The 112,619-nt window shown below is 59.9% G+C and carries 112 protein-coding genes, 1 other RNA gene and 2 pseudogenes (2 of these 115 only partly in view); 44 read left to right on the top strand and 71 right to left on the bottom strand.

Features of this window, described 5'->3' with window-relative positions; all coding sequences use genetic code 11:
* The 8 genes from HU754_RS28770 to HU754_RS28805 all read right to left on the bottom strand — a co-directional run.
* Positions 1–458 carry the 5' portion of an ABC transporter permease subunit gene (locus tag HU754_RS28770; protein WP_093429780.1) on the bottom strand. Its footprint begins 433 nt before the window's first position, so only the first 458 of its 891 coding nucleotides appear in the window; it begins with the start codon at positions 456–458; its stop codon lies beyond the left edge, outside the window.
* Positions 455–1,336, bottom strand: a complete 882-nt coding sequence (locus HU754_RS28775; protein ID WP_186620421.1) for an ABC transporter permease subunit — start codon at positions 1,334–1,336, stop codon at positions 455–457. Before HU754_RS28775 ends, HU754_RS28770 begins: the two co-directional genes overlap by 4 nt.
* Before the next feature lie 35 nt (positions 1,337–1,371).
* A complete protein-coding gene (locus HU754_RS28780) occupies positions 1,372–2,514 on the bottom strand; it encodes an ABC transporter ATP-binding protein (protein WP_034151965.1) in 1,143 nt (380 codons plus the stop codon).
* A 67-nt stretch (positions 2,515–2,581) separates the two neighbouring features.
* Entirely contained in the window at positions 2,582–3,679 is a 1,098-nt protein-coding gene (locus HU754_RS28785) for a polyamine ABC transporter substrate-binding protein (RefSeq protein WP_099757457.1), read from the bottom strand.
* Positions 3,680–3,866: 187 nt separating this feature from the next.
* Positions 3,867–4,976 (bottom strand): polyamine ABC transporter substrate-binding protein, encoded by a 1,110-nt coding sequence (locus HU754_RS28790; RefSeq protein ID WP_093429777.1) that lies wholly within the window; start codon positions 4,974–4,976, stop codon positions 3,867–3,869.
* A gap of 171 nt (positions 4,977–5,147) precedes the next feature.
* Positions 5,148–6,512, bottom strand: a complete 1,365-nt coding sequence (locus HU754_RS28795) for an aspartate aminotransferase family protein (RefSeq protein WP_093429776.1) — start codon at positions 6,510–6,512, stop codon at positions 5,148–5,150.
* Between the two features lie 56 nt (positions 6,513–6,568).
* Positions 6,569–7,927 carry a glutamine synthetase family protein gene (locus HU754_RS28800; protein ID WP_099757459.1) on the bottom strand — a complete coding sequence of 453 codons (1,359 nt, stop codon included), beginning with the start codon at positions 7,925–7,927 and terminating at the stop codon, positions 6,569–6,571.
* A 94-nt stretch (positions 7,928–8,021) separates the two neighbouring features.
* Positions 8,022–8,378: a gamma-glutamyl-gamma-aminobutyrate hydrolase family protein gene (locus HU754_RS28805; RefSeq protein WP_116254289.1), complete on the bottom strand. Its 357-nt coding sequence runs from the start codon at positions 8,376–8,378 to the stop codon at positions 8,022–8,024.
* 278 nt (positions 8,379–8,656) lie between these two features.
* On the opposite strand from HU754_RS28805, the gene HU754_RS28810 reads away from it, so the two are divergent.
* Together HU754_RS28810 and HU754_RS28815 are read left to right on the top strand one after the other, a co-directional pair.
* A complete protein-coding gene (locus HU754_RS28810) occupies positions 8,657–10,033 on the top strand; it encodes a glutamine synthetase family protein (RefSeq protein ID WP_038358985.1) in 1,377 nt (458 codons plus the stop codon).
* Positions 10,034–10,276: 243 nt separating this feature from the next.
* Entirely contained in the window at positions 10,277–10,915 is a 639-nt protein-coding gene (locus tag HU754_RS28815) for a TetR/AcrR family transcriptional regulator (protein WP_150648951.1), read from the top strand.
* A gap of 153 nt (positions 10,916–11,068) precedes the next feature.
* Here the strand turns inward: HU754_RS28815 and HU754_RS28820 are convergent, their stop codons facing one another.
* The 11 genes from HU754_RS28820 to argE form a co-directional block, all read right to left on the bottom strand.
* Entirely contained in the window at positions 11,069–11,284 is a 216-nt protein-coding gene (locus HU754_RS28820; protein ID WP_003229256.1) for a TOBE domain-containing protein, read from the bottom strand.
* 27 nt (positions 11,285–11,311) lie between these two features.
* A complete protein-coding gene (gene ssuB / locus HU754_RS28825) occupies positions 11,312–12,118 on the bottom strand; it encodes an aliphatic sulfonates ABC transporter ATP-binding protein (protein WP_093429772.1) in 807 nt (268 codons plus the stop codon).
* Positions 12,115–12,897 (bottom strand): aliphatic sulfonate ABC transporter permease SsuC, encoded by a 783-nt coding sequence (gene ssuC / locus HU754_RS28830; RefSeq protein ID WP_186620087.1) that lies wholly within the window; start codon positions 12,895–12,897, stop codon positions 12,115–12,117. The genes ssuB and ssuC overlap by 4 nt, the downstream gene beginning before the upstream one ends.
* Before the next feature lie 8 nt (positions 12,898–12,905).
* Positions 12,906–14,054, bottom strand: a complete 1,149-nt coding sequence (gene ssuD / locus HU754_RS28835; RefSeq protein WP_007939251.1) for an FMNH2-dependent alkanesulfonate monooxygenase — start codon at positions 14,052–14,054, stop codon at positions 12,906–12,908.
* 25 nt (positions 14,055–14,079) lie between these two features.
* Positions 14,080–15,045 carry a sulfonate ABC transporter substrate-binding protein gene (locus tag HU754_RS28840; protein WP_034151972.1) on the bottom strand — a complete coding sequence of 322 codons (966 nt, stop codon included), beginning with the start codon at positions 15,043–15,045 and terminating at the stop codon, positions 14,080–14,082.
* A gap of 91 nt (positions 15,046–15,136) precedes the next feature.
* Positions 15,137–15,730, bottom strand: a complete 594-nt coding sequence (gene ssuE / locus HU754_RS28845; protein WP_007913832.1) for an NADPH-dependent FMN reductase — start codon at positions 15,728–15,730, stop codon at positions 15,137–15,139.
* A 317-nt stretch (positions 15,731–16,047) separates the two neighbouring features.
* Positions 16,048–16,686, bottom strand: coding sequence for a peroxiredoxin (locus HU754_RS28850; protein ID WP_186620088.1), 639 nt, complete (start codon positions 16,684–16,686; stop codon positions 16,048–16,050).
* A 296-nt stretch (positions 16,687–16,982) separates the two neighbouring features.
* Positions 16,983–18,338, bottom strand: a complete 1,356-nt coding sequence (locus HU754_RS28855) for an OprD family porin (protein WP_186620089.1) — start codon at positions 18,336–18,338, stop codon at positions 16,983–16,985.
* A gap of 419 nt (positions 18,339–18,757) precedes the next feature.
* Positions 18,758–20,086, bottom strand: coding sequence for an OprD family porin (locus HU754_RS28860; protein ID WP_186620091.1), 1,329 nt, complete (start codon positions 20,084–20,086; stop codon positions 18,758–18,760).
* Positions 20,087–20,659: 573 nt separating this feature from the next.
* The gene (gene argA, locus HU754_RS28865) at positions 20,660–21,961 is read right to left on the bottom strand and encodes an amino-acid N-acetyltransferase (protein WP_064116338.1); all 1,302 of its coding nucleotides are present in this window, start codon (positions 21,959–21,961) and stop codon (positions 20,660–20,662) included.
* A 266-nt stretch (positions 21,962–22,227) separates the two neighbouring features.
* Positions 22,228–23,382 carry an acetylornithine deacetylase gene (gene argE / locus HU754_RS28870; protein WP_186620092.1) on the bottom strand — a complete coding sequence of 385 codons (1,155 nt, stop codon included), beginning with the start codon at positions 23,380–23,382 and terminating at the stop codon, positions 22,228–22,230.
* Positions 23,383–23,537: 155 nt separating this feature from the next.
* Here argE and HU754_RS28875 point away from each other — a divergent pair, with 155 nt between their 5' ends.
* Complete coding sequence (locus HU754_RS28875; RefSeq protein ID WP_099757466.1) at positions 23,538–24,908, top strand: CYTH domain-containing protein; 1,371 nt, start codon at positions 23,538–23,540, stop codon at positions 24,906–24,908.
* 89 nt (positions 24,909–24,997) lie between these two features.
* On the opposite strand, the gene HU754_RS28880 is transcribed toward HU754_RS28875, so the two are convergent.
* Positions 24,998–25,462: an Lrp/AsnC family transcriptional regulator gene (locus tag HU754_RS28880; RefSeq protein WP_095119879.1), complete on the bottom strand. Its 465-nt coding sequence runs from the start codon at positions 25,460–25,462 to the stop codon at positions 24,998–25,000.
* Positions 25,463–25,588: 126 nt separating this feature from the next.
* Here HU754_RS28880 and HU754_RS28885 point away from each other — a divergent pair, with 126 nt between their 5' ends.
* The 3 genes from HU754_RS28885 (at position 25,589) to HU754_RS28895 (ending at position 28,190) form a co-directional block, all read left to right on the top strand.
* The gene (locus HU754_RS28885; RefSeq protein WP_186620093.1) at positions 25,589–25,927 is read left to right on the top strand and encodes an ACT-like domain-containing protein; all 339 of its coding nucleotides are present in this window, start codon (positions 25,589–25,591) and stop codon (positions 25,925–25,927) included.
* 92 nt (positions 25,928–26,019) lie between these two features.
* Complete coding sequence (gene tfpB, locus HU754_RS28890; RefSeq protein ID WP_186620096.1) at positions 26,020–27,804, top strand: type IV pilus assembly ATPase TfpB; 1,785 nt, start codon at positions 26,020–26,022, stop codon at positions 27,802–27,804.
* 65 nt (positions 27,805–27,869) lie between these two features.
* The gene (locus HU754_RS28895; protein WP_171057234.1) at positions 27,870–28,190 is read left to right on the top strand and encodes a DUF2388 domain-containing protein; all 321 of its coding nucleotides are present in this window, start codon (positions 27,870–27,872) and stop codon (positions 28,188–28,190) included.
* A gap of 190 nt (positions 28,191–28,380) precedes the next feature.
* Here HU754_RS28895 and gcvP read toward each other — a convergent pair whose 3' ends face one another.
* Positions 28,381–31,254: an aminomethyl-transferring glycine dehydrogenase gene (gcvP, locus tag HU754_RS28900; RefSeq protein WP_186620097.1), complete on the bottom strand. Its 2,874-nt coding sequence runs from the start codon at positions 31,252–31,254 to the stop codon at positions 28,381–28,383.
* Positions 31,255–31,410: 156 nt separating this feature from the next.
* Here gcvP and HU754_RS28905 point away from each other — a divergent pair, with 156 nt between their 5' ends.
* Entirely contained in the window at positions 31,411–32,553 is a 1,143-nt protein-coding gene (locus tag HU754_RS28905; RefSeq protein ID WP_186620098.1) for a DegT/DnrJ/EryC1/StrS family aminotransferase, read from the top strand.
* Positions 32,554–32,608: 55 nt separating this feature from the next.
* Here the strand turns inward: HU754_RS28905 and gcvH are convergent, their stop codons facing one another.
* From gcvH to HU754_RS28950, 9 genes are all read right to left on the bottom strand, one after another.
* The gene (gene gcvH, locus HU754_RS28910; RefSeq protein ID WP_186620099.1) at positions 32,609–32,992 is read right to left on the bottom strand and encodes a glycine cleavage system protein GcvH; all 384 of its coding nucleotides are present in this window, start codon (positions 32,990–32,992) and stop codon (positions 32,609–32,611) included.
* A gap of 50 nt (positions 32,993–33,042) precedes the next feature.
* Positions 33,043–34,125, bottom strand: coding sequence for a glycine cleavage system aminomethyltransferase GcvT (gene gcvT / locus HU754_RS28915; RefSeq protein WP_116254279.1), 1,083 nt, complete (start codon positions 34,123–34,125; stop codon positions 33,043–33,045).
* A gap of 156 nt (positions 34,126–34,281) precedes the next feature.
* A complete protein-coding gene (locus tag HU754_RS28920) occupies positions 34,282–35,898 on the bottom strand; it encodes an ABC transporter permease (protein WP_186620101.1) in 1,617 nt (538 codons plus the stop codon).
* 349 nt (positions 35,899–36,247) lie between these two features.
* Positions 36,248–37,252, bottom strand: coding sequence for an extracellular solute-binding protein (locus HU754_RS28925; RefSeq protein ID WP_093429760.1), 1,005 nt, complete (start codon positions 37,250–37,252; stop codon positions 36,248–36,250).
* A 221-nt stretch (positions 37,253–37,473) separates the two neighbouring features.
* Positions 37,474–38,691, bottom strand: coding sequence for a 2-octaprenyl-3-methyl-6-methoxy-1,4-benzoquinol hydroxylase (locus HU754_RS28930; RefSeq protein ID WP_186620423.1), 1,218 nt, complete (start codon positions 38,689–38,691; stop codon positions 37,474–37,476).
* A 9-nt stretch (positions 38,692–38,700) separates the two neighbouring features.
* Positions 38,701–39,186 (bottom strand): DUF4442 domain-containing protein, encoded by a 486-nt coding sequence (locus HU754_RS28935; RefSeq protein ID WP_095049393.1) that lies wholly within the window; start codon positions 39,184–39,186, stop codon positions 38,701–38,703.
* Positions 39,179–40,366, bottom strand: coding sequence for a 2-octaprenyl-6-methoxyphenyl hydroxylase (ubiH, locus tag HU754_RS28940; protein ID WP_186620102.1), 1,188 nt, complete (start codon positions 40,364–40,366; stop codon positions 39,179–39,181). The genes HU754_RS28935 and ubiH overlap by 8 nt, the downstream gene beginning before the upstream one ends.
* The gene (gene pepP, locus HU754_RS28945) at positions 40,363–41,697 is read right to left on the bottom strand and encodes a Xaa-Pro aminopeptidase (protein ID WP_186620103.1); all 1,335 of its coding nucleotides are present in this window, start codon (positions 41,695–41,697) and stop codon (positions 40,363–40,365) included. Before pepP ends, ubiH begins: the two co-directional genes overlap by 4 nt.
* Before the next feature lie 27 nt (positions 41,698–41,724).
* Positions 41,725–42,285 carry a YecA/YgfB family protein gene (locus HU754_RS28950; protein ID WP_186620104.1) on the bottom strand — a complete coding sequence of 187 codons (561 nt, stop codon included), beginning with the start codon at positions 42,283–42,285 and terminating at the stop codon, positions 41,725–41,727.
* Positions 42,286–42,410: 125 nt separating this feature from the next.
* On the opposite strand from HU754_RS28950, the gene HU754_RS28955 reads away from it, so the two are divergent.
* From HU754_RS28955 to HU754_RS28970, 4 genes are all read left to right on the top strand, one after another.
* On the top strand, positions 42,411–42,620 hold the full coding sequence (locus HU754_RS28955) for a TIGR02449 family protein (protein WP_007911197.1): 210 nt from the start codon (positions 42,411–42,413) through the stop codon (positions 42,618–42,620).
* A complete protein-coding gene (locus HU754_RS28960; RefSeq protein ID WP_093429754.1) occupies positions 42,617–42,934 on the top strand; it encodes a cell division protein ZapA in 318 nt (105 codons plus the stop codon). The genes HU754_RS28955 and HU754_RS28960 overlap by 4 nt, the downstream gene beginning before the upstream one ends.
* 30 nt (positions 42,935–42,964) lie before the next feature.
* Positions 42,965–43,143: non-coding RNA, 6S RNA (gene ssrS, locus HU754_RS28965), on the top strand.
* Between the two features lie 79 nt (positions 43,144–43,222).
* Positions 43,223–43,828, top strand: a complete 606-nt coding sequence (locus HU754_RS28970) for a 5-formyltetrahydrofolate cyclo-ligase (protein ID WP_099757472.1) — start codon at positions 43,223–43,225, stop codon at positions 43,826–43,828.
* Positions 43,829–43,864: 36 nt separating this feature from the next.
* Here the strand turns inward: HU754_RS28970 and HU754_RS28975 are convergent, their stop codons facing one another.
* Positions 43,865–44,020 carry a hypothetical protein gene (locus HU754_RS28975; RefSeq protein ID WP_016985917.1) on the bottom strand — a complete coding sequence of 52 codons (156 nt, stop codon included), beginning with the start codon at positions 44,018–44,020 and terminating at the stop codon, positions 43,865–43,867.
* Positions 44,021–44,217: 197 nt separating this feature from the next.
* Here HU754_RS28975 and HU754_RS28980 point away from each other — a divergent pair, with 197 nt between their 5' ends.
* The gene (locus tag HU754_RS28980) at positions 44,218–44,670 is read left to right on the top strand and encodes an EVE domain-containing protein (protein WP_186620106.1); all 453 of its coding nucleotides are present in this window, start codon (positions 44,218–44,220) and stop codon (positions 44,668–44,670) included.
* A gap of 115 nt (positions 44,671–44,785) precedes the next feature.
* Here the strand turns inward: HU754_RS28980 and HU754_RS28985 are convergent, their stop codons facing one another.
* A complete protein-coding gene (locus HU754_RS28985; protein ID WP_027610485.1) occupies positions 44,786–45,193 on the bottom strand; it encodes a flagellar basal body-associated protein FliL in 408 nt (135 codons plus the stop codon).
* Positions 45,194–45,343: 150 nt separating this feature from the next.
* Here HU754_RS28985 and HU754_RS28990 point away from each other — a divergent pair, with 150 nt between their 5' ends.
* On the top strand, positions 45,344–46,321 hold the full coding sequence (locus HU754_RS28990; RefSeq protein ID WP_186620107.1) for an NADPH:quinone oxidoreductase family protein: 978 nt from the start codon (positions 45,344–45,346) through the stop codon (positions 46,319–46,321).
* Between the two features lie 54 nt (positions 46,322–46,375).
* On the opposite strand, the gene HU754_RS28995 is transcribed toward HU754_RS28990, so the two are convergent.
* Together HU754_RS28995 and HU754_RS29000 are read right to left on the bottom strand one after the other, a co-directional pair.
* On the bottom strand, positions 46,376–46,990 hold the full coding sequence (locus HU754_RS28995; RefSeq protein ID WP_186620108.1) for an energy transducer TonB: 615 nt from the start codon (positions 46,988–46,990) through the stop codon (positions 46,376–46,378).
* Between the two features lie 178 nt (positions 46,991–47,168).
* Positions 47,169–47,798, bottom strand: a complete 630-nt coding sequence (locus HU754_RS29000; RefSeq protein WP_186620109.1) for a flagellar basal body-associated protein FliL — start codon at positions 47,796–47,798, stop codon at positions 47,169–47,171.
* A 222-nt stretch (positions 47,799–48,020) separates the two neighbouring features.
* On the opposite strand from HU754_RS29000, the gene glpT reads away from it, so the two are divergent.
* Positions 48,021–49,370 (top strand): glycerol-3-phosphate transporter, encoded by a 1,350-nt coding sequence (glpT, locus tag HU754_RS29005; RefSeq protein WP_186620111.1) that lies wholly within the window; start codon positions 48,021–48,023, stop codon positions 49,368–49,370.
* Here the strand turns inward: glpT and HU754_RS29010 are convergent.
* The 6 genes from HU754_RS29010 to HU754_RS29035 all read right to left on the bottom strand — a co-directional run bounded on the left by HU754_RS29010 (position 49,346) and on the right by HU754_RS29035 (position 55,552).
* Positions 49,346–50,014 carry a gamma-glutamylcyclotransferase gene (locus HU754_RS29010; protein ID WP_093429749.1) on the bottom strand — a complete coding sequence of 223 codons (669 nt, stop codon included), beginning with the start codon at positions 50,012–50,014 and terminating at the stop codon, positions 49,346–49,348. The genes glpT and HU754_RS29010 overlap by 25 nt on opposite strands.
* Before the next feature lie 196 nt (positions 50,015–50,210).
* Positions 50,211–51,179 carry a CDP-6-deoxy-delta-3,4-glucoseen reductase gene (locus HU754_RS29015; RefSeq protein WP_186620112.1) on the bottom strand — a complete coding sequence of 323 codons (969 nt, stop codon included), beginning with the start codon at positions 51,177–51,179 and terminating at the stop codon, positions 50,211–50,213.
* Positions 51,179–52,645, bottom strand: coding sequence for a 4-hydroxy-3-polyprenylbenzoate decarboxylase (gene ubiD / locus HU754_RS29020; protein ID WP_003229330.1), 1,467 nt, complete (start codon positions 52,643–52,645; stop codon positions 51,179–51,181). Before ubiD ends, HU754_RS29015 begins: the two co-directional genes overlap by 1 nt.
* A 238-nt stretch (positions 52,646–52,883) precedes the next feature.
* Positions 52,884–54,143, bottom strand: a complete 1,260-nt coding sequence (gene rho / locus HU754_RS29025; RefSeq protein WP_003229334.1) for a transcription termination factor Rho — start codon at positions 54,141–54,143, stop codon at positions 52,884–52,886.
* A gap of 251 nt (positions 54,144–54,394) precedes the next feature.
* Positions 54,395–54,724: a thioredoxin TrxA gene (gene trxA, locus HU754_RS29030; RefSeq protein WP_003206727.1), complete on the bottom strand. Its 330-nt coding sequence runs from the start codon at positions 54,722–54,724 to the stop codon at positions 54,395–54,397.
* A 120-nt stretch (positions 54,725–54,844) separates the two neighbouring features.
* Complete coding sequence (locus tag HU754_RS29035; protein ID WP_093429746.1) at positions 54,845–55,552, bottom strand: FadR/GntR family transcriptional regulator; 708 nt, start codon at positions 55,550–55,552, stop codon at positions 54,845–54,847.
* A gap of 256 nt (positions 55,553–55,808) precedes the next feature.
* Here HU754_RS29035 and HU754_RS29040 point away from each other — a divergent pair, with 256 nt between their 5' ends.
* The 5 genes from HU754_RS29040 to ppx all read left to right on the top strand — a co-directional run bounded on the left by HU754_RS29040 (position 55,809) and on the right by ppx (position 60,398).
* Positions 55,809–56,594: a transporter substrate-binding domain-containing protein gene (locus HU754_RS29040; RefSeq protein ID WP_093429745.1), complete on the top strand. Its 786-nt coding sequence runs from the start codon at positions 55,809–55,811 to the stop codon at positions 56,592–56,594.
* Between the two features lie 21 nt (positions 56,595–56,615).
* On the top strand, positions 56,616–57,290 hold the full coding sequence (locus tag HU754_RS29045) for an amino acid ABC transporter permease (RefSeq protein WP_093429744.1): 675 nt from the start codon (positions 56,616–56,618) through the stop codon (positions 57,288–57,290).
* On the top strand, positions 57,287–57,937 hold the full coding sequence (locus HU754_RS29050) for an amino acid ABC transporter permease (protein WP_116254270.1): 651 nt from the start codon (positions 57,287–57,289) through the stop codon (positions 57,935–57,937). Before HU754_RS29045 ends, HU754_RS29050 begins: the two co-directional genes overlap by 4 nt.
* Positions 57,924–58,661, top strand: coding sequence for an amino acid ABC transporter ATP-binding protein (locus tag HU754_RS29055; protein WP_095049375.1), 738 nt, complete (start codon positions 57,924–57,926; stop codon positions 58,659–58,661). Before HU754_RS29050 ends, HU754_RS29055 begins: the two co-directional genes overlap by 14 nt.
* Before the next feature lie 234 nt (positions 58,662–58,895).
* Positions 58,896–60,398 (top strand): exopolyphosphatase, encoded by a 1,503-nt coding sequence (gene ppx / locus HU754_RS29060; protein WP_093429742.1) that lies wholly within the window; start codon positions 58,896–58,898, stop codon positions 60,396–60,398.
* A gap of 260 nt (positions 60,399–60,658) precedes the next feature.
* On the opposite strand, the gene ppk1 is transcribed toward ppx, so the two are convergent.
* Positions 60,659–62,884: a polyphosphate kinase 1 gene (gene ppk1, locus HU754_RS29065; RefSeq protein WP_007911143.1), complete on the bottom strand. Its 2,226-nt coding sequence runs from the start codon at positions 62,882–62,884 to the stop codon at positions 60,659–60,661.
* 18 nt (positions 62,885–62,902) lie between these two features.
* The gene (gene hemB, locus HU754_RS29070; RefSeq protein WP_186620114.1) at positions 62,903–63,916 is read right to left on the bottom strand and encodes a porphobilinogen synthase; all 1,014 of its coding nucleotides are present in this window, start codon (positions 63,914–63,916) and stop codon (positions 62,903–62,905) included.
* 207 nt (positions 63,917–64,123) lie between these two features.
* Between hemB and HU754_RS29075 the strand changes: the two genes are divergently transcribed.
* Positions 64,124–64,774: a DedA family protein gene (locus HU754_RS29075; protein WP_175555602.1), complete on the top strand. Its 651-nt coding sequence runs from the start codon at positions 64,124–64,126 to the stop codon at positions 64,772–64,774.
* An 81-nt stretch (positions 64,775–64,855) separates the two neighbouring features.
* On the opposite strand, the gene HU754_RS29080 is transcribed toward HU754_RS29075, so the two are convergent.
* Entirely contained in the window at positions 64,856–65,035 is a 180-nt protein-coding gene (locus HU754_RS29080; RefSeq protein WP_186620116.1) for a hypothetical protein, read from the bottom strand.
* 28 nt (positions 65,036–65,063) lie between these two features.
* Between HU754_RS29080 and elbB the strand changes: the two genes are divergently transcribed.
* A complete protein-coding gene (gene elbB, locus HU754_RS29085) occupies positions 65,064–65,732 on the top strand; it encodes an isoprenoid biosynthesis glyoxalase ElbB (protein ID WP_038359087.1) in 669 nt (222 codons plus the stop codon).
* Between the two features lie 118 nt (positions 65,733–65,850).
* On the opposite strand, the gene HU754_RS29090 is transcribed toward elbB, so the two are convergent.
* Positions 65,851–66,306 (bottom strand): YaiI/YqxD family protein, encoded by a 456-nt coding sequence (locus tag HU754_RS29090; protein WP_007911138.1) that lies wholly within the window; start codon positions 66,304–66,306, stop codon positions 65,851–65,853.
* Positions 66,307–66,426: 120 nt separating this feature from the next.
* Complete coding sequence (locus tag HU754_RS29095) at positions 66,427–68,322, bottom strand: FTR1 family protein (RefSeq protein WP_186620117.1); 1,896 nt, start codon at positions 68,320–68,322, stop codon at positions 66,427–66,429.
* Between the two features lie 189 nt (positions 68,323–68,511).
* Here HU754_RS29095 and HU754_RS29100 point away from each other — a divergent pair, with 189 nt between their 5' ends.
* The 5 genes from HU754_RS29100 to HU754_RS29120 all read left to right on the top strand — a co-directional run bounded on the left by HU754_RS29100 (position 68,512) and on the right by HU754_RS29120 (position 73,275).
* A complete protein-coding gene (locus tag HU754_RS29100; RefSeq protein ID WP_186620118.1) occupies positions 68,512–69,876 on the top strand; it encodes a COG3014 family protein in 1,365 nt (454 codons plus the stop codon).
* Between the two features lie 243 nt (positions 69,877–70,119).
* The gene (locus HU754_RS29105) at positions 70,120–71,514 is read left to right on the top strand and encodes a COG3014 family protein (RefSeq protein ID WP_093429735.1); all 1,395 of its coding nucleotides are present in this window, start codon (positions 70,120–70,122) and stop codon (positions 71,512–71,514) included.
* Positions 71,515–71,529: 15 nt separating this feature from the next.
* Positions 71,530–71,904, top strand: coding sequence for a YcfL family putative periplasmic lipoprotein (locus tag HU754_RS29110; RefSeq protein ID WP_007911131.1), 375 nt, complete (start codon positions 71,530–71,532; stop codon positions 71,902–71,904).
* 36 nt (positions 71,905–71,940) lie between these two features.
* Positions 71,941–72,528, top strand: coding sequence for a penicillin-binding protein activator LpoB (gene lpoB, locus HU754_RS29115; protein ID WP_016772610.1), 588 nt, complete (start codon positions 71,941–71,943; stop codon positions 72,526–72,528).
* 3 nt (positions 72,529–72,531) lie between these two features.
* A complete protein-coding gene (locus HU754_RS29120) occupies positions 72,532–73,275 on the top strand; it encodes a penicillin-binding protein activator LpoB (RefSeq protein WP_122604515.1) in 744 nt (247 codons plus the stop codon).
* A gap of 73 nt (positions 73,276–73,348) precedes the next feature.
* Here the strand turns inward: HU754_RS29120 and HU754_RS29125 are convergent, their stop codons facing one another.
* The 3 genes from HU754_RS29125 to HU754_RS29135 all read right to left on the bottom strand — a co-directional run bounded on the left by HU754_RS29125 (position 73,349) and on the right by HU754_RS29135 (position 76,639).
* Positions 73,349–73,981 carry a LysE family transporter gene (locus tag HU754_RS29125; protein ID WP_186620119.1) on the bottom strand — a complete coding sequence of 211 codons (633 nt, stop codon included), beginning with the start codon at positions 73,979–73,981 and terminating at the stop codon, positions 73,349–73,351.
* 166 nt (positions 73,982–74,147) lie between these two features.
* Complete coding sequence (locus tag HU754_RS29130; protein ID WP_093429732.1) at positions 74,148–74,729, bottom strand: mechanosensitive ion channel family protein; 582 nt, start codon at positions 74,727–74,729, stop codon at positions 74,148–74,150.
* Positions 74,729–76,639: an ATP-binding cassette domain-containing protein gene (locus HU754_RS29135; RefSeq protein WP_186620123.1), complete on the bottom strand. Its 1,911-nt coding sequence runs from the start codon at positions 76,637–76,639 to the stop codon at positions 74,729–74,731. The genes HU754_RS29130 and HU754_RS29135 overlap by 1 nt, the downstream gene beginning before the upstream one ends.
* 50 nt (positions 76,640–76,689) lie before the next feature.
* On the opposite strand from HU754_RS29135, the gene HU754_RS29140 reads away from it, so the two are divergent.
* Entirely contained in the window at positions 76,690–77,151 is a 462-nt protein-coding gene (locus tag HU754_RS29140) for a TIGR02444 family protein (RefSeq protein ID WP_186620125.1), read from the top strand.
* On the opposite strand, the gene HU754_RS29145 is transcribed toward HU754_RS29140, so the two are convergent.
* Positions 77,148–78,335, bottom strand: coding sequence for an AlgP family protein (locus HU754_RS29145; RefSeq protein ID WP_186620126.1), 1,188 nt, complete (start codon positions 78,333–78,335; stop codon positions 77,148–77,150). The genes HU754_RS29140 and HU754_RS29145 overlap by 4 nt on opposite strands.
* 192 nt (positions 78,336–78,527) lie before the next feature.
* Here HU754_RS29145 and HU754_RS29150 point away from each other — a divergent pair, with 192 nt between their 5' ends.
* The gene (locus HU754_RS29150) at positions 78,528–79,193 is read left to right on the top strand and encodes an FKBP-type peptidyl-prolyl cis-trans isomerase (protein WP_116254262.1); all 666 of its coding nucleotides are present in this window, start codon (positions 78,528–78,530) and stop codon (positions 79,191–79,193) included.
* Between the two features lie 60 nt (positions 79,194–79,253).
* On the opposite strand, the gene rsd is transcribed toward HU754_RS29150, so the two are convergent.
* The 8 genes and pseudogenes from rsd to HU754_RS29920 all read right to left on the bottom strand — a co-directional run.
* A complete protein-coding gene (gene rsd, locus HU754_RS29155) occupies positions 79,254–79,712 on the bottom strand; it encodes a sigma D regulator (protein ID WP_093429727.1) in 459 nt (152 codons plus the stop codon).
* Positions 79,713–79,895: 183 nt separating this feature from the next.
* Positions 79,896–80,447 carry a disulfide bond formation protein B gene (locus HU754_RS29160; RefSeq protein ID WP_093429726.1) on the bottom strand — a complete coding sequence of 184 codons (552 nt, stop codon included), beginning with the start codon at positions 80,445–80,447 and terminating at the stop codon, positions 79,896–79,898.
* Between the two features lie 218 nt (positions 80,448–80,665).
* Positions 80,666–81,904 carry a heme biosynthesis protein HemY gene (locus tag HU754_RS29165; RefSeq protein WP_186620127.1) on the bottom strand — a complete coding sequence of 413 codons (1,239 nt, stop codon included), beginning with the start codon at positions 81,902–81,904 and terminating at the stop codon, positions 80,666–80,668.
* Positions 81,901–83,043, bottom strand: a complete 1,143-nt coding sequence (locus tag HU754_RS29170; RefSeq protein ID WP_093429724.1) for a uroporphyrinogen-III C-methyltransferase — start codon at positions 83,041–83,043, stop codon at positions 81,901–81,903. Before HU754_RS29170 ends, HU754_RS29165 begins: the two co-directional genes overlap by 4 nt.
* Before the next feature lie 16 nt (positions 83,044–83,059).
* Complete coding sequence (locus tag HU754_RS29175) at positions 83,060–83,821, bottom strand: uroporphyrinogen-III synthase (protein ID WP_186620128.1); 762 nt, start codon at positions 83,819–83,821, stop codon at positions 83,060–83,062.
* On the bottom strand, positions 83,818–84,759 hold the full coding sequence (gene hemC / locus HU754_RS29180) for a hydroxymethylbilane synthase (protein ID WP_186620129.1): 942 nt from the start codon (positions 84,757–84,759) through the stop codon (positions 83,818–83,820). Before hemC ends, HU754_RS29175 begins: the two co-directional genes overlap by 4 nt.
* Positions 84,760–84,897: 138 nt before the next feature.
* Positions 84,898–85,644: a LytR/AlgR family response regulator transcription factor gene (locus HU754_RS29185; protein WP_093429721.1), complete on the bottom strand. Its 747-nt coding sequence runs from the start codon at positions 85,642–85,644 to the stop codon at positions 84,898–84,900.
* A pseudogene (locus HU754_RS29920) lies at positions 85,641–85,781 on the bottom strand (sensor histidine kinase); the annotation flags it as partial. The gene HU754_RS29185 and the pseudogene HU754_RS29920, both read right to left, overlap by 4 nt.
* Positions 85,782–86,115: 334 nt before the next feature.
* Here HU754_RS29920 and argH point away from each other — a divergent pair.
* Positions 86,116–87,510, top strand: coding sequence for an argininosuccinate lyase (gene argH, locus HU754_RS29190; protein WP_095049356.1), 1,395 nt, complete (start codon positions 86,116–86,118; stop codon positions 87,508–87,510).
* A gap of 130 nt (positions 87,511–87,640) precedes the next feature.
* Here argH and HU754_RS29195 read toward each other — a convergent pair whose 3' ends face one another.
* The gene (locus HU754_RS29195; protein WP_186620130.1) at positions 87,641–88,300 is read right to left on the bottom strand and encodes a glutathione S-transferase family protein; all 660 of its coding nucleotides are present in this window, start codon (positions 88,298–88,300) and stop codon (positions 87,641–87,643) included.
* A gap of 123 nt (positions 88,301–88,423) precedes the next feature.
* On the opposite strand from HU754_RS29195, the gene HU754_RS29200 reads away from it, so the two are divergent.
* The 3 genes from HU754_RS29200 to HU754_RS29210 all read left to right on the top strand — a co-directional run bounded on the left by HU754_RS29200 (position 88,424) and on the right by HU754_RS29210 (position 92,235).
* Positions 88,424–88,708: a hypothetical protein gene (locus HU754_RS29200; RefSeq protein ID WP_007911108.1), complete on the top strand. Its 285-nt coding sequence runs from the start codon at positions 88,424–88,426 to the stop codon at positions 88,706–88,708.
* Between the two features lie 254 nt (positions 88,709–88,962).
* Positions 88,963–89,208, top strand: a complete 246-nt coding sequence (locus tag HU754_RS29205) for a TIGR02647 family protein (protein ID WP_047596728.1) — start codon at positions 88,963–88,965, stop codon at positions 89,206–89,208.
* Positions 89,209–89,391: 183 nt separating this feature from the next.
* Positions 89,392–92,235 carry a class I adenylate cyclase gene (locus tag HU754_RS29210; protein WP_186620131.1) on the top strand — a complete coding sequence of 948 codons (2,844 nt, stop codon included), beginning with the start codon at positions 89,392–89,394 and terminating at the stop codon, positions 92,233–92,235.
* A gap of 7 nt (positions 92,236–92,242) precedes the next feature.
* Here HU754_RS29210 and rnk read toward each other — a convergent pair whose 3' ends face one another.
* The 3 genes from rnk to cyaY all read right to left on the bottom strand — a co-directional run bounded on the left by rnk (position 92,243) and on the right by cyaY (position 93,352).
* Entirely contained in the window at positions 92,243–92,662 is a 420-nt protein-coding gene (gene rnk / locus HU754_RS29215) for a nucleoside diphosphate kinase regulator (protein WP_186620132.1), read from the bottom strand.
* A gap of 128 nt (positions 92,663–92,790) precedes the next feature.
* On the bottom strand, positions 92,791–93,015 hold the full coding sequence (locus tag HU754_RS29220) for a DUF1289 domain-containing protein (RefSeq protein ID WP_093429716.1): 225 nt from the start codon (positions 93,013–93,015) through the stop codon (positions 92,791–92,793).
* 4 nt (positions 93,016–93,019) lie between these two features.
* Entirely contained in the window at positions 93,020–93,352 is a 333-nt protein-coding gene (gene cyaY, locus HU754_RS29225; RefSeq protein WP_077575013.1) for an iron donor protein CyaY, read from the bottom strand.
* Positions 93,353–93,669: 317 nt separating this feature from the next.
* Here cyaY and lptM point away from each other — a divergent pair, with 317 nt between their 5' ends.
* The 6 genes from lptM to HU754_RS29255 are packed head-to-tail and all read left to right on the top strand — an operon-like array spanning position 93,670 to position 98,279.
* Positions 93,670–93,843, top strand: a complete 174-nt coding sequence (gene lptM, locus HU754_RS29230; protein ID WP_007911098.1) for an LPS translocon maturation chaperone LptM — start codon at positions 93,670–93,672, stop codon at positions 93,841–93,843.
* Between the two features lie 9 nt (positions 93,844–93,852).
* Complete coding sequence (lysA, locus tag HU754_RS29235; protein ID WP_064389521.1) at positions 93,853–95,100, top strand: diaminopimelate decarboxylase; 1,248 nt, start codon at positions 93,853–93,855, stop codon at positions 95,098–95,100.
* Positions 95,101–95,103: 3 nt separating this feature from the next.
* Positions 95,104–95,934 (top strand): diaminopimelate epimerase, encoded by an 831-nt coding sequence (dapF, locus tag HU754_RS29240; protein WP_008084573.1) that lies wholly within the window; start codon positions 95,104–95,106, stop codon positions 95,932–95,934.
* Between the two features lie 13 nt (positions 95,935–95,947).
* Positions 95,948–96,673, top strand: coding sequence for a DUF484 family protein (locus HU754_RS29245; protein ID WP_064116398.1), 726 nt, complete (start codon positions 95,948–95,950; stop codon positions 96,671–96,673).
* A 2-nt stretch (positions 96,674–96,675) separates the two neighbouring features.
* The gene (xerC, locus tag HU754_RS29250; protein ID WP_007950060.1) at positions 96,676–97,575 is read left to right on the top strand and encodes a tyrosine recombinase XerC; all 900 of its coding nucleotides are present in this window, start codon (positions 96,676–96,678) and stop codon (positions 97,573–97,575) included.
* Positions 97,572–98,279 carry an HAD family hydrolase gene (locus HU754_RS29255; protein WP_186620133.1) on the top strand — a complete coding sequence of 236 codons (708 nt, stop codon included), beginning with the start codon at positions 97,572–97,574 and terminating at the stop codon, positions 98,277–98,279. Before xerC ends, HU754_RS29255 begins: the two co-directional genes overlap by 4 nt.
* Before the next feature lie 183 nt (positions 98,280–98,462).
* On the opposite strand, the gene sutA is transcribed toward HU754_RS29255, so the two are convergent.
* From sutA to glnK, 4 genes are all read right to left on the bottom strand, one after another.
* Positions 98,463–98,789: a dormancy-specific transcriptional regulator SutA gene (gene sutA, locus HU754_RS29260; protein WP_007920420.1), complete on the bottom strand. Its 327-nt coding sequence runs from the start codon at positions 98,787–98,789 to the stop codon at positions 98,463–98,465.
* 102 nt (positions 98,790–98,891) lie between these two features.
* Positions 98,892–99,317, bottom strand: coding sequence for a secondary thiamine-phosphate synthase enzyme YjbQ (locus tag HU754_RS29265; RefSeq protein WP_102901435.1), 426 nt, complete (start codon positions 99,315–99,317; stop codon positions 98,892–98,894).
* Positions 99,318–99,532: 215 nt separating this feature from the next.
* Positions 99,533–100,870: an ammonium transporter gene (locus HU754_RS29270; protein WP_186620136.1), complete on the bottom strand. Its 1,338-nt coding sequence runs from the start codon at positions 100,868–100,870 to the stop codon at positions 99,533–99,535.
* 38 nt (positions 100,871–100,908) lie between these two features.
* Positions 100,909–101,247, bottom strand: coding sequence for a P-II family nitrogen regulator (gene glnK, locus HU754_RS29275; protein ID WP_002555808.1), 339 nt, complete (start codon positions 101,245–101,247; stop codon positions 100,909–100,911).
* A 414-nt stretch (positions 101,248–101,661) separates the two neighbouring features.
* On the opposite strand from glnK, the gene HU754_RS29280 reads away from it, so the two are divergent.
* Positions 101,662–101,922, top strand: coding sequence for an accessory factor UbiK family protein (locus HU754_RS29280; RefSeq protein WP_008086041.1), 261 nt, complete (start codon positions 101,662–101,664; stop codon positions 101,920–101,922).
* 359 nt (positions 101,923–102,281) lie between these two features.
* Positions 102,282–102,809, top strand: a complete 528-nt coding sequence (locus HU754_RS29285; RefSeq protein ID WP_186620137.1) for a BRO-N domain-containing protein — start codon at positions 102,282–102,284, stop codon at positions 102,807–102,809.
* Here the strand turns inward: HU754_RS29285 and HU754_RS29290 are convergent.
* Positions 102,804–103,073, bottom strand: coding sequence for a HigA family addiction module antitoxin (locus HU754_RS29290; RefSeq protein ID WP_186620138.1), 270 nt, complete (start codon positions 103,071–103,073; stop codon positions 102,804–102,806). The genes HU754_RS29285 and HU754_RS29290 overlap by 6 nt on opposite strands.
* 914 nt (positions 103,074–103,987) lie before the next feature.
* On the opposite strand from HU754_RS29290, the gene HU754_RS29295 reads away from it, so the two are divergent.
* From HU754_RS29295 to HU754_RS29305, 3 genes are all read left to right on the top strand, one after another.
* Positions 103,988–104,440 (top strand): N-acetyltransferase, encoded by a 453-nt coding sequence (locus HU754_RS29295; RefSeq protein ID WP_224794712.1) that lies wholly within the window; start codon positions 103,988–103,990, stop codon positions 104,438–104,440.
* Between the two features lie 34 nt (positions 104,441–104,474).
* The gene (locus HU754_RS29300; protein ID WP_171057229.1) at positions 104,475–104,645 is read left to right on the top strand and encodes a hypothetical protein; all 171 of its coding nucleotides are present in this window, start codon (positions 104,475–104,477) and stop codon (positions 104,643–104,645) included.
* Positions 104,646–104,817: 172 nt separating this feature from the next.
* Entirely contained in the window at positions 104,818–106,311 is a 1,494-nt protein-coding gene (locus HU754_RS29305) for a YifB family Mg chelatase-like AAA ATPase (RefSeq protein WP_186620139.1), read from the top strand.
* Here HU754_RS29305 and HU754_RS29310 read toward each other — a convergent pair.
* The 4 genes and pseudogenes from HU754_RS29310 to HU754_RS29320 form a co-directional block, all read right to left on the bottom strand.
* On the bottom strand, positions 106,308–107,522 hold the full coding sequence (locus HU754_RS29310) for an aldose 1-epimerase family protein (protein WP_186620140.1): 1,215 nt from the start codon (positions 107,520–107,522) through the stop codon (positions 106,308–106,310). The genes HU754_RS29305 and HU754_RS29310 overlap by 4 nt on opposite strands.
* 219 nt (positions 107,523–107,741) lie before the next feature.
* Entirely contained in the window at positions 107,742–108,602 is an 861-nt protein-coding gene (locus HU754_RS29925) for a methyl-accepting chemotaxis protein (RefSeq protein ID WP_400775222.1), read from the bottom strand.
* Positions 108,597–109,718: pseudogene (locus HU754_RS29930) on the bottom strand (Cache 3/Cache 2 fusion domain-containing protein); the annotation flags it as partial. The pseudogene HU754_RS29930 and the gene HU754_RS29925, both read right to left, overlap by 6 nt.
* A 184-nt stretch (positions 109,719–109,902) precedes the next feature.
* Entirely contained in the window at positions 109,903–110,823 is a 921-nt protein-coding gene (locus HU754_RS29320) for a LysR substrate-binding domain-containing protein (protein ID WP_186620141.1), read from the bottom strand.
* Between the two features lie 158 nt (positions 110,824–110,981).
* Between HU754_RS29320 and HU754_RS29325 the strand changes: the two genes are divergently transcribed.
* On the top strand, positions 110,982–112,379 hold the full coding sequence (locus HU754_RS29325) for a NorM family multidrug efflux MATE transporter (protein ID WP_186620142.1): 1,398 nt from the start codon (positions 110,982–110,984) through the stop codon (positions 112,377–112,379).
* 109 nt (positions 112,380–112,488) lie between these two features.
* Here the strand turns inward: HU754_RS29325 and HU754_RS29330 are convergent, their stop codons facing one another.
* Positions 112,489–112,619: the end of a putative bifunctional diguanylate cyclase/phosphodiesterase gene (locus HU754_RS29330; RefSeq protein ID WP_093429679.1), read on the bottom strand. 1,543 nt of this gene lie beyond the right edge of the window; 131 of the gene's 1,674 nt are visible here — the last part of the coding sequence; its start codon lies off the right edge, out of view — the gene reads right to left on this strand; its stop codon occupies positions 112,489–112,491.

Consider the following 112,619-nt stretch of genomic DNA (forward strand, 5'->3'; position numbering starts at 1 on the left):
ACCACCGCCACATACGCCGCACAGAATGTGGTGTGGGCGATCCAGATGGTGACGATGCCACGTTCCTGCGGCCAGCCGATCATCTGCGCCATGGCCACGAACAGCAGCAACAGCGACAGACCGGTGATCACTTCCGGCATCACCAACGGCGCTGTGACCAGACCGCCGAACAGCGTGCGGCCCTTGAAGCGGGTGATACGGGTCAGCACGAACGCTGCCAGCGTACCCAGCGCCACCGCAGCGACCGCGGTGTAGCAGGCGATTTCCAGCGAGCGCAGCACCGAGCCCATCAGTTGCGTGTTGTCGAGCAGGCCGACGTACCACTTGATCGACCAGCCGCCCCACACCGTCACCAGTTTCGAGGCGTTGAACGAGTAGATCACCAGGATCAGCATCGGCAGGTAGATAAACAACAAACCCAGGACCAGCATCAGGCTGGAGAAACGGAAGCGCTTCATTCTTTACCCTCCATTTCCTTGGCCTGACTGCGGTTGAACAGAATGATCGGCACAATCAGGATCGCCAGCATCACCACCGCCAGCGCGGACGCCACCGGCCAGTCACGGTTATTGAAGAACTCTTGCCAGAGCACTTTACCGATCATCAGGGTTTCCGGACCGCCAAGCAGTTCCGGGATCACGAACTCACCGACCACCGGGATAAACACCAGCATGCAGCCGGCAATGATGCCGTTCTTGGACAGCGGAATAGTGATCTTCCAGAAGCTGTTGAAAGTACTCGAGCCGAGGTCCGAAGCCGCTTCGAGCAGACTGTTGTCGTGCTTCACCAGATTGGCGTACAGCGGCAGGATCATGAACGGCAGGTACGAATAAACAACACCGATGTACACCGCGAGGTTGGTGTTGAGGATTTGCAGCGGCTCGTCGATGAACCCCATGCTCATCAGGAAACCATTGAGCAGACCGTTGTTGCTGAGGATGCCCATCCACGCGTAAACGCGGATCAGGATTGCGGTCCAGGTCGGCATCATGATCAGCAATACCAACACCGTTTGCATTTCTTTACGGGCGGTGGCGATGGCGTAGGCCATCGGGTAGCCGATCAGCAGGCTGAGGACGGTGCTGATGAACGCCATCTTCAACGAGCCGAGGTAAGCGGCGATGTACAACTCGTCGCCCGCCAGCATCGCGTAGTTGCCAAGGTTCAGCAGCAGTTGCAGCTTCTGCTCGGCGTACGTGTAGATCTCGGTGTACGGCGGAATGGCCACGTCGGCTTCGGCGAAACTGATCTTCAGGACGATGAAGAACGGCAGCATGAAGAACAGAAACAGCCAGATGAACGGAACCCCGATGACCAGTTGCCGGCCATTGGGGATTATTCGGTTGATGCGACGTTTGAATTTGCGCATGTTCATGAGCGAAGTACCACGCCGCTGTCGTCTTCCCACCACACGTAGACCTGATCACCCCAGGTCGGACGCGCGCCGCGACGTTCAGCGTTGGCCACAAACGACTGCACCAGTTTGCCGCTCGGCAATTCAACGTAGAACACCGAGTGCCCGCCGAGGTAGGCGATGTCGTGCACCTTGCCGCTGGACCAGTTGTACTCGCAGGTCGGCTGGTCGGCGGTGACCAGCAGCTTCTCCGGGCGGATCGCGTAGGTCACGGACTTGTCCTGCACCGAGGTGCTGATGCCGTGGCCGACGTAGATCTGCCGATCGAGATCCTTACAGGTGATGGTCGCGTGGCCTTCGGCGTCGTCGATCACTTCACCTTCGAAGATGTTGACGTTACCGATAAATTCGCAGACCAGACGGCTGGTCGGGGTTTCGTAGATGTCGATCGGGCTGCCGATCTGGGCGATCCAGCCCAGGTGCATGATCGCGATGCGCTCGGCCATGGTCATGGCCTCTTCCTGGTCGTGGGTCACCATCACGCAGGTCACGCCGACGCGCTCGATGATTTCCACCAGTTCCAGCTGCATCTGCGAACGCAGTTTCTTGTCCAATGCGCCCATCGGCTCATCGAGCAACAGCAACTTCGGCCGCTTGGCCAGCGAACGTGCCAGCGCCACACGCTGACGCTGACCGCCCGACAATTGATGCGGCTTGCGCTTGGCGTACTGGCTCATCTGCACCAGCTTGAGCATCTCGGCCACACGGGCATCGACCTCGGCCTTGGGAATCTTGTCCTGCTGCAGGCCGAAGGCGATGTTCTGCGCCACGGTCATGTGCGGGAACAAGGCGTACGACTGGAACATCATGTTGATCGGACGTTCGTACGGCGGCATGTCGGTGATGTCGACGCCGTCGAGGAAAATCCGCCCCTCCGTGGGCCGTTCGAACCCTGCCAGCATCCGCAGCAGAGTGGATTTGCCCGATCCCGAACCGCCGAGCAAGGCGAAGATCTCGCCCTTCTTGATTTCCAGGGACACATCGTCCACGGCAATCGTCTCGTCGAACTTCTTCGTGACCCGGTCGATTTTGACCAACACCTGTTTCGGTGTCTGGTCGCCCTCGAGGGCTTTCTTATAGGCGCCGGAGGCAACTGCCATTTACGAAACTCCCAGAAAAAAACAATGCAGTTCGCCCAATGCAGACGAACCCAGGATAGTTTGTGCCTTACTTGCCCGACTTGACCTTGGTCCAGCTGCGGGTCATCAAACGTTGAATATTGGGCGGCAACTCGGTCGACACGTAGGTCTTGTCGAGTACTGCTTGCGGTGGATAAACCGCTTCATCGGTGCGAATGGACTGTTCCATCAGCTTGTCCGAACCCGGGTTGGGGTTGGCGTAACCGACGTAATCACTGACCTGGGCAATCACCTCAGGTTTCAGCAAATAGTTGATGAAGGCGTGGGCTTCTTTGACGTTGGACGAATCCTTCGGAATCGCCAGCATGTCGAACCACAGCGCGCCGCCTTCTTTCGGGATCGAGTACGCGATGTTCACGCCCTTCTTGGCTTCCTCGGCGCGGTGCTTGGCCTGGAAGATGTCTCCGGAGAAACCGATGGCCACGCAGATATCGCCGTTGGCCAGGTCGCCGATGTACTTGGACGAGTGGAAATAGGTCACGTACGGACGCACGGCGAGCAGTTTGGCCGTGGCCTTTTCGTAATCCTTGGTGTTGGTGCTGTTGGCGTTCAGGCCCATGTAGTTGAGCACGGTCGGCATCATTTCATCCGCCGAATCGAGGAACGCGACGCCGCAGCTGTGCAGCTTCTTGATGTTCTCGGGTTCGAACAGCACGCTCCAGGAATCGATCTTGTCGATACCGAGCACTGCCTTGACCTTGTCGACGTTGTAACCGATGCCGTTGGTGCCCCACAGGTACGGCACGGCGTACAGGTTGCCCGGATCGTTTTGCTCCAGACGCTTGAGCAGCACCGGGTCGAGATTGGCATAGTTGGGCAACTGCGACTTGTCGAGTTTCTGGAACGCGCCAGCCTTGATCTGCTTGCCAAGGAAGTGGTTCGACGGCACGACCACGTCGTAACCGGTACGCCCGGCCAGCAGCTTGCCTTCCAGGGTTTCGTTGGAGTCAAAGACGTCGTAGACCGGTTTGATCCCGGTTTCTTTCTGGAAATCGGCCAGCGTGGTCTCGCCGATGTAATCGGACCAGTTATAAATATGTACCGTACCGGCGGCCTGGGCTCCGACGGCGATCGTCAGGCCGGCAGTGGCCAGCAGGGCTTTGCGCAAAGAAGAAAAAATAGGCAAGTGGAGGTCCTCTAAATTAGTTGGGCCCAAGTTGCCCCGCACTGCATGACAGCCATGGCTGCCCGGCAACAAAACCGGCGCGCAACTTACCCTCGAAAAACCGTTCCTGCAAAACTTCCTGTCATTTAATTGATCCGCTGGCCGCCCTCGCGGGGACGACGGCCAGCGGTTGCTGCTTCAAACCGGCTTATTTACCGGATTTGATCTTGGTCCAGCTGCGGGTCATTTCACGCTGGGTCGCTGCCGGCAAGTCGGCGATCGCATACAACTTGGCCTGCACGTCGGCTGGCGGGTAGATGCCTGGATCGCTGGTGATGTCTTTTTCCACCAGTGCGGTTGCAGCGGCGTTACCGTTCGGGAAACGTACGGCGTTGGTGATGCCGGCCATGACTTCAGGCTTCTGCAGGAAGGTCATGAACTTGTAGGCGCCTTCAACGTTTTCGGCATCTTTAGGGATGGCGACCATGTCGAAGAAGCTGCCCGCGCCTTCTTTCGGAATGGCGTAGCTGACTTTCACCTTGTCACCGGCCTCGGCGGCACGCGACTTGGCCTGCTGCACGTCACCCGAGTAGCCGACCGCTACGCAGATGTTGCCGTTGGCCAGGTCCGAGATGTACTTGGAGGAGTGGAAGTAGGTGATCGAAGGACGAATCTTGAGGAACAGTTCCTCGGCTTTCTTGATGTCTTCTTTCTTCTGGCTGTCGGTTGGCAGGCCCAGGTAGTGCAGCGCGACCGGGAGCATTTCGGTCGGCGAATCGAGGAAGCTCACGCCGCAGCCCTTGAGTTTGGCGATGTTCTCCGGCTTGAGCAGCACGTCCCACGAATCGATGGTGTCGACGCCCAGCGCAGCCTTGACCTTCTCCGCGTTGTAACCGATGCCGATCGAGCCCCACATGTACGGGAAGGCGTGCTTGTTGCCCGGGTCGCTGACCGACACGGCCTTGAGCAGGTCCTGGTTGAGGTTCTTCCAGTTGGGCAGCTTGGACTGGTCCAGCTCCTGGTAAACGCCAGCCTTGATCTGCTTGGCCAGGAAGTTGTTCGACGGTACGACCACGTCATAGCCGGACTTGCCCGCGAGCAGTTTGGCTTCCAGGGTTTCGTTACTGTCGAATACGTCGTAGACCACCTTGATCCCCGACTCTTTCTCGAAGTTGGCGATGGTGTCCGGCGCGATGTAATCGGACCAGTTATAGACGTGCAGTACTTTGTCGTCCGCTTGAACCGCACCCGCCATCATGCCCGCCACGGACAGCGCGAGAAGTGTCTTGCCAGCAAGCTTTTTACCTAATGCCTTCATGCGTCATGCTCCAAATTTTTCTTTTTTGAACCACTTTGTTCAGCGGCCGAACCCGGACAACTGGAACCGCGGTTAGTCTGGCAAGATCCGAGGCGGTCTTTCAAGAAAAGACCGGCCTTTCTGACAGCTTTGAGCGAGAGCGCCGCAGCTCCCCCGCTCAGAGCCTAGCACTTAGCCTTGCAACGCACTGAGGGTCAGGTCCAGACACTTGCGTGCCTTGGTCACCAGCTCATCGATCTCGGCTTTGCTGATCACCAGCGGCGGCGCGATGATCATGGTGTCGCCCACAGCGCGCATGATCAGGCCGTTGTCGAAGCAGAACTGGCGGCAGATCATGCCGACGCCCTTGCCTTCATAGCGCTTGCGCGTGGCCTTGTCCTGCACCAGCTCGATCGCGCCCAACAGACCAACCCCGCGAACTTCACCCACCAACGGGTGATCACTCAGTTCCCGCAGACGTTTCTGCAAATACGGTGCCGTTTCGTTGCGGGCGTTCTCGATAATTTTTTCGTCGCGCAGAATGCGGATGTTTTCCAGGCCCACCGCTGCTGCCACCGGGTGACCGGAGTAGGTGAAGCCGTGGTTGAAATCGCCACCTTCGTTGAGCACCGCAACAACGGAGTCACGGACAATCAGGCCGCCCATCGGGATATAACCGGAGGTCAGGCCTTTGGCGATGGTCATCATGTCGGGCGCAAGGTCGTAGAAATCGCTACCGAACCACTCACCGGTACGGCCGAAACCACAAATCACTTCGTCGGCGACGAAGAGGATGTCGTACTTGGCGAGGATTTCCTTGATGCGCGGCCAGTAGCTGTCTGGCGGAATGATCACGCCGCCGGCGCCCTGGATCGGCTCGGCAATAAAGGCGCCGACGTTGTCGACGCCGACTTCGAGAATCTTCTCTTCCAGCTGGTTGGCCGCCCAGATACCGAACTCTTCCGGGGACATGTCGCCACCCTCGGCGAACCAGTACGGCTGCGCGATATGAACGATGCCCGGGATCGGCAAGTCGCCTTGTTCGTGCATATACGTCATGCCACCGAGGCTCGCGCCGGCTACGGTCGAACCGTGATAACCGTTCTTGCGGCTGATGATGACTTTCTTGTTCGGCTGGCCTTTGATCGCCCAGTAGTGGCGAACCATACGCAGCATGGTGTCGTTGCCTTCGGAGCCAGAGCCGGTGAAGAACACGTGGTTCATGCCTTCCGGCGCCACGTCGGCAATCGCCTTGGCCAGTTCCAGTGCCGGCGGGTGCGCGGTCTGGAAGAACAGGTTGTAGTACGGCAGTTCGCGCATTTGTTTGGCGGCCGCATCGGCCAGCTCATCACGACCATAACCGATAGCCACGCACCACAGACCAGCCATGCCGTCGAGAATCTTGTTGCCTTCGCTGTCCCACAGGTAAACGCCCTTGGCGTTGGTAATGATCCGCGGGCCCTTCTCTTTCAGTTGCTTGAAGTCGCTGAACGGGGCCAGGTGGTGATCATTGCTGAGTGCTTGCCACTCGCGGGTTTGCGGGTTGTTGCTGGTCATGCCAATTCTCCTTGTTATCGGTGAAGGCGCGGCTGCTGCCAGCCGCGCCCGGCGTATCAGACGGCGAAGAGCAGGTACTCACGCTCCCAGGAACTGATCACGCGCTTGAAGTTTTCATGCTCGGCCCGTTTTACCGCGACGTAGCCAGTGATGAAGGTTTTGCCCAGGTACTTCTCGATGGTCGCGCTGTTTTCCATACGTTCCAGTGCGTCTTCGATGGTCAGTGGCAGGCGCAGGTTGCGGCGCTCATAACCACGGCCCACCACCGGCGCGCTCGGGTTCAGGCCTTCGATCATGCCGATGTAGCCGCAGAGCAGGCTCGCGGCAATCGCCAGGTACGGGTTGGCGTCGGCGCCCGGCAAGCGGTTTTCCACACGGCGGTTCTGCGGGCCGGCATCGGGTACGCGCAGGCCCACGGTGCGGTTCTCTTCGCCCCACTCCACGTTCACCGGTGCCGAGGTATCCGGCAGGAAGCGGCGGAACGAGTTGACGTTGGGTGCGAACAGCGGCAGCAATTCCGGGATCAATTTCTGCAGGCCACCGATGTGGTGCAGGAACAACTGGCTCATGGTTCCGTCTTCATTGGAGAAGACGTTTTTGCCGGTTTCGATGTCGATGATGCTTTGGTGCAAGTGCATCGCACTGCCCGGCTCGCCGGTCATTGGCTTGGCCATGAAAGTCGCGGCCACGTCGTGCTTGAGTGCGGCTTCGCGCATGGTGCGTTTGAACACCAGAATCTGGTCGGCCAGCGACAGCGCGTCACCGTGACGGAAGTTGATTTCCATCTGCGCCGTGCCGTCTTCGTGGATCAGCGTGTCGAGGTCCAGCTCCTGCAGTTCGCACCAGTCGTAGACGTCTTCGAACAGCGGATCGAATTCGTTCGCCGCTTCAATGGAGAACGACTGACGCCCGATTTCCGGACGGCCCGAGCGGCCAATCGGAGGCTGCAACGGATAGTCAGGGTCGTCGCTGCGCTTGGTCAGGTAGAACTCCATTTCCGGCGCCACGATCGGCTGCCAGCCCTTGTCGGCATAGAGCTTGAGAACTTTCTTGAGGACGTTGCGCGGCGACAGCTCGATCGGGTTGCCCTGCTTGTCGTAGGTGTCGTGGATCACTTGAGCAGTTGGCTCGATGGCCCACGGCACCAGGTACACGGCGTTCTGGTCGGGGCGGCAGATCATGTCGATGTCGGCCGGGTCGAGCAGTTCGTAATAGATGTCGTCTTCGACGTAGTCGCCGGTCACGGTCTGCAACAGCACGCTTTCTGGCAGGCGCATGCCTTTTTCGGCGATGAACTTGTTGGTCGGCGAGATCTTGCCCCGGGTGATACCGGTCAAGTCGGCGATCATGCATTCGACTTCTGTGATCTTGTGGTCTTTCAACCAATCGGTGAGCTGGTCGAGGTTGTTACTCATAAATGCCTCTGGGCTGAGTCTCCTGACAGGATGTCAGGCAAAGTTTGACGCTTTGAGCGTCGCGTTAAAGGGGGCTTGCTCGCGCAGTACCGGCTTACGCCTGGCACCGCGCATAGACAATGAAAGAGGAGCTTACCTGCCCTTTACGCTGGCGTTGCATTTCCTGTGCACAGACGAGGCGTGCAGAATCATGAGCACGGCTGGGCACGCGACACAGGCTTTGGGAGTGAAAGCGATCTATATTGGAAGGGGACGCCATAAACAGGATGCTGTCCCGTACGTCCAGAATATCGGACGCTTGCGCTTGAGCGACCATGGACGGGAACATCGTCGGCAACGATTCAGCCATGCTGGCTGCGCTACGGACGGATTTTTCGCCACTGATGTGATGAGCATGCAGACCGGACTGTTGCGAGCAGTCGGTGATGCCGATTAACGGCAGGCGAGACATGAAGCACCCCGGTATTATTGCTGTTATGGGTTTGATCGGAGCTTAGCCTTGTTCATTTTTTTACACAACACCCCCGTAAAAAATACAACACGGCCTGCTCAAGCCCGCGGGTGGCAAGCTTCCTCAGGACAAAAAACTGCCCAAAAATGCCCCATAAATGCCCTCACAGCGCTTTTTTAGGGCAAAAAAGGCCTCGCTTGACTTCGGCAGGCCGTTCGGGTTGACTGAAACCAGAAAAGATCAATGATTGATATTTTTAACAACAAAGGTGTTGCATCATGTCGGTACCCCCGCGTGCCGTTCAGCTTAACGAAGCGAACGCGTTCCTTAAGGAACATCCTGAGGTTCTGTACGTTGACCTTCTGATTGCGGATATGAATGGTGTGGTGCGCGGCAAGCGCATTGAACGCACCAGCCTCCACAAGGTTTACGAGAAAGGCATCAACCTGCCGGCCTCTCTATTTGCTCTGGATATCAATGGTTCTACGGTGGAAAGCACCGGCCTGGGCCTGGACATCGGCGATGCCGATCGTATCTGCTATCCAATCCCCGATACCCTGTGCAACGAGCCATGGCAGAAGCGCCCGACTGCGCAACTGTTGATGACCATGCACGAACTCGAAGGCGACCCGTTCTTCGCCGATCCGCGCGAAGTGCTCCGTCAAGTTGTTGCAAAGTTTGACGAGCTGGGCCTGACCATTTGCGCCGCATTTGAACTCGAGTTCTACCTGATCGACCAGGAAAACGTGAACGGCCGTCCTCAGCCGCCACGCTCGCCGATCTCCGGCAAACGTCCGCACTCGACGCAGGTCTACCTGATCGACGACCTCGACGAATACGTTGACTGCCTCCAAGACATTCTGGAAGGCGCCAAAGAGCAAGGCATTCCGGCCGACGCCATCGTCAAGGAAAGTGCCCCGGCGCAGTTCGAGGTGAACCTGCACCACGTTGCCGACCCGATCAAGGCTTGCGACTACGCGGTCCTGCTCAAGCGTCTGATCAAAAACATCGCCTACGACCATGAAATGGACACCACCTTCATGGCCAAGCCTTATCCGGGCCAGGCAGGTAATGGTCTGCACGTACACATCTCGATTCTGGATAAAGAAGGCAAAAACATTTTTGCCAGCGAGGATCCCGAGCAGAACGCCGCGCTGCGTCACGCGATCGGCGGTGTGCTCGAGACCCTGCCCGCGCAGATGGCGTTCCTCTGCCCGAACGTCAACTCCTACCGTCGTTTCGGCGCACAGTTCTACGTGCCGAACTCGCCGTGCTGGGGTCTGGACAACCGCACCGTGGCGATTCGCGTACCGACCGGCTCTGCCGATGCCGTGCGTATCGAACACCGCGTGGCCGGTGCCGACGCCAACCCGTACCTGCTGATGGCTTCGGTACTGGCCGGCGTGCACCACGGTCTGACCAACAAGATCGAACCGGGCGCACCTGTAGAAGGCAACAGCTACGAGCAGAACGAGCAAAGCCTGCCGAACAACTTGCGCGATGCCCTGCGTGAGCTGGACGATAGCGAGGTGATGGCCAAGTACATCGATCCGAAATACATCGATATCTTCGTCGCCTGCAAGGAAAGCGAGCTGGAGGAGTTCGAACACTCCATCTCCGACCTTGAGTACAACTGGTATCTGCATACCGTGTAAGCGGTTGTAGCGCCAAACAGAACGCCGTCGGCTGACTCAGCCCACGGCGTTTTTTTATGGCCGCCTGCGACGGTTCGCGAGCAGGCTCGCTCCCACAGTTAATCTCCAGTGAACATGAATACTGTGCACACAGAGCCTCCCTGTGGGAGCGAGCCTGCTCCGGGCGGCGCTCCGACGAAAGCGGCCGACAAGACAACACACAAGCCGGCTCGTACAATGCCCGCTGCCCCGCAGGAGACTTCCATGACGCGACCCGCCCCCGTCCGCAAACCCCGTGCCCGCAGTCAGGCGCGCATCGATTCGATACTCGACGCCGCGCGTACATTGCTGGCCGCCGAGGGTGTGGCGAGTCTGTCGATCTACAGCGTCGCCGAGCGCGCGCAGATTCCGCCCTCCTCCGTGTACCACTTCTTCGCCAGCGTCCCGGCGTTGCTTGAGGCACTGACGGCAGATGTGCACGCCGCGTTTCGCGCCTGCCTGCAAGCGCCGATTGATCATGACGCCTTGCGCGACTGGCGCGATCTGTCGCGGCTGGTTGAGCAACGGATGCTGGAGATCTACGATGAAGACGCGGCGGCGCGGCAGTTGATCCTTGCCCAGCATGGTTTGACCGAAGTCACTCAGGCTGACCGTCAGCACGACATCGAACTGGGCGATCTGATGCACAAGCTGTTCGATCATCACTTCGAATTGCCTAGGCTGCCGGAAGATGTCGATGTGTTTGCTTTAGCGATGGAGTTGGGTGACCGGGTTTATGCGCGTTCGGTGCAACAGCATGGGCAGATCACGCCGCGCATGGCTGAGGAAGGGATGCGCGTGTTTGATGCCTACATTGGGTTGTATCTGCCGCCGTATCTACCCAAAAGATCTCTAGTGATCTGACTGACCTCTTCGCGAGCAGGCTCGCTGCCACATTTGGAATGCGATCCCCTGTGGGAGCGAGCCTGCTCGCGAAGGCCGCACCGCAGTTTTCAGATCAGGCACAAAAAACCCCGAACGGCTCACGCTCTCCGGGGTTGTTTTTTACTCACCGACTTACAGCTTGGCGATCGACACCTCGGTGGATTTCACAAAGGCGATCACTTCGCTGCCGACCACCAGTTCCAACTCCTTGACCGAGCGGGTGGTGATCACCGAAGTGACAATGCCGGAAGCGGTCTGCACGTCGATTTCCGACAGCACGTCACCGAGGACGATTTCCTTGATCGAGCCTTTGAACTGGTTGCGGACGTTGATGGCTTTGATAGTCATGGCAATGATTCCTGTCGTTTGCTTGAGTTATTGAGCCCAACGCAGTTGCGTAGGCAGTGGTGAAACAGGTTCCGGCGCCGGCGGTTCGCCGGGCAGGGAGAGAACACGGTTAAGCACTTCGGTTTCCAGCGCCGCCAGTCGGTGCGAACCACGCACTCGCGGTCGCGGCAGTTCCACATGCAGATCAAGACCGACTTCGCCGTCCTCAATCAGAATCACCCGGTCGGCAATCGCCACCGCTTCGCTGACGTCGTGAGTCACCAGCAGCACGGTGAAGCCGTGTTGCTGCCAGAGACGCTCGATCAGTTGCTGCATTTCAATGCGGGTCAGTGCGTCCAGTGCGCCGAGCGGTTCGTCGAGCAGCAGCAGACGCGGTTGATGGATCAGCGCCCGCGCCAGTGCAACGCGCTGCTTCTGTCCGCCAGATAACGCCGCCGGCCACTCATTGGCACGATCCGCCAGACCGACTGCTTCCAGCGCATCCAGTGCTTGCTGACGCCAGTTGCCCTTGAGCCCAAGGCCAACGTTGTCGATGATCTTTTTCCACGGCAGCAGACGTGCTTCCTGGAACATCAATCGGGTGTCTTCCCGCGCATCGCTGAGCGGCGCAGAACCGGCGAGCAAGTCGCCGCCAGTCGGTTGATCGAGCCCGGCGAGCAAGCGCAGCAAGGTACTTTTGCCGCAGCCGCTACGCCCGACCACGGCGACAAACTGCCCTGCCGGAATGTGCAGATCGATGTCACGTAACACCTGCCGCGCGCCGAAGGTTTTCTGCAGGTTGCGCACTGCCAGCGGAATCCCGCGCAGCAGGCGTGGAGGTTGTTGAGCAGTCATGCCGCACCTCCTTTGGCAACCTGATAGGCCGGGTGCCAACGCAACCACACACGTTCAAGTCCACGTGCCGCGAGGTCAGCGAGTTTGCCGAGCACTGCGTAAAGCAGGATCGCCAGCACCACCACGTCGGTCTGCAAGAACTCGCGGGCATTCATCGCCAGATAGCCGATGCCCGAGCTGGCGGAAATGGTTTCGGCGACGATCAGCGTCAGCCACATAAAGCCCAGGGCGAAGCGCACGCCGACCAGAATCGAAGGCAGCGCACCCGGCAGAATCACCTGCCAGAACAGGCTGAAACCGCTCAGGCCATAACTGCGCGCCATCTCCACCAGCGCCGGGTCGACGTTGCGGATGCCGTGATAAGTGTTGAGGTAGATCGGGAACAACGTGCCCAGCGCCACCAGAAAAATCTTCGCCGACTCGTCGATGCCGAACCACAAAATCACCAGCGGAATCAGTGCCAGATGCGGCACGTTGCGGATCATCTGCACCGAACTGTCGAGCAGGCGTTCGCCCCACTTCGACAGACCGGTGATAAAGCCCAGGACCAGACCGATGCTGCCGCCGATGGTGAAACCGAGGGCCGCGCGCCAGCCGCTGATCGCCAGGTGCGTCCAGATTTCGCCACTGCGCACCAGGCTCACGCCGGCCTCGATCACCGCCACCGGTGCCGGCAGAATCCGTGTCGACAACCAACCCGCCGACACCGACAACTGCCACACCACCAGCAACAACACCGGCAACGCCCAGGGCGCGAGGCTGTGGATGATTTTCTTCATGGCGCGCCTCAGCTCTGCGACGCGGCTTTGGGAAGAATGTCGTTGGCGACCATCTCGCCGAACGGGCTGACATAACCGGCGCTTTTCGGCAGTTCCGGGCGCTCGATGTCGAGGTGCGGGAACAGCAGTTCAGCGACGCGGTACGACTCTTCGAGGTGTGGATAACCGGAGAAGATAAAGGTGTCGATGCCCAGATCGGCGTATTCCTTCACGCGTGCCGCGACGGTCGGACCATCGCCAACCAACGCGGTACCGGCACCGCCGCGCACCAGACCAACGCCGGCCCAGAGGTTAGGGCTGACTTCGAGGTTGTCGCGGCTGCCGCCGTGCAGGGCGGCCATGCGTTGCTGGCCGACCGAATCGAACCGCGCCAGCGAAGCCTGAGCACGAGCGATGGTGTCGTCATCCAGGTGCGAGATCAGCCGATCCGCCGCTTGCCAGGCTTCAGCGTTGGTTTCACGGACGATCACATGCAGACGAATGCCGAAGCGCACGGTTCGGCCGAGCTTGGCGGCTTTGGCGCGCACCTGTTCGATCTTCTCCGCAACCGCTGCGGGCGGCTCGCCCCAGGTCAAAACCATTTCCACTTGTTCTGCAGCCAGATCCTGCGCGGCTTCCGATGAGCCACCGAAGTACAGCGGCGGACGCGGCTGCTGGATCGGCGGATAGAGCAACTTCGCGCCTTTCACGCTGATGTGCTGACCGTCGTAATCGACGGTTTCGCCTTCCAGCACACGACGCCAGATGCGGGTGAATTCCACCGAAGCCTGATAGCGTTCTTCGTGGCTGAGGAACAGACCGTCGCCGGCCAATTCTTCCGGGTCACCGCCGGTGACCAGATTGAACAGCGCACGGCCGCCGGACAGGCGATCCAGCGTGGCTGCCTGCCGCGCCGCCACCGTCGGGGAAATGATCCCGGGGCGCAGAGCCACGAGGAATTTCAGGCGCTGGGTCACCGGGATCAGCGACGCTGCCACCAGCCATGAGTCTTCGCAAGAACGGCCGGTAGGAATCAGCACACCGCCGAAGCCCAGACGATCCGCCGCTTGCGCGACCTGTTGCAGATAACCGTGGTCGACGGCGCGAGCGCCTTCGGCGGTGCCAAGGTAATGGCCGTCGCCGTGGGTAGGCAGGAACCAGAAGATATTGAGGCTCATGGAGTGGTCTCCTTAGGAATTCGAATTACTGCGCTTTAGCCACAGCGGCCGGTGGTGTCCAGATCACATCCTTGATGCTCAATGGCTTGGGAATCAGCTTGAGCTGGAAGAACGTGTCGGCGATCTTTTGCTGCGCGGCGACCACTTCCGGGGTCAGGAACAGCGCGCCGTAGCCCTGGCGTTTCACCGAGGTCAGGGTGATGTCCGCCGGCAGACCGAGCAGTGGCGCAACCTGTTGGGTCACGTCTTCAGGGTTGGCTTTGGACCACTCGCCGACTGCGCGCACTTCCTCGACGAGGGTCTTGATCACCTGAGGATTTTTCTCGGCGTAAGGCTTGGTCGCGAGGTAAAACTGGTGGTTGTCGACGATGCCTTTACCGTCGCGCAGGGTGTGCGCTTGCAGCTGTTTTTCAGCAGCAGCCTGGTACGGATCCCAGATGACCCAGGCGTCGACACTGCCACGTTCGAACGCGGCGCGGGCATCGGCGGGCGGCAGGAAGACGGTTTGAATATCGGTGTATTTGAGGCCGGCGTCTTCCAGTGCACGCACCAGCAGGTAGTGGACGTTGGAGCCTTTGTTCAGTGCGACCTTCTTGCCCTTGAGATCGGCCACCGATTTGATCGGCGAGTCTTTCGGCACAAGGATCGCTTCGCTGTTCGGCGCTGGCGGTTCGTAGGCAACGTAAAGCAGATCGGCGCCGGCCGCCTGGGCGAAGACTGGCGGGGTTTCGCCGGTGACACCGAAGTCGATCGAGCCGACGTTCAGGCCTTCCAGCAACTGAGGGCCGCCGGGGAATTCAGTCCATTGCACGTCGACGCCTTGGGCGGCCAGACGTTTTTCCAGAGTGCCCTTGGCCTTGAGCAGCACCAGCGTGCCGTACTTCTGATAACCGATCCGAAGAGTCTCGGCTTGAGCTTGAGTGATGGCGCCGAAGGTGACAGCCGCAGCAAACAGAGCGACCAGACCACGACGCAAAAATACAGTGCGCATAGCGCTCTCCTTTTTGCTGTTGGGTTTTGGCTGCACCTGCTTGGCCGTTAGCGGCTGAGTAAGGTGAGTGGAGCAAATTCGGGTGTGGCTTTTAAATGCTCCAGCGAGCACTCAACAAACGTTCGTTCAACAGGCCCGGTTCCAGCGGTTTCGGCCGGCGGGCCATGGCGCCGACAAACTGATCCAGCGCTTCATGCAGTCGCTGCTCCAGCGCCGGTGCCAGTTGTGCTGCGGCACTGCCTTCGCCGTAAGCGATCTGGCTGTCCTCGGCGAAAATCCCCTGGAGCATTTCCTGGGCTTTCAGCGCGGACAACACAGGCTTGAGCGCGTAATCGACCACCAGCATGTGGGCGATGCTGCCGCCGGTGGCCATTGGCAAAACAATCTTGTGGTTCAGGGCGCGCTCCGGGAGCAGATCCAGCAACGTCTTCAACGCGCCGGAAAACGAAGCCTTGTACACCGGCGTGGCGATCAGCAGGCCGTCGGCGTTTTCGATCTGTTGCAGCAGGTCGAGCACCTTCGGGCTGTCGAAGCGGGCGTGAAGCAAATCTTCGGCCGGGAAGTCCCGCACCTGATAACTCACCACTTCAACCCCTTGCGCCTGCAACCAGCGTTGCGAGCGTTCCAGCAGCACCCCGGAACGGGAGCGCAGGCTGGGACTGCCACCGAGTGAGACGACCAGCATTGAGACAATTCCTTAAGCGTTTCAGGCGATTCGCGGGTTGCGATCTCGCTTCGATGGAGTGACCTTACCAGCTGATTTATATATCTATAAATCATATTTATTCATTTGGTTATGCGTTTTGGAGATATACGATTCAGGTTATTCAAGACGAAAAAAAAGGCCGTCGAAACGGCCTGAAATCCCCTGCATCGTGGTTCCGTGTTGACTGGACTAGCGCTATCGCGAGCAGGCTCACTCCTACATTTGGAATGCGTTCCCCTGTAGGAGTGAGCCTGCTCGCGATAGCGCCGGAAGCTACAAAAAATATCTCACTGGATTCACTTGTTCGGCTGTGGCGTCAGGCGCAGGTACGGCTTCACCGCGCGATAACCCTTCGGAAAGCGCTGCTTGATCTCTTCCTCATCCTTGAGCGACGGCACGATCACCACCTCTTCACCGTCCTGCCAGTTGGCCGGCGTAGCCACCTTGTAGTTGTCGGTGAGCTGCAGCGAATCGATCACCCGCAGAATCTCGTGGAAGTTGCGCCCGGTGCTCGCCGGATACGTGATGGTCAGACGAATCTTTTTGTTCGGATCGATCACGAACAGCGAGCGCACGGTCAGCGTGTCGTTGGCGTTCGGGTGGATCAGGTCATACAGATCAGAAACCTTGCGATCGGCATCGGCCAGGATCGGAAAGTTGACGACAGTGTTCTGGGTTTCGTTGATGTCTTCGATCCACTTGTGGTGCGAATCCACCGGGTCGACCGACAGCGCGATGGCTTTGACGCCGCGGTTGCTGAACTCATCCTTGAGCTTGGCGGTGAAGCCCAGCTCAGTGGTGCACACCGGGGTGAAGTCCGCCGGGTGGGAGAACAGCACGCCCCAGCTATCGCCCAGCCATTCGTGGAAACGAATCTTGCCGGCGCTGGAATCCTGTTCGAAATCGGGGGCGATGTCGCCGAGTCTGAGGCTCATGGTGCTGCTCCTGATGAGTTGTTCGAGACCTCAACTGTAGCCCGTGATTTGCCATCATGAAAAAGAATAAATAATGAGATATCTAGATCATAAGTGAATATTAAACATCTGTTCACTGGACGCTGGCAGGCATCCCGACGACCATCGGTTGCAAGGTTCGAGAAGGCCTTGAGTTGCTGTAAAGAGGGAAGTTTCGGGGGTGGCTTACGGGGGTGAGCCTGACTCGAAAACGCAAAAGCCCCGTCCGGCGCGATGCCGGACGGGGCTTTTTTACATCAGCGAATCGAGGCGCGCTATTACAGCAGCGGGATCGAGTAGCTGAGGATCAGGCGGTTTTCGTCCTGGTCGCGAACGCCAGCGATGTTGGTACGCCAGGTAGCGTTTTTCCACATGAAGCCAACGTTTTTCAGCGGGCCTTCCGGTACGACGTAACCGACAGTCAGGTCACGTTCCCACTCGGAGTCGCCATTACCGTTTTCAAGACCGCGGGAAGTAACGGTGTCGATGTTGTCGCCACGCAGGTAAACCATACCAGCGGTCAGGCCTGGTACGCCGACTTTGGCGAAGTCATACGAGTAGCGAGCTTGCCAGGTACGTTCGCCGGCACGGCCGAACTTCTGAATCTGCATGTCGGTGATGGTGTAGTTCGACGAGCCGTCACCCTGGTTCAGCCAAGGGAAGTCGCTGCTGCCGTTGGAAACCTGGTAGCCGCCACCGAAGGTGTGACCTGCAACGGTGTACAGGAACAGGCCGCTATACAGGTTGTTGTCGACTTTACCGCGACCGCTGGCAACACCGGAATAGTTACCGCTGCTGAAGTAAGCAGGGGTGTTGCCGTTGGCGCCGTCGTCGGAGCTGTTGAAGTAACGGAAGTCAGACTTCAGCACGCCCGGGCCGATTGCCCAGTTGTGAACCAGACCCAGGAAGTGTTGCTTGTAGAAATCTTCCAGGTTGCCGTAGTAGTACTGCGCAGTCAGGTCTTTGGTGATTTTGTAGTCACCACCGGCGTAGATGAACTTGTTGCTGTTAACAGTACGCGCTGCCGCGCCGTTGATAGACAGCTGTTCATTGTTGCTGGAGTTACGGCCTTTGGCGTGCTCGATCTGACCACCGACCAGGGTCAGGTCCTTGATATCGCCGGAAGTGATCTGACCACCCTGCCAGGTTTGTGGCAGCAGACGACCGTCGTTGGTCACGATGACCGGGTTCTTCGGCTGCAGGGTACCCAGCTTCAGTTCAGTCTGGGAGATCTTGGCTTTGGCCGTCAGGCCCAGGCTGGAGAAGTTATCAACTGCCTGACCGTTGGATTCGCTTGGGAAAACAGTGCCGCCGTAAGCGGGGCCAGGTTTGCCATCAGCGGTAACGTTGCCGTTGGTGCCGCCGCCCGAATCCAGACGCACGCCCAGCAGGCCGATAGCGTCGATACCAAAACCAACGGTGCCTTGGGTATAGCCGGAAATGAAGCGCAGATCGAAGCCTTGGCCCCACTCTTCGTTGCGGCTTGGTTCGTTTGTTCCGCTACGGTTGTCAGTGTTGATGTAGAAGTTACGCAGCCCCAAAGTAGCTTTGCTGTCTTCGATGAAACCGGCGGCGCCTGCCTGCTGCGCCATAACCCCTACGGCCACAGCCAGGGCCAAGGTGGACTTGTTCATGTATCGCTCCTCTCGTTTCTAATTTTTTTGCTTTTTTTACTGTCGGTTCCGGATCTATTGCCCGAAATCCTCAACGCTTGATCGCGACGGACCATCTACCCCCGGTCAAAGCCGCGAAAGGATACCCCGGCATAGTCCTTAAAAGAATTGTTTCACTCTTTTTCAGAGCGTCGAGGCATATATATAGGCAGCGCAGACTGGAGGTATCGGCTTCAACACCGATTCCTGAACCCTGCAGATTGTCGAGGGACAAAAATGCCAAAACACCGCAGCGTATTTTGAACGCCGCACGGGTCTACTTTAGGCTTTCGCCGAAGAACATAAAAAGAATAAAAATCGCCATTAGACTTATATTTTGGAATATAGAAAAATGCGCAAAAAAAACCTTGCCGAGGGGCAAGGTTTTTTTTCAGGACTTGTTACAGAAAGCTGTAGGTGTAGTTGAAGATCAGGCGGGTCTGGTCCTGATCGGCAATATTGATTTCGCTGCCGCGATAAACACCATTGCGCAATGTCACACCAAAACCTTTGAGAGCACCCTGTTGAACGGTGTAATCGATACGCATGTCCCGTTCCCACTCGGACATATCGCTGCCGGTGCCATTCGTTGCCTTGATGTTGTCGCCATGCAGGTAAGCGATCGAGGCTTTGAGGCCAGGTACACCCAGGCCTGCGAAGTCATAGGAGTACTGACCGAAGGTGGTGTTTTCACCGGCACGAACGAAACCGTTGATCATGGAGTCGGTGAACAGATAGAAACTGGCGCCACCGGCACCTTCAGGGCGACCGTTGCCATCGACCACGTTGCCTTGGTTCAGGTAGACGAAGCCACCGTCATCGTTGACACGTTGATGGCCAAGCAAGAAGGCGTTGCCACCCAAGGTGTAAGTGAACATGGCGCTCCAGGTCTTGTTATCGACCTCGCCCGGGTTCTTGGCATAACCACCGTTGTTACTGAAGCGGTAGCCTGCGTCCCCGTTCTTGCCATCGGAGCTGCTGTCGAAATAGCGGATGTCCGTCTTGAACGACTGGTTGGTGCCGATCGGAAGCACGTGTATCAGACCAAAGAAGTTCTGCTTGTAATAATCCTGCAGGTTCGAATGGTAGTACTGCAGGGTCAGGTCTTTGGTGACCTTCCAGTCAGCACCGGCATAGCGGAACTGGTTGCTGTCCTGCGTACCACCGGCCACAGCTAGGCCGGTGCTGTTTGTCGAGGCGCGACCCACAGCGTGCTCGAGCTGACCAGCATTGAAGGTAACGTTGTCGATTTCCTTGGAGGTGATCGTGCCACCCTCGAAGGTTTGAGGCAGCAGACGGCTATCGTTCGCAACCAGAATCGGCAAGCTAGGTTGCAGAGCGCCACCCAGGTGAGCTTCGGTCTTGGACAGACGTGCCTTCACGTTGCCCGCTACGCGGCTCCAGGACTGCGTTGCTGAACCGTCGGAGTCACTTGGGCTGAACGAGTTATTGTCTGGGTGGTGCCCACGGCCACCATCCAGGTGAATGCCGCTGAGCGCCTGCACATCAAGACCAAAACCGACCGTGCCTTGAGTGAAACCGGACAGGTAATCAAACTTGAAGCCCTGCGCGGCTTCTCGCTGATCTGCGCCGCCATCACGGTTGTCGTTGTTGAAATACATGGTGCGGGAACTGATAGAAGCCTTGCTGTCTTCGATGAAACCCGCGGCACCTGCCTGCTGCGCCAATACCCCAAAGGCCACAGCCACGGCCAAGGTGGACTTATTCATTGTTAAGCTCCTCTCGTTTCTAATTCTTGTTGACCTGGCCCGGATCGATGCCCGGGTTCCAAAGGTTAGCGATTAGCGCCAGAGCGTGACCCACAAGTCAATCGTAACTTTGTGTGTCTACGACCATAGTCTAATCAGCGGTTTTTTGGTCCATGCAGATTCATGAGTTCGTCATGAATCTGAAAAGAATGGATGCCTTCTTTTCTAATACCCTTTAGGAATTTAACGCCCGTGTTTGCACGCCCTGGTGCTCCCCACAACAACGCGCCGATTAATTCCTGAAGAGTATTAAGCTGCCCTGTTTAGCGAGTTTGCCCTGAAGCAATCCTGTAACAGTTTCATCACCCCAGCAGCTAACCCAGCGCACTATCCGGATCAATTGTTACAGTTTATGTGTCGGCAGAATTTTTTCACGCACGGCGCAGCCGTCGTCCTTGCCGGAATGAACCAAGTCATTTCAGCCGGGGATTTCAGCGGAGGGGAATCAGTAGGAGAGGTTCAGCTTGGAATGCACAACAGGTGCAGCAATGTGAGGACCTCGCAGCCGGCCCCCACTCGCCACACCCTGATGAATCAAAGGGTCTTTTCGAAGATCTTCGAATTACGCTGAAAGTTGTACAGCGAAGCCCGCGCCGCTGGCAGGCGTTCAACGCTGCTCGGTTCGAACCCACGCTCACGGAACCAGTGCGCGGTGCGCGTGGTGAGGACGAACAAGGTCTTCAAACCCTGCGCCCGCGCCCGGGTTTCGATGCGCTCCAGCAGTTCATCGCCGCGACCGCCATGACGGTACTCCGGATTCACCGCCAGGCACGCCAGCTCACCGGCATCGGAATCGGCAATCTGATACAGCGCCGCGCAGGCGATGATCATGCCTTCACGCTCGACCACGCTGAACTGCTCGATCTCACGCTCCAGCACTTCGCGCGAACGACGCACCAGAATCCCCTGCTCTTCCAGCGGACTGATCAAGTCGAGCAAACCGCCGACGTCTTCAATCGCCGCCTCACGCACCAGTTCGAATTGCTCTTGCGCGACCAGCGTACCGCCACCGTCACGGGTGAACAGCTCGGTCAGCAGCGCGCCGTCCTCGGCGTAACTGACGATATGGCTGCGCGCCACACCGCCACGGCAAGCCTCGGCAGCGGCATCAAGCAGTTCCGCCTGATAATTGCTGCTGCCCAGACGCTGTAAATGCGCCGGCACTTGCTGTGGACGCAACTCACGCACCAGTTTGCCGTTCTCGTCGATCAAACCGAGATCAGCCCCGAACAGCAGCAGCTTGTCCGCGCCCAGGTCGATAGCGGCGCGGGTGGCGACGTCTTCGCAGGCGAGGTTGAAGATTTCACCGGTCGGCGAGTAGCCCAACGGCGACAGCAACACGATCGAACGCTCGTCGAGCAGGCGATTGATGCCCTTGCGGTCGACCCGGCGCACTTCGCCGGTGTGGTGATAGTCGACGCCTTCCAGCACACCGATCGGCCGCGCGGTAACGAGGTTGCCGCTGGCCACGCGCAGACGCGAGCCCTGCATCGGCGACGAAGCCATGTCCATCGACAAACGTGCTTCGATGGCGATGCGCAATTGGCCGACTGCATCGATTACACATTCCAGGGTTGCGGCATCGGTGATGCGCATGCCGTGGTGGTAATGCGGGGTCAGGCCACGGGCGGCAAGGCGGGTTTCAATCTGCGGGCGCGAACCGTGCACCAGCACCAGGCGCACGCCGAGGCTGTGCAGCAGGACGATGTCGTGGACGATGTTGCCGAAATTCGGATGCTCCACACCGTCGCCAGGCAGCATGACGACGAAGGTGCAGTCGCGGTGGGCATTGATATAAGGGGACGCGTGACGAAGCCAATTGACGTATTCGGGCATGAACCTGGGCCTGTAATAAATAGCAGCCGAAAAAGGGGCGAAACGGAAAACGCACAGCGGGCTGATGGTTATCGTCGGAACAGGCTTGGCGACACGCGCGCTCTCCTCATGAATACGGGTTGGGTTGCTGGCAATTTACAGCGTTTGATCGGGCAAAACATAGATCCCTTGTAGGAGTGAGCCTGCTCGCGAAAGCGGTGTATCAGTCGACATCGAGGTGTCTGAAATGGCGCTTTCGCGAGCAGGCTCGCTCCCACAGTGGTGGATCATCGTTCGTCAGCGGTCAGACAGTAGTGTTCAATCAGTTGCCGTAATAGATGCACGGTAGGCTGCAAACGTGACATTTCAAGGTACTCGCCGGGTTGATGCGCACAGGCAATGTCGCCAGGGCCGAGCACGATGGTTTCGCAACCAAGGCGCTGAAGATAAGGTGCTTCGGTGCCAAACGCTACTGCTTCGGCGCTGTGGCCGGTGAGCTTTTCAGCAATGCGCACCAGTTCAGCGTCTTCGGCCTGCTCGAACGACGGCACTTCCGGAAACAAAGGTTTGTAGTCGATCTTCACCTGGTGGCGTTCGGCGACCGGGTTGAGTTTGCGCAGAATCTCTGCGCGCAGGACTTTCGGGTCCATGCCCGGCAATGGCCGCAGGTCGAATTCCAGCGAACACTGGCCGCAGATACGGTTGGGATTATCGCCGCCATGGATGCAGCCGAAGTTCATCGTCGGTTGCGGCACGCTGAACTGCGGATTATTGAATTCGCGCTGCCACAGCAGGCGCAGGCCGCGCAGTTCGCCGATCGCATCGTGCATCGCTTCGAGGGCGCTGTGGCCCAGGCGCGGATCCGACGAATGGCCACTCTGCCCGAGAATGTCGATGCGCTCCATCATGATGCCTTTGTGCATGCGGATCGGTTTGAGCCCGGTCGGCTCGCCGATCACCGCCGCACGACCCAGCGGACGCCCGGCCTCGGCCAGTGCACGGGCGCCGGACATCGAGCTTTCTTCATCGCAGGTGGCGAGGATCAGCAGCGGCTGCTTGAACGGCTGATCGAGCAGCGGCTGCACGGCTTCGATTATCAGCGCGAAGAACCCTTTCATGTCGCAACTGCCCAAGCCAACCCAGCGGCCATCAACTTCGGTAAGTTTCAGCGGGTCGGTCTGCCACAACGCATCGTCGTACGGCACCGTGTCGCTGTGCCCGGCCAGCACCAGCCCGCCGGGGCCGCTGCCGAAACTGGCGAGCAGGTTGAATTTGCCGGGGCTGACCTGCTGGATATCGCAATTGAAACCCAGGTCGCCCAGCCAGCCGGCGAGCAAATCGATCACCGCGCGGTTGGATTGGTCGAGGTTCGGTTGGGTACAGCTGACCGATGGCGCGGCGATCAGCGCAGCGAACTGGTCTTGCATGGACGGCAAAGGCATCGCTGACTCCAACTCCCGATTTGAAGTCCATCATAGAACCATCCGGCGTCAGGAATAAACCGCCGCAGGGCGTAGGACGAATCAGTCCTGTACACTGCACGGCCTTGGCAGCCACATATTCCCCGGCTGCGCTCCCGATCCTGGATTTTCCGGCCATGCAGAAAGAAACCGAAATCAAACTCCGCGTCAGCCGCGAAACCCTCGCTGCGCTGCGCGAGCACCCGTTACTGAAAAAACGCAACAAAAGTGGCTGGGAACGCCGTGAGTTGATGAACCAGTACTTCGACACCCCTGAGCGCGATCTGGCCCAGGCCAAAGTCGCCCTGCGCCTGCGCAAGGACGGTGACGAAGTCATTCAAACCCTCAAGACCCGTGGCCAGAGCGTCGCCGGTCTGTCCGAGCGCAATGAATACGACTGGAAGTTGCCGAAAGCCAAGCTCGACGTGAAGAAACTCGACGGCGAATGCTGGCCCGAGTCGCTGGCCGAGCTGGACAAGAAAACCCTGAAGCCGATCTTCACCACCGATTTCGTCCGCGAACGCGCCGAAATCGCTTGGGGCCGTGGCAAGAGCAAAGTGGTCATCGAAGCCGCGCTGGATCTCGGCCACGTTGTCGTCGGCAAGCAGAAAGAAGAAATCTGCGAGCTGGAACTGGAACTGCGCGAAGGCGAGCCTGCCGCGCTGCTGGAACTGGCCGCCGAACTGGCTGAAACCCTGGCGTTGATGCCGTGTGACATCAGCAAGGCTGAGCGCGGCTACCGTCTATACGACGCCAACAGCTACTCGTTGAGCCTGCCGGCGCCGGAGCTGACCCCGGAAACCCAACTCGACGACGCCTTCGCCGCGCTGAGCTGGCATTTGCTCGGCAGCAGCCAGCGTCTGGCTGAACAATATCGTTTCAACGGCCACTGGCGCCTGTTGCTCGACTGGGTCGAGAACCTCGCGGAAATGCGCGCCCTGCTCAGCAGCCTCGGCCAGGCCGCGCCGCGTCAGTCGACTCACGATTTGCGCGTCGCGCTTGATGCATTGCTGGAAGACTGGCGTCCGCTGGTACAGGCCGGCATCGAAGATGAAGACGTACGCAAGGCTGCGCCGGAGCAGTTCCTCGAAGAACTGGAAGATCCGCGCTGGGGTCTGTTCTCGCTGAGCACGTCACGCTGGTTGCTGGCTCGCACCTGGACCGCCGAGCGCAACGTGCGTGGCAATCGTCAGGGCGGTGCGCAGTTGCACAGTTGGTTGCCGCGTCTGCTGGGCGAAGAAGCCACTGCTCTGCAACTGCAGCGTTATCAGCAGCAGCCAGAAGATCTGGCTGAGCAACTGCCGCGTATCGAGCGCATTCAGGTCTGGCTGCACCACGCGCGCAACGTGCTGGAAATCCCGGAAATGGATCGTTTGTACGGCGAACTGAATAAACTGGCGCAACTGGCCAACGAGCCGACAATCACTGACGAACTGCTCGACGCGCGCAAGCAACAGGCGATTGCGGTTTACCAGAATCGCGCGTGGAAAATGCTCCTGCGTATGTAACACCGCTTTCGCGAGCAGGCTCGCTCCCACTTTGGAATGCAATTCCCTGTGGGAGCGAGCCTGCTCGCGAAGAGGCCAGCCGCCTTACTTCAAACCGGCAAGCTTGTGGTGGACTTGATCTCCGACAACGCCACAATCGAATTCACTTCCTGAATCCCCGGCACCAGCGATAGCTTCTCGAAAAAGAATCGCTCATACGCCTCGATGTCCGCCGCAACAATCCGCAGTAAAAAATCCACCGCCCCCATCAGCACATAGCACTCCAGCACTTCCGGAAAGCCGCGAATCGCTTCGGTGAACTCGGTGAAGTTCGAACGCCCGTGGGCGTTGAGTTTGATCTCGGCAAAGATCTGCGTATTCAGGCCAATCTTCTTGCGATCAAGCAAGGTCACCTGGCCACGAATGATGCCCTCTTCCTTCATCCGCTGAATCCGCCGCCAGCACGGCGATTGCGACAGCCCGACCTGCTCGGCGATCTGCGCGCTCGACAACGAGGCGTCCTCTTGCAGGAGGGCGAGAATCTTGCGGTCGTAGCCGTCCAGCTCACTGTGCATAGAAAAACCTCTAATCCACGATCTTTCGAATTGATCGTTTCGATCATTCGCCAATAACGCCGATCATAGCCAAGAAATACCCGTCAACGAATGTAAAAATTCCTCCAGAGATTTTGGAGACTCGCCATGCCGCACCTCGAAGCCGTAACCACCTCGCCTACCCGCGCCGACGTCTGGAACGTCAGCAACGCCCATTGCCTGGCGCAGTATCAGATCCTCGCCGAGGCCGAGCCGGATCTGCTGGTGCGGGTGCTCAACCTGTTCGCACTGCAGTTCCTCACGCCCGAGCAGGTCAATGTGCAGCGCATGGATGATCTGCTGTCGATCGACCTGGTCATGGGCGGTCTCAGTTGGCATCGCGCGCAAGTGATCGCGGAAAAACTTCGTAACCTGATCAGCGTCTGCTCGGTCAATCTGCAAAACGCCGACAGTGCTTGGGATGCCCCCGTGCAAGCCGCTGGCTGACAAATCCGGCAACGGCTTCATCGGGTAGTGGCCCAACGGTCTGCGGGGCCGCGACTATCCTTTTGCGCACTGTCGCTCAAAAGGAAGCCCGCATGTCCGTTCAACTTGCCACTCAGGACCGCTGGCTGGAACTCAACGAGGTGCTGCGTGAACTGGTCGCCCAAGGCTTTATCGGCCAGGACGCGGCCGAGCAGGCGCTGAATGCCCGTCGTCGCCACGCCGTCCATGGCCAGATGCATCCACTGGAATTCATCGCCAGCCAGCAACTGGACGACCTCAGCCGTCCGGGCAAACACCTCGACCTGGAAAGCCTGACCCTGTGGCTGGCGCAACAGGCCGGCCAACCGTACTTGCGTATTGACCCGTTGAAGATCAACGTCGCCGCGATCACACCGTTGATGTCCTACGCCTTCGCACAACGGCACAAGATTCTCGCCGTGGCGGTCGACCGCGATTCGGTGACCGTGGCCAGCGCCCAGCCTTATGTCACCGGCTGGGAGGCCGATCTCACCCACGTATTGAAACTGCCGATCAAACGGGTGGTGGCCAACCCGGCGGATATCCAGCGCTTCAGCGTCGAGTTCTTCCGCTTGGCCAAATCGGTCAGCGGCGCCAGCAATGCCGATCAGCAGAGCGGTAACCTTGGCAACTTCGAACAACTGCTCAACCTCGGCGCCAGCGATCAGGAGCCGGATGCCAACGATGCGCACATCGTCAACATCGTCGACTGGCTGTTCCAGTACGCCTTCCAGCAGCGCGCCAGCGATATCCACATCGAGCCTCGGCGTGAACACGGCACGGTGCGCTTTCGCATCGACGGCGTGCTGCACAACGTCTATCAATTCCCGCCGCAGGTGACTATGGCAATTGTCAGTCGCCTGAAAAGCCTCGGGCGGATGAATGTCGCCGAAAAACGCAAACCCCAGGACGGCCGGGTCAAGACCAAGACCCCGGACGGCGGTGAAGTGGAGCTGCGCCTTTCGACGCTGCCCACCGCGTTCGGCGAAAAAATGGTCATGCGGATTTTCGACCCGGAAGTGCTGCTCAAGGATTTCGACCAGTTGGGTTTCAGCGCCGATGACCTGCGCCGCTGGCAGGACATGACCCGCCAGCCCAACGGCATCATTCTGGTCACCGGGCCGACCGGTTCGGGCAAGACCACCACGCTGTACACCACGCTGAAAAAACTGGCGACGCCGGAAGTGAACCTCTGCACCATCGAAGACCCGATCGAAATGGTCGAGCCGGCGTTCAACCAGATGCAGGTGCAGCACAACATCGACCTGAGTTTCGCCGCCGGGGTGCGCGCGCTGATGCGGCAGGACCCGGACATCATCATGATCGGCGAGATCCGTGACCTGGAAACCGCTGAAATGGCGATTCAGGCGGCGCTCACCGGGCACCTGGTCTTGTCGACGCTGCACACCAATGACGCCCCCAGCGCAATAAGTCGTCTGCTCGAACTCGGCGTGCCGCATTACCTGATCAAGGCCACCGTGCTAGGTGTCATGGCCCAGCGTCTGGTGCGCACCCTGTGCCCGCACTGCAAAGCGCCGCTAACGCTGGAAGAAGAGGATTGGCAAACCCTGACCCGCCCGTGGCAAGCGCCGCTACCGGGCAACGCACAACGCGCCATCGGTTGCGTGGAATGCCGTGATACCGGCTATCGAGGCCGCGCCGGGGTCTACGAAATCATGCAACTGAGCGACAGCCTCAAGGCGTTCATCACCCCGGACGCCGACCTCACGGCGATTCGTCGGCAGGCGTTCAAGGAAGGCATGCGCAGTTTGCGTCTGTCCGGGGCACAGAAAGTCGCAGCAGGGCTGACGACGGTGGAAGAAGTGCTGCGGGTGACGCCGCAGAGCGAGCAGAAGTAAGCCGCCACGGAACCGGATCGGGGAATGGCGATCCAAGGCCCTAGTTAACCCCCTGGAGTCATCTCATCATGCGTCTCAAACTTGCTGTCGCCACTCTGGCCTTGCTGTCCCTTCCCGTTGGTTCGGCCATGGCGGACAGCTTTTGGCGTAACGTCATCTCGTCCGGTGCCACTACCGGTTCGACCTACCTGACCTTCAAGGATCACAAGCTGATCATCGCCGCGCAGGACGATGCCGGCAGCTTCGTTGCCAGTGATGGCGGTATTCGCGGACCGTATCTGGAAGCGGCGATGCAGAAAGTCCGCGCCGACAATCCAGGCCTGCAGGCGACCGATATGGAATTGGCGAATGCGATCCTGGCGAAGAACGCCGTGGCTTCCGAGTAAGCCGTTCGCCGAAGCAAAAATGCCGCTCAACAGAGCGGCATTTTTTTGCCCGGATTTCAGGCTTACCACAATCCCTTGTAGGAGTGAGCCTGCTCGCGATAGCGGTGAATCAGTCACCGGAGAATTTGCCTGATACACCGCTATCGCGAGCAGGCTCACTCCTACAGGGGACGATGTGCCACCAGAGAGTTCAGCGGTAATCATCCACCGGTACGCAGGCACAGAACAGGTTTCGGTCGCCGTAAACGTTATCCACTCGATTCACCGCCGGCCAATACTTGTGCGCCTTGGTGTGCGCATCCGGGGTAATGCCCTGCTCGATGCTGTAGGGCCGCTCCCAAACTCCGGTGACATCCGCCAGGGTATGCGGCGCTCGTTTCAACGGGTTGTCCTCGGCCGGCCAGTTGCCGTTTTGCACTTCGGTGATTTCTGCACGAATGCTCAGCATCGCACCGATAAAACGATCCAGTTCAGCCTTGGATTCACTCTCGGTCGGCTCGACCATCAACGTGCCCGGCACCGGGAAGGACATGGTCGGCGCATGGAAGCCGTAATCCATCAGGCGCTTGGCGACGTCTTCTTCGCTGATACCGGTCAGCGCCTTCAAGGGCCGCAGGTCGAGAATGCATTCGTGAGCGACCCGCCCGTTGCGCCCGGTGTACAACACCGGGAATGCGCCGGATAAATGCTGCGCCAGATAGTTCGCCGCCAGAATCGCCACCTCGCTGGCATCCGCCAGTTGCGGGCCCATCATGGCGATGTACATCCAGCTGATCGGCAGAATGCTCGCGCTGCCCCAGGGCGCCGCGCTGACCGCGCCGTTCTGCGCCAGTGGCCCGTCGATCGGCACCACTGGATGATTGGCGACGAACGGCGCCAGATGCGCACCAATACCGATCGGCCCCATGCCCGGCCCACCGCCGCCATGGGGAATGCAAAAAGTCTTGTGCAAATTCATGTGCGACACGTCGGCGCCAATGTCTGCCGGCCGCGTCAGCCCAACCTGCGCGTTGAGGTTGGCGCCGTCCATATAGACCTGACCGCCGTACTTGTGGATAACCTCGCAGATCTCGCTGATGCCCTCCTCGTACACACCGTGGGTCGACGGATAGGTCGCCATCAGGCACGACAACTTATCCCCAGCCTCGGCGGCTTTCGCTTGCAGATCCTCAAGATCGACGTTGCCCGCTTCATCGCACTCGACGATTACCACACGCATCCCGGCCATTTGCGCCGAAGCCGGGTTGGTGCCATGGGCCGAGGACGGAATCAGACAGATCTCCCGCGCCCCCTGCTGACGGCTCTCGTGGTATTTGCGGATCGCCAGCAGCCCGGCGTACTCGCCCTGAGCGCCAGAGTTGGGCTGCATGCAGATCGCATCGAACCCGGTGATTGCGCACAACCAGCGCTCCAGCTCCTCGATCATCAGCGTATAACCGACCGCCTGCTCACGCGGCACGAACGGATGCAGGTTGGCGAATTGCGGCCAGGTGATCGGAATCATTTCGCTGGCGGCGTTGAGTTTCATGGTGCAGGAGCCCAGCGGGATCATCGACTGGTTGAGCGCCAGATCCTTGTTTTCCAGTTGTTTGAGATAGCGCAGCATCTCGGTTTCGCTGTGATGGGCGTTGAACACCGGGTGGCGCAAGTACGGTGTGTTGCGCTGGAGGTTGTCGGGGATGCCCGAACTTAGGGGCTCCGCATCAAGTTCATCGACGTTCAACCCATGATCGGCGCCAAGCAGGACATCGAACAGCTTGGCCACGGTACTCTCATCGCAGGTCTCATCGAGACTCAGCCCGACCCGACCGCGCCCGAGAATCCGCAGATTGATCTGTGCGGCTTGAGCGCTTTCGATGATCGCCGTTTGCGCACCGCCGACGTCCAGCGTCAGTGTGTCGAAGAACTGCGCATTGACCCGACTGATTCCTTTGCGCTCAAGCCCTGCGGCCAGAATGCAGGTCAGCCGATGCACGCGCTGGGCGATGTGTTTCAGGCCTTCTGGCCCGTGATACACCGCGTAGAAACTGGCGATGTTGGCCAGCAACACCTGAGCCGTGCAGATGTTCGAGTTGGCCTTCTCGCGGCGGATATGTTGTTCGCGGGTTTGCAGCGCCATGCGCAACGCAACGTTGCCCCGGGCATCTTTCGACACGCCGATGATCCGCCCCGGAATCGCCCGTTTGTATTCCTCGCGACTGGCAAAGAACGCCGCGTGCGGGCCGCCATAACCCATCGGCACACCGAATCGCTGGGAGGAACCGAACACTACATCGGCGCCCAACTCACCCGGCGGCGTCAGCAACAGCAAACTCAGCAGGTCCGTGGCGACGCAGGCCAGCGCTTGCTGCGCATGCAAATGGTCGATCAGCGGGCGCAGGTCACGCACCTCGCCATGGGTGTCGGGATATTGCAGCAGCGCACCGAACACTTGGTGCTGTTTGAGATTATCCACAGCATCGACGATCAATTCGAAGCCGAAACCTTCGGCGCGGGTCTGCACCACCGAAATGGTTTGTGGATGACAGTTCTCATCAATGAAGAACAGATGGCTCTTCGATTTGGCTACGCGTTTGGCCAACGCCATGGCTTCCGCCGCCGCCGTGGCCTCATCGAGCAAAGACGCGTTGGCCAGTTCCAGACCGGTGAGGTCGATGGTCAGTTGCTGGAAATTCAGCAACGCTTCGAGCCGGCCCTGGGCGATCTCCGGTTGATACGGGGTGTACGCGGTGTACCAGCCGGGATTTTCCAGGACGTTGCGCAAGATGACCGTGGGCGTGAGGGTGCCGTGATAGCCCATGCCGATGAGGCTGGTCCAGACCTGATTCTGCTCGGCGTAACCGCGCAGTCTGGCCAGCGCCGCTTGTTCGTCGAGGGCCGGCGGCAGATCCAGTGCGCGGTTAAGGCGGATGGCCGGCGGTACAGTCTGTTCGATCAGTTCGACCCGGCTGCCGAGGCCGAGGCTGTCGAGCATCGCCTGTTGTTCGGCAGCATCGGGGCCGAGGTGACGGCGCAAAAAAGCGTCGGGGTCGCGTAACTGGCTCAGGGACGGCAACTGGGACATGACGGGCTCTCTCTTGGCTGGCGCTCGGCGTCAATGCAACACGGTCAAACCAGCATAGCAGTCGATATCGTCGCGCACGGCTTGGCGGCCGAGGGCGTTCCGGGCCATGCTGTGGCGCCTGCGTCAGGCGTTCAACTCGCGGATGATCAAAGCCTCATGAGCACACTGCCGTTTCTGCCGTTTTCCAAACCTGTCATCGACGAAGCGACGATTGCCGCTGTGGGCGAAGTCTTGCGTTCCGGCTGGATCACCAGCGGGCCGAAGGTTCAGGCCTTCGAAGCACAGTTGTCGGAATATTTTGGCGGGCGCCCGGTGCGCACCTTCAATTCCGGCACCTGCACCATGGAAATCGCCTTGCGCATCGCCGGCATCGGGCCCGGAGACGAAGTGATTACCACGCCGATTTCCTGGGTGGCCACAGCCAACGTGATCCTTGAAGTCGGCGCCACACCCGTGTTTGCCGACATCGATCCGCAGACCCGCAATATCGACCTGGACCAACTGGAAGCGGCCATTACCCCACGCACCAAAGCAGTGATTCCGGTGTACCTCGCCGGTCTGCCCGTAGACATGGATCGCCTGTACGCCATCGCGCGCAAACACAATCTGCGCATCGTCGAAGACGCCGCCCAGGCGCTGGGCTCGAGCTGGAACGGCCAGCGCATCGGCGCCACCGGTGACTTCGTGTCGTTCAGTTTTCAGGCGAACAAGAACGTCACCTGCGCCGAGGGGGGTTGTCTGGTGCTGAACACACCTGAGGAAGCGCGGCTAGCGGAGAAGTACCGCTTGCAGGGCGTAACCCGCAACGGTTTCGATGGCCTGGACGTCGATGTCCTGGGCGGCAAGTTCAACATGACCGATGTCGCTGCCACGATCGGTCTGGGCCAGTTTGCTCATATCGAAGCGCTGACGGCGCATCGGCGTGAACTGGCGCGGCATTATTTCCAGTGCTTTGGCGCTGACTTTGAAGCGACCTATGGCGCCCAACTGCCGCCGGCGGATTTCACCAACAGCAACTGGCACCTGTTCCAACTGGTACTGCCGGAGCGCAAGGACGGCTTGCCTGCGCGGGCGACGTTCATGGAGCAGATGCAGGCGCATGGTATCGGGATCGGCTATCACTACCCGCCGATTCACTTGCTGAGTCTGTACCGCGAGCGCGGTTTCAACGAGGGGATGTTGCCGGTGGCCGAGCGTGTCGGGCGGCTGATCGTGTCGCTGCCGATGTTTACCGCGATGAGCAAGGAGGATGTCGAGCGCTCGGTCGCTGCGGTGAAAACGGTGTTGCGCAACGCCTGACAGACGCCCATAAAAAAGCCCCGACAAGTCGGGGCTTTGCGGTGTAGCCGGGCAATTACTCGCCGATGGCAGCCTTGTAGGCAGCGGCATCCAGCAGCTTGTCCAGATCAGCTGCATTGTCTGGCTTGAGTTTGAAGATCCACGCACCGTACGGATCGGAGTTCAGCAGTTCCGGAGAAACACTCAGTTCTTCGTTGACGGCGATGACTTCACCGGCGATCGGCGAGTAAATGTCGGAAGCGGCTTTCACCGACTCAACCACACCCGCCTGATCTTCAGCGGCGAATTTGTTACCCAGTTCAGTCAACTCGACGAACACCACATCGCCCAGCGCTTCCTGCGCGTGATCGCTGATGCCCACGGTGACGGTGCCGTCGGCTTCCAGACGTGCCCATTCATGACTTTCGGCAAAACGCAGTTCAGCGGGAATATTGCTCATCTTCGGTGTCCTCAGGAATTGGGTCAGCGGTCATGCCCGCCGGAAAAAGGTTAGATCAAAGTTTTGCCATGGCGTACGAAGGTCGGTTTGACCACCCGTACCGGGTACCACTTGCCACGGATTTCCACTTCGGCGCGGTCGGCAGTTGCCATCGGAACACGCGCCAGGGCAATCGATTTGCTCAGCGTAGGAGAGAAACTACCACTGGTGATCTCCCCTTCGCCAACATCGGCGATGCGAACCACTTGATGAGCGCGCAAAACACCACGTTCTTCCAGGACCAGACCAACCAGTTTGTGCGCAATGCCGGCAGCTTTCTCCGCCTCCAGCGCAGCACGGCCGATGAATTGGCGGGTGGCCGGTTCCCAGGCAATGCTCCAGGCCATGTTCGAGGCCAGTGGCGAAACGTCTTGGTGAATGTCCTGACCGTAGAGGTTCATCCCGGCTTCAACCCGCAGGGTATCGCGCGCACCGAGGCCGATCGGGGAAATGCCGGCACCGACCAGATCGTTGAAGAACCCCGGCGCCTGATTGGCCGGCAGGCAGATTTCCAGCCCATCTTCACCGGTATAACCGGTACGCGCGATGAACCAGTCACCGTCGGTATAGCCTTCGAAGGGTTTGAGGTGCTGGATCAGCGTGGCGCGAGACTGGGTCACCAGTTCGGCAATCTTGTGCCGGGCCTGTGGGCCTTGGATGGCGAGCATCGCCAGCTCGGAGCGCTCGTGCAGTTGCACGTCGTAATCGCCGCGCTGCGCGTTCATCCAGGCCAGATCCTGATCGCGGGTCGAAGCGTTGAACACCAGTCGATAAGCGTCGTCGAGGCGGTAGACGATCATGTCATCGACGATGCCGCCACGCTCGTTGAGCATGGTGCTGTACAACGCACGGCCGGGGCGGTGCAGGCGGTCGACATCATTGGCCAGCAAATGCTGCAGCCAGGCCTTGGCCTGGGTGCCGGTGACATCGATCACGGTCATGTGGGAAACATCGAACACCCCGCAATCGCGGCGCACTTCGTGATGCTCCTCGACCTGCGAGCCGTAATGCAGTGGCATGTCCCAACCGCCAAAATCGACCATCTTCGCGCCGAGGGCGAGATGCAGGTCATACAGAGGCGTACGCTGTCCCATGGGTTTCTCCTTCCGGGCGTGGCGAAGGTGCGGACAGCCGCTGTACGGGATGAAAGCCGCGAAATAGAAGGCTTTCAGCCGATTTCAGCGAACGGGTCTGTCAGACGAACCGCACCGAATGCCGCGCATTGTAGCCGCATGATTCAGGACTGACGACTAAGTGTTTCGATGCGCCGAGCGGCGGATCAGTCCGATGACCGGCAGTAGACCGACCAGAACCAGGGTCAGCGCTGGCAAAGACGCCCTCGCCCATTCACCTTCACTGGTCATTTCAAAGATCCGCACCGCCAGCGTGTCCCAGCCAAACGGGCGCATCAGCAGGGTCGCGGGCATTTCCTTGAGCACATCGACGAACACCAGCAGCGCCGCGCTCAGCGTGCCGGGCAGCAACAGCGGCAGATACACTTTGAAAAACAGTCGCGGCCCACTGACACCCAGGCTACGTGCTGCTTCGGGCAAAGACGGCCGTATACGCGCCAGACTGCTTTCCAGCGGCCCGTACGCCACCGCAATAAAACGCACCAGATAGGCCATCAGCAACGCCGCCAGACTGCCAAGCAGCAGCGGTTTGCCCGCGCCGCCGAGCCAACCGGAGAGTGGAATCACCAGTTCGCGATCCAGGTAACTGAACGCCAGCATGATCGACACCGCCAGCACCGAACCCGGCAAGGCGTAACCGAGATTGGCTAGGCCAACGCCGGAGTTGATCGCGGGCGTCGGCGCCAGTCGCCGAGCGAAGGCCAGCAGCAACGCGACGCTTACGGTAATCAGCGCCGCCATGCCGCCCAGATACAAGGTGTGCAGGATCAGCCCGGCGTAGCGCTCGTCCAGATCGAAACGGCCGCGCTGCCAGAACCAGACGATCAGTTGCAGCAGCGGAATGACGAAGGCGCAGGCGAACACCAGTGCGCACCAGCTCATCGCCGCGAACGCTTTGAGCCCGCGCAAGTGATACAGGGCTTTCACCCGTGGTCGCTCGTTGCCCGCCCGATTGGCGCCACGCGCGCGACGTTCGCCGTAGAGCACCAGCATCACCACCAGCAGCAACAGACTGGCCAGCTGCGCCGCACTCGACAGGCTGAAGAAGCCGTACCAGGTCTTGTAGATGGCGGTGGTAAAGGTGTCGAAGTTGAACACCGAGACCGCGCCGAAATCCGCCAGGGTTTCCATCAGCGCCAATGCCACGCCGGCGCCAATGGCCGGACGCGCCATCGGCAACGCCACACGCCAGAACGCTTGCCAGGGCGATTGGCCAAGCACCCGCGCCGCTTCCATCAGGCCTTTGCCCTGAGCGAGGAATGCGGTGCGCGCCAACAAATAAACGTAGGGATAGAAGACCAGCACCAGCACGATGATCACGCCGCCGGTGGAGCGCACGCGCGGCAGCCGCAGGCCGCTGCCGAACCATTCGCGCAGCAGGGTCTGCACAGGGCCGGCGAAGTCGAGCAGGCCGACGAAAACGAAGGCCAGCACATAGGCGGGAATGGCGAAAGGCAGCATCAGCGCCCAGTCGAGCCAGCGCCGGCCGGGGAATTCGCAGAGGCTGGTGAGCCAGGCGAGGCTGACACCCAGCAGCGTCACACCTACACCGACGCCAACGACCAGCGTCAGGGTGTTGCCCAGCAGGCGCGGCATCTGGGTTTGCCACAGGTGCGACCAGATCTGTTGATCGATGGTCTGCCAGGAGAGCAGCAGAACGCTCAGGGGCAACAGCACCAGCGCGGCGATGGCGAAGACGATGGGATACCAGCGGCGTTGGGCGGGGTGGGCCACTTTTGAATCTCTGGGGGGATTGAGGTGTTCTTGGATTGGGTATTTCAGGTTGGGATTGTTGCCCTCACCCTAACCCTCTCCCGGAGGGAGAGGGGACTGACCGCGTAGTTTATGGGAATTACGCCGACCTGAAACATCGAGCCGAACTCAGGATTTAAATTCAACATAGATCGGCTCCCTCACCCGGAGGGAGAGGGGACTGACCGAGGCGTTGGTTCAAGCTACATCGACCTGAGATATCGAGTTGAACTCAGGATTTGAATCCAACACAGATCGGCTCCCTCTCCCTTGGGAGAGGGCTGGGGTGAGGGGCTGCGATCTTGAAGCAGACAAATCTATCGAAAAAGCCTCAATTCCAACCCGCCCGATCCATCATCCGGATCGCTTCAGCCTGACGCTTGCCCGCCACTTCCACCGGCAAGGTGTCAGCGACAAACTTGCCCCACGCCGCCACTTCTTCCGAAGGCGCCACCGCCGGGTTGGCCGGAAACTCCTGGTTCACGTCTGCGAAAATCTTCTGCGCCTCTGGCGTGGTCATCCATTCAACCAAAGCTTTGGCCGCTTCCGGGTGCGGCGCGTACTGGGTCAGGCCAATGCCCGACAGGTTCACGTGCACGCCACGGTCGGCCTGATTCGGCCAGAACAGCTTCACCGGCAGTTCCGGCTTCTGCTTGTGCAGGCGGCCATAGTAGTAAGTGTTGACGATGCCGACATCACATTGCCCGGCGTTGATCGCTTCGAGCACCGCGACATCATCGGAGAACACGTCGGTGGAGAGGTTGTTGACCCAGCCCTTGAGGATCTTTTCAGTTTTCTCGGCGCCATGGACTTCGATCATGGTCGCGGTCAGCGACTGGTTGTAGACCTTCTTCGCCGTACGCAGGCACAGGCGCCCTTCCCAGTTCTTGTCGGCCAGTGCTTCGTAGGTGGTCAGCTCGCCCGGCTTCACCCGTTCGGTGGAGTAGGCGATGGTCCGCGCGCGCAGGCTCAGGCCGGTCCAGGCGTGAGTGGACGAGCGATATTGCAGTGGAATGTTGGCGTCGATGGTTTTCGAGGTGAACGGCTGGAGGATGCCCATCTGCTCGGCCTGCCAGAGGTTGCCGGCGTCAACGGTCAGCAGCAGGTCGGCGGTGGCGTTCTCACCTTCGGCCTTGATGCGCTGCATCAGCGGCGCTTCCTTGTCGGTGATGAACTTGATCTTCACCCCGGTCTTGGCGGTGTAGGCATCGAAGACCGGTTTGATCAGCTCATCGATGCGCGACGAGTAAACCACCACCTCATCAGCGGCCTGGGCCGTTGTGCTGCCGATCAGGGTCAGGGCCAGTGCGGTCAGAAGACGCTTGGGTGCCAACATGGGAGTGGTCTCTCGGTCGGAAAATGTGGGCCAAATGATAAGGACTCACATTTACCACCTCAATCGAACTCTTTTTGAAGGAGTTACCAGATGTTGCACAGTTTGAAAATTGTGGTGCCTGGCCGGGCGCCATCGCGAGCAGGCTCACTCCTACAGGGGAACGCATTCCAAATGTAGGAGTGAGCCTGCTCGCGATGAGGCCATCAGCAGCAACGAAGAGATCAGGGTTTGGCGAGGGCCGGAAGATCACCGGTCAACCCGAGGGCTTCACGCACAAACAGCGCCTTCGCCTCCGGCATCTGCTCCACCAGCTTCAACCCGGCATTGCGCAGCCACCTGACCGGCAACGGATCAGCCTGAAACAACCGCTCAAACCCTTCCATCGCCGCCATCAGCGCCAGGTTGTGCGGCATGCGCCGGCGCTCGTAACGGCTCAGCACCTTCACCTCCGCCAAGCGCTCGCCACGCTCGGCCGCCTGCAACAGCACTTCGGCCAGCACCGCAGCATCAAGGAAACCGAGGTTCACACCCTGCCCCGCCAACGGGTGAATGGTGTGCGCCGCATCGCCGATCAGCGCCAGCCCTTCGGCCACATAGCGCTTGGCATGGCGCTGACGCAGCGGCACGCACAGTCGCGGATCGGCACTGACGACTGCGCCGAGGCGACCTTCAAAGGCGCGCTCCAGCTCTCGGCAGAACGCCGCTTCATCCAGCGCCATCAAGCGCTCGGCTTCGCCCGGCGTGGTCGACCAGACGATCGAACACCAATCCTGCTGCCCGTCACGCTCAAGCGGCAGAAACGCCAACGGCCCGTGATCGGTAAAGCGCTGCCACGCGGTCATCTGGTGCGACTTGCTGCTGCGCACGCTGGTGACGATGGCGTGGTGCATGTAATCCCACTCGCGCGTGGCCATCCCGGTGAGGCGGCGAACGGCCGAGTTGGCACCGTCAGCGGCGATCACCAATGGCGCGCGCAACTGACGACCGTCAGCCAGCGTCAGCAACCAGTCATCGCCCGAGCGGCGCATCTGTTCCAGCCGCGCATTAGCGAGCATGCCCAGATCGCAATCGTGCAAACGGTCGAGCAAGGCGTCCTGCACCACACGGTTTTCGACGATATGACCCAGCACCTCGGCGTGCACACTGCTCGCCGAGAAATGGATCTGCCCGGTGCCGCTGCCGTCCCAGACGTGCATGTCGGTGTACGGGCTGCTGCGGCGCTTGGCGATGCCGTCCCACACGCCGAGGCGTTCGAGGATGCGTTGGCTGGCTGCCGACAGCGCGCTCACACGCGGTTCAAATGCGGCTTCGGCGTCGAACGGTTTGACGCTCAGTGGGCTGCCGTCGAGCAGCAGGACTTCCAGCCCGCTGTCCTGCAACGCCAACGCCAGGGCGCTGCCGACCATTCCGGCTCCGACAATCAGCAGATCTGCGCGCATTTCCATGCTTTAAGCCTGTCTCGCTTGCGGCTTGAGCCGCACGTAAAGGGTTTTACCGACCCGCGCCACCAGATTGCCGGCGCCGTCATGAATGTCGACCTGCAACTGCGGCAGGTATTTCTCGCCATTGGCGGTTTGCCGGCGAATCTCGGCGAGCAAGGTCTCGTCGATATTGAAGCGGGCGAACACCGGGCCTTTGCCCGGCGCAATGAAATCGATATCGGCAGCCTTGTCCCAGACAATGTACTTCGAGCCGAGGTTTTCCATGAGCATCAGCATGAAAAACGGGTCGACCATCGAATACAGGCTGCCGCCGAACTGGGTGCCGACGTAGTTGCGGTTGTACCAGCCCAGCCCCATCGACACCTGAACGTCGCGGAAATCATCGCTGATATGCCGAACCCGTACACCGGCGCCAAGATACGGCGGGTAGAACGTCATCACCCAGCGCATCAACCGCGCCTTGCCGAATTTAGCGGTCAACCACTTAAGCATCCGGTCGCGTTCCCAGACCCATGGCCTGACGGGCAAACCAGCGCTTGGCCGGCGGCAACAGATCGAGACCGAGCAGGCCGATGTTACGCCCCAGCGAAACCAATGGCTGCGTGCTGCCGAACAGCCGTGTGACCTGATCGGAGAAACCGACGGTAAGGTCCTGATCGAGACGCTGACGCTCGCGATAAGCCTGCAATGTGGCGAAGTCGCCCAGCGGCTTTTCACTGGACAACAACGCGGCGGCCAAGGCATCGGCATCACGCAGTGACAAGTTGAAACCCTGCCCGGCAATCGGGTGCAGGCTGTGCGCCGCGTTGCCGAGCACAGCCAGATGCGAGCGCACCTGCTCTTCGGCCTCGACCAACGTCAGCGGATACAAATGCCGTGCGCCAACCTGTTTCAACGTGCCGAGGCGATAACCGAATACGCCCTGCAATTCGCTGAGGAAATCACGCTCGCTCAAATCGGCCAGACGCTGCGCGTCCATGCCCAAACGGGTCCAGACCAGAGCACAGCGGTTTTCCGGCAGCGGCAGCAAGGCCATCGGCCCTTCGTCGGTGAAACGCTCAAAGGCCATGCCGTTGTGCGCTTCGCTCGGGGTGATGTTGGCAATCAGTGCGCTCTGGTTGTACGGACGCTTGCGCACGTTAATGCCTAGCTGCTCGCGCAGACCGGAGCGACCGCCATCGGCGAGCACCGCGAGGTCGCATTCAAGGGTGGTTTCATCATTGAGGGTCAGGCGATAGCCATCGGGCAGCGGTTCCATGCGTGTGACCTCCGCCGGGCAACGCCAGCTGATCACGTCTTTGTCGATGTGCTGCCACAGGCACTGGCCGAGCCAGGCATTTTCCACCACGTAACCGAGCGCTGGTACGCCCTCTTCCATCGCCGACAGACGCGCGGTGGAGAAGCGGCCACGGTCAGAAACATGAATCTGCTTGATCGGCTCGGCGCGACGGGAGATTTCCTGCCACACGCCCAGCCGTTGATAAATCTGCCGCGAGCCGAAGGACAGCGCCGACGAACGTGCGTCGTAGCTCGGCTGCCAGCTGTCGCCCGGTGCAAACGGCTCGATCAGGACGATCCTCCAGCCACGCGCCTTGGCTCCGGCCTGCAAGGCCAACGCCAGACTGGCGCCGACCAGACCGCCACCGATGATTGCCAGATTGACTCGACTCATGCCGCGTGGGTCCTTGCTTGCGCCATCAGCGCTTCGATTTCAGCGACGGTTTTCGGCACGCCGCTGGTGAGGATTTCACAACCTGTTTTGGTCACGACCACGTCGTCCTCGATACGTACACCAATGCCGCGCCATTTTTTCGCGACGTTCTGATTGTCCGGGGCGATGTAGATGCCCGGCTCTACGGTCAGCGCCATGCCGACCTCGAGCACTCGCCATTCGCCGCCGACCTTGTACTCACCAACGTCATGCACATCCATGCCCAGCCAGTGGCCGGCGCGGTGCATGTAGAACGCTTTATAGGCTTCGTTGGCGATCAATTCGTCGACCTCACCCTGCAGCAAACCGAGTTTCACCAACCCCGTGGTGATAACGCGAACCGTGGCTTCGTGCGCCTGATTCCAGTGTTTGTTCGGGGCGATTTCGGCGAACGCTGCTTCCTGCGAGGCCAGCACCAACTCATAGATCGCTTTCTGCTCGGGCGAAAACTTGCCGTTGACCGGCCAGGTGCGGGTGATGTCGCTGGCGTAGCAGTCAATCTCGCAACCGGCATCGATCAACACCAGGTCGCCGTCCTTGAGCAGCGCGTCATTCTGCTGGTAATGCAGGATGCAGCTGTTGCGTCCGGCGGCGACGATCGAGCCGTAGGCCGGCATCTTCGCCCCGCCCTTGCGGAACTCGTAGTCGAGTTCGGCTTCGAGGCTGTACTCGTAGAGCCCGGCCCGACTGGCCTGCATCGCACGGATGTGGGCTTGCGCCGAGATCCGTGCGGCTTCGCGCATCACCTTCACTTCTGCCGCCGATTTATACAGACGCATGTCGTGGAGCAGATGATCCAGGGCAACGAATTCGTTCGGCGGCTGGGCGCCGAGGTGCGCCTTGGAGCGGATCACATTGATCCAGTCCATCAGGTGACGGTCGAATTCAGGGTTGCTGCCCATCGCCGAATACACCCGGTCGCGGCCTTCGATCAGGCCCGGGAGGATGTCGTCGATGTCGGTAATAGGGAAAGCGTCATCGGCACCGAAGTCGCGGATCGCGCCCTCCTGCCCGGCGCGCAAACCGTCCCACAATTCGCGTTCGGCGTTGCGCTCACGGCAGAACAGCACGTATTCGCCATGCTCACGGCCGGGCATCAAAACGATGACGGCTTGCGGCTCGGGAAATCCGCTGAGGTACTGGAAGTCGCTGTCCTGACGGTAGACATGCTCGACGTCGCGGTTGCGAATGGCGACCGCGGCGGCGGGCAGGATCGCGATGCTGTTGGGTTCCATCTGCGCCATCAGGGCCTTGCGGCGACGGCTGTATTCCGCTTTCGGGATATGGATCATGGGCAGATGGCTTTCCCTGGCACGCGATTAATGCAGCGACGGCTTGGCGGCTGGCGGCACGTCGGTTTTCTTGGTTTCCGAGAACAGCAGCAGCGGCGCAACGCGCAGGTACTCCATGACTTCCATGTAGTCGGTTTCGCCGTCTTCGGATTCTTCCAGGGCGTCTTGCACCTGGGAGATCGCTGCCAGATCCTGCAGCACTTCGGTGGCTTCAGTGCTGAGCATGCTGCTGTCGCGGCAGTTCAGGCCGAAACCGCTGAGGAAGCCTTGGCACCACTCGCCCAGTGCAGCGGCGCGGTCGGCCAGCGGCGCGTCGTCGGTTGGCAGCAGCAGAACGACGGTGACGTCGTCGCCGGTCAGCTCGCCTTTAACCATCTCTTGCAGGCCGATCAGGGCGTTGCGGACGTTGTCCTGGATGTCACCTTCGAGCAGTTCGGCGGCGTCGATCAACCAGCCTTCTTTATCGAAGCCGGCACCGGCGCAACTGCGTCCGAGCAGCACGCCATGCAGTTCGGCAGGCGAGACGTTGTGGCCGCTGGCAGTCAGCAGGGTGGCAAAGGCTTGGTACGGGGAATTCGCAATGATCATGGGCAGCTAGGCGCCAGACGGCGCTATGTCTAGAATGAAGGCCTTGTATCCTACATCGACAGACTCGCCAAGACTATTAAAGGCTGTCCGCCAGCTACCTCCCATCAGACGAACACGTGGACACAATGGAAGACACCGACCTGCAAGCGCTGATGGCCAGACTCGAACTGTTGATTGGCCGAGTCGAGCAACTAAAGAGTCAAAATGCACTCTTACTAGCTCAGGAAAAGACCTGGCGCGAGGAACGCGCTCACCTCATTGAAAAAAACGAAATCGCCCGGCGTAAGGTCGAATCGATGATTTCGCGCCTCAAGGCCCTGGAGCAAGACTCATGAGTTCAAGCAATAGCGTCACCGTGCAGATCCTCGACAAAGAGTATTCGATCATCTGCCCGCAGGAAGAACGCAGCAATCTGGTCAGTGCCGCGCGCTATCTGGATGGCAAGATGCGTGAGATCCGCAGCAGCGGCAAAGTCATCGGTGCCGACCGTATCGCCGTGATGGCCGCGCTGAACATCACCCACGACCTCTTGCACAAAGAAGAGCGTCCGGATATCCAGGCCAGCGGTTCGACCCGTGAACAGGTGCGCGACTTGCTCGATCGTGTCGATCTGGTCCTCGCCGACGATCAGAACACCAGCAAGGGCTGATTCAACTGGCCGCTTGCGGTATACTCGCGGCACTCCCTGGGGTGCTTGCCAGTTGACGATGTCCCTGAGCCGATTCGCACTACCCTGGAAGTTGCACGTTGGGCTGGTGTGCATGTCCGCTAGACGGAAAGCCTTAAAGTCTACTGCATCTTCCACCTTGAACTTTCGGGTTCAAGGGCTAAGTTGACAGCGGTTCATCCGGGGAGCCTGATTCGAATCCGATGTCGGTGAAAACCGCCATCGGATTTTTTATGCGTACGTTTTCGTCCAACCTGCCGAAGCCGAACCATGACCGAACCCGCGCTGCTGCCCCGCCCGCAACTCCGCCGCCTGCTGCGCAAGGCGCGCCGTGCGCTGACCAAGAGCGAACAACGCCAGGCTGCCAAGGGCCTGTACCGGCAACTGGCACAAGACCCGCACTTTCGCCGGGCCAGACATATCTCTCTGTACCTGCCCACAGACGGTGAAATCGATCCGCGCCTTCTGCTGCGCGAAGCTCAACGCCGGGGTAAATCGACTTATCTGCCGGTGCTCAGCGCCTGGCCACGCACCAAGATGGTTTTCCAACGCATTCGTCCCGGCGAGAAACTTAAACCCAATCGCTTCCGCATTCTCGAGCCGCGAGCCAATCTGGCACAGCAACGCAAGGTCTGGACACTGGATCTGGTGTTATTGCCGTTGGTAGGGTTTGACGATGTCGGCGGGCGACTCGGGATGGGCGGCGGTTTCTATGATCGCAGCCTGGCGTATCTGGCTCGGCGAAAAAGCTGGCGCAAGCCGACGCTGCTGGGCCTGGCCCATGAATGTCAGAAGGTCGAACGCTTGGCGCAGGCAAGCTGGGATGTACCGTTACAAGGCACGGTCAGCGACAAGGCTTGGTATTTCGCGGGATAGGACGCCGCGCAGATCAGCGGCGTCGAGAAAGCCGTTTCAGCGTTTGAAGGCTGTCGACTGTTGCACCTGTTGCGCGACTTCAATCGGCGCGTCGGCCTTGTTCGACCACAAGCTCTGCGCATAACCGGTGGTTACGACGCCCAAGCCAAACAAAATTACCAAAGTCCATAGTAGATCCGGTTTGCGTTTCATCGATTGCCCCCCTCAAGGCACATCATCACGATGACAGCAGCGGTTTCCGTTCGTAGGCCGTGCAGCAGCGTCAAGCTTTAAAGGCCGGCATTTTGCGACAACGTGAACCTGCGCGCAAACGCTGACGTCAACCGACTGTCGGTTTGTCATAAAATTGCCCGACAACCTGCCCAATGACCGTTTCAGGAGCAAAAACCATGGCCTATTGGCTGATGAAGTCCGAGCCCGACGAACTCTCTATCAAAGGTCTGGAAAAGCTCGGCACAGCGCGCTGGGACGGAGTTCGCAACTATCAGGCGCGTAACTTCCTGCGCTCGATGGCCGTGGGTGACGAGTTCTTTTTCTACCATTCCAGCTGCCCGGAGCCGGGGATTGCAGGGATTGGCAAGATTATCGAAGCGGCGTACCCGGATCCCACCGCACTGGAGCCGGAGAGTCATTACTTCGATCCCAAGGCTACCCCGGAAAAAAATGCCTGGAGTGCGATCGATGTCGAACACGTCGAGACGTTTGCCCGGGTATTGAAGCTGGATTACCTCAAGCAGCAGACCGCGCTGGCCGAGATGCCGTTGGTGCAGAAGGGCTCGCGGTTGTCGGTAATGCCGGTGACGGCGGAGCAGTGGGCGGCGGTGATTGCGCTCAAACCCTGAGGAATATGTTGCCTGAAACATCGCCATCGCGAGCAGGCTCACTCCTACAGGGAAACGCATTCCAACTGTAGGAGTGAGCCTGCTCGCGATGAGGCCAGCCCGGACAACAAATGACTTACTGAATGATCAGGTTATTGAACAACAGATCCTCAACCACCGGCTTGCCGGTCTCGTCATTCATCACTTGCTGGGTCTGCTTCAACGCTTCCTGACGCAGCTTCTCTTTACCCTCGATGCTGCCCATCGCCTCGGTGGTCTGCTGGGTGAACAGTGCCACCAGCTGATTGCGGATCAGCGGCTCGTTGGCCTTGACCAGTTTGGTCGCCTCCTCACCGGTCACGCGCAACGCCACATCGGCCTTGTAAACCTTAAGCTTCGGCGTGCCGTCCAACCCGTAGTTACCCACGAACGGCGGGCTCAGGGTGATGTAGTTGACCTTCGGCGCCTCGCCTTCTTTAGCTTCTTCGGCCAGCGCTGCCACAGGCAGAGACAGGGCCAGCAACAACATGATCCACGCTTTCACAATTCGCTCCTTATCCGGTTTGCGGCCTAGCATAACGACCCGCCGCGCAAGCACAAGCTTATGGCTGACTATCAGGGCCGGGCATGCTCGTTGACCCGTTGACTGACACACCTACACTTATCGGCCATCACTCCCAAAGGAATAGCCCTGATGAAAGCCGTGCTGTGCAAAGCCTTCGGCCCTGCCGAATCGCTGGTGCTGGAAGACGTCGCCAGCCCTGTCGCGAAGAAGAACGAAATCCTCCTGGAGGTGCACGCCGCCGGGGTCAACTTCCCGGACACGCTGATCATCGAGGGCAAGTACCAGTTCAAGCCGCCCTTCCCGTTCTCGCCGGGTGGTGAAGCGGCTGGCGTGGTCACGGAGGTCGGGGAAAAGGTCAGCCACCTCAAGGTCGGTGACCGGGTCATGGCGCTGACCGGTTGGGGCAGCTTCGCTGAACAGGTCGCGGTGCCCGGCTACAACGTCCTGCCGATTCCGCCGTCGATGGACTTCAACACCGCCGCCGCGTTCAGCATGACTTACGGCACCTCGATGCACGCCCTCAAGCAACGCGCCAACCTGCAAGCGGGGGAAACCCTGCTGGTACTCGGTGCATCCGGCGGCGTCGGCCTGGCGGCGGTGGAAATCGGCAAAGCCATGGGCGCCCGCGTCATTGCTGCCGCCAGCAGCGCGGAGAAGCTCGCCGTGGCCAAGGCTGCCGGCGCCGATGAGCTGATCAACTACAGCGAAACCAGCCTCAAGGACGAAATCAAACGCCTCACCGATGGCCAGGGCGCCGACGTGATCTACGACCCGGTCGGCGGTGATCTGTTCGACCAAGCCATCCGCGCCATCGCCTGGAATGGCCGTCTGCTGGTCGTCGGTTTCGCCAGCGGGCGCATCCCGGAACTGCCGGTCAACCTCGCCTTGCTCAAAGGCGCGGCAGTGCTCGGTGTGTTCTGGGGCTCCTTCGCCCAGCGCCAGCCGCAAGACAACGCGGCGAACTTCCAGCAATTGTTTGGCTGGTTTGCCGAGGGCAAGCTGAAACCGCTGGTGTCGCAGGTGTACTCATTGAGCAATGCGGCGCAGGCGATCAATGATCTTGGCCAGCGCAAGGCGGTGGGTAAGGTTGTAGTGCAAGTGCGCTGAGTTATCTTTCGATGCAGGCCAGAATGCCCGGTTCGGTCGCTCTGGCCTGTGTTATCAAAGCAATTCACGAATCTCCGCCGGTAACAGGCTTATGAATTTGCGCGTCGGGCTCTCCCGACAAGCCCTGACGATCGTCCCAACCTGCCGATTCATCTTGGCAATTATCGCCAGACGCTGTTCATCCGGCAGCTGGGTTCTATGGAAGACGTTCGAAAGATAGGCACGAGTTTGTGCGAACACCGCCGAATCGATCCATGAATACTCGTCAATATTGGCCAGATGCTCGTTAACCGTACCGCATCGCAAGACTTTCAGTTGCTGGTTGACGTGAATGGTTTGATCCAGATCGAGCCTGAAAATCATTGGCGCGATGATTTCCTGCTGTTCCGGTTTATTCCCTTCAACCGTCCAAGGCTTGAAACGCCACTGCGCTATCGCGACTCGAACCGCATCGGCCAAGTCAGGATGAGTGCTCTCTCGAATGCTGATTTCGCTGACTGAACCATCCGCACTGGCGATGAAACTAACCTTCACCTCGCCCGTTATACCTGCCCTTTGCAGTTCTAGAGGGTAAATCGGCTTGGGATTGTTTTCCGGTATCAAAAACACTTCTGAGGCCAGCGCAGAACAGCCGACCAACAACCAAAACCCAGCAAAAATCCAGCGCATGATCCTGCCCCTCCCTAGTGAGTTGTCCTATCCGGCAACAACACAAAGGTTACTGAGCAGTGACTTTTAACTGAATGGTGCAGCTTCGCCGCTGCATGCAGGACGTTTCCCTGATCCCCTCGGGAAACCGTACAAATCCGCTGCGCGAATAGTCGCAGGTAATTTTTCTGACGGATGTTTAGCTGCCGTTTGCGACTGCAACGTCACCGGGCATCAGATGCTCCTGAACCTTTTCGCTCTGAGACGGAATCAGTCGCCCTTTCTCATCAAAGCGTAAAACGATCACCCAGTCGTAGACCTCATCCGGCCATTTTTCCCGCCCGATCAATGCAGTGCTATTGCCGCCAAAGGCTGCAATCAACTTATTGATCTTCCCGTGGTGCCAGGCAATCAACACCGTTTTTGCCTGGTTGCCCTGGCGCAGCAGCTTGACCAGTTTATGGATATCACCATTGATGTAAGGCTGCTCGACCGGCAGGTTCAAACGCGCGGCCAGCGGTGTCAGGGTCAAGCGTGACCGAGAGCTTTCCGGGCTGTCACCGGCAGCAATCAGACGCTCTGGCGTCAGGGCCTCGCCGTTCAGCTTTAGAGGATTGAAATAGTCGACATAGGCGGCTGCTCGCTGCTCGCCTCGGGCGTTGAGCACCGAACCGACATCAGGTTTTTCCGCATGACGAATGATCAACACCGTGGCATTGCGAAGACCTGACTCTTCCGGATGATCAGCCCAAACCAACGCCACAACCGAAATCAAGAGTGCTGCCGCTGCCCACAATCTGCGCACCAACATGCGAACCTTCACTGGCATCTCTTATCTCTGCTAAATCTCGGGATTGGCCGCAAGTCTAAGTGACTCCATGTCCACAGACAGTAAAAACGCCCTGTTCTTACAGCTGAGCGACAGGTTCGTAAAGGAACGCGCGACTTCCAACATTTTCCGCTATTTGCTCGATGCGAACCGGTGCTATTTTCGGTAACGAAACTGTAACATTCGCATCCGCAGTCAAAACAAGAAATCTGGAGCTCTTGAATGTTTGCTTTCTTTCGTCCTGCCGCACATCAGGCTCCATTGCCTGAAGAAAAAATAGACAGCACGTACCGACGCCTGCGCTGGCAGATCTTCGCCGGTATCTTCTTTGGCTACGCGGGTTACTACCTGCTGCGCAAAAACTTCTCGCTGGCCATGCCGTACCTGATCGACGAAGGCTACAGCCGTGGCGATCTGGGTCTGGCGATGTCGGCGATCGCCATTGCCTATGGCCTGTCGAAATTCCTCATGGGCCTGGTGTCCGACCGTTCCAATCCGCGCTACTTCCTGCCGTTCGGTCTGCTGGTCTCGGCCGGGGTGATGTTCATTTTCGGTTTCGCGCCTTGGGCAACGTCCAGCGTGACCATGATGTTCATCCTGCTGTTCATCAACGGCTGGGCCCAGGGCATGGGCTGGCCGCCAAGTGGCCGGACCATGGTGCACTGGTGGTCGCAGAAGGAACGTGGCGGCGTGGTGTCGGTGTGGAACGTGGCGCATAACGTTGGCGGCGGCCTGATCGGCCCGCTGTTCCTGCTCGGCATGGGCTTGTTCAACGACTGGCACGCGGCGTTTTACGTGCCAGCAGCCGTGGCGCTGGGCGTGGCGGTATTTGCCTTCATCACCATGCGCGACACTCCGCAATCAGTCGGCCTGCCGCCCATCGAGAAGTACAAGAACGATTACCCGGAAGGCTACGACGCCAGCCACGAAGACGAATTCAGTGCCAAGGAAATCTTCGTCAAATACGTGCTGCGCAACAAAATGCTCTGGTACATCGCCATGGCTAACGTCTTCGTTTACCTGCTGCGCTACGGCGTACTGGACTGGGCGCCGACCTATCTCAAGGAAGCCAAGGGTTTCACCGTCGATAAAACTTCGTGGGCTTACTTCTTCTACGAGTGGGCGGGCATTCCCGGCACGCTGCTGTGCGGCTGGATGTCGGACAAGATCTTCCGTGGCAACCGTGGCCTGACCGGTATGGTGTTCATGGCGCTGGTGACCGTGGCGACCCTCGTTTACTGGCTGAACCCGGCCGGCAACCCGACCGTCGACATGATCGCGCTGTTTTCGATCGGCTTCCTGATCTACGGCCCGGTGATGTTGATCGGTCTGCAGGCGCTGGAACTGGCGCCGAAGAAAGCCGCCGGCACGGCTGCGGGTTTCACCGGCCTGTTCGGCTATCTGGGTGGTTCGGTCGCAGCCAGTGCAGCGATGGGCTACACCGTTGACCACTTCGGCTGGGACGGTGGTTTTGTGCTGCTGGTGGGCGCTTGCCTGCTGTCGATGGCGTTCCTGGCCCCGACGCTTTGGCACAAGCAAATCGCCAGTCAGAGCCGTGAAGCAGTCGCTTGATCGCTTTGTGATTTACAGCGCTTGAGCCGCGCCTCCAGATTACGGTCTGGCATGGCGTGGCTGCGCAGGGCGTGGGCGGTCTGCTCGACATAATCGCGAGTAGTGCCGTAACGCCCGCAAGCGCTTGCGAACACCTGGCTCAGCACGTGATCCGGCAAGTTGCCGGCATAGCTGGGCAGGTGTCGCTCCAATACGAATCCCAGGGCCTGCACCTGAGTGCCATCTTCGAGCCGGCAGTTGAGCCAGTGCGGCCGATAAGACGGCACCGGCATCTCGCGTTTCCACAAGGCGTACAGCGCAGCGTCGAGATTGTCTTCGGGCAAGCGATAGGCGAAGCCGCTGCACGAACCGCCGCGATCCAGACCAAACACCAGTCCCGGCATTTCCGGCGTGCCGCGATGCTCGTGCGACCACAGGTACAAACCGCGATGGTAGCCATGCACGCGGCCGCGCACCCGCTCCACCGCCGAGCATTCAGGCCGCCAGATCAGTGAGCCATACGCGAACAGCCACACCGGCCCGCCCTTGTGGCGCGCCATGGTTGATTGCATGGAAGCGAGAAGTTGTTCGTGCGTCAGCTGCGGCCCAAGATCGAGCCGCGGAGGGTAATTCAAATTCAGAAAAGCGTTTTCAATGGCGCTCATGGCGAATAGCGTTCAGCTCCCCGCGAGTGAAGAATTACTTAATAGAACGCACCGCTGTAACAATAAGGCACATATGTTTTAAGGCAATTTGAGTGCCATGGCACAGTTCTTAATTGATTGCCTGATTGCTATATAACCTAGCGGTATTTATGCAATTACATAAATACCGATCGGCTATATATAGCGTTATAAGGAATCAGGAACGGGGAGCGTAGGCGAACACGTCCGCACGCATTTGATGGGCATCCATGCCGGCTTCTACCAGTGCATCCAGAGTGCCGTAGACCATCGCCGGTGAGCCACTGGCGTAGACGTGCAAGGACTTCAGATCCGGGAAGTCTTCACACACTGCCTCATGCAGCATGCCGCAGCGCCCTTCCCAACCGCATTGATCGCTGACGACTTTATGCAGGAACAGATTGGGTAATTTCAGCCACTCGTCCCAATGTTCGATCTCATAGAAATCTTCCGGACGGCGCACGCCCCAGTACAGATGCACCGGGTGTTTGAAGCCGTTGGCGCGGCAGTGTTCGATCAGGGCGTGAATCTGGCCCATGCCGGTGCCGGCGGCAACCAACACCAGCGGCCCGTCGGGCAGCTCGGCCAGATGCGTATCGCCGAACGGCAACTCGACCCGCACCATCGCGTTGCGTCGCAGCTGTTCGATCAGGCTCAGTGCACTGGCTTCGCGCGCCAGCACATGGATTTCCAGATCACGCCCGCCGTGCGGTGCCGAGGCCATAGAGAACGCCGACTTCTCGCCGTTCTCGCGCTCGATCATCAAATATTGCCCGGCGTGATAACGCGGTGGCTTGCCCGCCGGAGCGCGTAGCCGCACACGCCAGGTGTCGCCACCCACGTCGCGGCACTCGATGACCTGACACGACAGGCTGCGCATCGGCAGTTCTCCCAGCGCGAGCACGCCATCCCACAGCAGGATGCAGTCTTCCAGCGGCTCGGCTATGCAAGTGTAGAACTCGCCGTGGTCGTGCACTTTGCCATCCTGCGCGACGCGGCCTTCAACCAGCAACGCCGCACACACATGACAATTACCGTTGCGGCAGCTTTGCGGGCATTCGTAGCCCAGACGCCGCGCGCCGTCGAGAATCCGCTCACCGGGCTGTATCTCAAGCACTGCTCCGGAGGGCTGCAGGGTTACACGCATCAATCTATTCCTAACTGATTCCAGATGGCATCGATCCGTTGGGTGACGGCGTCGTCCTTGACGATCACACGACCCCACTCGCGAGTGGTTTCGCCCGGCCACTTGTGGGTGGCATCGAGGCCCATTTTCGACCCCAGGCCGGAGACCGGCGAGGCGAAGTCGAGGTAGTCGATCGGCGTGTTATCGATCATCACCGTGTCGCGCTTGGGGTCCATGCGCGTAGTGATGGCCCAGATCACGTCGTTCCAGTCACGGGCGTTGATATCGTCGTCAGTGACGATAACGAACTTGGTGTACATGAACTGTCGCAAAAACGACCAGACACCGAGCATCACGCGCTTGGCGTGCCCCGGATACGACTTCTTCATCGTCACCACAGCCATGCGGTACGAACAGCCTTCCGGCGGCAGGTAGAAGTCGGTGATCTCCGGGAACTGCTTCTGCAGGATCGGCACGAACACTTCGTTCAACGCAACTCCGAGGATCGCCGGCTCATCCGGCGGACGGCCGGTGTAGGTGCTGTGATAGATCGGTTTGATCCGGTGGGTGATGCGCTCGACGGTGAACACCGGGAAGCTGTCGACTTCGTTGTAGTAACCGGTGTGGTCGCCGTAAGGACCTTCGTCAGCCATCTCGCCCGGATGGATCACGCCTTCGAGGATGATTTCGGCGGTGGCCGGCACTTGCAGGTCGTTGCCACGGCACTTGACCAGTTCGGTGCGGTTACCGCGCAAGAGGCCTGCGAAAGCGTATTCGGACAGGCTGTCCGGCACTGGCGTCACCGCGCCGAGAATGGTCGCCGGATCCGCACCCAGGGCGACGGACACCGGGAACGGCTGGCCCGGATGCTTCTCGCACCACTCGCGGAAGTCGAGAGCGCCGCCACGGTGGCTGAGCCAGCGCATGATCACCTTGTTGCGACCGATCACTTGCTGACGGTAGATACCGAGGTTCTGCCGGTCCTTGTTCGGGCCTTTGGTGACGGTCAGGCCCCAGGTGATCAGCGGGCCGACGTCGCCGGGCCAGCAGGTCTGCACCGGCAGCATCGCGAGGTCGACGTCGTCGCCTTCGATGACCACTTCCTGGCACACCGCGTCTTTGACGACTTTCGGCGCCATCGAGATGATCTTGCGGAAGATCGGCAGTTTCGACCATGCGTCTTTCAAGCCCTTCGGTGGCTCCGGCTCCTTGAGGAACGCTAGCAGCTTGCCGATTTCGCGCAGCTCGCTGACCGACTCGGCGCCCATGCCCATCGCCACCCGTTCAGGCGTGCCGAACAGGTTGCCGAGCACCGGGATGTCGTAGCCAGTGGGCTTTTCGAACAACAGCGCCGGGCCCTTGGCCCGCAGTGTGCGATCGCACACCTCGGTCATTTCCAGCACCGGCGAGACGGGAATCTGGATGCGTTTCAACTCTCCGCGCTGCTCAAGCTGCTGCACGAAATCCCGAAGATCCTTGAATTTCATTGACGATGGCACCCTCAAAATAGGCGTACATCCTACCTGCTCTGACGGGCAAACAGCAGCCCGTCAGTGCCCTTAATCCGTCGATATCACGGTAACCGCCACCCAAGTACACATGGTTTGTTGCCCTTACGGGAAACTGTCGATCAAACAAGGCGACTGACGCATCAGCAAAGTCACGCCCGCCGAAAGCAAAAAAAAACGCCCCCTTTCGGGAGCGTTCTTTTTTACAGCGTGTGTATTACTTACGCTTCATCGACAAGAAGAACTCGTCGTTGGTCTTGGTCGTTTTCAGCTTGTCGACCAGGAACTCGATGGCAGCCACTTCGTCCATCGGGTGCAGCAGCTTGCGCAGGATCCACATACGCTGCAGTTCGTCGTCGGCAGTCAGCAACTCTTCGCGGCGGGTGCCGGAGCGGTTGATGTTGATGGCCGGGAACACACGCTTCTCGGCGATCTTGCGATCCAGAGGCAGTTCCATGTTGCCGGTACCCTTGAACTCTTCGTAGATCACTTCGTCCATCTTCGAGCCGGTTTCAACCAGCGCGGTGGCGATAATGGTCAGCGAGCCGCCTTCTTCGATGTTACGCGCGGCACCGAAGAAACGCTTTGGCTTCTCGAGGGCGTGGGCATCGACACCACCGGTCAATACCTTGCCGGAGCTCGGGATCACGGTGTTGTAGGCACGGGCCAGACGGGTGATGGAGTCGAGCAGGATCACCACGTCTTTCTTGTGTTCAACAAGTCGCTTGGCCTTCTCGATCACCATTTCAGCAACCTGCACGTGACGGGTCGGCGGCTCGTCGAAGGTCGAGGCAACCACTTCGCCGCGCACGGTGCGCTGCATTTCGGTTACTTCTTCCGGACGCTCGTCGATCAGCAATACGATCAGGTGAACTTCAGGGTTGTTACGGGCGATGTTCGCGGCGATGTTCTGCAGCATGATCGTTTTACCGGCTTTCGGCGGTGCAACGATCAGACCACGCTGGCCTTTGCCGATCGGGGCGCACAGGTCGATGACACGACCGGTCAAGTCTTCGGTGGAGCCGTTACCGGCTTCCATCTTCATGCGCACGGTCGGGAACAGCGGAGTCAGGTTCTCGAAGAGAATCTTGTTTTTCGCGTTCTCGGGACGATCGAAGTTGATCGTGTCGACCTTGAGCAGGGCGAAATACCGCTCGCCTTCCTTCGGAGGGCGAATCTTGCCAACGATGGTGTCACCGGTGCGCAAGTTGAAACGGCGGATCTGGCTTGGCGAGACGTAGATATCGTCCGGGCCGGCCAGGTAGGAAGCGTCAGCGGAGCGCAGGAAGCCGAAGCCGTCCTGGAGAATCTCCAGCACGCCATCACCGGAGATTTCCTCGCCGCTTTTCGCGTGCTTTTTCAGCAGGGAGAAAATCACGTCCTGCTTGCGCGAACGGGCCATATTTTCTATGCCCATCTGTTCGGCCAATTCGAGCAGTTCGGTAATCGGCTTTTGCTTGAGTTCAGTCAGATTCATATAGGAATGACGTAATCATTTATGGAGGGGGGGGAAATTAAGCTTTTGGCTTAATGAGGCCGCGCCGCAGAGAAGGCGACAGGATCGCGTACTTATTCGAAAAGGAGTGCGTCGGCGACGGCTAGCAGGGGGCAATGGAGAAACCAGTGCGGGGCCGAATGTACCACCTGAGTTTCGGAGCGTCTAGCCCTGAATACGCAAAAAGCCCCGCTAATTTGCGGGGCTTTTTTTCAGGCACTTTACAGCGACGCTTAGATGTTGGCGTCGAGGAAAGCCGCCAGTTGCGACTTCGACAGGGCGCCGACTTTGGTCGCTTCAACGTTGCCGTTCTTGAACAGCATCAGCGTCGGGATACCACGCACGCCGTGCTTGGCCGGGGTTTCCTGGTTTTCGTCGATGTTCAGTTTGGCCACGGTCAGCTTGCCTTTGTAAGTCTCGGCAATCTCGTCCAGAACCGGAGCGATCATTTTGCAAGGACCGCACCATTCAGCCCAGTAATCGACCAGGACAGCGCCTTCGGCCTTGAGTACGTCGGCTTCGAAGCTAGCGTCGCTAACGTGTTTGATAAGATCGCTGCTCATGGAATTCTCCAGGTTGTAAGCAAAAAAACGTGGCCCATCATAGCCGCCCTTCCCCTGTTCAGGAAGCCGCAGTTGATTGAGTCTTGCTATGGCACTCGATGAGTTTGGGTATAGCTCAAGTCACGTCGTGGCGGGGGCAATGAAAGCAATTCCGGTACGCAGGGCGGCGTTGCGCACGTGTTCCTGCATGGCTTTTTGCGCCGCACCCGATGCCCGGCGCGCGAGGGCGCGGAGGATCTTGCGGTGTTCCTGCCAGGTTTCCATGGCGCGTTCGGCACGGATGAACGGTAGTTTCTGGCTCTCCAGGAACATCTCGGCGCTGGCGGTAAGGATGCTCAGCATCGCCTGATTGCCGCTGGCCAAGAGGATTCGGCGGTGGAATTCGAAGTCCAGTTTTGCTGCTGCCTCAAAGTCACCGACCTTCAATTGGTCACGCATGGCCGCAACGTTGTCTTCGAGCGCATCCAGATCGAACGTGCTTAACGTGACCGCCGCCAGCCCTGCGGCGAAGCCTTCCAGCGCATAGCGCAATTGAAAGATGTCCAGCGGTGACGCTTGCGCCGCAAATGGCCAGCCCGGTGCCTGCGCACCACGCGGCAACTCTACGGGCGACTGCACGAACACGCCTTTGCCCGGCTGAATACTGACCACGCCCAGCGCACTCAGCGACGACAGCGCCTCACGCAATGACGCCCGGCTGACGCCCAGTTGCAGCGCCAGGTCCCGTTGCGACGGCAACGCATCGCCCGCACCGAAACCCTGCTCAGTGATCAGTTTGCGGATCGCTTGCAGCGCCACTTCGGGTACCGCACGGGAAATCGAGTTCATGGTTTTTCAGACGCGCCAGGCCAATGTGCGGCTAGTTGTAAAGCTATTCGCCGAGTCCGGCAAGTCGTGCCCCAGCAGGGTTCGGGGAACCACACCGATGCGCCATGGCAGTGCGAAAAACAACCTGACTGTTCAGACCAGTAAGACCGAGCAAAGTCGCTGAAACTGCGGTCTGCGGGGGCGAAAACCACGTATTGGCACGGCCCATGCTCTGTCCGATCGCAGAAATCACTTCTCGCCGATCCGGAGATTGTCCATGACCAAGCGTTACAGCGCCCTCCTCGCCGCTCTGTTTTCCTCTCTGTTGCTCAGCCAGGCTCCCGCGCACGCCGACGGTCTCGACGACGTGGTCAAACGCGGCACGCTGAAAGTCGCCGTGCCCCAGGACTTCCCGCCATTCGGCTCGGTCGGCCCGGACATGAAACCGCGCGGCCTCGATATCGACACGGCAAAACTGCTGGCTGATCAACTCAAGGTCAAACTCGAGCTGACCCCGGTCAACAGCACCAACCGCATCCCGTTCCTGACCACCGGCAAAGTCGATCTGGTGATTTCCAGCCTCGGCAAAAACCCTGAGCGCGAGAAAGTCATCGACTTCTCCCGCGCTTACGCACCGTTCTACCTCGCCGTGTTCGGCCCGCCAGACGCTGCGATCGCCAACCTCGACGACCTCAAGGGCAAAACCATCAGCGTCACTCGTGGCGCCATCGAAGACATCGAGTTGAGCAAAGTCGCCCCAGAAGGCGTGACCATCAAGCGCTTCGAGGACAACAACTCGACCATCGCCGCCTACCTCGCCGGCCAGGTCGACCTGATCGCCAGCGGCAACGTGGTGATGGTCGCGATCAGCGAAAAGAACCCGAAACGCGTGCCGGCGCTGAAAGTGAAACTGAAGGATTCGCCGGTCTACGTCGGTGTGAACAAGAACGAAGCGGCGCTGCTGGCCAAGGTCAACGACATCCTGACCACCGCCAAGGCTGACGGCGCACTGGAAAAAAACTCGCAGACCTGGCTGAAAGAGCCGCTGCCGGCCGATCTCTGATCGACTGCGCGGGAGACCTTCATGGCTTATCAGTTCGATTTCATGCCGGTGGTGGAAAACACCGACCTGTTGCTGCGCGGGGCGCTGTTCACCCTTGAGCTGACGGCCATCGGTGCGTTGCTCGGGGTCGGTGTCGGAGTTGTCGGTGCTTTGGTGCGGGCGTGGAACATCCGCCCGTTCTCGGCAATCTTCGGCGTCTACGTCGAATTGATCCGCAACACGCCGTTCCTGGTGCAGTTGTTCTTTATCTTCTTCGGCCTACCGTCGCTGGGTGTGCAGATTTCCGAGTGGCAAGCGGCGGTGCTGGCGATGGTGATCAACCTTGGCGCCTATTCGACCGAGATCATCCGCGCCGGCATTCAGGCGATCCCACGCGGGCAGCTGGAAGCCGCAGCGGCATTGGCAATGACGCGCTTCGAGGCGTTCCGCCACGTGGTGCTGCTGCCGGCACTGGGCAAGGTCTGGCCGGCGCTGAGCAGCCAGATCATCATCGTCATGCTCGGTTCGGCGGTGTGTTCGCAGATCGCCACCGAAGAGCTGAGCTTTGCCGCCAACTTCATTCAGTCGCGCAACTTCCGCGCCTTTGAAACCTATGCGCTGACCACGCTGATCTACCTGTGCATGGCGCTGCTGATTCGCCAGTTGCTGAACTGGATTGGCCGACGCTATATCAGTCGAAGCGGGAGCCGCGTATGAGCGATTTCACCTTTTGGGACATCCTGCGCAACCTGCTCACCGGCCTGCAATGGACACTGGCGCTGTCGCTGGTGGCGTTCATTGGTGGCGGGGTCGTCGGGCTGCTGATCCTGGTCATGCGCATCTCGAAAAACTCTGTGCCGAGCAGCATCGCCCGCACCTGGATCGAGCTGTTTCAGGGCACGCCGCTGTTGATGCAGCTGTTTCTGGTGTTTTTCGGCGTGGCGCTGGCCGGGATCGAAATCTCGCCGTGGATGGCCGCAGCGATTGCCCTGACCTTGTTTACCAGCGCTTATCTGGCGGAGATCTGGCGCGGCTGCGTCGAGTCGATCCCCCATGGCCAGTGGGAAGCCTCGGCGAGTCTGGCGCTGAATCCGCTGGAACAGCTGCGCTACGTGATCCTGCCGCAAGCACTGCGCATCGCTGTGGCGCCGACCGTGGGTTTCTCGGTGCAAGTGGTCAAAGGCACCGCGGTGACCTCGATCATCGGCTTCACCGAGCTGACCAAGACCGGCGGCATGCTCGCCAATGCCACGTTTGAACCGTTCATGGTCTACGGCCTCGTCGCCCTCGGCTACTTCCTGCTCTGCTACCCCTTGTCCCTCAGTGCGCGCTACCTGGAAAGGAGACTGCATGCCTCTGCTTAGAATTTCCGCCCTGCATAAATACTACGGCGATCACCATGTGCTTAAAGGCATTGACCTCAGTGTCGAGGAAGGCCAGGTGGTGGCGATCATCGGCCGCAGCGGCTCGGGCAAATCCACCCTGCTGCGCACCCTCAATGGGCTGGAGTCGATCAATGACGGCGTGATCGAAGTCGACGGCGAATACCTCGACGCCGCCCGCGCCGATCTGCGCAGCCTGCGGCAGAAAGTCGGCATGGTCTTTCAGCAGTTCAATCTGTTCCCGCACCTGACCGTGGGCGAAAACGTCATGCTCGCACCGCAAGTGGTGCAGAAAGTGCCGAAAGCCAAAGCGGCGGAGCTGGCCCGGGAAATGCTGGAACGCGTGGGCCTCGGGGAAAAATTCGATGCCTTCCCGGATCGGTTGTCTGGGGGCCAGCAACAGCGGGTAGCGATTGCCCGGGCGCTGGCGATGTCGCCGAAAGTGTTGTTGTGCGATGAAATCACCTCGGCGCTCGACCCGGAACTGGTCAACGAAGTGCTCAGCGTGGTGCGGCAACTGGCCAAGGAAGGCATGACGCTGATCATGGTCACCCACGAAATGCGCTTCGCCCGCGAGGTCGGGGATAAACTGGTGTTCATGCACCATGGCAAGGTGCATGAGGTAGGGGATCCGAAGGTGTTGTTTGCCCATCCGCAGACGGCGGAACTGGCGAACTTTATTGGCACAGTTGAAGCAACAGCCTGAAATTGCCGTAATGACGGGGCGGACGCCTTCGCGAGCAGGCTCGCTCCCACAGGGATCTCTGTTGGACCACTATGGTGAGTTCGCTGCAAAACCTGTGGGAGCAAGCTTGCTCGCGAATGGCCGCGCCGCGATCTCCAGACTTTCTGCGCTGAATCAACGGTTTGAACCGTGCGCGTTGGCGCCAGCGTTTGATCGTGGCACGATGACGGGGTTATCGACCGAGACCCCCTGACCATGCCGCAATCCCAAGCCAAGAATCTGTCCCTGATCGCCGCAATCGACCTGGGCTCGAACAGCTTTCACATGGTCGTGGCCAAGGCCCAGAACGGTGAGATCCGCATTCTCGAACGCCTCGGGGAGAAGGTTCAGCTCGCCGCCGGCATCGACGATGAGCGCCATCTCAACGAAGAATCGATGCAACGAGGCCTCGATTGCCTCAAGCGTTTCGCCCAACTGATCAACGGCATGCCGCTGGGCGCCGTGCGCATCGTCGGCACCAACGCCTTGCGTGAAGCGCGCAACCGCCTCGAATTCATCCACCGCGCCGAAGAAATCCTCGGCCACCCGGTGGAAGTCATTTCCGGCCGTGAAGAGGCGCGTCTGATTTATCTGGGCGTGTCGCACACCCTCGCCGACACCCCGGGCAAACGTCTGGTCGCCGATATCGGCGGCGGCAGTACCGAATTCATCATTGGCCAGCGCTTTGAGCCATTGTTGCGCGAAAGCCTGCAAATGGGCTGTGTCAGCTTCACTCAGCGCTACTTCAAGGACGGCAAGATCACCCCGGCCCGCTACGCCCAGGCGTATACCGCGGCGCGGCTGGAGATCATGAGCATCGAACACGCCCTGCATCGCCTGACCTGGGATGAAGCCATCGGCTCCTCGGGCACCATCCGTGCCATCGGCCTGGCGCTGAAGGCCGGCGGTCACGGCACGGGCGAAGTGAATGCCGAAGGCCTGGCGTGGCTCAAGCGCCGACTGTTCAAGCTCGGTGACGTCGACAAGATCGATTTCGAAGGCATCAAGCCTGATCGCCGGACAATCTTCCCGGCGGGTCTGGCGATTCTCGAAGCGATTTTCGACGCCCTCGAACTGCAACGCATGGACCACTGCGACGGCGCTCTGCGTGAAGGCGTGCTCTACGACCTGCTCGGCCGTCATCATCATGAAGACGTGCGCGAGCGCACCCTGACCTCGTTGATGGAGCGCTATCACGTTGATCTGGAGCAAGCCGCACGGGTTGAGCGCAAAGCCTTGCACGCGTTTGACCAGGTTGCGGTGGACTGGGAGCTGGATGACGGCATCTGGCGCGAACTCCTCGGCTGGGCAGCGAAAGTGCACGAAGTCGGTCTCGACATCGCGCACTATCACTACCACAAACACGGTGCTTACCTGATCGAACACTCGGACCTCGCCGGGTTCTCCCGCGAAGACCAGCAGATGCTCGCGCTATTGGTGCGCGGCCATCGCCGCAACATTCCCAAGGACAAATTTGCTGATTTCGGCGACGACGGCGACAAGCTGATTCGCCTGTGCGTGCTGCTGCGTTTTGCGATCCTGTTCCACCACATTCGTGGCACCCAGGCGATGCCGCAGGTGGTGTTGCATGCGAAGGGCAACACCCTCGATGTGGAGTTTCCGGAGAATTGGCTGGATGAGAACCAGCTGACTCAGGCGGATTTCGGGTTAGAGGCGGATTGGCTGACGCGGGTGGGGATTGTGCTTACTGTTCACTGATACCCAGCAAATTTGTGAATGATAGGTATAAAAAGGCGATCCGCAGGGATCGCCTTTTTTATTGGGTTCGGCTTGAGATGGGAGGTGGGCCTGCCCCTCACCCCAGCCCTCTCCCGAGGGAGAGGGAGCCGATTTGGGGGCTTTTCAAATCCTGAGTTCGACTCGGTACTGCAAGTCGGCGTAGCCCTGACATCCACCTCGGTCAGTCCCCTCTCCCTCGGGGAGAGGGCTAGGGTGAGGGGCTTTTGATCTTCAAGGCCTCAACTGCTCACCGGCAATATCGGGCTACCCAACCGCTCCAGCAACGTCGCCTGCGCACTCCTCGGGTTCTGGTTACCCGTCGGCGTGTTGCGAATATAACGACCATCCGACTGCAAGCTCCAGCTATGGGTATTGTCAGTCAAATACAGCTCCAGCTCTTTCTTCACCCGGGTCAGCAGCTTCTTGCCTTCTACCGGGAAGCAAGTCTCGACGCGCTTGTCGAGGTTGCGCTCCATCCAGTCGGCGCTGGAGAGGAACATCTGCTCGTCGCCGCCATTGAGGAAGTAGAACACGCGGGTGTGTTCCAGGAATCGGCCGATGATCGAGCGCACATGGATGTTGTGCGAAACCCCGGCAATCCCCGGACGCAGGCAGCACATGCCGCGCACCACCAGATCGATGCGCACGCCGGACTGGCTGGCCTTGTACAGCGCGCGGATGATCTTCGGATCGGTCAGCGAGTTGAACTTGGCGATGATGTGCGCCGGTTTGCCGTCGAGCGCAAATTGCGTCTCGCGGGTGATCATGTCGAGCATGCCCTTCTTCAGGGTGAACGGCGCATGCAGCAGCTTCTTCATGCGCAGGGTTTTACCCATGCCGATCAACTGGCTGAACAGTTTGCCGACGTCTTCGCACAAGGCATCGTCGGAGGTCAGCAGGCTGTAGTCGGTGTAAAGCTTGGCGTTACCGGCGTGGTAGTTACCGGTGCCGAGGTGCGCGTAACGCACGATTTCGCCGGCCTCGCGACGCAGGATCAGCATCATCTTGGCGTGGGTCTTGAAGCCGACCACGCCGTAGATCACCACCGCACCGGCCGCTTGCAGACGGCTGGCCAGTTGCAGGTTGGACTCTTCGTCGAACCGTGCACGCAGCTCGATGACTGCCGTCACTTCCTTGCCGTTACGCGCGGCATCCACCAGCGCATCGACGATCTCGGAGTTGGCGCCGGAGCGGTACAGCGTCTGGCGCACAGCGAGTACGTGCGGGTCTTTCGCCGCCTGACGCAGGAGGTCGACCACCGGGGTGAACGACTCGAACGGGTGCAGCAGCAGGATGTCCTGCTTGCTGACCACGCTGAAAATGTTTTCGCTGTTCTGCAGCAGTTTCGGGATCTGCGGGGTGAACGGCGTGTATTGCAGCTCCGGATGACTGTCCAGACCGGTGATGCTGAACAGCCGCGTCAGGTTGACCGGGCCGTTGACCTGATACAGCTCGCTCTCGCTCAGGTTGAACTGCTTGAGCAGGTAGTCCGAGAGGTGTTTCGGGCAGGTATCAGCGACTTCCAGACGCACCGCGTCACCGTAACGACGCGAAAACAGCTCGCCACGCAGGGCGCGGGCCAAGTCTTCGACGTCTTCGGAATCGAGCGCCAGGTCGGCATTTCGGGTCAGGCGGAACTGATAGCAGCCTTTTACCTTCATGCCCTGGAACAGGTCATCGGCATGGGCGTGGATCATCGACGACAGGAACACATAGTTGTCGCCGGGACCGCCGACCTCTTCCGGCACCTTGATGATCCGTGGCAGCAGACGCGGTGCCGGGATGATCGCCAGACCGGAATCGCGACCGAAGGCGTCGATGCCTTCCAGTTCGACGATGAAGTTCAGGCTCTTGTTCACCAGCAACGGGAACGGGTGCGTCGGGTCGAGGCCGATCGGGGTGATGATCGGTGCGATCTCGTCGCGAAAATAACGGCGCACCCAGGTTTTGATCTTGACCGTCCAGTGGCGGCGACGGATGAAGCGCACCTGATGCTTTTCCAGCTCCGGCAACAGAATGTCGTTGAGGATCGCGTACTGACGGTCAACGTGACCGTGGACCAGCTCGCTGATCCGCGCCAGCGCCTGATGCGGCTGCAGACCGTCGGCACCGGCCTGTTCACGGGCGAAGGTGATCTGCTTTTTCAGGCCGGCGACGCGGATTTCGAAGAATTCATCGAGGTTGCTGGAGAAGATCAGCAGGAACTTCAGCCGCTCCAGCAGCGGATAGGACTCGTCCAGCGCCTGTTCCAGCACGCGGATATTGAATTGCAGTTGCGAAAGCTCACGGTGGATGTACAGGCTGCTGTCATCCAGGCCCGGTATCGCAATCACTGGCGCCGCCGCGACAGGTTCGGCGACTGGCGCGGGTGGCGCAGGCTCCAGTTCCGGCGGGGTCTCGGTGATTTGCTCGACCACCGGTTGAGCTTCTTTTACTGCAACTTCCGTGAGTCCTTCGGTATTCATTGAATGTTCCTGGGAGGGCTATTTCTGCTCTCGTAACAATTGAGCGGCGCGGACAGCAAAGTAAGTCAGGATGCCATCAGCGCCGGCACGTTTAAAGGCGGTCAGTGATTCGAGAATCACCGCCTCGCTCAACCAGCCATTCTGGATCGCCGCCATGTGCATGGCGTATTCGCCGCTAACCTGATAGACGAAGGTCGGCACTTTGAAGGCATCTTTTACCCGGAAAAGAATGTCCAGATACGGCATGCCGGGTTTGACCATGACCATGTCCGCGCCTTCAGACAAGTCGGCGCCGACTTCGTGCAGCGCTTCGTCGCTGTTGGCCGGGTCCATCTGATACGAGGCCTTGTTGGCCTTGCCTAGGTTCGACGCCGAACCGACCGCATCGCGGAACGGGCCGTAATAGGCGCTGGCGTACTTGGCCGAATAAGCCATGATCCGCACGTTGACGTGGCCGGCGATTTCCAGCGCTTCGCGGATCGCCTGAATGCGACCGTCCATCATGTCCGACGGCGCCACCACCTGCGCGCCGGCTTCAGCATGGGACAACGCCTGACGAACCAGCGCGTCGACGGTAATGTCGTTCTGTACGTAGCCTTCTTCGTCGAGAATGCCGTCCTGGCCGTGGGTGGTGAACGGATCGAGCGCGACGTCGGTGATCACCCCCAGCTCCGGGAAACGCTCACGCAGGGCGCGGGTGGCGCGCTGGGCGATGCCTTGAGGATTCCAGGCTTCGGCGGCGTCGAGGGATTTAAGCTCAGGAGGGGTGACCGGGAACAGCGCCAGCGCCGGAATCCCCAGCTCGACCCACTTGGCCGCTTCTTCGAGCAGCAAATCGATCGTCAGCCGCTCTACCCCTGGCATCGAGGCCACAGCTTCGCGGCGGTTTTCACCGTCGAGCACGAACACCGGCAGGATCAGGTCATCGACTGTCAGCACATTTTCCCGCACCAGCCGACGCGAAAAATCATCACGACGATTGCGCCGCAGGCGCGTGGCAGGGAACAGACGATTGGCGGGGGTAAAGCTCACGGCAGACTCCTGAGCCCGCGCAAACGGGCGAGCGTGACAGTTATAGACGGCCATTATGACGAACAGATGACAGTTGTGTGAGACCTGTGACAGGTAGCCGCATTCCATTCTCAGTGTAGGAATTGTTCACGTCGAGACACATTTGGACACTTTCATGAATGTGTCCGAAGGGTTAGGCTGCGCGTTCATTTCGCCAGCACCCAGACAATGCTCCAACAATTTCTGCATGACTTTGGCTACTTTGCCTTGTTCCTCGGCACGTTCTTCGAAGGCGAAACCATTCTGGTGCTCGCGGGCTTCCTCGCGTTCCGTGGATACATGGACATCAACCTGGTGGTGGTTGTGGCGTTCTGCGGCAGCTATGCCGGCGATCAGCTGTGGTACTTCCTCGGCCGCAAGCACGGGCGCAAATTGCTGGCGCGCAAACCGCGCTGGCAGATGATGGGTGACCGCGCGCTGGAGCACATCCGCAAGCATCCCGACATCTGGGTGCTGAGCTTCCGCTTCGTCTATGGCTTGCGCACGGTGATGCCGGTGGCGATCGGTTTGTCGGGTTATCCGCCGGGACGTTATCTGCTGCTCAACGGCATCGGTGCGGCGATCTGGGCGACGGCGCTGGCTGCGGCCGCTTATCACTTCGGTGCGGTACTGGAAGGCATGCTCGGCAGCATCAAGAAGTACGAGTTGTGGGTACTCGGTGCGCTGCTGATTCTTGGCGTTGGCCTGTGGCTGCGCCGCCGCTTCAAGAATGCGCGGCTGGCCAAACAGGTTTACGCCGACGAGCAAGCCGCGAAAGCTGCACTGCTGAGTCAAGACGAAGCGTCCAAGGCTGCCGAACCGAAGACGCCAGCCGAGTAACTCGCTGGCGACTTGCTACAGCCCGCCAGCACTGAGCGGGCTGGCCGACCCTTTCAGTCAGACAGATCACTTTTATCCTCGCTACTCTGGGGCATTCAAGTTCGCCAGCGGCGTTGTCACGCCAAAAATCTCCCGCTCGTTACGCCGCAGGCAACCGCAAATAATGAACACCCCGCCGTCGTTGCGATCCATGTAGAAAGCGCTCCATGCAGGCGCAGCCACCACTTGGGCTATGGCAACGCGCGACAATTTAGTGGACATTTAGCGCCATGAATCTGGAGAGAAACCCATGAGCAAAAAAGTTGCAGTGATCCTGTCCGGCAGTGGCGTGTACGACGGCGCCGAAATCCATGAAAGCGTCATCACCCTGCTGCGTCTCGACCAACGCGGTGCGCAGGTGCAGTGCTTCGCTCCGAACATCGCGCAATTGCACGTGATCAATCACCTGACCGGCGAAGAAATGCCCGAGTCGCGTAACGTGCTGGTGGAGTCGGCGCGCATTGCTCGCGGCAACATCAAAGACATCCGCGAAGCCGACGTCGACGACTTCGATGCGCTGATCGTGCCCGGCGGTTTTGGTGCGGCGAAGAACCTGTCCAATTTCGCCGTCGAAGGCGCTGGCTGCAGCGTGCAGCCTGAAGTACTGGCGCTGGCCGAGGCATTTGCCGAAGCGGGCAAACCGGTGGGCCTGATGTGCATCTCGCCGGCACTGGCGGCGAAGATCTACGGCCCGGGCGTAACCTGCACCATCGGCAACGACGCCGACACTGCCACGGCGATGAACAAGATGGGCGCCACCCACGAAGACTGTGCGGTGACGGAAATCATCGAAGACAAGGCGCGCAAACTGGTGACGACCCCGGCTTACATGCTGGCGCAGAACATCAGTGAAGCGGCGTCGGGGATTAACAAACTGGTCGATCGCGTGCTCGAGCTGACCCACGAAAACGACGCCTGACACGGTCTACTGTAGGAGTGAGCCTGCTCGCGATGGCGGTGTATCAGGCAAGATATCTGTTGAATGACCGACCGCTATCGCGAGCAGGCTCACTCCTACAAGGGGATTTGTGCAGGGCTTAAGGCTTGCGGGTCAGGCGTGTGAGGATCCGATCCAGCGCATTGGCGAACGCCTGCTTCTCGCGATCGCCAAACGGCGCCGGTCCGCCGCTCATCTGGCCTTGTTCGCGCAGATCAGTGAACAGGTTACGCACGGCCAACCGCTCGCCCATGTTCTGTGCATCGAACTCCTTGCCACGCGGATCGAGCGCCGCGACGCCCTTCTTCACCAAACGATCAGCCAACGGGATATCGCTGCAAATCACCAGCTCACCGGGCACTGCGTGTTCGACCAGATAATCGTCTGCCGCATCCGGACCACTCGGCACCACGATCAGTTTGACGATGGCCAGCCCCGGCTTGATCTGCGGCTGCCCGGCCACCAGCACTACTTCGAACTGGCGCTTGAGGGCGAACTTCACCACCAGATCCTTCGCCGCCCTCGGGCAGGCGTCGGCATCGATCCATACACGCATTTTTCTAACCTCCAAAAACAACTCGCGAGCAAGTCGAATCGTCGCACCGTCACTCCCACAGGTTACGCGTTAAACCTGTGGGAGCGAGCCTGCTCGCGAAAGTGAGCGCAGCGAATGCTGTTAAGCGACTACCCGCCGCTTCTCCGCCACCCAACTACGCCCATACAACAGCACAATCGCCAGAATCGCCACCGCCTGCGCCGTCAGCGAATAGGCATCGGCATGAATCCCCAGCCAATCGAATTCAAAGAACGCCACCGGCCGCGTGCCGAAGATCCCGGCTTCCTGCAACGCCTTCACGCCATGCCCGGCAAACACCACCGACAATGCGCACAGCAGCGCCGCGTTGATGCCGAAGAACAACGTCAGTGGCAGTTTCGCCGAACCGCGCAGAATCACCCACGCCAGCCCCACCAGCAGCACCAGTGCGGTCGCACCGCCGGCGAGTACCGCGTCATGCCCGGCCGGGCCGGCCTGCAACCACAGGGTTTCGTAGAACAGGATCACTTCGAACAGCTCGCGGTACACCGAGAAGAACGCGAGGATCGCGAAGCCGAAACGCCCGCCACCGCCGACCAGGCTGCTCTTGATGTAATCCTGCCAGGCCGCTGCGTGGCGACGGTCATGCATCCACACGCCGAGCCAAAGCACCATCACACTGGCGAACAGCGCCGTCGCGCCTTCGAGCAGTTCACGCTGCGAACCGCTGACGTCGATCACATACGCCGCCAGCGCCCAGGTGCCGAGGCCGGCCAGCAACGCCAGGCCCCAACCGACGTTGACGCTGCGCACCGCCGATTGCTGGCCGGTGTTGCGCAGGAACGCAAGAATCGCTGCCAGCACCAGAATCGCTTCCAGACCTTCACGCAGCAGAATCAGCAAACCGGAGATGTAGCTCAGCGACCAGCTCAAGCCATCACTGCCGAGCAACCCGGCGGACTCTTTAAGCTTGGCTTTGGCGGCGTCCAGGCGCTGCTCGGCCTGCTCGACCGACAAACCGTCCTGCAACGATTGCCGATACGCCATCAGGGATTTTTCGGTGTCCTTGCGCACATTGGCGTCGACGTTATCCAGCGAGCTTTCGACCAGCTCGAAGCCTTCCAGATAGGCCGCGACCGACAGGTCGTAAGCCTGATCGTGTTCACCGGCGCGGTACGCCGCCAAGCTCTTGTCCAGCGTTGCGGCGGTGTAGTCGAGCAACTGCGCCGGGCCACGCTTGACCTGCGGCGGCTGCGCGCGTTGCGCACGGAACGTCGCCGCCGCTTGCAGGCCTTCGGCAGCCTGCACTTCGGCCGGGGTCTGACGCGCCAGATCGGCGATGTTGTAGGTTTTCTCGGCTTTGGCCGCCGCCGGATCAGCGCTGAAGCCGGCGATGTAGGTCGCCAGATCCCAACGCTGACGATCATCGAGCTGATCGGCAAACGCCGGCATGTCGGTGCCTTCGACGCCTTGGCCGAGGGTGTTGTAGATCGCGTACAGACTCAGGTGATCAAGCCGCGCCGCATCACGCAGATTGGCCGGTGCCGGGGTCATGCCGAGACCCGCCGGGCCGTCACCGGCGCCGCTGTCGCCGTGGCACACCGAGCAATTCTGCGCATAGAGCGGCGCACCCCGGGAGGGGTCAGGGGTGATGATCGGCGCTTGGCTGACCTCATACGCCACCGCCAGTTGCGCGCCCAGTTGCCGTGCCTGCCGGGCCACTTCGGCGCCATCCTGCCTAGCAGTGATTGCCGCGTGCAAAGCGCTGACACCCTGCTCCAGCGCAACCTTTTCAGGCTTGGCCGGCATGCCGGCGATCAAGCCTTGCAGCGCCCGCGTGAACTCCAGTTGCTCGCGGTATTCGGAATCATCGACAACCTTGCCCGCCGCTACCGTCGGCGGGTAGTCGGCGCTGATGTAATCGAGCAGGTGCAGCGCTTGCGGCGCGCCTTCCACGGTATCGGCCAGCAGATTAAAGCTGCTCAGGGCAAACAACGGGAACACCAGCCAGGCCAGAAAACGGGACGAGGCAGTCATGAATGAGTCTCAAATGGAAATGCGAAGTTACATATTGTTCACTTCGAACGCGTTTCCCTCAAGCTTTGTCGACGTAACGCCACACAAGACGCGAGCCATCGACCTGCAAAAACGCCACATCACTTAGCCACTATTGCACCCTATACTGCGCGACCTGTCGCATTTCCCGCTCAAGGATGAACCCTTTTCATGCGCCACCGCTTGCACTTGCCCCTGTTGATCGCCGCCGTTGTGCAACTGAGCGGCTGCGGTGCATATCGCAACTACGATCTGGAACTGCAACAGACCACCGACCCGTTCAAGGCCGGCAACATCAACAGCGCCCTGGCCGTGATCGAAGCGAACAATCCGGCTGCGGAAAAAGACCTGCTCTACTATTTCGAAAAGGGCGCCGTACTGAGTGCGGGCGGCGAGTTTGCGCAGAGCCAGACAACCTGGCGCAGCGCCGAGCAGATGATCATCGAGCGCCAGGACACGATCCAAACCACCGGCGACAAGTTGCTCGCCGCCATGGGCGATCACTGGGGCAGCATCATCAATGACAAGCTGCGCCGCTACGATGGCTACGACTACGAAAAAGTCATGCTGACCACGCAAATGGCCCTCAACCAACTAGCCATGAATGATTTTGACGGCGCCCGTGCCGACATCAAGAAAACCCACGAGCGCGAAGCGCTTATAGCCCGACAGCGGGAGCTGGAATACGAGCGTGTCGAAGCAGCGGCCAAGGCCCAGGGCGCGCGCGTGCATTACAAGGACCTGCAGGGTTACCCCGTGGTGATGCTCGAATCGCCTGCGGTGATTGCGCTGAAAAACGGCTACCAAAGTGCATTCAGTCACTATCTTGCCGGCTTCACCTACGAAGCGCTGGGCGAGAAAGATCTGGCAGCGCCCGGCTATCGTCAGGCAATTGAACTGCGTCCGGACATGGCGTTTTTCCAACAGGCACTGCGCGACCTCGACAGTCCTGGCCTGAAGGCAGACGAAAGCGATGTGCTGATCATCGTACAGAGCGGCCTGGCGCCGGCCCGCAGCTCCGTGCGCGTGCCCTACCCGGTGAAGCTCGCGGACGGTCAGGTCATCGTCGCCAATATCTCGTTCCCCGTAATGGTGCCCGACACCTCGACGCCTTCATTCAACCAACTGAGCATCGATGGTCGTCAAAAAAAGCTGATTGCGGTCAACAGCATTGCCGACATGTCCTTGCGCACCCTGCGTGACGACATGCCGGGCATTATCCAGCGCACAACCTATCGGGCATTTCTGGCAGCCGATGTTCAGGCCAGGGACAATCGACGCGACCCGAGCAAAGCCTCCTACGTCACCCACTGGGATGCTTTCGAGCATGCCGACACGCGCACTTGGCGCACCTTGCCCAACCTCACCCAAGTCGTGCGCCTGCGCCTGAAAAAAGGTGAGCACCTGATCAGCCTGCCCAACGCTCCCGGTGCTGCGCCCATGAAAATCCGCATCGACCAGAGCCGCCAGGTCATCGGCTTGCGTGCTTTGGGTGAGCGAGTGTTTGCCAATGGCAGCGCATTCCAGCCCGGCTGAGCGCCGACCGGCAGCGTGGTATCCGACCTGAAATAAGTAATGGCACCAAACTAACAAGTGCAATTAAAAAGATATTACATAGCCACCACCGCCCGCCTATAATGCCGCGCCCTCGCTATCGCGAAACGGCATTAAAGCTCCTCAGGTTATGAGGAATTGGCAGGAGGCCAGCGCCACTGTCGATGGGTCACACCAGCCCGACCAGCATTCGCGGCTGTATTACTCCAGGGAAGAAGTACCCCCATGGCATTCCGCGCTCCCACTCTGATTGCGCTCAGCGCCGTCACTCTGCTGTCCGGCTGTTCGGCGTTTCGCAACTACGACTCCGAACTGGCCCAGACCAATCAGCAACTGGCCACCGGCAATGTTGACGCCGCGCTGACTCTGCTGGAAAAGAACAACACCGGCCCGGACAAAGACCTGCTCTATTACTTCGAGAAAGGTGAATTGCTGCGCGCCAAGGGCGACCTGTCCGGCAGCCAGAACGCCTGGACCAGCGCTGATCAGGTGGTGGGCAAGTGGGAAGACTCGGTCAAGCTCGACACCGACAAATATCTGGCCCAGTTCGGCAGCTTCCTGGTCAACGACAAGGTGCGTCGCTACGAAGGCTACGACTACGAAAAAGTCATGCTGACCACGCAGATGGCCCTGAACCTGCTGGCGGTCAACGACTTCGACGGCGCGCGCACCGCGATCAAAAAGACTCACGAACGTGAAGCGGTGATCGCCGAGCTGCGCGACAAGGAATACCTCAAGAGCGAAGAAGAGGCCGAGAAAGAAGGCATCAAGACCCAGTACAAAGACCTGCAGGGTTATCCGGTCGCCAGCCTCGACGCACCGGAAGTGGTCGGTCTGAAGAACAGCTACCAGAGTGCTTTCAGCCATTACCTGTCCGGTTTCGTCTACGAAGCCCTGGGCGAAAAAGGCCTCGCGGCGCCGGGTTACCGCAAGGCTGCCGAACTGCGTCCGAACACGCCGTTGCTGGAGCAGGCACTGGTCAACCTCGACAAGCCGAGCAAGTCTGACGACAGCGATATTCTGATCGTCGTTCAAAGCGGTCTGGCGCCAGCTCGCGACTCGATCCGCGTGCCGCTGCCATTGCCGATCTCCAACAACGTGGTGATCACACCGCTGTCGTTCCCGATCATCAAGCCGGACACCTCCACCGCGCCGTTCGCGCAGATCGGTGTCGATGGCCAGCAGGTCGATCTAACCGCTCTCAACAGCACCACCGCCATGTCCCGCCGCGCTCTGCGTGACGATATGCCGGGGATCATCCTGCGCACCACCGTGCGGGCGATCACCAAAGGCGTGGCGCAGAAGAAGATCAACGAAACCAATCCACTGGCCGGTCTGGCCGTCGGCATCTCTTCAGCTGTGCTTGAAGGTGCCGATACCCGTACGTGGCGCACCCTGCCGGACAACACTCAAGTGGTGCGTCTGCGCTTGAAGAAAGGCGAGCATCAGGTCAGTCTGCCGAGCGCCGTCGGCGGTTCGGTGGTCAAGGTCACCGTCGATCAGCGTTATCAAGTGATCACTCTGCGCGCCGTGGGCAACCAGGTGTTCGCCGGTGGCCTCGCCGCCCACGTCATCCCGAGCGCCAGCGCGACCAACGTCGCCAGCCTCAAACAACCTTAAGAACGGAGTCTTTGCATGCGCTTCAAACTCATCGCCGTCGCCGCCCTCGCCTTGCTGGCGAGCGGCTGCGCTACCCCGCCACCGCCAGAGCCGGGCAGCGCCGCGAGCAAAGTCGTGGCCATGGGCCCGCAGAAACACATCGTCGTCGGCGCCATGCGCGTCGCTCGCGAAAACGGCTTCATGACGGTCAACGTGCAGTTGAGCAACACCCTCAACAGCAACAAGATTTTCTACTACCGCTTCGCCTGGCTCGGCGCGGAAGGTTTCCCGATTGCCGAAGAAGAAGTGTGGAAAAGCCAAATGATGTACGGCGCCCAGACCAGCTTCATTCAAGGCATCGCCCCGACCCCGAAAGCCGTGGACTTCCGTCTGGAAATCAAGACGCCGTAAGCCTGTCACCCTATTTCTGTTTTAGAGAGCATTCCCATGTTTGCACGCTTTTCCTGCATCGCTGTTATCGCCCTGCTGGCCTCCGGTTGCGCCAACACTTCGCCGACCCTGGGCAGCAAGAACATCAGCTACGGCGACACCAAAGCGGTTGAAACCGTGACCAACGAATTCGGTTCGACCGACCTGCAAATGATCGCCGAGTCGATGACCCGCTCGCTGGCCCAGTCCGGCATTCTGCAGGGCCGTCCGGTGGTTCAGGTCTACGACGTGAAGAACAAGACCAGCGAATACATCGACACCCGCGAAATCACCACCAGCATCAAGACTCAGCTGATGAAAACCGGCGTGGCCCGCTTCGCCAGCGACAACAACGCCATGCAGAGCCAGGTTGACCAGCTCAAGCTGCAAAACCAGAGCGGCCTGTACAAGAAGAGCACCGTGGCCAAGACTGGCAACATGGTTGCCGCCAAGTACCGCATCGAAGGCTCGATCAGCTCGATCGTCAAGCGCAGCAGCGATTACAAGGACGTCTTCTACAAATTCAGCCTGCAACTGATCGACGTTGAAAGCGGTCTGGCCGAGTGGATGGACGAAAAAGAGATCCGCAAAACCACGGAGCGTTAATTGATGCGCGCATGGATTGGCATGATGGCCCTGGCTTGTGCGTTCAGCGCGCAGGCGGCCCCGAAAGTCGCGGTGACGGATCTGGCCTATCAGGAGCGTGTGGAGCAATACATCCACATCGTTTCCGCCCAGAGCAATCATCGCGAGGGTTACTACAGCTCCAGCGGCTCTTCGAGCTACAACGAGATCGAAGCGAGCACCAGCTACATCGAGCAAGGCGAGCTGCGCAAATTCACCGGCGACATCAAGGGTGAAATCCTGCGTACCGGTATGTTCCAGCTGGTGCAGGGCACGCCGTACACCGCGTCGTCCAAGGGTGACGTCTACGACGTGATCAAGCGCATCAAGGCCGGCAACTTCAAAGGCGCCGACTATGTGCTGTTCGGTACCGTGTCCGATATCGACTTCACCCAGGACATCAACGAGCTGGCGAACACCGACAGCTATTCGGCGGTACTGGGCCTGACGCTGGTGGCGGATTTCAGCCTGATCAACACCAAGACCTTCGAAATCACCTCGGCCTTCACCGCGATGGGCGAAGCGCAGGACACCAAACTGGTGAACCACCGCGACATCAAGATCTCGCTGAACCGCCCACGGGTGGTGCGCGACGTGTCCAAGGCGCTGGGTGAAGACGTGGCCGGGCAACTGAGCATGCAGCTTGGTGGCGGCGGTTACGAGCAGCCGCGTGAGGCGCCGCAGCGCAACAATTTGCCGCGTGATACTGCGCCGGTGATCTTGCGCTGATCCTTGGCCGCTCTGCGTCCCAGCCACAAAAAAGGCGACCCGCACAGGTCGCCTTTTTTTGTGCCTGCGCGGTTTATGCTGCCGCTTTACGCAGCGTGGCCATAAACGCCGCAGCGCCGATGAACAGCCCGGCAAACGTGCGGTTCATGCGCTTCTGCTGTTGCGGGGTGCGTAGCAAACGCAGCACCTTCGACGCCAGACCGGTGTAGCCCGCCATGACAATCAGGTCGACGAAGATCATCGTCACACCAATCAGCACATACTGAATCAGCAACGGCGCATGCGGGTTGATGAACTGCGGCAGCACCGCAAGCATGAACACCAAAGCCTTGGGGTTGCTGATGTTCACCAGAAAGCCGCGGAACACCAGCGCCAGCGGCTTGCCGATCGGTCGTACCGTCGCGTCGTCGCTCATGTCCATGGGCAGCGCACGCCATTGCTTGATGGCCAGGTACACCAGATAAGCCACACCGAACCATTTAATCGCGTGGAAGGCGGTGGCCGAAGCGGTCAGGATCGCGCCAACACCGGCGCCGACAATCGCGATCTGCACCGCCAGGCCAATCTGCAGGCCGAGGGCGTTCCAGTAACCGCGCCAGAAACCGTATTGCAGACCGCTGGACATCGACGCAATGGCGCCAGCACCCGGGGACAGACTGATCACCCAGCAGGCGGCAAAAAATGCCAGCCATGTTTGAAGCTCCATCGCACACCTCGCATCTGAATTGTGACAGACGCTCAAGCTAATGCGGATTGGGCCTAAAAGCAAAAGATCGCAGCCTCCGGCAGCTCCTACTTTGGAAAGCGATCCCTGTAGGAGCTGCCGAAGGCTCGGGCCGCGATCGGACGATCTTTTGATCTTGCTGTAAGACTTACTTCTCGAACCCGCTGGAAGGGAATACATCCGTCCCGCGCCAACGTCGCACCGAGCGCTGGAAAAACAAGCTGTTCGGCACCTGCACCATCGCGCTGCCAGTCCCAAGCTCTTCCGCCTCGATCAACGTGGTGTAAAGCAGATTGATCGCCACCACCCGGCCTTTGACGCCAGGCTTGTCCGTGGTGTCCACCAGCTCAACGATATCGCCCAGCCGGAACGGCCCAACCGTGAAGATCAGAATCGCGCAGAGCAGATTCGACAGCACACTCCACATCGCGAAGAACGCCACCGCCGCCACGGCGACGAACCCTGACAGCGCCGTCCACAAAACAGTGGCCGAGACACCGAGGCGTTCCAGAACAAAGATCAGCGCACTGCCCATGATCAGCCAGCGCAACACGCCGCGCAGTGGCATCAGCAACTGCGGCGGGAACGGATAGCGCTCACCCAGGCGGGTCAGACCTTTGGCGACGAAGCGCTGAGTGAGGTAACCGGCCAGCAGGATCAGCAGAATCTGCACCGCGAACCAGATCGGCTCGACCCACTCCGCCGGCAGCGGCAGCTTGAACGCTTCCATCAGGACAGCGCCTCCAGCTCCGCCTGCATGCTTTCCAGCACCTCGAGGGCTTCCATCCACGCCTCTTCCAATTCGCCTTCACGAACCTTCAGCTTGGCCTGTTCGGCGAGCAGATCACGCAATTCATTCTTGCGCGCCGGCTCGTAGATGTCGCTGTCGCCGAGGCTGGCGTCGACCTTGGCCAGTTTCTCGTGAAGCTTGCCCAGCTCGGCTTCGAGTTTGTCGGCTTCACGCTTGTGCGGGGCCAGTTGCTGACGCAACGCAGCAGCAGCCTGACGCTGGGCCTTTTTGTCGGTCTTGTCCGGGTTCACCGGGGTGTTACTGACCGGCGCGTTACGCTGGCGGTACTCCACCAGCCAGCGCGCGTAGTCTTCGAGGTCGCCATCGAACTCTTCGACCTTGCCATCAGCGACCAGGTAGAAGTTGTCGGTGGTGCTCTTGAGCAAGTGACGATCGTGAGACACCACCAGCACCGCGCCGCTGAATTCCTGCAGCGCCATGGTCAGCGCCAGGCGCATTTCCAGGTCGAGGTGGTTGGTCGGTTCGTCGAGCAGCAACAGGTTCGGGCGCTCCCAGGCGATCAACGCCAGGGCCAGACGCGCTTTTTCACCACCGGAGAAATTCAGTACCGGCTCATCAATGCGCGCGCCACGGAAGTCGAAACCGCCGAGGAAGTCACGCAGTGTCTGCTCGCGCTCGGTCGGCGCCAGACGCTGCAAGTGCAATAACGGGCTGGCCTTGGAATCCAGCGAGTCGAGCTGATGCTGGGCGAAGTAGCCAACCACGGTGTTCTCGCCACGGGTCAGGCGCCCGCCGAGCGGTGACAGTTCACCGGCGAGGTTTTTGATCAGCGTCGACTTACCTGCGCCGTTCGGGCCGAGCAGGCCGATCCGCGCGCCCGGGGTCAGTTGCAGCTTGACCTTCTCCAGGATGGTTTTGTCGCCATAGCCCAGACGCGCATCCGACAGGTCGATCAGCGGGCTGGAGATCTTGGTCGACTCGCGGAAGACGAAGTCGAATGGCGAATCGACGTGGGCCGCCGATAGCTCTTCCATCCGCTCCAGTGCCTTGATCCGGCTCTGTGCCTGACGGGCCTTGGTCGCCTGGGCCTTGAAACGGGCGATGTAGCTTTCCATGTGCGCACGTTGCGCCTGCTGCTTCTCGTAGGCCTGTTGCTGCTGGGCCAGACGCTCGGCACGGGCGCGTTCGAACGCGGTATAGCCGCCGCGATACAGGGTGATTTTGCGCTGATCGACGTGGGCCACGTGATCGACGACTTCATCGAGGAAATCACGGTCGTGGGAGATCAGCAGCAAGGTGCCCGGGTAGCTTTTCAGCCACTCTTCGAGCCAGATGATCGCGTCGAGGTCCAAGTGGTTGGTCGGTTCGTCGAGCAACAACAGGTCGGACGGGCACATCAATGCCTGCGCCAGATTCAGACGCATCCGCCAGCCACCGGAGAAATCTCCTACCTGTCGATCCATCTGCTCGTTGGTGAAGCCGAGGCCGGCGAGCAATTTGCGCGCCCGCGCGTCGGCGGTGTAGCCGTCGGCGCTGTCGAGTTCCGAGTGCAGGCGGGCCTGAGCGGCACCGTCGTGCGCCGCTTCGGCGGCGGCGAGGTCACGTTGCACCTCGCGTAGACGCAAATCGCCATCGAGCACATAGTCGACGGCAAGACGCTCAAGGGTCTCGATCTCCTGGCGCATGTGGGCGATGCGCCAGTCAGCCGGCAGGAAGCAATCACCCGAGTCGGGGTGCAGTTCGCCCCGAATCAAGGCGAACAGGCTCGATTTGCCGGCGCCGTTGGCACCGATGAGGCCGGCTTTGTGGCCGGCGTGCAGGGTCAGCTCGGCGTCTTCTAGCAGACGTTGCGGGCCACGCTGTAAAGTCAGGTTCTGAAGTCGGATCATAATGGCGGCGGAGTCTACCAGCTTCGCTCACAACTGGCGCGAGTAGCACGATGTCCTCTGACCTGTGGAGCTTTTCCCTTGCCACCTACGCCCGCCCGGGCGTGGAAGAAGCCTGCCTGCGACTGCAAACGGCGGGCGCCAATGTGTGCCTGCTGCTGTGTGGTTTATGGCTCGAACAACGCGGGGTGATCTGTGATGAACAACGTGTAGGCCAGCTTCAGACGCTGACCGAGCCTTGGGATACCGAGGTGGTACAGCCGCTGCGCTCACTGCGGATGCAATGGAAAGTACGGGCCGTTGATGATGCGGTGCTGAAAGGCATGCGCGAGCAGATCAAATCACTGGAGCTTGAGGCTGAGCGAGCGTTGCTGTCACGGCTTGAAGGAGTGGCGCAGGAATGGGCGCTAAACGATGCAGGCTCGAAGACCTGGCTTGAAGGATTGGCCGGCATGGCGGCCAGCCCGAACCGCGACGCGCTGCAAGTGCTGCGCGTCGCGGCAACCGGCACTTAGGAAGCGCTGGTCGGGTTGTTGCTGACGCTCGACGCAGCGGCTGGCGATGGCGCAGTCGAAGGAGTCGAGGTGGTGGCGGCTGGAGCAGCGGCGGCTGGCGTGGCCGGAGTGGCTGGCACGGCAGGCTTGGCAGCTGGAGTGGTAGCCGGTTTGGCGGCAGCTGGTTTGGCAGCGGCAGGCTTTTTCACGGCCGGTTTGGCAGTTGGTTTGGCGGCCGGTTTTGCAGCAGCAGGCTTGGCAGCAGTGGTCGCTGGTTTAGCAGCGGCGGCTGGCTTGGCGGCGGCTTTCACTGCTGGTTTTGCCGCCGGCTTGGCGGCAGGTTTTGCCGCGGTTTTTACAGCGGGTTTAGCGGCAGCCGGTTTGGCGGCTGGCTTGGCAGCGGCGGTTTTGGCAGCAGGTTTTGCGGCTGGTTTCGCCACAGCTTTCGCCGCAGGTTTAGCGACCGGTTTGGCAGCTGCAGCTTTCGCGGGAGCAGCTTTGCTCGCGGCTGGTTTTGCAGCCGGTTTGGCGGCGGCCGTTCTAGCGGCTGGCTTGGCAACAGCTGGTTTTGCAGCAGTGGTTTTAGCCGCCGGTTTGGCAGCGCTCGCGGCAGCCGGTTTTTTCGCCGCAGGTTTGGCCGCGGTTTTGGCAGCTGGCTTGGCCGCCGCTTTCACCGGTGCCTTGGCAGCAGGTTTGGCCGCCGGTTTTGCAGCAGGTTTAGCCGCTGCGGTTTTCGCTGCAGGTTTAGCCGCTGCAGCCGGTTTGGCAGCCGCTTTCTTCGCCGGTGCCGCTGCCGGTTTGGCGGCGCGGGTGGACAGTACTTTGCCCACGGCTTCTTGAACACGACCCACACCCTGGGCCAGTTTCAGGCTTTCCTGGGCATCGCGCTTGAGTTGCAGAATGTAGCTGCGAGTGTCGGACTGACGATCCTTCAAGGCATCGAGCAGGTCTTCCAGTTCTTTCACTGCGGCCTTGGCTTTGTTCTGCGCCTTGGCTTTACCGGCAGTGGCTGCGTCCTGCAACTTGGTGCGGGATTTGTGCAGTTTTTCTTGCGCCTTGCCGCGTTGCTTTTCCAGTTTGGCGAGCAGTTTTTCAGCATCAGCCAAGGCTTGGGAGCAAGCGTTTTCCAGATGCTCGAGCAGGCTGCCCGAGAGTTGTTGGAGTAAGTGCAACGGAGTATTTACAGGCTTCTTGGTGGCCGACATGGTTTACCTCCTGGCTGACGTGAGTGCGGCTCATACTAGACCTCTGCAGTTACCGCCGCTAGGGCATCTTGACAGTATCGATTGCGTTGCGTTGCACCGAATCGAAAATGTTCTGCGCGAAGTCAAAAGCAGTTCACCGTTGCAGACGTTCGCGCTGGCATAATCCACCGCATCTCAGGACGGAGTGTGCCCATGTCGCGCTACTTTTTTTTATCCCTCTGCATGGTTTTTTCGGCCGTTCACGCTGACGAAAAAAACACCGCGAACGATGCTCACGATCTGGCCTACAGCCTCGGTGCCAGCCTCGGTGAACGGCTGCGTCAGGAAGTCCCGCAACTGCAGATTCAGGCGCTGGTCGATGGCTTGCAGCAAGCCTACCAAGGCAAGCCGCTGGCGCTGAGTGAAGCACGTATCGAACAGATTCTGGCCGATCATGAAGCGCAAAACGCCGAGCACTCTGCACAGCCTTCAAGTGATGCGGCGATGGAAAACGAGCAACGTTTTCTCATCGCTGAAAAAGCCAAACCGGGTGTTCAGGAACTGGCTGACGGCATCCTGCTCACCGAGCTGACAGCGGGTACCGGTGCCAAGGCTGGCCCCGATGGAAAAGTGCAGGTGCTGTACGTCGGACGATTGCCGGATGGCACCGTGTTCGATCAGAACACTCAGCCGCAATGGTTCAACCTCGACAGCGTGATTGCCGGCTGGCGCACCGCGTTGCAGAACATGCCGGTAGGCGCGAAATGGCGCCTGGTGATTCCATCGGATCAGGCCTATGGCGCTGACGGTGCCGGTGACCTGATTGCGCCGTTCACACCGCTGGTGTTTGAAGTGGAATTGCGTGGTGCGACGAGTTGATCGGGCAATAAAAAACGGTGCGCTTTCGGGCGCACCGTTTTTTTTGATCAGGGTTCGGGATCAGGCCTGAACCGGATCTTCTTCCTTGTGTGCTGTGTGCAGCACTTCAATCAGGCAGTCTTCAAGTTCGAAGCGTTCGTGGAGCAGGCCACCTAGCTCTTTGAATTTCTCTGCAACGCATTTGCCCTCATCGCACAGGTCGTTGAAGGCTAGAAGCTTCTCGGTAATGACATCGATGCGCGGATAAATCGTCTCGGCGAGTTCCAGCCCACGCTTGTCGTTGAAAGCCTTGGCTTCACCCGTCAGCTGTTCGTAGATTTCGAAGTGCCCGGCCGAGACGTAATCGACCAGCACACCGCAGAATTCCTGCAGAGGCTTGCGGTTCTCGGAGAGCGACTCAGGCTGTGCACCGAGTTTGTCGTAGGCACCGATCAGCTCTTCACGCTCTTGCAACCAGCGGTCGATCAGCAGATGAACCCCACCCCAACGTTCCTGAGCATTCTGACAACTTTCGAGCATGGCGATCTCTCTTCCCTTGTGGGTCATGCTGCTCTACACCCGCGCCCCTCTTTTGATTCTGGCTTGGGGGTCGGCCGGGCAGAGCGTCATCGAGCAACATAAATCCAATGACACGTGCGGGCCAGATTATGCCCGCACGCCTATGGCTTCAAGGTACGCAGGAGATAAAGTTCATACAAGTGTTTAATCCCGCAACAGCACCGGGTGCGACGCTTGGCCGCTGAGCGGGCGTTGCAGAGCACTCCATACCAGCCGCAACAATTGATACACCGCCAGAATCGATACCGCGACAAAGAACAGCAGGCTCCACTCCGGGATACTCAGGTCGAACAGCGTCCAGGAAATTTCCGCACAATCGGTACCGCCGCTAAACATTGTTTGCAGGGCACAGATCCATGGCAGACCACTGAACAAGGCCTCGGGAGCAGGCGAGCAATTGAGCAGGTGCAGCATCGGATCGCTCTGTATCAGTACCTGCCGCCAGGCCGCCGTGGTCCCACCCAGGCTGGCGCCCAGGGTCAACAGCCAGTAGAACCACAAACCAACACGTTTGGGACCGTGCACCGCCGCCAGACCACTGACTACGCACAGGAGCGTGAGGAACAGGCGCTGCACCAGACACAGGCTGCACGGCGTCAGGCCGACTGCATATTCAAGATAATAGGAAGCTCCCAGAGCAAAGGCCCCCGCAGTGAAAGCCATGAAGAACAAGGAGCGTGAGCAGGCCAACGACATGGCTTTTCCGTAACAGTAGAGACAGACGGTTACGGTAGAGGAAAGCGTGTCAGCCTTTCAAGGCAAGGCCCTGCCGACAGTTCACCAGAGGTGTAGGGAAAACCCGACAGGATCGAGAGGAATTGGTGTAGACCGCTGTAGGAATTTGCTTCAGGCGCTCAACGAAGTGGAAAATTCAGCCACAAAAGGTAAGCGAGGGAGCGAACTCCCTCGCCACTTCAGACTTGGGCCGGAGCCGGCAACGGCGCGGCCAGCAGGCGCTCGTCCAGCAGACCAAGGCCTTCCTGGAACAACTGATTGCTGCGCTCGGTATCGCCCAACTGGGCGAGCAGGCGCGCCAGTTCCGCACACGCCTCGGGATTGCGCTGCAAACGCAGACTGCTTTCCAGGTAATCCCGTGCCTTGCCCCACAGACTGGTTTGCAGACACAGTCGGCCGAGGGTCAACAGCAGGCTTGGATCGTTCGGATGCTCCTTCAGCCAGCCTTCGGCGGTTTGCAACTGGCGGGCCGGATCGCTGCCGCGCACCAGCCCGTAGAGACGGGCCAGATGGCTGTCGTACTTGCGTTTGAGGGCAGTGCGCAGCACTTCTTCCGCTTCGACCTGGGCGCCCAACTGCCGCAACTGTTCGGCGTACGCCAACACCAGCGGCGGCTCCTGCCGTTGCGCCGAAGTGAGCTGCTCCCAGGCGCGCGTGAGCGACTGCAAACCCACGCTGCCATCCTCTTCCCGTTGCGCAGCCAGCGAGAGGTTTTCACCCCAGGCGCGGCGCTCGAGTTCAGCCAGTTCGGCGCGCGGCAGGACTTTGTCCTTGCGCAATTCCGGCAGCAAACGAATCACCGCCGACCATTCGCCGCGCTGCTGGTACAAGCGCTGCAACTGACGCAACGTCTGCGCATTGTGTGGATGGCGATCGTGCATCGCTTGCAGCGTCACCAAGGCACCGTCGGTGTCGCCACGGTCAGTCTGCAACTGCGCATGACTCAAAGCGATGGCCAGCTCCGCCTGGGGCTGACGCTCGAGCGCCCGTTCCAGCAAACGATCGCACTCTTCGTAAAGACCTTGCTCGTTGGCTGCGCGGGCAGCACCGAGGTAGTACAGCAATGGCTGGCGCTCGGCTTCAGCCGCTCGAGACAGGTGACGCTGAGCGCTGGCCCAGCGACCTTCGGCCAGATCCAGTTGACCGTGCTCGATCGCCACCTGTACGCGCCGACTGCGGTTGCGGCGCGACCATGGGTTGACCACGCCACTGGAGGCCATGACCAATTCGACCAGTGCCTTGATCCCCCAGATCAGCAGCCACAACACCGCGATGACCGCCAGCGTCGCCCACAGGCTGGACTCGTAGCGGAAGCTTTTGTAGGCCACCAGCACGTAACCGGAATGCTCGGCAATCGCCAGACCCAGCGCCGCTGTCGCCGCGATCACCAGAAACACGATCACATACAGGCGCTTCATGGCGTGGTCTCCTGCGCGGTGTTGGCGGCAGGCTTGGCGAAGGGTTTCACCGACTCTTCGGCGTTAACGTTGCGCCGTTCAAGGTAGGCTTGCACCGCACTCAGCGTGCCGGCCAGATCCGGCGTGGTGACCGTGACCGGTTCCTTGCTCAACTCACCGACCTGCTCGAGCATCACTTTGCTTTGCGGATTGTCCGGGTTGAAATTGCCCTTGAGCACATCGCGCGCTTCGGCCAGCGCCTGGGTATAGACCGGCGCCTGACCGTTGAGGGCTGCCCACTGTGCCTGCTCAAGCGCAAGGCTCAGGGCCAGACGCACCTGACTAAGGCTCTGCCCGGCCAGCAGCGGCCGCACATTCTTGTCGGCATTGAAATCGATACGGATATAGCGCGAGACCTGATCCCACCACTGCGCCCAACGACTGGCGCCGTCACCGTCAGCGGTCAGGCCCAGCAGCGATTCGCCACGATCCTTGTACTCCGGCGCAAGCTCGGTGAGGTCGATGACTTGATCACGCAACGCGCCGAGGCGCAGGAACAGACCGGTGCGATCCGGTTGCGAAGTACTGCGCAGCGCCACCAGGGTTTTCGCCACTTGCTCGCGGGCGGCAAAAGAGCCTGGATCGTTTTGCTCACGGAGAATTTCGTCAGCGCCCTGGACCAGCGCCTGAGCGCTGCTGATGTCCTGTAAAGCCGACAAACGCAGGCTGGCCAAGCGCAGCAAATGCTCTGCCTCGGCCAGACGCCAGTCCTTGCGACTGGCGCCCAGCACCGTTTCCAGACGTTGATTGAGGCGCTGTTGATCACCTTGAAGCTGCGTCACCAGACGCTGGCGCTCGGCAAGTTCGTCGGCACCCGGCAGCTGCGCGAGGCGCTCGGTCAGACGCTGTTCATTGAGCTTCAGGCTTTGCGCCTGATCGTTCAATGCCTGCACTTCACCGGACTGCTGTTGAGTGTTGGTCTGCAGGTGACGAACCTGCCAGACACCCCAGCCGCCGATCGCAACACCGGCAGCACCGAGCAACAAAGCGACGATGGCCAGTCCATTGCCTCGGCGCGGCTCTGTGGCCGGCGGTGGAGTTTCAACCTGGGGTTCAATCACAGGCTGGACGTCATCTTTTGGCAAGGCTGTTTCGCTCACGTATCCATCCTTTGCATTAGAAAACGGGTTCGGGATACACCCGCAACGCCGTCAGCAAAGCCGCGGCACTCGCGCCGCGGCAATCCACAACTGTTTGAGCCCCGGCGGCACGTGCCAGCTCGGCGACCCTTGGGCTTGGTACAAACAACGGCAACGGCGCGATAGTCGGCCAGGCATCGCCGGACATTTGGCGCAGGTGCTCGAAACCCTGTCCACTGCTGACCACCAGCCCGTTCAAGCGTTCCGCTTCGATCCGCCGTGGCAGCTCATCCGGGGCATAGGCTGGCAGGTCGCGTCGATACAATTCCAGATACTCGACACTAGCACCTAGCTCACGCAAGCGCTCGGCGAGCAGTTCACGCCCACCCTCCCCGCGCAAGATCAACACCTGCGCGCCGGGCTGACTGACCGCCTCACGCAGACGCGGCAATTGCAGCAAGGCTTCGCTGTCATCGCCGGCGGCCGGGAAGTTCGCGTCCAGACCGTGATCCAGCAAAATCTGCGCAGTCGCCGCGCCGACACTGAACCACGGCATCGTCAGCGCAGATGCACCTTCGAGCAGATCCAGCGCAATACGCGCCGCCGGTTTGCTGACGACAATCACTGCACTGCAACTTGGCAACTGCGTAATCGCCTGACGAATTTTCTCAGAGACTGGCAGCGGGACAATGTCCAGAAGCGGCAAACTGCTACTGAAAACGCCCTGCCCGGCCAACGTCTGCGCCAGCGCCGCACAGTCTTCCGCGGGGCGCGTCAGCAGCAGGCGCCAACCGGTCACTCGTGACCTGCCTCGCCGTAGACCGCTTTGAGAATGTCGTCGGCACCCTGGCTGAGCAGGTCTTCGGCGACCTTCACACCCAGTGCTTCGGCATCGGCCCGTGGCGCGCGCGCTTGGGCGCTGAGCAGCTTGCCGCCGCTTGGCTCACCGACCAGACCACGCAACCACAACTGTTCGCCTTCGAGCACGGCATAGCAGGCGATCGGCACTTGGCAGCCGCCATTCAAATGTTTGTTGAGGGCACGCTCGGCGGTGACGCGCGACGAGGTGTCGGCGTGATGCAGCGGTGCGAGCAAGGCGTGGATTTCGGTGTCGGCGCTGCGGCATTCGATGCCGACTGCACCTTGGCCACCGGCCGGCAGGCTGTCATCAACACTGATCGCCGAAGTGATGCGATCTTCGAAGCCGAGGCGGATCAGGCCGGCGGCGGCGAGGATGATCGCGTCGTACTCACCGGCATCGAGTTTGGCCAGGCGAGTGTTGACGTTGCCGCGCAGAAAGCGGATCTGCAGATCCGGACGACGGGTGAGCAACTGTGCCTGCCGACGCAGACTCGACGTGCCGACAATGCTGCCGGCAGGCAATGCTTCCAGGCTGGCATACGTATTGGAAACGAAGGCATCACGCGGATCTTCACGCTCGCAGATGCAGAACAGGCCGAGGCCGTCCGGGAAGTCCATCGGCACATCTTTCATCGAGTGGACGGCGATGTCGGCTTCGTTTTCCAGCAGCGCAGTTTCCAGTTCCTTGACGAACAGGCCCTTGCCACCGATTTTCGACAGTGGCGAATCGAGCAGCTTGTCGCCGCGACTGACCATGGGCACCAGCGTCACCAGCAGGCCCGGGTGGGCCGCTTCAAGACGGGCTTTGACGTATTCGGCCTGCCAGAGGGCAAGCGCACTTTTACGGGTGGCGATGCGGATTTCGCGAGAGGACATGGATCAATCCGTACTGAATAGATACGGCGGATAATAACAGCTCAGCCAAATCCTCTTTGACTTGAATCAGAGTCGGCGCGGCCTCCCTGGCCCGCAGTGCCTGGTAAAAAGGAGCTGGAGCTGTCCGGAATGACCGGGTTACAGGCCCTGCATCATCTTGCGCACACCGGCCACGTGCCGACGACTGACGATCAGCGCGTCACCATTTAGACCCTTGAGAAACAGCTGGAAATGCCCCAGCGGCGTACGCTGCAGACGTTCGATGCGGTCGCGGGCGACCAGCGCGTTGCGATGGATACGCACAAAGCGCTCGCCGAATTCGTCTTCGAGGGCCTTGAGCGGCTCATCCAACAGCACTTCACCGGCCTCGTGGCGCAGGGTCACGTACTTGTGGTCGGCGATAAAGTAGACCACCTGATCCAGCGGGATCAGTTCGATGCCTTTGCGGGTGCGGGCGCTGATATGGCTGCGCGGGCCGTTGCCGCTTTCAGCAGCAGGACGGGTCAGGGCCGAGAGTTGCGCCCGATTGGGACGTTCAGCCCGTTTCAGGGCGTCATGCAGATGTTCGGTTCGCACGGGTTTCACCACATAGCCCACGGCGCTGGCCTGCAGGGCTTCCACGGCAAATTCATCGGGGCTGGTGCAAAACACCACGGCCGGCGGCGTTTCACGTTCGCACAAACGGGCAGCAACCTGCAGGCCATCGAGACCCGGCATGCGGATATCGAGCAGCACGATATCCGGCTTGTGGCTGTCGATCAGTGCCAACGCCTCTTCGCCATTCGTGGCGCCGGGCTCCAGAACTGTATAACCCTCGAGCTCGCTCACCATTCGGCTGAGGCGCTCGCGAGCCAGTGGTTCGTCATCAACGATCAGGACATTCATATTGCGCTGGATTCCTGCGTGAGTCTCGCACAAGGATAGCGTAGACAGGTGAAGTGACGTCCGTCACCGCGATCCACGCTAAGACTAGCCCGAGCGCCAAAAAGTGCCGTACGTCGGCCAGCAATATTTGCCAGTGTCCGGGTCGTACTGCTCAAAGCCCGCTGTTTCCTGCGTTTCTCACGGGGTTTGCCGAAGGACAAAACACCCACCCCCTCTTCTTATAGTCGCCGGCCAGACCTTTGCGCGATCCAGAGCCGCGTCGACCCTTATGTCCAACTGTAGACGCTCGCCGGGCCGATATTGCTCAATCGAAAAATATCCTTGTGCAAATCCCCCGGCACCAGCGGCCACTATGGCTGACGCAATGAGAAAAAAACGTATCGACCAGTGTCAGCGACAGGATTGGCAACCCTGTTATTATCCGCGCCAGCGTTTCACGCCTTCTTTCTTCAAGCCGATACGAGCGAATTCATGAGCACTGACAAGACCAATCAGTCCTGGGGCGGCCGCTTCAGTGAACCCGTCGACGCCTTCGTCGCCCGCTTCACCGCCTCCGTCACTTTCGACCAGCGCCTGTATCGCCACGACATCATGGGCTCGATCGCCCACGCCACCATGCTGGCCAAGGTCGGCGTGCTGACCGATGCCGAGCGCGACAGCATCATCGACGGCCTGAAGACCATTCAGGGCGAAATCGAGGCCGGCCAGTTCGACTGGCGTGTCGACCTCGAAGACGTGCACATGAACATCGAAGCACGCCTGACCGACCGCATCGGCGTTACCGGTAAAAAGCTGCACACCGGCCGTAGCCGTAACGACCAGGTCGCCACCGACATCCGCCTGTGGCTGCGTGACGAAATCGACCTGATCCTCGCCGAGATCACCCGCCTGCAGAAAGGCCTGCTGGAGCAAGCCGAGCGCGAAGCCGCGAGCATCATGCCGGGCTTCACCCACCTGCAGACCGCGCAGCCAGTGACCTTCGGGCACCACATGCTGGCCTGGTTCGAAATGCTCAGCCGCGACTACGAGCGTCTGGTCGACTGCCGCAAGCGCACCAACCGCATGCCGCTGGGCAGCGCCGCGCTGGCTGGCACCACCTACCCGATCGACCGCGAATACACCGCGCAACTGCTGGGCTTCGACGCCGTGGGCGGCAACTCGCTGGACAACGTCTCCGATCGCGACTTCGCCATCGAATTCTGCTCGGCCGCGAGCATCGCGATGATGCACTTGTCGCGCTTCTCCGAAGAGCTGGTGCTGTGGACCAGCGCGCAGTTCCAGTTCATTGATCTGCCGGACCGCTTCTGCACCGGCAGTTCGATCATGCCGCAAAAGAAAAACCCTGACGTACCGGAGCTGGTACGTGGCAAGACCGGCCGTGTGTTCGGTGCACTGATGGGTCTGCTGACCCTGATGAAAGGCCAGCCGCTGGCCTACAACAAGGACAACCAGGAAGACAAAGAGCCGCTGTTCGACGCCGCCGACACACTGCGCGATTCGCTGCGTGCCTTTGCCGACATGATCCCGGCGATCAAACCGAAACACGCGATCATGCGTGAAGCGGCGCTGCGCGGTTTCTCCACCGCGACCGACCTGGCAGATTATCTGGTGCGCCGTGGTCTGCCGTTCCGTGATTGCCACGAAATCGTCGGTCACGCGGTGAAGTACGGCGTCGACACTGGCAAGGATCTGGCCGAGATGAGCCTGGAAGAACTGCGTCAGTTCAGCGATCAGATCGAGCAGGACGTGTTTGCCGTGCTGACCCTGGAAGGCTCGGTGAATGCTCGTGACCATATCGGCGGCACTGCCCCGGCGCAGGTCAAGGCAGCGGTGGTGCGCGGTCAGGCGCTGATCGCTAGCCGCTAAAAGCCAAAAGCTTCGCGAGCAGTCTCGCTCCCACAGGGGATTTTTGTCGGCCACAAATTTTGTGTTCAACAAAAATCCAAATGTGGGAGCGAGCCTGCTCGCGAAGGCTTCCTTCAGAGCGCTATAAAACTCATTTCTTGGCAGCGATCATCGCCAAAAACGCCGGCATCGCAGCTTCCTTGTCTGCCGCGATCTTCTGCACATGCGGATTCTGCTCCAACCGCTCCAGCAGCGCCTTCGCCTGTGGCATCTCCGCCAGCAGATCAATCCCGAACAGCTTCTGCCCGACCGCACAGGCCAGCGGCACGCTGTAGAGGAAATACAAATCGGCAATGCTCAGACTGGCGCCCGCCACGTACGGAGAAAATTTTCCGTGTCGTCCCAGCGCGGCGAAACCCAGCTGCAATTCAGTCTTGGTCTTTTCCTTGATCGCCTCCGGCAGGGTCATGCCGAAGAACGCCTCGCCGTAACAAGCGCGCCCCGGCAACTCGATGTACAGCTCGATTTCCTTGGCAATCGCCAGTACCTGCGCGCGCTGGAACGGATCGCTCGGCAGCAGTGGTGTGCCTTTCTGGGTCTGTTCGAGGTATTCGAGGATGATTGCGGTTTCGTTGATAAAACCAGCGTCTACACCCAGCACCGGCACTTTGCCGCGCGGGCTGATGGCCAGAGACTCCGGTGTCTGCGTCGGGTAGAACGTGACCTCTTCGAACGGCAGGCCTTTTTCCAGCAGTGCCAGTTTGACCATGTTGTAGTAGTTGCTGACTGAGAATCCGTAGAGCTTGAACATCACATAGCCTCCAGGCCGTGCGGGGTGGGCAGTGCCTGTTTATAGATCGCTCAAGCCTTTCCCGCCAGCAGCATCACACCGCTGAATGCGGGTAAACTGGCGCCTTTCCATAAGGAGCCTGCCATGAGCGAGCCGACAGACATCGACAACGACGAAGAAGAGTTCACCGAGGCTACCTTGATCGAAGCCATCGAGAACCAGATCGAAAGCGACAACCCGCCAGCGGCCAAAGCGACCTTCAACAAGCTGACCCTGGTGGGTGTCGAGCGCGAAGAAATCCTCAATCTGATGGCTCACGTGCTGGCTTACGAAATCGACGCGATGCTCGATGAAGACCGTGCGTTCAATACCGAATGGTACGAAGCGGCGCTGCGCGCTTTACCAGAGTTGCCACCCGAAAAGCAGTAAGCCCCGATCCTGTAGGAGTGAGCCTGCTCGCGATAGCGTTCTGTCAGTGAAAAAGATGCTGACAGGCACTCCGCTATCGCGAGCAGGCTCACTCCTACAATGTTTGTAACGTATCCATCCAGCCAACTCCCGCCTCCCGACTACACTGCAATCCGCCTCAAGACAAAATCCCTGATCTGAGCACTGGACATGCCGCAAAAGCGGGTTCACCTTAGGGACGCTGTCGTCCAATTCCTAGAAAGTCTGGAGTCCTTATGTCGCTTACCCCTGAGTTGGTTGCCGAACTGGAAGTCCTCGCACTCTTCAACCTGGACAGTTCCCAGGAAGGTCTGAAAATTCATCAGACCGCTGCCCCGAAACACATCGCCGCCGCCAAACGCCTCTTTGAAAAAGAACTGACCGACCAGCCCGATGGAGGGTATCTGACCAGCCTCGGTCGCGATGCCGCACAAAGTGTGCAAACCGTGCTGACCATTCTGAGAGAGCAGGAAACCGCCTGATTCCCCCTGACTTTGCCCACGGGAACTCCTGCCACGGGATTTCCGCGGGCTTGCCCGGCCACCCGCGATAGAAATCTGACGTCAAAAAACAAATTCAGCTTAAAAGTCCCGCTGCGCAAAGGCTAAACTGCCTCCCATTCCGAGACCCTCTTCGTCCGAGCTTGCGAGCCGGTTTGAGCTGACATGACGCGCACCCACGAAATCCGCCCCGACCTGGACGAAGGCATCGACCGCAAGGTACTCAGCCAGCTACGCGCGCGCTTTCTCAAACTCAATGAAGGCCGCCTCGGTCGTGCCCTTGAAGGGCTGTCGACACGCCAGCAAAGTGTGTTGACGCTGTTGCCGCTGTTCTTTCATGTTAATCACCCGCTGCTGCCGGGATACGTATCGGGCAGCACGCCGGCCGGCCTGTCGAATTACGAGCCGGACGCCAACACCCTCGCCGAAGCGCAACGCCTGACCCGTTCGTTTTCCTACAAGCCGCGCCACGGCAGCAATCCGCCGCGACCGATTCACGGCCTGTTCCTGATGGGCAGCCTTGGCACGCTGGCACAGGCCGATCAGAGTGACATGGACGTGTGGGTCTGCCACGCGCCGGACTTGAACGAAAGCGAGCTCGCCGAACTGCGCAAAAAATGCCAGCTGCTGGAAGCCTGGGCCGCGAGTCAGGGCGCCGAAGCGCATTTTTTCCTGATCGACCCGGAGCGCTTCGTCAAAGGCGAACGCGACACCCAGCTCAGCTCGGAAAACTGCGGCAGTACTCAGCACTATCTGCTGCTGGACGAGTTTTACCGCACCGCGATCTGGCTGGCCGGGCGCACACCCATTTGGTGGCTGGTGCCGGTTTACGAAGAAACCGCGTACAACCTTTACACCCACACCCTGCTGTCTAAGCGTTTTATCCGGGCCGACGAGACCCTCGACCTCGGTCATCTGGCGCGGATTCCGCCGGGCGAATTCATCGGTGCCGGATTGTGGCAGTTGTTCAAGGGCATCGAGTCACCCTACAAATCAGTGCTCAAACTGTTGCTGACCGAGGTCTATGCCAGCGAACACCCGCAGGTGCAATGTCTGAGCCTGCGCTTCAAAAAAGCCGTGTTCGCCAATCAGCTCGATCTCGATGAGCTGGATCCGTACATGGTCGTGTACCGGCGTATCGAGGAATACCTCACCGCGCGCAACGAGCCGGAACGGCTGGAGCTGGTTCGTCGCGCGTTGTACCTGAAGGTCAACCGCAAGCTCACCGGCAATAGCCGCACCCAGAGCTGGCAACGCACGTTGCTGGAACGGCTGGCCAGCGAGTGGCATTGGGATCAGCGGCAGCTGACGCTGCTCGACAGCCGCAGTCAGTGGAAAGTCCGCCAGGTCAGCGCCGAACGCCGCGCGCTGGTCAATGAGCTGAACTACAGCTATCGCTTCCTGACCCAGTTCGCCCGCACAGAACAAACCGTCAGCCTGATCAATAAACGCGATCTCAATGTGCTGGGGCGCCGGCTCTACGCAGCCTTCGAACGCAAGGCCGACAAGGTCGAGTTCATCAACCCCGGCATCGCCCCGGATCTGGCCGAAGACACCCTGACCCTGGTGCAATCACGCAATAAAAAGGAACCGGGACAAACCCAGTGGGGCCTGTATAACGGCAGCCTCACGGCACTTGAGTGGGAACATTTTGCGCCAATCAAGCGCAGCCGCGAGTTACTGGAGCTGTTGACCTGGTGCCACCGCAACGGCGTGATCGACAGCAGCACCCGCCTGGCCCTGCATCCCGGCACCAGCGACCTGAGCGAGTTCGAGCTGTTCAACCTGCTCGGCAGCCTGCAACAGTGCATCGCCCTGCCCTTGCCCACAGTCGCGGAAGAACCGTTGCTGCGTGCAGCGGTGCCAAGCGAAGTGCTGATTTTGGTCAACGTCGGCGTCGACCCGCTCAAGCATCACCGCGACCTCAATATCCTGATGACCACCGAGCGCACCGACTCGCTGAGTTACGCCGGGGTGCGCGAAAACCTCGTGCTGACCCTGGATCAGGTCACGCTCAATAGCTGGAACGAAGTACTGGTCAACCGCTTCGACGGCCCGCATGCCCTGCTCGACTGCCTACGCGATTACCTCAACAACCTGCCGCGCGGGCCGTTGCAGCCGTCATTGAAGGTGCGCTGCTTCTGCCACAACCGCGCGCAGTTCATTGCCCGTCGCGTTGAAGAAATCATCGACACCGCGCAGAACCTGTTGCTCAGCGAGTTGAACCATCGCTACCTGATTCAGGTGCAGCAGCATTATCACGTGCTGGAATTGGTGCCGGGCCAGGTCAACCATGTGGCGCTTGCCACCCTGCCGGCCCTGCTCGATTACCTTGGCGAAGAACAGCCGCGCTACAGTCCGCTGCACCTGGATCCCATGGCACTGGAAGATCACGACCTTGCGCTGATCCTGCCGATGGGTCAGCCGGAGTGCATTCAAGTGTTCTATCGGATCACCGAGCAGCAGGCCGAGCTGTACGTGCTGGATGAGTTCAACGCGCTGTGGCAGCAACATTTGCCCTATCACGACGAGCAGAGTCTGTTGGTGCCGTTGCAACGCTTCCTGCAATCGATTCTGTTCCGCCGCGAAGCCGTGCTGCCGATGGACGCCGGTCCCGACGGCCGTCTCGAAACTTTGTATTACCAGTTATTGCCTTCAGGTCCGGGACGTGCGCGCCGGGTCGAAGCGCGGCCGGCACCGCAGACGCCAGTGAACAAGCCGTTCTACGACGTGCAGGCGATCGTCGGCAAAGCCGCTCCGGGCGAAGTGCAGGTCACGCTGTATTGCAATCAACGGGAATTCAGCGAACTGGAACATGGCGACCAGCTGTTCAGCGTGGTCGCCCGGGAGATCGTCGAGCAGCGCCGCGAGAGCGAACGCTATCGCTGCTACATCACCGACCTCGACCTTTCCGGCCTGCTCGGTGACGGGCAGAGTTCAAGCAATCTGTATCTGCGCTACAAGGCTGACCTGGAGCGCGCTCTGAACGAGGCACTCGAACAGGTCTGAGGCGGGCTTACTCGCGGAATTCACCGCCGTTGGCCGGCTGCGATTCGACTTCAAGCAAGGTCAGTTTGAGGGTCTTGCCACCCGGAGCCGGCCAGTCGATGTGCTGACCGACCTTGAGGCCCAGCAGTGCGCTGCCGACTGGCGCCAGAATCGAGATCTTGCCTTCATCGGCGTTGGCGTCCTTCGGATAGACCAGCGTCAGGTGGTAATCCTTGCCACTGCCTTCTTCGCGGCAATGCACACGGGAATTCATCGTCACGACATCGGCGGGCACTTCATCGTGACCGACCACGGTGTCGGCGCGGTCCAGCTCGGTTTGCAGCGCAATCACGCCCGGCGCAGCCTGGTCTTTATCGTTCAGGTTGTCGATCAAGCGTTCCAGACGTTGCACGTCCAGACGGGTAAGGGTGATGGAAGGTGCGGTCATGATCCGGGCAGACTCCTTTCTTCTGCACACAAAAAAAGCAAAACCCCGCCAAAAAAGACGGGGTTTTCACCAGGCCTCGATGGGTTGAGGCGTGTTCGGACACTATCACAGCTCAAAAAATATACAAGTCACGCCCCGCCGCACTGTTTGCGCTGCGACGCCTGCGCGCAAATCACACGTCGCCGGTCATCGTCTGCCGAGCGCCATTCGCGAATGTCCTCGACATGGCGGAAGCAGCCGAGGCAGACCTTCTGCTCATCCAATCGGCACACACCGCTGCACGGCGAAGGCACTGCCGGGCTGATGTTGCTGTAAAGCGGCTTCGGTGGACGAACGGGAGCGGTGTCAGTCACGGAATCACAGACCTTCGAAGTCGAATTCGGCGCCGGCCTGCTGCTTGACGATGCGCTCGAGCATTTCGCCCAGTTGCTCTTCGCTCTTGTCGCACATCCAGCGCTCGCTTTCTTCGTCGTAGTCGAAGTGGAAACCACCGGACACCGCCGCCAGCCACAGCTGACGCAGCGGCTCCTGGCGGCTGAAGATCAGCTGCGAGCCGTTTTCGAACTTGACGGTCAGCACACCGGCCGAACTTTCCAGATCGATGTCCAGGTCGCTCTCGTCAAAGATGTCTTCCAGTTTTTCCTGGGTTTCATCGACCAGATCGTGGAAACGGGCTTCGGACAAACTCATTGCGGCAACCTCAAAAAATGTCTGATCAGGCACAAGCGCCGAAAGATACGGACGCTGCTGGCCGATTGCAAAGATTAACGACCAAGCACCGGTCAGGGCATCGAACACCCAACCCTGTGGGAGCGAGCCTGCTCGCGAATGGCCGGCACATTCAACATTATTGTTGCCTGACACACCGCCATCGCGAGCAGGCTCGCTCCCTCAGGGTTACCAGTGCTCACGGACAAGCCCCGCCGGACGGGAACCCCCTCGCATAGGCAAGCTGCCGGGTGGCCGGTATACTCCGGCGCAATTAACGCATTTTCAAGGATTTCGCCATGAAGCGCCTGATCTCTTCCCTTGCTGCGCTCGTCGCGGTTGCCTGCCTCGTTTCGGCCTGTGGTCAAAAAGGCCCGCTGTACCTGCCGGATGACGATCAGGACCCGGCCGAGCAAGCCCAGTCTTCGCAGAAGCAGCCGTCCAAAGCACACAAGCACGACGTTTACCAATAAGGGATCGCCATGGACGCTTTTAACTACCGTGGCGGGGAGCTGTTCGCGGAAGGTGTGGCGCTGTCCGCCATCGCCGATCGTTTCGGTACGCCCACCTACGTCTACTCCCGCGCGCACATCGAAGCCCAGTATCTGGCCTATGCCGATGCGTTGGCCGGCATGCCGCACCTGGTGTGCTTTGCGGTCAAGGCCAACTCCAACCTCGGCGTACTGAATGTCCTGGCCCGTCTCGGTGCCGGTTTCGACATCGTTTCCCGTGGCGAGCTGGAACGCGTTCTGGCCGCTGGCGGCAGCGCTGACAAGATCGTCTTCTCCGGTGTCGGCAAGACCCGTGACGACATGCGTCGCGCCCTCGAAGTCGGCGTGCACTGCTTCAACGTCGAATCCACCGACGAGCTGGAGCGCCTGCAAGTGGTCGCCGCCGAGCTGGGCGTTCGCGCCCCGGTATCGCTGCGGGTGAACCCGGACGTCGATGCCGGCACCCACCCTTACATTTCTACCGGTCTCAAAGAGAACAAGTTCGGCATCGCCATCGCCGACGCCGAAGACGTGTACGTGCGCGCCGCGCATCTGCCGAACCTGGAAGTGGTCGGTGTCGACTGCCACATCGGCTCGCAACTGACCACCCTGCCACCGTTCCTTGATGCGCTCGATCGCTTGCTGGATCTGGTCGATCGTCTCGGCGACTGCGGCATTCACCTGCGCCACATCGATCTCGGTGGTGGTTTGGGCGTGCGCTATCGCGATGAAGAGCCTCCATTGGCTGCCGACTACATCAAGGCTGTGCGCGAGCGCTTGAACGGACGTGACCTGGCGCTGGTGTTCGAGCCGGGCCGTTTCATCGTCGCCAATGCCGGCGTGCTGCTGACGCAGGTCGAGTACCTCAAGCACACCGAACATAAAGACTTCGCCATCGTCGACGCGGCGATGAACGACCTGATCCGCCCGGCGCTGTATCAGGCGTGGATGGACGTCACTGCGGTCAAACCGCGTGACACCGCTGCGCGCAAATACGACATCGTCGGCCCGATCTGCGAAACCGGTGACTTCCTCGCCAAGGACCGTGAATTGGCCCTGGCCGAAGGCGATCTGCTGGCCGTGCATTCGGCCGGTGCCTACGGTTTTGTGATGAGTTCCAACTACAACACCCGCGGCCGTGCTGCCGAAGTGTTGGTAGACGGTGATCAGGTTTTTGAAGTGCGCCGCCGCGAAACCGTGGCCGAGCTGTTTGCCGGCGAAAGCCTGCTGCCGGAGTAACCCATGCTGCTGCGTTTTACCAAAATGCACGGCTTGGGTAATGACTTCATGGTTCTCGACCTGGTCAGCCAGCACGCGCATATTCAGCCAAAGCACGCCAAGCAGTGGGGCGACCGCCACACCGGCATCGGTTTCGACCAGTTGCTGATCGTTGAGGCACCGAGCAATCCGGACGTGGATTTCCGTTACCGGATCTTCAATTCCGATGGCTCGGAAGTCGAGCAGTGCGGCAACGGTGCGCGCTGCTTTGCACGCTTCGTGCTCGACAAGCGTCTGACCGCCAAACGGCAGATTCGCGTCGAGACCAAGGGCGGCATCATCGAACTGGACGTGCGTAACGACGGCCAGATCGGCGTGAACATGGGCGCCCCGCGTCTGGTGCCAGCGGACATTCCGTTCGAAGCGCCGGCGCAGGCCATCAGCTATCAGCTGGAAGTCGACGGCACCACGGTCGAACTGGCCGCCGTGTCGATGGGCAACCCGCACGCCGTGTTGCGCGTGCAGGACATCAACAGTGCACCGGTGCATGAACTGGGACCGAAAATCGAACACCATCCGCGCTTCCCCGCGCGCGTGAATGTCGGTTTTCTCCAGGTCATCGACCGTAACCGTGCGCAGTTGCGCGTGTGGGAACGCGGTGCCGGGGAAACCCAGGCCTGCGGTACCGGCGCGTGTGCAGCGGCTGTCGCTGCGATCAGCCAGGGGTGGATGGATTCGCCGCTATTGATCGACCTGCCAGGCGGGCGCCTGTCCATTGAGTGGGCAGGCCCTGGCCAACCGGTGCTGATGACCGGTCCGGCAGTGCGTGTATACGAAGGACAAGTACGTCTTTGAGTGAGCAGAAACCATGACCGATAAGCCTCAGGTACCCGCCCGACAGTCCGACGAATCAGCGTCCGAGAGCCTGGAGGCGGCAGCGGTTGCCGCATACCTGGAGGCTCATCCGGACTTCTTCGTCGAGCACGAAGAACTGCTGCCCGCCCTGCGCATTCCTCACCAGCGTGGCGATACCGTTTCGCTGGTCGAGCGGCAGATGACCATTCTGCGCGACCGCAACATCGAGATGCGCCATCGCCTCTCGCAATTGATGGACGTCGCCCGCGACAACGATCGACTGTTCGACAAGACCCGCCGTCTCATACTGTCCCTGATGGACGCCGCCAGCCTCGAAGACGTGGTGATCAGCGTCGAAGACAGCCTGCGCCAGGATTTTCAGGTGCCCTTTGTCAGCCTGATTCTGCTCGGTGACAACCCGGCACCGGTCGGTCGCTGGGTCACTCACGCCGACGCACAAGTCGCCATCGGTGGCTTGCTCACCGAAGGCAAAAGCGTCAGCGGCAGCCTGCGTGAGCATGAACTGGACTTCCTCTTCGGCGAAGAACAACGCAAGCAGATCGGCTCCACTGCCGTGGTCGCGGTCAGCCATCAAGGCATCCACGGCATTCTGGCGATCGCCAGCCGTGATCCGCAGCACTACAAGAGTTCGGTCGGTACGCTGTTCCTCAGCTATATCGCCGAAGTCATGGGCCGTGTGCTGCCACGGGTCAATAGCTCCCTGCGCTCGGTACGCTGAGCATGGAACGGCAACTGGACGCTTACTGCGAACACCTGCGCAGTGAGCGACAGGTGTCGCCGCACACGCTCTCGGCCTATCGCCGCGACCTCGATAAAGTCCTTGGCTGGTGCGTCAAACAGAACATCGGCAGCTGGGCGGCGCTAGACATTCAGCGCCTGCGAAGCCTGATCGCCCGTCTGCATGCGCAGGGCCAATCCTCGCGCAGTCTCGCGCGGCTGCTCTCGGCAGTACGCGGGCTCTATCACTATCTGAATCGCGAAGGTCTTTGCGACCACGATCCGGCGACCGGTCTGGCGCCGCCGAAGGGCGAACGTCGCCTGCCGAAAACCCTCGATACTGATCGCGCACTGCAACTGCTTGAAGGGGCGGTCGAGGATGATTTTCTTGCGCGGCGCGATCAGGCGATTCTTGAGTTGTTCTATTCTTCCGGCCTGCGCCTTTCCGAACTGACCGGACTCAATCTCGATCAACTCGACCTCGCCGATGGCATGGTTCAAGTCCTCGGCAAGGGCAGTAAGACCCGGCTGCTGCCGGTGGGCAAAAAGGCCCGCGAAGCACTGGAACAATGGCTACCGTTACGGGCCATGACCAACCCCGCAGACGACGCCGTGTTCGTCAGCCAGCAAGGTCGGCGCCTCGGCCCGCGGGCGATTCAGGTGCGAGTGAAACTGGCCGGCGAACGCGAACTGGGGCAGAACTTGCACCCGCATATGCTGCGCCACTCCTTCGCCAGCCACTTGCTGGAATCCTCGCAGGACCTGCGCGCGGTGCAGGAACTGCTCGGCCATTCGGATATCAAGACTACGCAGATCTACACCCACCTGGACTTCCAGCACCTGGCGGCGGTCTACGACAGTGCCCACCCACGGGCTAAACGCATGAAAGGCGATGATTCATGAGCATCCAGTTGATCACCTTCGACCTCGACGACACCTTGTGGGACACCGCTCCGGTGATCGTCAGCGCCGAAGCGATATTGCGCGAATGGCTGAGCGAACATGCGCCGAATCTGGGCGCCGTGCCGGTGGAGCATTTGTGGGGGATTCGTGAGCGGGTGCTGGCCAATGAGCCGGGGCTGAAACATCGCATCAGCGCGCTGCGCCGGCGGGTGTTGTTTCATGCAATGGAAGACGCCGGGTACGCCCATGGTGAAGCAACCGACCTGGCAGACAAGGGCTTTGAAGTGTTTCTGCATGCTCGGCATCAGATCGAAGTGTTCCCTGAAGTCGAACCAGTACTGGAGATTCTCGCCAATCACTATGCGCTTGGCGTGGTCACCAATGGCAATGCTGATGTGCGTCGATTGGGCCTGGCGGACTACTTCAAGTTTGCGTTGTGCGCAGAAGATATCGGCATCGCCAAACCGGATGCTCGGTTGTTCCACGAAGCCTTGCAGCGCGGTGGCGCTACAGCCGAAACCGCCGTACATATTGGTGATCATCCGGGCGATGACATCGCTGGAGCACAACAGGCGGGGTTGCGGGCAATCTGGTTTAATCCGGCGGGGAAAGTCTGGGAAGCGGATCGTCTGCCGGATGCCGAGATTCGCAGCCTGAGTGATTTGCCAGCCGTACTCGCACGCTGGAATGCCACCTCGAACTGACACCGTTCCCTTGTAGGAGTGAGCCTGCTCGCGATAGCGGTCTGTCAGTCAACCCAGATGTATCTGACACACCGCTATCGCGAGCAGGCTCACTCCTACAGGGGGATCGTGGCGCGTCCGGAATTCCAGGCATGAAAAAGCCCGCAGCGACGGCGGGCCTTTTCAGCAAGCCAGCGGCACGCCTCAGATAGGGCGGCTGCCGTACTTGTTGTCCGGCTTCTTCGGAGGATCGGCGACCACATTGGCCTCCACTTCCTGCACTTTTCCGCCACGCGACAGGAACTCTTCCATGGCCTTGGCCAGGGCGTCGCGTTCCTTGTTCTTGGCTTCAATGCTCGGCAATTCATCTACCGACACCGCAGCCTTGGCTTTGCCTTTGGCAGCCGGAGCCGGCGTATCGTCACCGCCATCGTCGTCAGCAACGTCTTCCGCTGCTGCTTCCAAGCCTTCCTCGGCCTCGTCTTCGTCGCCTACTTCGAGGTCGTCGTTTTCCAGATCATCGTCGCTCATGTTCTACCTCATGACTTGCGAAAAGCAGATTAGTTATAGACCAGCTTTGGCAACTGTCGAAAGTCGCCGTTAAAAAATCAGTAACCATTGGTGACCAACGGTTTACGCCCCTTCACCGTGCAAGGTGGCGAGGACTTTTCGGGCACCGCCATGATCACGGTGCTCGCCCAGATAAACGCCTTGCCAGGTTCCCAGTGCCAGGCGACCTGCCGAAACCGGCAGACTGATCTGGCAGCCAAGCACGCTGGCCTTGAAGTGCGCCGGGAGGTCGTCCAGGCCTTCGTCGTTATGCTCATAGCCGTCTGTTCCTTGTGGGATCAGACGATTGAAAAATCGTTCGAAGTCGCGACGTACCGCCGGATCGGCGTTCTCGTTGATGGTCAACGACGCCGAGGTATGCTGTAGCCACAAATGCAACAGACCGACCCGGCACTCCCTGAGTTCAGGCAGCCCTTTGATCAACTCGTCCGTCACCAGATGAAAGCCCCGGGGCCGTGCCCGCAGGGTTATCAGAGTCTGTTGCCACATACAGTTCTCCGCACGTTCGGGGCGCATTCTAGCGCGCTCTGGGAAAAAACAAAGGCCCTAATATTCCTGCAATGATGTAAGCCATTGGCCGTAGAAAAACGCTCGTCGTAAACACGACCAAAGCCGTACGAAAAATCCTTTCAGCTGCTCTCTTTGCGACAAATTCCAGACAAAAAAATGCCCGGCGAACCGGGCAAGTTTTTTGCTGCGCGTACTTACAGGTTGTAGCCGCGTTCGTTGTGCTGTGCCAGATCGAGGCCGACCGACTCTTCTTCCTCGGTCACACGCAGACCCATCACAGCGTCCAGCACCTTGAGGATGATGAAGGTGACGATCGCGGTGTAGATCACCGTGAAGCCGACGCCTTTGCACTGAATCCACACTTGTGCGGCGATGTCGGTCACGGTGCCGAAGCCACCCAGCGACGGTGCAGCGAAGACGCCGGTGAGGATCGCGCCGAGGATACCGCCGATACCGTGTACGCCGAACGCGTCCAGGGAATCGTCATAACCGAGTTTGCGTTTAAGGGTGGTGGCGCAGAAGAAGCACACCACGCCTGCGGCCAGACCAATCACCAGTGCGCCCATCGGGCCCACGGTGCCGGCCGCCGGAGTAATCGCTACCAGACCGGCAACCACACCCGATGCGATACCCAGTGCGCTTGGCTTGCCGTGGGTGACCCACTCGGCAAACATCCAGCCCAGTGCCGCAGCAGCGGTAGCAATCTGAGTGACCAGCATCGCCATGCCGGCAGTGCCGTTGGCCGCTGCAGCGGAGCCGGCGTTGAAGCCGAACCAGCCGACCCACAGCATCGCCGCGCCCATCAGGGTGTAACCGAGGTTGTGCGGCGCCATCGGCGTGGTCGGGAAGCCTTTGCGCTTGCCCAGCACCAGGCAGGCAATCAGACCGGCGACACCGGCGTTGATGTGCACCACGGTGCCGCCCGCGAAGTCGAGCACGCCCCAGTCCCACATCAGGCCGCCGTTGCCGGACCAGACCATGTGCGCGATCGGCGCATAAACCAGGGTGAACCAGACGCCCATGAAGATCAGCATCGCGGAGAACTTCATCCGCTCGGCGAACGCACCGACGATCAGCGCCGGGGTGATGATCGCGAAGGTCATCTGGAAGGTGATGAACACCGCCTCAGGGAACAGCGCCGCTGGGCCGGTCAGGCTCGACGGCGTGACACCGGCGAGGAACGCCTTGCCCATGCCGCCGAAGAACGAGTTGAAGTTGACGACGCCCTGCTCCATGCCGGTGGTGTCGAACGCAATACTGTAGCCATAAATGACCCACAGGATGCTGATCAGACCGGTAATGGCGAAGCACTGCATCATCACGGAAAGAATGTTTTTCGAGCGAACCATGCCGCCGTAGAACAGCGCCAGGCCCGGGATGGTCATGAACAGCACAAGGGCTGTCGAGGTGAGCATCCAGGCAGTGTCGCCGGAATTGAGGACTGGGGCCGCCACTTCGTCTGCCGCCATTGCAAGGCTTGGCATTACGATGGACAACAGGGCTCCTAGCCCTGCGAATTTACGCAGAGTCATATTGTTTTCTCCTGGGGCGTTGGGGTTTGTGGCGGCGCTTAGATCGCGTCGGTATCGGTCTCGCCGGTACGGATGCGGATCGCCTGTTCCAGATTGACCACGAAGATCTTGCCGTCACCGATCTTGCCGGTGTTGGCCGCTTTGGTTATCGCCTCGATAACCCGATCCAGATCCTTGTCGTCGATGGCCACGTCGATTTTCACCTTGGGCAGAAAATCGACCACATATTCCGCGCCGCGATACAGCTCGGTGTGACCCTTCTGCCGGCCGAAGCCTTTGACTTCAGTAACGGTAATGCCCTGCACGCCGATTTCGGACAGCGACTCGCGCACGTCGTCCAACTTGAACGGCTTGATGATGGCAGTGACTAGCTTCATGAAAACTCTCTCCCGAATTGGTGGACTTGCCCCAGGAAAACAAACCCGACTCAAGTCTAAGCGCAGTGCCTGGCTTTGTAACGCATCGTCGGCCTTACCTGCCCGACTGACGCCAGCTAACCGCTGCCGACGAAACTCCCCGCTCCGTCTGCCGCACTGCATTCGTCACAGCGACTGCATCAGTGCATGGGTCGAAGGTGACTAAGCAGAAACCTTGCCATCTCGCCAAAACCCACTGATTTCAATCCCTCGGCCGCTGTCACAAGCCGTCCCGTGCAAAACGCACAGCGGATACGCACAATAACGGTGCGTCGCCGTCCGTCCGCCTGCGCGAAAAGCGTGCATCCCTGACCACGAGATTGACTATAGACACTGCGTGATACACTGCCGGCCATTGTTTCCAGGACATCCACCATGCTCGCGCCCAAAGACTTCCTCGACGCCCTGAGCGGCACCGCCTCCCGCCTGTTCAACGGCGACACCCCGCTGCCGAAAGCCGAAATCGAAAGCCAGTTCAAGATGCTGCTGCAGAGTGCCTTCAGCAAACTCGATCTGGTCAGCCGTGAAGAATTTGATAGCCAGATGGTTGTGTTGGCGCGTACTCGCGCTCGCCTCGAAAGCCTTGAAGCCAAGGTTGCCGAGATGGAAGCCAAGCTGACGCCGCCCGCGGAATAATCCGCGCCCCCTGTAGGAGCTGCCGAAGGCTGCGATCTTTTGATCTCCAGCCCTTCAACCATCCCGGCAACGTCCTACAACCTGAATGACCGCCGTCCGATTGCGCCGAAAAGCCCAGGTTTCTAAGCTCACCCGATGCTGAATGTTCAGCACCGGGTTTGGCGACCCGAACAGCTTAAGGCGCACGACAACCATGATGGCGGCTACATTTACCGCCACATCGTTTCATGGCGGTTGTGCGTGGGAGACCTTCGGGTCTGCCGGGTTCCTTTTGCTCCGGTTCGCCAACCCGCGTACAACTGCCACCCAATCGTTTGGCGACGATTGAGGGCAGCCCCTTAAGCAAGAGGAACTGCTCAATGAATCAAGAAGAGACTTATCTGACCCCGCACATATTCACCCGCCACAAACTCCCTCTCCACGCCCTCCTCATCCAGAACCAACCCTGGTTCTGCGCCCGAGACCTGAGCCGCCTGCTGCACATCTACCTCAACGAACGCATGCTGCGAAAACTCGACCCCGACCAATACCAGACCCGCAAAACCCTCATCCACAACCAGATCGAAAACGCCCTGCTGATCAGCGAATCCGGCATCTACGCCCTCCTCGTCTACCACTACTGCCCCGAATACCGAGCCCTGCGGGAATGGATCACCCACCAGGTCATCCCTACCCTGCGCGACGCCCAACATCCCACCACAAGCGAACGCCCACACCTGAGCCTGCTCAGTTGGCCGGATATGTCGTTGAGTTTGTTGCACTGGAATAACCAGCCGTGGATACGGTTGCAGGATGTGCCGCTGATGGTGGTGGAACGGGAACAGACCAAGCGCCCAATGACCGGGCCATGGTGGAAAAGGGCTTCGCGGATGCTGCAATCGCTATAACCCCGCATGCCGGAGCTGGGCCCTGCGCAAATCATAAGTCGACTGAAGATTCATCCAGAACTCAGGCGTAGTGTTGAGCTGAATGGCAAGGCTGATTGCCAGATCGGCGCAGATCCTGAGCTGGCATTTCACAAGCTTTTCGATCTCACTTTCGGGCCATTTCGTGGGCATGGCCAGATCCATGACAGTCATGCCCAACGGCTCCATGAATTCCTTACTCAGAACCTCGCCCGGATGAATCGGGCGCATACCATTGCGGTCCATTGTTCGCCTCCAGAGACTGCGTTGAGTGGCCAAACTGGAGCATCCGACTCCGCGATACAAGACCGTCGACACCCTTTCGCCGGCGTCCTACAACTATTAGGGCATAGCCCTACAAACATCAGCGTCTGCGCCCAGTTACGCAGCCCTTACGCATGTCATTACATTGGCAAACGAAATACGCCCATCAAGATGGAGGTATCTGTGAAGGATAAGAAGAGGAAAGAAAAGCTATTTCAGATTGTTGATTTGCACCTCGAAGCACTCCGTTTGGCTGGGGATATGTCAGCCAACCAACGGCGTTTTATTGAAGTTGCTGTTACATGTGGGCCAGCGCTTGAGCCAAGCGGCGCGCTGGCCGGTAGAAGGTCCTGAGTGAAAAATAAAAAAGGCGTCCATAGGACGCCTTTTTTGTGTTCGGAGGAGTAGTCGCAGCGATTCTTTAGCTCCCGACTTTACGGCCTTGGGTTCAGAATCCGACAGGCTAGCCCGTCGTCATTACTTCAGAGAAACCAGCTTTCTCTGCTGCCAAAAATGCGGGGGAGCTTTTACTGGTGCCCAGTCCCGACGAATGCGCAGTTGCAGTCCTCGAGCGTGAGGATCCTTCAGTACCGCTCAGGAGTCAAAGCTCATTTACGATCGAGAGCAGCGCAAAACCCTCATCCATGCCGGTATAAGGTATTGCCTCTCCGCCCTCTCACAATCTGAACTGGCCATCTCCAACGTCCTTCACTAACGCAAGCACAGTCCTACGAGGACGGTCCCCTACGTCTGATTACGTAAGCATCAATGCCTTCGATATCGTCTGCAAATTGATCCCACAGAACAAGACGATGCGAAGAAAAGGCAAAGGTACCGAACTTCGAAATCAGACACTCAAATCTGAATCCCGAAAACTCGCACATCAAACAATGTCCATGGACCCAGAAGCCCTGGCGGCTGGAGTTGATGCTCTATCACTCAGGATCGATCCGATTACTCCAGTAGCAATCAACGCATTCCACCAGTGGACCGGCCCCGTTGGGTATCCATGGGACGCTGTGTTGGACTGGAAGACCAAAGATGCAAAAGGGCTGGACTTGGCGTTCTGGTACGAAGAAGAACTGTGCGGACTGTGCTACGCAACGCCGCGAAGAAGCACGATCTGCATGAAAATCGTCCTTTTGCAGGGACACACCTGCAAGACGAATACCTTGCGGGGCTGGATCGCTCCGATGGCATTGCTGACAACAGAGTTCTACGCCCGGAAGCTGGGGTGCACGCAAATCGAAGTACAAGAGCCAGATTCAGGTGCCATCCCTTACTATCAAACGCTGGGATTTTATTTTGATACAACCGGTCGCCTTGTCTTTCCATTGGACGACCAATAAGATCGAATCAAGCATCCCGGCACGTGAGGTGTTTATGAAGCAGAAGAAGCAGAAAACCCAACCGGCACGGGTTTCCAAACCGGGTACCGAGGCACTCGGATTACCGGACAGAGTTTCAGCCAGTCAGCGGCATTTTCTGAAAGTGGCCGCGACCTATGGCAAGGAAATGGAGCCCGATGGTTGGCTCGCCGGTGGTGGAACCTGAGTACCGCAAAAATGACCGCCTGACAGGCGGTTTTTTTATGCCTGAGAATTAGTGTCTTCAGCAACATCCAGTGAAGGTTCGCCCTTAAAACTGTCCGACCAACGCCCTCTCCCCCGACTACCCTTCCAAAAACCCGCAGGAAGCGGCCCCCGATTCAGCTCAAGGAACGACCATGTCCCTCTCCATCGTCCACAGTCGCGCCCAGATTGGCGTGGAAGCCCCCGCTGTCACCGTCGAAGTCCATCTGGCCAACGGTCTGCCGTCGCTGACCATGGTCGGCCTGCCCGAGGCGGCGGTGAAGGAGAGCAAGGACCGGGTGCGCAGCGCGATCATCAACTCCGGGCTGCAGTTTCCGGCGCGGCGGATCACCTTGAATCTGGCGCCGGCGGATCTGCCCAAGGATGGCGGGCGGTTTGATCTGGCGATTGCCTTGGGGATTCTGTCGGCGAGTGTGCAGGTGCCGTGTCTGACGCTGGACGATGTGGAATGTCTGGGAGAGTTGGCATTGTCCGGCGCAGTAAGGGCGGTGCGCGGGGTTTTGCCGGCAGCATTGGCGGCGCGCAAGGCGGGGCGTGCGCTGGTGGTGCCGCGAGCGAATGCCGAAGAGGCCTGCCTGGCCTCGGGGTTGAAAGTGTTTGCGGTGGATCATTTACTGGAGGCGGTGGCGCATTTCAATGGGCATACGCCGGTTGAACCTTATGTCTCCGACGGGCTGATGCATGCCAGCAAGCCTTATCCCGACTTGAATGAAGTACAGGGGCAAGTGGCAGCGAAACGAGCGTTGCTGATTGCTGCTGCTGGTGCCCATAACTTGCTGTTCAGCGGGCCGCCGGGGACGGGTAAGACATTGTTGGCGAGTCGCCTGCCGGGGCTGTTGCCGCCGCTTGCCGAGAGTGAAGCTTTGGAGGTCGCGGCGATTCAGTCAGTCGCCAGTGGTGCACCGCTAACCCATTGGCCGCAGCGTCCCTTTCGTCAACCTCACCACTCGGCATCCGGGCCGGCACTGGTGGGTGGCAGCTCGAAACCGCAACCCGGCGAGATTACCCTCGCCCACCATGGCGTGCTGTTTCTCGATGAACTGCCGGAGTTTGATCGCAAGGTGCTGGAGGTGCTGCGCGAGCCGCTGGAGTCCGGGCATATCGTGATTGCCCGGGCCAAGGATCGCGTGCGTTTCCCGGCGCGATTTCAGTTGGTGGCGGCGATGAACCCGTGTCCCTGTGGATATCTCGGCGAGCCGAGCGGCAAGTGTTCCTGCACGCCGGACATGGTGCAGCGCTATCGCAACAAACTGTCGGGGCCGTTGCTGGACCGGATCGACTTGCACCTGACAGTGGCGCGGGAAGCGACGGCGTTGAACCCGCAGGTAAAGCCGGGAGAAGACAGCGCCAGCGCCGCAGCACTGGTAGCCGAGGCTCGCGAACGACAGCAGAAGCGTCAGGGCTGTGCCAATGCGTTTCTCGATCTGCCGGGATTGAAGCGGCACTGCAAGTTATCCACAGCCGATGAAACCTGGCTGGAGTCCGCCTGTGAGCGACTGACGTTGTCGCTGCGCTCGGCCCATCGCCTGCTCAAGGTCGCCCGGACACTGGCAGACCTCGAGCAAGTCGATGCAATCAAACGCGAACACTTGGCCGAGGCGCTGCAATATCGGCCGGCGACACCTTAATGCTCGGTCAGATCCACCAGCGGCGTCTGCCGCACTTCAGTTTCGCGCCCGGCCTGAATCTCGGTCACGCGCTTCAAGGCGTTATCCACAGCACCTTTGTCCGCGAGCAGGCCGTAGCTGATCTGGAACTGTTTTTGTTCTTTGGGCGCGATGGTCGGCACCAGATTCAGCGGACGCTGATAGCGACGGTTGTAGGAAAAACTGGTTCCCGGCTCCAGCCCGGTGACATAGCCCTGGCCTTGAGTGTCAGTGTTTTTCCACAGGGAAAACACCGGCAACTGCTGGGTATTGAAGCCAACAGAAACACCGAGGCTGCCGGCCTTATTGTGCAAAACCGTCAGGGTTTCGCCTTTGGCATCAGCATAGGGCACGACGTTGTAGACGGTTTCGTCGTAGTCCTTGGTCGGCGCGCGATAGGTCTGCCAGTCGGCCAGATCACCCTTGGCCTTGTCGTTGAACGGCGACACCTGTTTTACCGGTGCAGCAAAACGGGCGCCCTGCTCGAGGAACGGCGTACTGAAATTGCTGTGATACAGCGCCTGGTATTCCTTCGGATAATCACCGTTGTTGGTCAGCGTATCGTTGAGTGCAAAGCGCACGCTGCCAGGTTCGGTGACCAGTTCAGTAACGACCGAGAAGTCGACCTTCTTGAAGGCTTGCTCTTTCAGCTCGCCACGCAGACTGATGGCGTAGGGCGGCTTTTCATCGATGTGCAGCGTGACGGTGCTGGCCGGGATGTTGGCGGCGCGGCCGTGCAAGGTCAGCAGTTCGCCATTGTCGATGCCGGGATGGCCGACCCATTCGTAACCGCAGCGGGCGACCAGTTCATTGAAGCCCTCCAGCCAACCCAGGCCACCACGCCCGTTGAGCTCGATAAAGGCCGGGTTAACCACGTCCTTGACCGGCGAATCCCAACCCATCCGCACGTTGCCGACAGAAGCCTGCAAGACGTTCATGCCTCGGGTGGGCACCACCGAGAGTTTCATCGCGCCGTTATCGATATCGACGATGCTGACGCCTTCTTGCCGCCCACCGTGCAAGGTACGCAGGCTCACGGAGAAGGGTTTGGCGGTTTTCACGCCGAGCTGCTCACTGGTGATGGTCCAGTTTTGCGCGGGTTTGTTGGTATCGAGAAGGATGTAATCCCAAGCCATGGCGTGGGAAGCAGCAGAGAATGCGCCGAGGGCGACGGCGAGTTTGAGCGGGGTCATGGCAGCAGCCTTTATTGGAGTTGTGCCATTTTTATAGCGCTGCGGAAACGTTTCAGCAAGTGTATTAGATCGACAGATTGCAGGTTCAGCCGAAGATCTGCAGTGTTGCATTCGCGAGCAGGCTCACTCCTACAGGGGATCCGGGTCTTCACAAAATCTGTGATTCGCACCGGACGCTGTGGGAGCGAGCCTGCTCGCGAAAGCTATATCAAGGCTGTATCAACGAAAGCGATCAACCTCGGAACGCAGATCCGCCGCCAGCTTCTCAAGCTCCTTGGCGGTAACAGCCAGGTTCGACACAACCTCACGCTGCTCACTGTTGGCCAGTGCGATGCTCTGCAAATTACTGCTCAACAGAGTCGCGGTGCTGCTCTGCTCCTGAGTCGCCGTGGTAATCGCGGCAAACTGCTGCCCCGCCGAACGGCTCTGTTCATCGATTCGCGCCAGCGCCGACGCGACGTTGGCGTTGCGCGACAAACCTTCCTGCATCAGCACATTGCCCTGTTCCATGGTGCTGATCGCGTTGCCGGTTTCCTGCTGGATGCTATGGATCATGCTGGAAATTTCATCAGTGGCCTGACGAGTACGCGAGGCAAGGCTGCGCACTTCATCCGCTACTACGGCAAAGCCGCGACCTTGTTCACCGGCACGTGCCGCTTCAATCGCGGCGTTGAGCGCCAGCAAGTTGGTTTGTTCGGCAATCGACGTAATCACGCCGACGATGCCGCCAATTTCCTGCGAGCGCTGACCGAGGGTGTTGATCACGGTGGCTGTGCTGTTCAGGGCGCCAGCGATTTGCTCCAGCGAGGACGAGGCCTCTTCCATCGAACTGCGACCGATCTGCGTTTGCTGGGCGTTTTCCTGCGCCAGACGCTGAGTGGCGCCCATGTTGTCAGCGATGTTCAGCGAGGTCGCACTGAACTCTTCCACCGCGCCGGCCATGCTGGTGATTTCGCCAGATTGTTGCTCCATGCCTTCATAGGCACCGCCGGACAAACCGGACAGGGCCTGGGCACGGCTATTGACCTCTTCCGAAGAGCGGCGGATGTGCTCGACCATGGTCGACAGCGCCTGGCTCATCTGGTTGAACGCGCGCGACAACTGACCGATTTCATCGTTGCTCGATACGTTCAGGCGAACGCTCAGATCACCGGCGCCCAAGGCCTCGGCCTGACGCACCAGATCCCCCAGAGGCGCCAGTTTGCTGCGCAGCAGCCAGACCACAGATCCGACCGCCAGCAGCATCGCCAACAGACTGCCAATGGCCAGTTGCGTACCCACGCTCCAGGTCACCGCGCGGATCTCGGCTTTCGGCATGCTCGCCACGACCGACCATGGCCCGCCATCGAACGGCACGGCAATGCTGTAGAAATCTTCCGAGGTGTCGCTCCAGAACTCACCCTTGCCCGGCTTTGCAGCCAAACCTTTGATCACCGGAACGGCTTGGTCCAGCGCCTGCACCCCCGCTGGCGCGACCAGCCATTTGTTTTGCTCGTCGAGCAACGCCAGCGAACCGCTCTGGCCAATGCGGAAGCGCTTGAGGTTATCGAACTGGATGTTCTGCGCGTCGGTGTAATCGAAACCAACGAACAGCACCGCAATCACCTTGCCGCTGCCATCGCGCACCGGGGTGTATTGGGTCATGTAGGAGCGATCGAACAGCAAGGCGCGACCGACGTAACCCTGCCCCGCCATCAACTTCGCGTAGGCCGGGTGCGCGTGATCGAGCAAGGTGCCGATGGCACGGGTGCCATCCTGTTTGGTCAGCGAAGTGCTGACGCGGATAAAGTCTTCGCCGCTGCGCACGAACAGTGTGGCGACGCCGGCGGTCATCTGCTTGAACTCGTCGACTTCCTTGAAGTTGTTGTTCAGCACTTCGCTGCCCAGATGCAGACCCGGGGTCTGGGTGCCGGCAACATTCACCGGCTCACTCGGGTGAATGCTCAGACCTGCGCTGAAGCGCTTCTCGAACAGCCCGCTCAGGCGCTGGGTGCTTTCACGCAGCGTGCCGTGGAATGTGCTCAGTTGGTCGGCCAGCAGCCGCGCCTCACTGGCCAGATGCTCTTCACGAGTGGCGAGGTTGGCGGAGTCCAGCGAACGCAAGGCGAACACCGTACTGCCACTGATAACTATCGCCAGTATTACAGCGAGCGCGAGGCCCAGCTGCGAGGCGATCCGAGCGCGAGGTTGAGACATGGACAGCTCCTGGCCGAGCCACGGGATCCTCCTTGATCTCGACTCGGAAATTTTTCTGGTTGTGGGGGTGAATCGTGGATACCGGCACGACGGTTCCACAAGCACGTATTCGGCGGTGGATCCAAATACTTGAGCGGAAAACAAGGTTATGGCACAAGGCCGGCATTGTGGCGGCTCTAACGTTTCAGCTCAAGCGCACGACCGCCGGCAACTCCATGGCGCGGACTTCGCTTTGCAGAAAGTCGCTGAGACGGCGCAAACGTTCACCTCCCGGGCGGGTCTTTGGCCACACAAGGTAGTAATTCAAGCCGCTGGCGACCGCGGTTGGCCACGGCAGGCTCAGCCTTCCCTGCGCCACATCTTCGGCGACCATTAACAGGTCGCCCATCGACACACCGTACCCGCGCGCCGCCGCGATCATGCCCAATTCGAGGGTATCGAACACTTGCCCACCCTTGAGTGACACCTGATCGGACAGCCCCATGTGTTCCAGCCAACTGCGCCAATCGCGACGGTCCGGTGTCGGGTGAAGTAATTCGGTGCAAGCCAGTCGAGCCAGATCCCACGGCTGATCATTCAGCAGGTTCGGCGCCCCCACCGGAATCAGCTCTTCGGGAAACAATAAACTCGCCTCCCAATCCGGCGGAAAATGCCCGTCACTCAACAAAACAGCGCAGTCGAAAGGCTCATCGTTGAAATCCACCGAATCGACGTCCATCCACGCACTGGTCAGTTGCACTTCGTTGCCAGGCTGCAAATGGCGGAAGCGACTCAGGCGCGCGAGCAACCAGCGCATGGTCAGGGTCGAGGGCGCTTTCATGCGCAAAATGTCGTCCTCGGCACGCAAGGTATTGCAGGCCCGCTCCAGCGCACTGAAGCCTTCGCGGATCCCGGGCAGCAGCAACCGCGCCGCTTCGGTCAGTTGCAGATTGCGACCGCTGCGATGAAACAGCCGACAGGCGAAGTGATCTTCGAGGGTCCGAATATGCCGACTTACCGCACTCTGGGTGATCGACAATTCCTCGGCAGCCCGGGTGAACGAACTATGTCGCGCCGCCGCTTCAAATGCGCGCAGGGCATACAAGGGAGGAAGACGACGAGACATGCAGAAAGCTCCGATAGCGGGATAAAGCCAATCTTAAACCGTTTACCTAGGATGAGTTTTAATCATGCCACCCATCCTTTTTATCCCTTTGTGCAAAGCCCGCCAAGCGCCGAGAATCGACGGTCTCCTGTTCCCTCTGAAATTGAGTGGTGATGACCATGCAGCATCCTGTGCGTACCGAACTCTGGGCCATTCTGCGGCTGGCAGGGCCGTTGATTGCTTCACAGTTGGCGCACATGTTGATGGTGCTGACTGACACGTTGATGATGGCGCGCCTGAGTCCTGAAGCGCTCGCGGGCGGCGGTCTCGGTGCGGCGACTTACTCGTTCGTGTCGATTTTCTGCATCGGCGTGATTGCAGCGGTCGGCACATTGGTGGCGATTCGCAAGGGCGCCGGCGACATCATTGGCGCTGCGCGTCTGACCCAGGCCGGGTTGTGGCTGGCGTGGCTGATGGCGCTGGGCGCCGGGTTGCTGCTGTGGAACCTGAAACCGGTGTTGCTGCTGTTCGGCCAGACCGAAACCAACGTCAACGCGGCCGGGCAATTCCTGATTGCCCTGCCCTTCGCCCTGCCCGGCTACCTGAGTTTCATGGCCCTGCGCGGTTTCACCAGTGCAATCGGCCGGGCGACACCGGTGATGGTCATCAGCCTGGCCGGCACGGTGGCGAATTTCCTGCTCAATTACGCGCTGATCACCGGCATGTTCGGTCTGCCGAAAATGGGCCTGACGGGGATCGGCCTGGTCACAGCGATTGTCGCCAATTGCATGGCGTTGGCGCTGGCCTGGCATATTCGCCGGCATCCGGCCTATGACGCTTATCCATTGCGCGAAGGCTTGTCGCGGCCCAACCGACAGTACCTGAAAGAGCTGTGGCGCCTCGGCCTGCCAATCGGCGGCACCTACGCGGTGGAAGTCGGTTTGTTCGCCTTCGCGGCGCTGTGCATGGGCACCATGGGCAGCACGCAATTGGGCGCGCACCAGATTGCCCTGCAAATTGTCTCGGTGGCGTTCATGGTGCCGGCGGGGATGTCGTACGCGATCACCATGCGCGTCGGCCAGCATTACGGCGCCGGGCAACTGAGTGATGCGCGGATGTCCGGACGGGTCGGGATCGTCTTTGGCGCGGTGGTGATGTTGGGATTCGCGATGGTGTTCTGGCTGTTGCCGAACCAGTTGGTCGGGTTGTTCCTCGATCACAATGATCCGGCGTTTGCCGAGGTGATTCGCCTGGCGGTGAGCCTGCTGGCAGTGGCGGCGTGGTTCGAGCTGTTCGACGGCACGCAGACGATTGCCATGGGCTGCATTCGTGGCCTCAAGGATGCAAAGACCACGTTTCTGGTCGGGCTCGGCTGTTACTGGCTGATCGGCGCGCCGGCGGCATGGTGGATGGCGTTCCATTTGAACTGGGGGCCGACGGGCGTCTGGTGGGGATTGGCGCTGGGCCTGGCGTGCGCGGCGGTGAGTTTGACGCTGGCGTTTGAATGGAAGATGAAGCGGATGATTCGGCTGGAGCCTGCGTCATCAAGTCAGTTCACAGTTCCTCAGACCGACTGAGATCCCTTGCAGGAGTGAGCCTGCTCGCGATAGCGGTGTGTCAGTCGAAGCAAATGTTGACTGGTAGATTGCTATCGCGAGCAGGCTCACTCCTACAGGGGTTATGCGTTCAGCTCACGATTTCGAGGGCTGACTGTTGGCTTGAGCCGAAGGTTAGATATTCAACCAACTCCGCCAACGGCAACGGCCGACTGATCAGATAGCCCTGCACCTGATCGCAACCAAACCCGCGCAACAGTT

This window comes from Pseudomonas zeae, from assembly GCF_014268485.2.
Lineage (GTDB): Bacteria > Pseudomonadota > Gammaproteobacteria > Pseudomonadales > Pseudomonadaceae > Aquipseudomonas > Aquipseudomonas neuropathica.

Bases quoted from the DNA above. Each gene is read 5' to 3' on its own strand.
- HU754_RS29165 (WP_186620127.1), bottom strand. From the start codon at position 81,904: ATGAAGCGCCTGTATGTGATCGTGTTTCTGGTGATCGCGGCGACAGCG.
- lpoB (WP_016772610.1), top strand. From the start codon at position 71,941: ATGTTTGCACGCTTTTCCTGCATCGCTGTTATCGCCCTGCTGGCCTCC.
- HU754_RS29135 (WP_186620123.1), bottom strand. From the start codon at position 76,639: ATGATCCGACTTCAGAACCTGACTTTACAGCGTGGCCCGCAACGTCTG.
- HU754_RS29090 (WP_007911138.1), bottom strand. From the start codon at position 66,306: ATGCGTGTATGGATCGATGCCGACGCCTGCCCGAGGGCGGCGAAGGAT.
- ubiH (WP_186620102.1), bottom strand. From the start codon at position 40,366: ATGAGTCGAGTCAATCTGGCAATCATCGGTGGCGGTCTGGTCGGCGCC.
- rho (WP_003229334.1), bottom strand. From the start codon at position 54,143: ATGAATCTGACTGAACTCAAGCAAAAGCCGATTACCGAACTGCTCGAA.
- HU754_RS28780 (WP_034151965.1), bottom strand. From the start codon at position 2,514: ATGGCAGTTGCCTCCGGCGCCTATAAGAAAGCCCTCGAGGGCGACCAG.
- HU754_RS29080 (WP_186620116.1), bottom strand. From the start codon at position 65,035: ATGTCCACTAAATTGTCGCGCGTTGCCATAGCCCAAGTGGTGGCTGCG.
- HU754_RS29035 (WP_093429746.1), bottom strand. From the start codon at position 55,552: ATGAACTCGATTTCCCGTGCGGTACCCGAAGTGGCGCTGCAAGCGATC.
- HU754_RS29120 (WP_122604515.1), top strand. From the start codon at position 72,532: ATGCGCGCATGGATTGGCATGATGGCCCTGGCTTGTGCGTTCAGCGCG.
- HU754_RS29040 (WP_093429745.1), top strand. From the start codon at position 55,809: ATGACCAAGCGTTACAGCGCCCTCCTCGCCGCTCTGTTTTCCTCTCTG.
- HU754_RS28880 (WP_095119879.1), bottom strand. From the start codon at position 25,462: ATGCACAGTGAGCTGGACGGCTACGACCGCAAGATTCTCGCCCTCCTG.
- HU754_RS29265 (WP_102901435.1), bottom strand. From the start codon at position 99,317: ATGTGGCAACAGACTCTGATAACCCTGCGGGCACGGCCCCGGGGCTTT.
- HU754_RS28960 (WP_093429754.1), top strand. From the start codon at position 42,617: ATGAGTTCAAGCAATAGCGTCACCGTGCAGATCCTCGACAAAGAGTAT.
- HU754_RS29000 (WP_186620109.1), bottom strand. From the start codon at position 47,798: ATGCCAGTGAAGGTTCGCATGTTGGTGCGCAGATTGTGGGCAGCGGCA.
- HU754_RS29160 (WP_093429726.1), bottom strand. From the start codon at position 80,447: ATGTCGTTGGCCTGCTCACGCTCCTTGTTCTTCATGGCTTTCACTGCG.
- HU754_RS28990 (WP_186620107.1), top strand. From the start codon at position 45,344: ATGAAAGCCGTGCTGTGCAAAGCCTTCGGCCCTGCCGAATCGCTGGTG.
- HU754_RS29270 (WP_186620136.1), bottom strand. From the start codon at position 100,870: ATGACTCTGCGTAAATTCGCAGGGCTAGGAGCCCTGTTGTCCATCGTA.
- gcvH (WP_186620099.1), bottom strand. From the start codon at position 32,992: ATGAGCAATATTCCCGCTGAACTGCGTTTTGCCGAAAGTCATGAATGG.
- HU754_RS28815 (WP_150648951.1), top strand. From the start codon at position 10,277: ATGACGCGACCCGCCCCCGTCCGCAAACCCCGTGCCCGCAGTCAGGCG.
- gcvP (WP_186620097.1), bottom strand. From the start codon at position 31,254: ATGTCCCAGTTGCCGTCCCTGAGCCAGTTACGCGACCCCGACGCTTTT.
- HU754_RS28995 (WP_186620108.1), bottom strand. From the start codon at position 46,990: ATGCGCTGGATTTTTGCTGGGTTTTGGTTGTTGGTCGGCTGTTCTGCG.
- ssuB (WP_093429772.1), bottom strand. From the start codon at position 12,118: ATGACTGCTCAACAACCTCCACGCCTGCTGCGCGGGATTCCGCTGGCA.
- HU754_RS28875 (WP_099757466.1), top strand. From the start codon at position 23,538: ATGCAGAAAGAAACCGAAATCAAACTCCGCGTCAGCCGCGAAACCCTC.
- HU754_RS29075 (WP_175555602.1), top strand. From the start codon at position 64,124: ATGCTCCAACAATTTCTGCATGACTTTGGCTACTTTGCCTTGTTCCTC.
- HU754_RS28955 (WP_007911197.1), top strand. From the start codon at position 42,411: ATGGAAGACACCGACCTGCAAGCGCTGATGGCCAGACTCGAACTGTTG.
- HU754_RS28805 (WP_116254289.1), bottom strand. From the start codon at position 8,378: ATGTCTCGCCTGCCGTTAATCGGCATCACCGACTGCTCGCAACAGTCC.
- HU754_RS29245 (WP_064116398.1), top strand. From the start codon at position 95,948: ATGACCGATAAGCCTCAGGTACCCGCCCGACAGTCCGACGAATCAGCG.
- HU754_RS29320 (WP_186620141.1), bottom strand. From the start codon at position 110,823: ATGTCTCGTCGTCTTCCTCCCTTGTATGCCCTGCGCGCATTTGAAGCG.
- ssuC (WP_186620087.1), bottom strand. From the start codon at position 12,897: ATGAAGAAAATCATCCACAGCCTCGCGCCCTGGGCGTTGCCGGTGTTG.
- hemC (WP_186620129.1), bottom strand. From the start codon at position 84,759: ATGTCCTCTCGCGAAATCCGCATCGCCACCCGTAAAAGTGCGCTTGCC.
- HU754_RS28800 (WP_099757459.1), bottom strand. From the start codon at position 7,927: ATGAGTAACAACCTCGACCAGCTCACCGATTGGTTGAAAGACCACAAG.
- HU754_RS29125 (WP_186620119.1), bottom strand. From the start codon at position 73,981: ATGGAGCTTCAAACATGGCTGGCATTTTTTGCCGCCTGCTGGGTGATC.
- HU754_RS29195 (WP_186620130.1), bottom strand. From the start codon at position 88,300: ATGTTCAAGCTCTACGGATTCTCAGTCAGCAACTACTACAACATGGTC.
- sutA (WP_007920420.1), bottom strand. From the start codon at position 98,789: ATGAGCGACGATGATCTGGAAAACGACGACCTCGAAGTAGGCGACGAA.
- HU754_RS29925 (WP_400775222.1), bottom strand. From the start codon at position 108,602: ATGAGCCAGGCGCTGTCGACCATGGTCGAGCACATCCGCCGCTCTTCG.
- lptM (WP_007911098.1), top strand. From the start codon at position 93,670: ATGAAGCGCCTGATCTCTTCCCTTGCTGCGCTCGTCGCGGTTGCCTGC.
- HU754_RS29185 (WP_093429721.1), bottom strand. From the start codon at position 85,644: ATGAATGTCCTGATCGTTGATGACGAACCACTGGCTCGCGAGCGCCTC.
- HU754_RS29305 (WP_186620139.1), top strand. From the start codon at position 104,818: ATGTCCCTCTCCATCGTCCACAGTCGCGCCCAGATTGGCGTGGAAGCC.
- HU754_RS28930 (WP_186620423.1), bottom strand. From the start codon at position 38,691: ATGCGCGCAGATCTGCTGATTGTCGGAGCCGGAATGGTCGGCAGCGCC.
- HU754_RS28790 (WP_093429777.1), bottom strand. From the start codon at position 4,976: ATGAAGGCATTAGGTAAAAAGCTTGCTGGCAAGACACTTCTCGCGCTG.
- elbB (WP_038359087.1), top strand. From the start codon at position 65,064: ATGAGCAAAAAAGTTGCAGTGATCCTGTCCGGCAGTGGCGTGTACGAC.
- cyaY (WP_077575013.1), bottom strand. From the start codon at position 93,352: ATGAGTTTGTCCGAAGCCCGTTTCCACGATCTGGTCGATGAAACCCAG.
- HU754_RS29110 (WP_007911131.1), top strand. From the start codon at position 71,530: ATGCGCTTCAAACTCATCGCCGTCGCCGCCCTCGCCTTGCTGGCGAGC.
- HU754_RS28795 (WP_093429776.1), bottom strand. From the start codon at position 6,512: ATGACCAGCAACAACCCGCAAACCCGCGAGTGGCAAGCACTCAGCAAT.
- HU754_RS28810 (WP_038358985.1), top strand. From the start codon at position 8,657: ATGTCGGTACCCCCGCGTGCCGTTCAGCTTAACGAAGCGAACGCGTTC.
- xerC (WP_007950060.1), top strand. From the start codon at position 96,676: ATGGAACGGCAACTGGACGCTTACTGCGAACACCTGCGCAGTGAGCGA.
- HU754_RS28905 (WP_186620098.1), top strand. From the start codon at position 31,411: ATGAGCACACTGCCGTTTCTGCCGTTTTCCAAACCTGTCATCGACGAA.
- tfpB (WP_186620096.1), top strand. From the start codon at position 26,020: ATGTCCGTTCAACTTGCCACTCAGGACCGCTGGCTGGAACTCAACGAG.
- glnK (WP_002555808.1), bottom strand. From the start codon at position 101,247: ATGAAGCTAGTCACTGCCATCATCAAGCCGTTCAAGTTGGACGACGTG.
- HU754_RS29045 (WP_093429744.1), top strand. From the start codon at position 56,616: ATGGCTTATCAGTTCGATTTCATGCCGGTGGTGGAAAACACCGACCTG.
- HU754_RS28935 (WP_095049393.1), bottom strand. From the start codon at position 39,186: ATGCTTAAGTGGTTGACCGCTAAATTCGGCAAGGCGCGGTTGATGCGC.
- HU754_RS29285 (WP_186620137.1), top strand. From the start codon at position 102,282: ATGAATCAAGAAGAGACTTATCTGACCCCGCACATATTCACCCGCCAC.
- pepP (WP_186620103.1), bottom strand. From the start codon at position 41,697: ATGATCCATATCCCGAAAGCGGAATACAGCCGTCGCCGCAAGGCCCTG.
- ssuE (WP_007913832.1), bottom strand. From the start codon at position 15,730: ATGCTGGTCGTCTCACTCGGTGGCAGTCCCAGCCTGCGCTCCCGTTCC.
- HU754_RS29210 (WP_186620131.1), top strand. From the start codon at position 89,392: ATGACGCGCACCCACGAAATCCGCCCCGACCTGGACGAAGGCATCGAC.
- HU754_RS28975 (WP_016985917.1), bottom strand. From the start codon at position 44,020: ATGAAACGCAAACCGGATCTACTATGGACTTTGGTAATTTTGTTTGGC.
- HU754_RS28840 (WP_034151972.1), bottom strand. From the start codon at position 15,045: ATGCGCACTGTATTTTTGCGTCGTGGTCTGGTCGCTCTGTTTGCTGCG.
- lysA (WP_064389521.1), top strand. From the start codon at position 93,853: ATGGACGCTTTTAACTACCGTGGCGGGGAGCTGTTCGCGGAAGGTGTG.
- HU754_RS29325 (WP_186620142.1), top strand. From the start codon at position 110,982: ATGCAGCATCCTGTGCGTACCGAACTCTGGGCCATTCTGCGGCTGGCA.
- HU754_RS29280 (WP_008086041.1), top strand. From the start codon at position 101,662: ATGCTCGCGCCCAAAGACTTCCTCGACGCCCTGAGCGGCACCGCCTCC.
- HU754_RS29200 (WP_007911108.1), top strand. From the start codon at position 88,424: ATGAGCGAGCCGACAGACATCGACAACGACGAAGAAGAGTTCACCGAG.
- HU754_RS28970 (WP_099757472.1), top strand. From the start codon at position 43,223: ATGACCGAACCCGCGCTGCTGCCCCGCCCGCAACTCCGCCGCCTGCTG.
- HU754_RS28820 (WP_003229256.1), bottom strand. From the start codon at position 11,284: ATGACTATCAAAGCCATCAACGTCCGCAACCAGTTCAAAGGCTCGATC.
- ubiD (WP_003229330.1), bottom strand. From the start codon at position 52,645: ATGAAATTCAAGGATCTTCGGGATTTCGTGCAGCAGCTTGAGCAGCGC.
- HU754_RS28850 (WP_186620088.1), bottom strand. From the start codon at position 16,686: ATGAGCCTCAGACTCGGCGACATCGCCCCCGATTTCGAACAGGATTCC.
- dapF (WP_008084573.1), top strand. From the start codon at position 95,104: ATGCTGCTGCGTTTTACCAAAATGCACGGCTTGGGTAATGACTTCATG.
- HU754_RS29300 (WP_171057229.1), top strand. From the start codon at position 104,475: ATGAAGCAGAAGAAGCAGAAAACCCAACCGGCACGGGTTTCCAAACCG.
- HU754_RS29145 (WP_186620126.1), bottom strand. From the start codon at position 78,335: ATGTCGGCCACCAAGAAGCCTGTAAATACTCCGTTGCACTTACTCCAA.
- glpT (WP_186620111.1), top strand. From the start codon at position 48,021: ATGTTTGCTTTCTTTCGTCCTGCCGCACATCAGGCTCCATTGCCTGAA.
- gcvT (WP_116254279.1), bottom strand. From the start codon at position 34,125: ATGGGACAGCGTACGCCTCTGTATGACCTGCATCTCGCCCTCGGCGCG.
- HU754_RS28860 (WP_186620091.1), bottom strand. From the start codon at position 20,086: ATGAATAAGTCCACCTTGGCCGTGGCTGTGGCCTTTGGGGTATTGGCG.
- HU754_RS28855 (WP_186620089.1), bottom strand. From the start codon at position 18,338: ATGAACAAGTCCACCTTGGCCCTGGCTGTGGCCGTAGGGGTTATGGCG.
- ssuD (WP_007939251.1), bottom strand. From the start codon at position 14,054: ATGAGCCTCAATATCTTCTGGTTCCTGCCTACCCACGGCGACGGCCAT.
- argH (WP_095049356.1), top strand. From the start codon at position 86,116: ATGAGCACTGACAAGACCAATCAGTCCTGGGGCGGCCGCTTCAGTGAA.
- HU754_RS29055 (WP_095049375.1), top strand. From the start codon at position 57,924: ATGCCTCTGCTTAGAATTTCCGCCCTGCATAAATACTACGGCGATCAC.
- HU754_RS29015 (WP_186620112.1), bottom strand. From the start codon at position 51,179: ATGCGTGTAACCCTGCAGCCCTCCGGAGCAGTGCTTGAGATACAGCCC.
- ppk1 (WP_007911143.1), bottom strand. From the start codon at position 62,884: ATGAATACCGAAGGACTCACGGAAGTTGCAGTAAAAGAAGCTCAACCG.
- rsd (WP_093429727.1), bottom strand. From the start codon at position 79,712: ATGCTCGAAAGTTGTCAGAATGCTCAGGAACGTTGGGGTGGGGTTCAT.
- HU754_RS28925 (WP_093429760.1), bottom strand. From the start codon at position 37,252: ATGTTGGCACCCAAGCGTCTTCTGACCGCACTGGCCCTGACCCTGATC.
- HU754_RS28950 (WP_186620104.1), bottom strand. From the start codon at position 42,285: ATGATCATTGCGAATTCCCCGTACCAAGCCTTTGCCACCCTGCTGACT.
- HU754_RS29310 (WP_186620140.1), bottom strand. From the start codon at position 107,522: ATGACCCCGCTCAAACTCGCCGTCGCCCTCGGCGCATTCTCTGCTGCT.
- HU754_RS28885 (WP_186620093.1), top strand. From the start codon at position 25,589: ATGCCGCACCTCGAAGCCGTAACCACCTCGCCTACCCGCGCCGACGTC.
- argA (WP_064116338.1), bottom strand. From the start codon at position 21,961: ATGCCCGAATACGTCAATTGGCTTCGTCACGCGTCCCCTTATATCAAT.
- ppx (WP_093429742.1), top strand. From the start codon at position 58,896: ATGCCGCAATCCCAAGCCAAGAATCTGTCCCTGATCGCCGCAATCGAC.
- argE (WP_186620092.1), bottom strand. From the start codon at position 23,382: ATGCCTTTGCCGTCCATGCAAGACCAGTTCGCTGCGCTGATCGCCGCG.
- HU754_RS28980 (WP_186620106.1), top strand. From the start codon at position 44,218: ATGGCCTATTGGCTGATGAAGTCCGAGCCCGACGAACTCTCTATCAAA.
- HU754_RS29100 (WP_186620118.1), top strand. From the start codon at position 68,512: ATGCGCCACCGCTTGCACTTGCCCCTGTTGATCGCCGCCGTTGTGCAA.
- HU754_RS29140 (WP_186620125.1), top strand. From the start codon at position 76,690: ATGTCCTCTGACCTGTGGAGCTTTTCCCTTGCCACCTACGCCCGCCCG.
- HU754_RS29290 (WP_186620138.1), bottom strand. From the start codon at position 103,073: ATGGACCGCAATGGTATGCGCCCGATTCATCCGGGCGAGGTTCTGAGT.
- HU754_RS29295 (WP_224794712.1), top strand. From the start codon at position 103,988: ATGGACCCAGAAGCCCTGGCGGCTGGAGTTGATGCTCTATCACTCAGG.
- HU754_RS29205 (WP_047596728.1), top strand. From the start codon at position 88,963: ATGTCGCTTACCCCTGAGTTGGTTGCCGAACTGGAAGTCCTCGCACTC.
- rnk (WP_186620132.1), bottom strand. From the start codon at position 92,662: ATGACCGCACCTTCCATCACCCTTACCCGTCTGGACGTGCAACGTCTG.
- trxA (WP_003206727.1), bottom strand. From the start codon at position 54,724: ATGAGCAGCGATCTTATCAAACACGTTAGCGACGCTAGCTTCGAAGCC.
- HU754_RS29150 (WP_116254262.1), top strand. From the start codon at position 78,528: ATGTCGCGCTACTTTTTTTTATCCCTCTGCATGGTTTTTTCGGCCGTT.
- HU754_RS29010 (WP_093429749.1), bottom strand. From the start codon at position 50,014: ATGAGCGCCATTGAAAACGCTTTTCTGAATTTGAATTACCCTCCGCGG.
- HU754_RS29255 (WP_186620133.1), top strand. From the start codon at position 97,572: ATGAGCATCCAGTTGATCACCTTCGACCTCGACGACACCTTGTGGGAC.
- HU754_RS29050 (WP_116254270.1), top strand. From the start codon at position 57,287: ATGAGCGATTTCACCTTTTGGGACATCCTGCGCAACCTGCTCACCGGC.
- HU754_RS29095 (WP_186620117.1), bottom strand. From the start codon at position 68,322: ATGACTGCCTCGTCCCGTTTTCTGGCCTGGCTGGTGTTCCCGTTGTTT.
- HU754_RS29105 (WP_093429735.1), top strand. From the start codon at position 70,120: ATGGCATTCCGCGCTCCCACTCTGATTGCGCTCAGCGCCGTCACTCTG.
- HU754_RS29130 (WP_093429732.1), bottom strand. From the start codon at position 74,729: ATGGAAGCGTTCAAGCTGCCGCTGCCGGCGGAGTGGGTCGAGCCGATC.